We start from the raw sequence: 115,343 nt of genomic DNA on the forward strand, positions 1-115,343 counted from the left end.
TAGGACTAGGACTAGCTATTTCAAAAAGGATAGTTGAAATTCATCATGGAGAAATTTTTGCAGAATATGAGAATGGATTGTTAATCATCACAGTTAAATACGCTTTAAAAAAATAAAAGGCTTTTGGAATTAAATATTCCAAAAGTCTTTTTCTTAAGAATTCTTAAGGAATTTCATGATAACTACTTAAGGTTTTAAGTTTAAATTTTAAATATATTACTTAAGACCAAAGGAGTTTTGTTGTGAAAAATCTATTATTTATATTCCAATATATTTTTAACCCTAGATCAGTAGGAGCTATTCTTCCAAGTTCAAAATATCTAAGTAAAAAAATGATAAATGATATAAACTTTGAGAAAGCAAAATACATCGTTGAGTATGGACCAGGTACAGGTATATTTACAGAGAATATTATAAAAAATAAGAAGACGACAACTAAAGTTGTTTTAATCGAAAATAATAAAAATTTTTATACACTGCTGCAAGAAAAGTATAAAAATGTAGATAATACAATAATTGTGTATGATTCTGCAGAGAATGTTGAATCGATTTTGATGGATAATCAAATTCCTTATGTAGACTATATAGTTTCGGGTTTACCATTTACAAGTTTGCCTATAAATGTATCCAATAAAATATTACAAAACACTTTAAAAGTTTTGAAAGAAGATGGACTTTTTGTTACTTTCCAATACACAAAATTAAAAATACCATTCTTTAAAAAATATTTTCCTGATATTTCAATTAAAAAAGAATATAGAAATTTACCTCCAGCGTATATTTTAAATTGCTATAAATTTTGCTTAAAAAAAGAATGAAGAAAATAGTATACATTTATTTACTTAAGGGAAAATAAAATCAATATAGTTACTAGGAGGTAAAATGCAAACATTTATAAAAGTAATTTTAGCAGTATTGATTTTGGTTCTATTTATTTTATGTTTATTCAAACTGATTTCTTTTTCTAAATTATTTTCAATAGAGATTATCTTAGTCGCTATATTAGATTTTCTAAATAATTATGAAGCTTGTAGTTATAGATGTATAAATAATAAATGATTAATACTAATTGTTTTTATTACTTTTTAACATATAAAATGGTTTGGATTTTCGAATCCATTCCATTTTTATTTTAAGAAAACTTAAGGATTTCTAAGAGCAGTATATTAAAATTCTTTAAGAAAACCGAAGGGGCAAGAGAATGTAATGAGAAAAAAGATAAAATTAATGATTATCTGAGGATTGAACATGGGGAATTAAAAAATCAACTGAGAAAAAACAACTACAAATTTTTAGCATTAGCGTTAATATGTTCTATAGCACCTGCAGATGTAGTTTGCTTCTTATCTGCGGCATCAGGCATAAAATATTTATATTTTTACAATAATAATTAGTTTTTTTGGATCTACAACAAGTTTATTACTTGTAGTAGTATCAATTTATTTCATAATGATACTTGCAAAAAAATAGGATTGTCAATTAAGAAACAAATTTAAATTTAATAATATATTTGTTTTAGAAATTTGTAATCTAGATTATCGTAATAATCGTTAAAATGTACAAAATTAACATTTCATTAACCTAAATAAGCAAGAGACATAGACTTGCTTTTTTTATAATGATAGCATTTGCGATAGAAACAAATTTAATACAAAGGTGAAGGGAAGGGTAGGAATGTTTAAGTCAAAATTAATAAATTTAGTAGATTATAAAGATATGGAGATTACCGAAGATATGTGTGGTACTCCTTTAAATGAAGAAGAATTACAAGGAGTGCTTGAAAAAATTGCTAAAAGGAACGTTATTACAATTGACGTAGAAGTAGTAGAAAATGGGGATTTAATAGTTATAGACATAGATAGTCATGGGGAGAGACTTCAAAGAGATTTACCTATAACTATAGGGTTAGGCTTATTTAATATAGATATTGAAAGCAAGATTATTGGTATGAAAAAAAATGAAAAAAAGTCTATAGATTATAATGGTGCTGAGGTATCTGTAGAAGTTAAATCTATTAAGAGAAGAATTCCTGCAGAACTTACAGATGAAATTATTGTTTCTTTAAATATAGAGGGGGTAAATAGTGTAAACAGTTACAAAAAATATTTGATTGAAAAAGATCTATATGAAAAAAAGTTGAGAATACTATGTCAAAAGGGAATTGATTTCGTTTTGGATAATAGTGAGTTTTATATTTCTGAAGATGACATTTTAGTATGTTATGAAGAAAATATGAAAGCATATATTCATCAGGCTGCATCCGAACAAATGACTTTAGATGAGTTTACTAAAACTCTTTCTGGACTTACTATAGAAGAGTTTAAACAAAAGAAAAAAAGTGAAGCACCTATGTCAATTAAATATATGTTAGTGGGTAAGGAATATGCCAAAAAAGACGTTAATCTACTATACGATGAAGAAAAGTATGAAACTTATATACAAGAAATGACTGATTCAAGTCAAATGACTATAGAAGAGGCAAAAAGAAACTTCTCCTTTGAGTTGTTTCAATTAATGATGTATAAAGGAGCAGCTATTACTGAAATTTTCAAATATTTCGAATTAAAACAAACAGTATAAACAAGGAGGAAATAAAATGCCTATTTCAAATTATAATCCAGAAACATATGAAGAAATTATTAAGGAAGGTTTAACAATAGTTGATTTTTACGGTGAACGATGTGGTCCATGTGAGTATCTATCTGATGTATTAGATGAACTCATTTTCGAATTACCATTTCTAAATATTATTAAAATAAATACTACAAAAGAAATTGAAATTGCAAAAAGACATAATATTCGTGGAGTACCGTTAATTCATTTTTATAAAGATGGAGAAATGGTAAAAGAGCATTTAGGAAGCATAGATTTAGAAAATCTAAAAAAAATAGTTGGTGAGCTAATTTACTAACAATAATAATAATAGTTTATAGAAAAATACTCACTTTGTGGGTATTTTTGTTTTTTATAAGGGGAAAAGGTTTGTTTAAATGTGATAATTCTTAAATTTTTAATAATTACCACGAGTATGGTGTAACTAAAAATAAAATATTATAAAATATTAAAAAACACATATCTATTGTTTTCATTAAGTAAGAATGGGGGGGTATAATGAAACAGGTGCTAAAGGTTCTTTTAGTAGATGATAAAGAAATATGTTTAAAAGAGATTGCCTTAGCTTTAAACAATTTTAAATATATTGAAATTGTTGGAGAAATTAGTCAAGGGAAAGAGGTGCTGAATTTTTTACAGGATAATGCTGTAGATTTAATATTCCTTGATATTGAATTAGAAGATACCAATGGATTTGAACTTGCTAGAGTTATCCAATCTAATTATCCAGATATAATGATAGTATTTCTAACGGGACATGTAGAACTAGCACTTGATGGGTATATTTATCAGCCTTTAGACTTCCTTACTAAACCTATAAACCTTTTTCGATTGGAGCGCTCTTTATCTAAAGCAAGGAATTTAAAATCCAAAGACAAAGAAAATGCAAATAAAAATGCTCAAATTGGTGTTCATATAGATGGTGGATTAGAGATAATCAAAGTTAAGGATATATCTTATATTGAAAAAATTGGGCGAAAAATTTATATTATCCGCAAAAATGGAGAAAAATTCACTTCTAGTGACTCTCTTCAGAAGCTTGAAAACATATTCTGTGATTACAACTTTTTTCGATCACATCAATCTTTTTTAGTGCCTATAGATAGTATAAAAAGTATTCATTTAGATCAATTCAAAAGAACCTATAAACTCCAGTTAGAAGATGTTAATGAACAACTACCCTTAAGTAGGGATAAATACATTGAATTAAAGAAGATTCTTTTACAAAAAGGATTGAAATTCTATTAATAATTCATTTATAGTAACTGGAGAATGGGCTACTACGCATATAAACAATCCGAATATTCAGTATTTTTTTAATTTACTAATTAATTATGGTGCCATTTTTATATCACTTTTTTTGGGGTTTATCCTGATTAGACAAAATGTTTTTAATAGAATATTAGAGCTTAATATGATTGCATTATTATATAGCATTCTTTGCTCATTTCAAGGAATCATTATAGTTAACGGTGTTAGTTATTCTATAAGTATTCTCATTTTTTTAATACTAATGCTAATTGCTAGGAAGAAATATAAATATACTTATTCTTCTATTATAGCAGCATTATTATTGTCCGCAATTTTTTTGTTAAAACAAATATTAATTATGAAGATTATTTTATATATAATTCCTAGTAAATTCTACTTGCAATCAATTCTATTTATGTTACTCATTTGTTTTTTAATACTAATGTGTGTTTATAAATCAAAGATAACTATTTTGCCACCACAATCAGAAAGTTTTACTGGAATAGAAAAAAACTCTAATATGAAATATAATTTCATTTTTGTGTATTTTGTTTTGACATTAATAATATTTTGGCTTGTTTTTTTCATTGAAAATATAAATTTATTTCTTTATTTACATCAGATTTTAATTTTTTCATTCACTTTCTTAGTATTTTTCCTCTTAATATATTTAATTAAAAAAGTAATTTATTCAAATATGGAAAAAGTAGAACTACTAAAGTATAAGAGGAACCAATCTGAATTGCTAAGTTTTATGAGTATTATAAGAACTCAACGTCATGATTTTAATTTTCATTTACAGGCGATATCTGGAATGCTTGATAATAAACGATATATAGAATGTAGTGACTATGTAAAGACAATGGTTAAGGAGAGTAATTTAATGAATGAGGTACTACCCTTATATCATCCTGCAATTAGCGCACTACTGATTACTTTTAAAGAAGTAGCTGAACAAAAAGGGATAAACCTAGATATTCTTATTTATAATAATTTAGAAAATATTCCTTGTACTGTGTATGATGTTAATAAAATTATTGGAAACTTAGTGCAGAATGCTATAGATGAGGTAGAAAAGAACATTGAACTAGAACAAAATATTGCTCCATGGATTCAGATAATGATTTTTTCACGTAACGGAAATAATGTAATAAAAGTATCTAATAAAATAAGTAGTAATTTTAATAATTTTAGAAATATTTTTAGTCATGAATATTCTACTAAAGAAGAACATGAAGGAATCGGGCTTACCTCAGTTCAATTAATTCTCTCTAAATGTAATGGAACAATTTATACTGAATTTGAGGAGGAGACTATTCATTTTATTGCAAAAATCCCTTTTAGTATTGAACAATTTTAAGATTAATTTTATAAAAACACTGCTTAACCATGAAGGAAAGAACTTTGTCTTTCCTTTTTTTTGCATTTGTATGCTTTTCTATGATCCAAATATTTAGTTACAACTTAAAGTTTCGGCGTGAATAATATGAGGGTAAGAAAATTATTTATTCAAAGTATTATTTGCTGAAGTTGAATGAGTAATGCTTGTAAAGTATCCTACTTAAAAATGTACAAATGGGACATTAAAACTACCTAAACAAGCAATACATATTGTAGAAAATAAAATAAAATACTAAATTGTTAATTAAGTTTTGAAATTTTATGAATTTTCTATCGGGGGGAGATATAGAATTTTTAACTAGGGTACTTCGCGAAAAATAAATAAAGTAGTTTTTACTAAAACATGGGAGTTGGTATTGTGATACAACAAGGTACGCTTGAAAGAGTCCTTAATGCAGCAATAAGTACTGGTGGAGATTTTGCTGAAATATTTGTGGAAGATAAAACGATAAGTAATATGAATATGGTTGGAGGAGTACTTGAAAAAGCCGTCTCAGGAAGAGATTTTGGAATAGGAATTCGCATTCTAAATAGGAATTTTTGTATTTATGCCTATACAAATGATTTTAGTGAAGAGAACCTGATAAGGGTAGCTAAAGCTGCTGCACAAGGAATTTTTGGGCAAAAACAAGATATAGTAATTGATTTACGTAAGAGTTTAATAGAAAATCCTCATGATATGAAAATTATACCTAATAGTATTGGGAAAAGCGAAAAAGTTGAATGGCTAAGAAGGGCCCATTATGCGGCAAAAGAAAATGATTCGGTTATTGAACAGACACATATGTCTTATAACGAATCTATTCAAAATGTTTTAATTGCTAACACAGAAGGCATTTTAGTAGAAGATATAAGAAGTTTGAATAGATTAGCATTGATGGCTGTTGCTGCTGAAGGAACTGATAAAGAAACGGGTATCATAAGTCCAGGTTACTTTGGCGGGTTGGAGCATATTAAAAACTTAGATATAGAATCTCATGCAAGAGAAGCTGCAAGAAGTGCCAAAACCATTCTTAATGCTAGTTTTGCTCCTTCTGGAAAGTTTCCAGTTATTATAGATAATGCATTTGGCGGAGTTATTTTCCACGAAGCATGTGGGCATGGGTTAGAAGCAACGTGTGTTGCAGATAATGCATCTGTTTTCTCAGGAAAATTAGGAGAATACGTAGCATCACCTCTTGTTAGTGCGTTTGATGATGGAACGATTCTTAATTCATGGGGTTCAATAAACATTGATGACGAGGGAATGAAAAGTCAGAGAAACATGTTAATTAAAGATGGTGTCCTAAAAGGATATCTTATCGACAAACTAGGTAGCCGTAAAATGGGGATGGCTCCGACAGGTTCTGGCAGAAGGGAATCATATAAATTTAGTCCTACTTCTCGCATGACTAATACATTTATTGCAGCTGGAAATTCTACTCCAGAAGAGATTATTTCGAATACTGAATATGCAATTTATGCAAAATATATGGATGGGGGATCGGTAAACACAGCGACAGGTGAATATAACTTTAATATAAGTGAAGGTTACATTGTTAGAGACGGTAAAATTGCAGAGGCAATAAAGGGGGCTACTCTTATTGGAGATGGGATGTCCACTTTAAAAAATATTGATATGGTAGGAAATAATTTAGAATTAGGTATTGGTATGTGCGGATCGAAAAGCGGTGTAATCCCAGTAACAGTAGGTCAACCTATGATTAGGGTTTCAGAATTAACAGTTGGTGGAAGATAGGAGAAAAATTATATGAATTTAAAGGATTTTCAACAAAAATTATTCGAAAGCGGTAAGAAGTTTGGATTTAGTGATATGGAAGTATTTTATACATTAAATAAATCAACTTCCATAAGTGTTCAAAATAAAACTATTAAAGATTACGATATTGCAGAAACTTCTGGTCTTTCATTTAGAGGGAAATTCAAAGAGAAAATAGGATATTCCTTTGTAGAAAAGATTAGTGAAGAATCTATTGACTTTGTACTTAATGATGCTATAGAAAATGCAAAAATAATTGAATTAAATGATGAGGAAGTACTTTTTGATGGCTCAGGTAATTATGAACAAATAAAAAAATATTCGGAGGTATTGGAAAATACTCCAGTTAGCAAATTAATCGATGCTGCTTTTGAAATGGAAGATATTGTATTGAAAGAAGATTCAAGAATAAAACAGGTGTTAGAATGTAATCTTTCTAAAACAGAATATGAAGTTTCTATAATTAACACAAAAGGTCTTAATTGTTATTCAAAAGGTTGTATAGTGAATGCAGCTGCTTATGTAATGGCTAATGAAGGAGAACAAAATACAACTGGGTATTCAAGTGACTATACAATGAAAGACTTTTCGGATATTAATTTACATAATATTGCGAAAAAATCAGCTTCAGAAGCTATCTCTAAACTAGGTGCAAAAACCCTGAAGTCCGGGAAATATCCTGTTATATTCCGACATGATATGGCAGGGGTCTTATTCAGTGCATTTATTACTAATCTTTCAGGGGAAAACATAGAAAAAGGACTTTCAAAATTAAAAGGAAAAATTGGTGAAAAAATAGCAGGGAATAACATTAATGTCTTCGAAGATCCTTTAATGGACGGAGTACCTGGCGCTACTACTTTTGATGCTGAAGGAAGTCCAGCTAGAAAAATTAAATTGATTGAAAATGGAAAATTACTAACCTTTATGCATAACAGAAGAACTGCAAAAAAAGCTGGGGAGCAATCAACAGGTAATGCTTTTAAAAATAATTACCGTTCAGCTATAACAGTTGGTCCACATAATGTGTATTTAAAACCTGGAGAAAAAAACCTTGATGACTTAATAGAGAAAACAGAGAAAGGAGTCTTAATTATAGAACTCCAAGGAACTCATTCTGGAATAAATAGTATATCAGGAGACTTTTCGCTATATGCAACGGGCTTTTTAATTGAAGACGGAAAACTAGCTTACCCTGTAAACCAGATAACAGTATCAGGTAATGTTTTTGAACTGTGGAATGATATAGATGATATTGGAAATGATCTAATGTTTAAAAGCAATATCTCAGCACCGTCAACGAAGGTTAGGATGTTATCTATATCTGGAGATTGAAAAACAGGTCATCTTGTAAACTAATGTAGGGGGCAATCTTAATGGTAGATTTAAAAACTGCTCAAAAATCAAAATCCATTGAAAACGTTAAGAATAATGAGAAAAAAATGATATGGAAACCTTTTATAAAATTAATTGGTGCAGTTAGGTTGCCGTATTTATGGATTATTCTGTCTATTTTCGTAAGTATTTGTATGGCTCAAATAATTCTTCTATTCCCTCATTTTACCCAAAAAATTTTATCAGGTGACATTAGTAATAAGACAATCTTAATTGCTTCAATTATTCTTTTGGGTCAGAGCTTATTTGTGAGTTTAGTAGAATTTGTAGGCAGTGTTACCAGTTCAAAAATATCCTTAAGATTTCGAAAGTTTATTTGGAAACGACTTTTGGATCTCCCAATACCCTTTTATGATAAAAATACGCCAAGAGAGATGATAAGTCGTACTACAGATGACACCACACATTTAAGTAGCTTTTTTGCAAAAGATATTCCTACTGCTATTTCGGCTATCTATAGTTTGGTAGGTTCCTTCATTATTCTCTTTAGTTATAATTGGCGTTTGGCAGTTATTGAAGCAATTATAATACCGTTGGTTGTCTTAGCGGGAATTATTAATGGCCGATTTAATTATAAATGGACAAATAAAGTCCAAATAAACCTTGCAAAATTAACTGGATTATTATCAGAACTTCTTTGGAATATCCCACTTATGAAGACCTTCGTTAAGGAGAATAGGGAAGAAAAAAGAGGAGAAGAGTATATTGATAAGCTCGTTAAAACAAAATTTATAAGTACTTTTATAAATTTTGTTTTCCAGTTAATTACTGATTTAACTAATGTTATTCATACAATTATTGTTATTGTAATAGGTATTTATTTAATATCACAAAATATTATAACTTTACCAATATGGATAGCTTTCTATATGTATGCGACGTGGCTTGTGGGTAGCGTCAGTGGCCTAATGAATGTATGGACTAATTTGAAAACTAGTCAGGGAGCAGCAAGACGTATAACAGAAATTTATCTGGAATTAGGCGAAGAAAATCACAATTTATTACCACTGCCTTTAGACGATGCAGATTTAAAGTTTGAAAATGTATCATTTAAATATTCAGAAAACACAGTATTGAAAGATGTTAAGTTTATTATCCCACATGGGAAAGTTACTGCAATTGTTGGTCCAAGTGGTGTTGGCAAATCTACAATTTTTAACTTGATAGAGCGATTCTATAAGCCAAGTTCTGGTCAAATAAAATTTGGAGATACTCCAATAGAAAAATATAATCTTCATGATTGGAGAAAGGCTTTTGTTTATGTCTCACAAACACCGCAAATATTTTCTGGAACTATCCGAGATAACATAATATATGGAATTGACAGAGATGTCAGTGAGGATGAAATTATAAACTCTGCTACTAAAGCTTACGCAATGGGGTTTATAAATACTTTTGAAAATGGATTAGATACAGAAGTTGGAGAAGGAGGTTCAAAGCTATCTGGTGGACAGAAACAGAGAATTGCTATAGCTCGTGCTTTTCTAAGAAATCCAAAATATTTATTACTAGATGAGGCAACATCTAGCCTAGATGCTGAAGCTGAGTCCATGGTAGATAAAGCGATAAAGGAACTTTCAGCTGAAAGAACAACCATAATTATCACACATAGATTATCAACTATAGCAGAAGCTGATCAAATAATTTTCCTTAATCAAAAGATTATTAGTGGAATCGGTAATCATAATAGCTTGCTAGAAAATAATAAGTTTTATAGGGAACTAGTAGAAATCCAACAAAAAACGGGAATATGCTAAAGATTAGAGGAGGGGGATTAACATGCAGGATGTAAATGATAAGCAAACATGGGGCCCGTTTTTCAACTTACTAACAAAATCAAAATTACCATGGAAATGGTATGTATTACACTTAATTGGTGGAATTTTCTTAGCAACATTAAATGTTAAGTTACCTCAATTAACTGGTGAAATAATGCAAGGTAATATTTTCGACGCAAACCTAGTTACCCAATATATCACTGTGTTTGTGCTTTATACTATATCAAATATAGCATTAAGCATTTTTGGTTCATGGATAAATTTAAATGTAGACCGAAATATTCAAAAACTTGTATTGAAAAAGTTTGTTAGACTACCTATTCCGTTTTTTAATAAACTAAACCCATCCTCATTAACAAGTCGTATAACTAGTGATGCTACGACAGTAAGTCTTTCGATTCAATTGTTGTTTTCACTAATCAATGTAACTTATACCTTAGCATTAACTCTTATAATTGTTAATAGTATAAACAATAAAATGCTTATTGCAATGGCATTTCTTATACCATGGGTAATAATTGTATCCGTTTTGCCTGGTAGAGTAATGTTTAATGCTACAAATTATTTACAGACAACATATTCTATGTTTACTAATTTTGTTTCTGAACGACTTTTAAATTTAAGGTTGATAAAATCATCTGGCTCTGAAGAAATAGAAGCAAATAAAGGATATGAAGTGGGAGAGAAACAGTATAAATCAGAAGTATATTTAGCTAAAGTAAATTTTGTAGTTCAACCATTTATTTATTCTACTCAAGCAATTTGCCAAATAATTGTTATTGTTTATGGTGGAGTTCTCGTTGGAAAAGGTGAGCTTGAAATGGGGCAACTTATTACCTTATTTATGTACTCTCAGATGATTCCGGCTATGGCTAATCAGTATATTATATGTTTTCAACAGATCAAAAAAGCCCAAGGTGCTACTAAGAAAATAAGCGAAATTGTGAAGATAGAAAGTGAAAAGTTTGAGAGAAAGATCTCTTTTGCTTTACCTGATGATGATATTAACTTTAAAAATGTCTCATTTTCATATGATGGGAAAAAAGTGCTTAATAATTTAAATTTTATCATACCTAAAAGAAAAATAACAGCGATTGTGGGCCCAAGTGGTTCAGGTAAAACTACTATTTTAAATATCTTGGAACAATTTTATGATTTGAATTCAGGGAAAATAACATTTGGAAAAGTTCCGATTCAGGATATACATCTTGATGAATGGAGAAATGCTTTTGGTTATGTCCAACAAAATAGCCCTCTACTTTCAGGAACAATACGGGACAATATAGTCTATGGTCTAAATCGAGAAGTTAAAGACGAAGAAGTTATTCGTGCTGCAAAATTAGCTAATATATATGATGTTATCAAGGAATTACCGGATGGGTTAAACACATTTATTGAGGATGTTGAAAATAAATTATCTGGAGGAGAGAAACAAAGAATAGCAATTGCTAGAACTATTATTAAAAATCCAGACTATCTCCTGCTCGATGAAGCCACTTGTAATCTTGATGCAAAAAACGAGTATGAGGTACAAAGTGCCATAAATAATTTAATGAAAGAAAAAACAACTATTGTTGTAGCGCATAACATTAAAACTATAACAAATGCTGACAATATTATCGTAATAGATAATGGCGAGATAAAGGGAACTGGTAAGCATGAAACACTTTATAATGAAAATCCTTTATATCGTAAATACTTTGATTTGCAGTTTAATTGATAATTAAATTAAAAGAAAAAATAGGTTTCCTAAATGAGAGGAGTTAAAAATTTGAGTTGGGAAAATAATGATACTGTTTTTATCCATACACTGCCTAATAAAAAAATTGGGCCAATTTCTAACAAAATTATACCTGCTGTAGGATATTCGTTTCCAGATTTAGAAAGTGCTGTAGCAACAGTTTCAGGAAAAAAAGAAGGTAATTATTATGGGCGATATGGAAACCCAACTACACAGGAATTACAAAAAAAAATTGCATTATTAGAGAATGGAGAAGCTGCACTCGGTGTTAGTAGTGGAATGGCAGCAATTTCAAGTGCGCTACTAAATTATCTAGTGAATGGTGATCATGTCTTATGCACAAAAGATGTGTATGGGGGGAGCTATAAATTTCTAACTAATATTGCTCCCCGATATGGAATATCTACTGATTTTGTTGATTGTACAGATTTACTTGCAGTTAAAGAAGCAATAAAATACAATACAAAAGTTTTGTATATTGAAACACCCTCTAATCCATGTCTTACAATACTAGATATTAAGATGTTATCTGAGTTAGCACATTCTCAAGGTTTAAAGGTTATTATTGACAATACCTTTATGACACCTTATTTACAGCGTCCATTAGATCTAGGTGCAGATTTAGTCGTACACAGTGCGACTAAATATTTAAATGGTCATGGAGATGTTATTGCTGGATTTATAGTTGGAGATTCTAAAACTATAAATAATATAAAAAATAAAATAGTTGGAGATTTAGGACAAGTCCTAAATTCATGGGATTCTTTTCTTATTGACAGAGGTTTGAAATCTTTAGGCGTGAGAATGAGGCAACATTGTGAAAGTGCATTGAAGGTCGCTAAATTTTTGGAGCAACAATCATCAATTGAAAAAGTCTATTATCCAGGACTAGTTTCTCACCCTCAACACTTTCTAGCAAAACAACAAATGAGAAATATGGGAGGAATAGTGTCATTTGAGGTAAAAGGTGGATACGATGGAGCAAAAAAGTTTATTGATTCTCTTGATCTAGCCATGATTTCATTTAGTTTAGGAGATCCTGAAACACTTGTTCAGCATCCTGCTACAATGACACATTCATCAATTCCATTTGAAGATAAAGAGAAATGCAATATTTCAGATGGATTAATAAGACTGTCTGTCGGCTTAGAAGAATGTGAAGATATCATTAGAGATTTAGAACAAGCACTTTCAAAAATTCAAGTATAATAAAATTTAAACATAAAAACTGAATATTCTTAATTTTTGAAATTTGATAAAAAGTTTGGAGGTTAGTTTCATGTATAAAGTTATTATTTTGGGATCTGGACCAGCTGGTCTAACAGCTGCAATTTACCTGGCAAGGGCAAATTTAAATCCTATAATTTTTGAAGGAAAACAATCAGGGGGACAACTAACTATGACTACTGATGTAGAGAATTTTCCTGGATTTGTTAATGGGATATCAGGACCAGTTTTAATCGAAAATATGCGTAAACAAGCAGAAAGATTTGGTGCAAAATTCAAACGAGGTTGGGTATCAAGTGTGGATTTATCTGAAAGGCCATTTAAGTTGGTAATTAATGAGAAGGAAACTATTGAAACTGAATCGTTAATTATCTCAACTGGTGCTTCTGCAAAGTTATTAAACATTCCAGGTGAATTTGAAAATATAGGAAGAGGTATTAGTACTTGTGCGACTTGTGATGGGTCCTTCTATACTAATAAGAAAGTAATTGTAGTTGGTGGTGGGGATTCTGCTATGGAAGAAGCATTGTTTCTAACTAAATATGCTTCTGAAGTAATTATTGTTCATAGAAGAAATGAATTAAGAGCTTCTAAAATTATGCAACAAAGAGCAAAAGAAAATAATAAAATTAAGTGGAGTTTGAATAAGAAACCTATTGAAATGGTAATAGATAATGGAAATGTTATAGGTCTTAAAGTTATGGATTTAGAAACAAAAAAGGAAAGCATAATTGAAAGCGATGGAATTTTTATATCTATAGGACACACTCCGAATACAACATTTTTAAATAACCAACTTACTACAGATGGAAATGGATATATATTAGTAAAACCTGGGTCATCAAAAACGAATGTTGACGGGGTCTTTGCATGTGGAGATGTTCAAGATTCTAAATACAGACAGGCTATAACAGCAGCAGGGACTGGATGTATGGCAGCTTTAGATGTTGAACAATTTATCGATGATATTAATTATAAAAAAGTAACCCTTTCAATAAACAATAATATACTATAATTTCTGATTACAAAAGGACATGGAAAATGAATGTATATAGAAATAATAAAGATATGGAACAGTTGATGAAAGCGTTTTGTTTATTGCGAAATAAAAAAAATTGTGAGAACTTTTTTCATGTTTTATGTACAAAACAAGAAATAAAGCTTTTTAGCGAAGATCATTAATTGCTAAATTAATCTTAGAAGATCAATCATATGGGAAAATTCAGAGGGAAACTGGTGCTTCATCTGGGACTATTTCAAAAATAAAAATAATACTCAATAGGGATAATGGATTAAAAAGGGTTTTAAAAGGAAATTATGAATCCGAATAAACCACAAAATTTTGAATCAATTAAGAGGCATGCTTGTAGTTAAAGTATGTCTCTTTTATAATCTCGATTTCCAAGGTAATTGTTAATTAATGTTTAGTATATTTCATTATTTGTATTTAAATAATAAAGTAAATAAAATTTTCTATACGATTTAATAAGTTTTGCTTTATAGTTCCTTCACTTATCAAGGAACTAAAAATAAGAAGGGAGTGTTTTTGTGAAAGAGCCATTTTTCATTTTTCAATATTTAACTAATCCTAGATCAGTTGGAGCAATTTTTCCAAGTTCAAAATACTTAAGTGAGAAAATGATTGAAGCAATTAATTTTGAAAATGCAGAATATATTGTAGAATATGGTCCTGGAACTGGAGTTTTTACAGAGAAAATTCTTAAAAGAAGAAAAGCAGATACGAAAATTATATTAGTTGAAAATAATAATGGGTTTTACTTTTTTTTAAAAAGAAGATTTTGTAATGAGCCTAATTTAATTATTATAAATAGTTCTGCTGAAAACATTGAACAAATTTTATATTATTATCAAATCCCAAATGTTGACTATATAATCAGTGGTTTACCCTTTACAAGTTTGCCGACATTGATTTCAAATAAAATACTATTAAAGTCAGTTAAAGTTTTAAAAGAAAATGGACTTTTTGTAACTTTTCAATATACAAAATTAAAAATGGATCTTATAAAACAGTGTTTTCCTGAAATAAAAATAAAAAGGGAATTTAGAAATATTCCTCCAGCATACATTTTCAATTGTAAAAAAATAACGGATTAAAAAGACTTTTGGGTTTAAAATATCCCAGAAGTTTTTTTTTAAGAATTCTTAAGGAATTTTATAATAACAACTTAAGGATTTCCGTTTAAATTTTAGTTTATATTAAATCATTATTCAATTGTGAAAGGTATCTCTAATTTATCTATGTTTATTTAGATAGGAATGGAATTAGTCACATTTTTTAAAAAACTTAAATGAAAGGTGAGTCCAAAAAAGTTGTGTAATCAGATAATGAAACCAAAGGTTTTAATAATTGGGGAAAATTTAGAAAGTAGAAAAAATATTTTTGAATTCTTAGAAAATGAGGAGGTAGATGCCCAAATTGTTCGAGGTTTTGATGAAGCTTTACAATTTATAACTATTAATAGTGTTGATTTAATTTTAATAGATACTATAATTCTCCTAGAAGATGAAATAAATGCTTGTTTGAAAATTAAAGAAGTGAAGAACATACCAATTATTTTGATTTCTGAGAGTACGAAGAATTTGGATTATTTAGTAGATTTTATTTCTAAAGCTGATGATTATTTATTAAAACCATTTAATCAAATAGAACTAATCGATAGAGTTAAAATTCAAATAATAAAAAATGAAATAAAGTTAAAAAAAATAAAAATTTAATTGAAATAGGAGATTTAGAAATATTTATAGATACCCAACAGGTCTTTATACACAGCAAAGAGGTTATATTAACACCTAAGGAATTTGAAATTTTAAAATTACTTGCTTCTAACAAGGGGAATGTACTTAGTATATGTAAAATATATGAGGAAGTTTGGAAAGAAAAATTCCTCAAATCTGACAATACGGTCATGGTCCATATAAAAAAAATAAGAGACAAAATAGAACAAAATTCGAAACATTCAATTTACATTAAAACAATAAGAGGAGTTGGGTATAAAATCTAAATATAATATTTAAAGTAGTTCAAGAAGGATTATTTGATCCTGTTGTCACAAAAGTACTTAAAAGCCACAAAGGTAAAAACGTTTGCATTTTTAAAAGTTAGGTACCATCTGAGGTCACCCATAATGGCATTACAAATAAAAACTATAGTATTAAATACGATTTATACCTACTCATTCTAATTTTGACTTTAGTATTAGTTAATGTTCAACTATGAATACAAATTACAGTTCAAGGAAGAGTGATTATATGATATTTTCCCATACCTAATTATAAAATGAAGTTCTAGATATATTTGTAATTTCACAATTTGATTTACAGTCACATCCCCATTTTAGATAACTCACATGATCAATGTATAATACTTTGATCATGTGAGTTACCCTGAGTTAAATTTGTACCATAAATAAAATCATTTTCTTGAAAACCCTAAAGTACATTCTATTGATACATAATTGAACTAATAAACAAAATAATTAAGTGATGAGATTTTTTTATAAAAATTGTGAGAAGTAAAGAATTGCTTACTCAGGAACAGTGACAGACAATTATCAATTATCTCTTCATAAATTTGGGCAGCGAATGGATGTCTTGGTTGAAGACTTTCATATATAATTTGCACATTGTTTCACAACTTAAAGTATGGTCTGTGGGTTGTTTTTGATTAAACTTTATTCTAAAGCTACAAAAGATGTACTAAATGGAAGAAATAAAAACAGAACTCATTGCAGAGCGCATTGGCATCAATAAGCGTAGCGTATATAAAAATAATTAACTTGTTGCCCCATACAAAACACCTAAACCAATTAGTGCAAGAAAAGGGAATAGATTAACCTAAATAATCATCCTCCATAATTATTTAGTATGCTTTGTACATAATAAAAAAGGAGATTAATATGTGAAATGCTATGCTTTTTCTTTAAACATTAGCGCTCTAGAATTGTCATTAAACGTCACCTATAGCTTTTCTGTGTATTGGAGACTTGTATATCTTAACTTATGTTAAATCACACATTTATTAAAATACGCTTCGGCACACATGACAATATTGGCTCAGGACCTATACATCTACCGCCAGATGAAATGCATACAAGTGCTTCGTGGCTATCGTTTACAGCACCAGATAAATGGACAGAGGAAGAGCTAACAGATGCTATGACTGGAGTAGCTTACGCGATGAATGCCTTCATTCCTTTGTTTATTCAGTGTGATAGTAGTGATGTAGCCGTAGTACCGCAGGTGAAGGCCACACATAATGAGCGGCCAACATTTTTTGTCTATGATAAGTATCCTGGTGGCATCGGCTTAAGTGAAAAGGTATATGAACTATGGGAAGAGCTAATCATGAAAACATATGAGCATGTTACAAATTGTGCTTGTGAATCGGGCTGTCCTTCCTGTATTGGGGCACAAGAATCATTGCTTCAAACAAAAGGAAAGGTAGCTAAATTACTGCAACAATTAATGGCATAGTAAACTGAGGGTGAGGAACGCCAATTTGTTCTTTCACCCTCTTGTTTGTATTCATGGTAAATCGATTTTCAACGAAGAATATTTTGAATGAGGTTAACAATCATGATACTCTTGCAAGAGAGAGGTCTTATACTATAAGCAGAAAATGAGTGAAATTCATGTCTTACGAAAATAAAATATTACAAATGAAAAAAATGCTTGGAAAAAAAACAATGACTGCTAAACAAAAAGTTGAAACACCAGCATTCCAAAAACCTGCTCGCCCTAACTATACAGAGCAATGGAAACAGGCGGGACTAACGGTTGTTGAAAATGATTTTGGCATCGTATTTAAGCGTCAAGTAAGCTATCCGTTTAGTTATCAGCATGGACATTATCAACTACAATCATTCTTTGAAGCCCTGAAAAAATGGCAAGGCGCTGAGTTTGACCATCCTTATGCACTCGATATGGAAGAGTCTGTATTGTTTTTTGATACGGAAACGACAGGCTTAAAGGGTGTCGGGACCCATATTTTTTTGCTTGGATTTTTAGAGGTAGCTGAGGAATCCTTCATCCTAACACAATATATTATGGCTGATCCTGCACATGAGGCAGCTTTCTTGTTTGAATCAAAACTTTGGCAAAAGTCAGCTACTGTAATTACCTATAATGGGAAAAGCTTTGATTGGCCACAGCTTGAAACACGATGGACCCTACATCAAAAGACGTTACCTAAATTACGATCTCAGCGACAGATCGATTTGTTGCATAGTTCCAAGCGTTTATGGAAAAATGATATGGAACGCTTAAAATTAAAATCTGTCGAGGAAGAAAAGCTTGGTTTTTCTCGTATAGGGGATATTCCAGGTCATCTCGCGCCTATTATTTATTTAGATGCCGTGAAAAGTGGCATACCAGATGCTCTTATGAAGGTTTTGCATCATAATGAGTGGGATTTACTGACACTCATCACACTTTATAGTCATTCTACGCATTTATTGTTTGAACAGGACCAGGAAGAATCGGCAAAAACTTTTACGAATATTGGGAAATGGTATGGTGATTTAAAAGAAAGCACTCAAAGCGTGAAAGTTTTAGAAAAGGTGACAGCGAAATTTGATGCACTAGAAGCGGGCCATGCTCAATACTATTTAGCACTACAGCACAAAAAGAGTAAACGTTATAGTGAGGCCATTGACTCATTTGTGGCGTCTCTCCATTTTGTTGAAGCAAGAACAAAGTTACATGCCCTTGAGCAGCTGGCCATACTTTATGAGCACCAAATGAAAGATTATGAGCAGGCCCTTTATTATACGCAAGAAGGCATACGTCTCATTCAAAATCATGAGCAATGGAGAGTAGAACAAAAACAAAAATGGGAAATTTCTTGGGAAAAGAGATTGCACAGACTAGGAAATAAGAAATAATTTCCTGGGAAAGCGCGTGAAACGACAAGTTTAGCCTTACAATTAGTGTTTACAGACGATATAATGTGATGAAGTATGCTATAATGTATTCGTGTATGTAGTGTGAGGAAGGGCGATGTGAATGGACATTAAATTAACGTCAAAAATGATCCTTGAAAAGGAATTTAAAAAGAACTTTAAAGGCTACAATGTAGAAGAAGTAGATTCTTTTCTTGATGAAATTATTCAAGACTATGAAACGTTTGAAAAAATGGTGGCCCAACTACGTGAAGAAAATAGACAATTAAAAGAAGAAATTGAAAGTACACCTAAGAGACAGCCGGTTGCTTCAGCGGCAGCTGGTACAACGAATTTTGATATTTTAAAACGTCTTTCTAATTTAGAGAAACATGTATTTGGTAGCAAGTTATACGAATAATTTTAGTCAATTATATTGTATTTAACATAAAACTCTAGTATAATCTTTCGTATCATCATGAAATTCTGGTAATCGCTGCGGCGCTAGACGTCGTAGAGGAAAGTCCATGCTCACACGGTTCTGAGATGGTCGTAGTGTTCGTGCTTACTGAAAAAATAAGGTAAGGCAGCTGATAAGGCTGACGGCGGAAGGAAAACCTAAGTCCTTTGGATATGGTTGACACTTCCTGAAAGTGCCACAGTGACGAAGCTTGCTTGGAAACTTGCAAGGTGGAACGAGGTAAACCCCACGAGTGAGAAACCCAAATTATGGTAGGGGCACTCTCTAGAAGGAATTAAACGGATAGAGGGACAGAGTTTGCTCTGTAGATAGATGATTACCACCTGATCGTACGAGGCGCAAGCTGTTTGAGTACTCAGGAACAAAACATGGCTTATGGAATTTTTTGATGCTTATCTACGAAATAACAAGCGCTCTCCAATTCGGTGGAGAGCTTTTATTTTGAGTTCATGAGGAAAAAGTAACCTTGTTAATCAAGTCTTGGTATGCGCTATACGTTTGAGAAGTATCGCTACCGCTTCTAAGTCACAACATCTGAAAACGGTTATCGCATTAATGTGATGTATTGATCTTGATTGTTTTGTACTGTAAGCAAAATGCCTGGTACAAAAGGCGACCATCATTCGAACTGGAGAGATGATTGTACCCTGTTCATCAAGAGAATGCCTCTGGCGATTGTCACAGATTTACGTGAGACGCTTTTTGAGCAAGTTCAAAAAATCTGGACGCATTGTTTATCTGCGCGAAAGCGAAGCGTCAGCGACAATTACGCCGAGCGTAATAGATTACATAACGATTGGCCTGACGTAAATGCCCTTCTGAGGGGGAGTATAGAGAGATAGGATGGAGCGGAAACATGAACGGAGTAAACAATTGGGAAAGTACGGATAAACTGAAATTAATAGCTAAATATCCGACTACCTTAATACTTAAAATCTTCGAAAATGTATCTGAAGGTATCATGATTACTGATGAATACAAAAAAATAGTAATGGTTAATCCTGCCTTTGAATTTGTGACAGGCTATACATGTGATGATGTGGTTGGCAAAACGCCAGCCGTTTTACAATCTGGTGTACATGAATTGCCGTTCTATTTAGAGATGTGGGAGCAGATACGACAAGAAGGCATTTGGCAAGGTGAGATATGGAATCGTCGTAAAACTGGAGACGTATATCCTGAATGGTTAACAATTGTTTGTGTAACCAACGATGAGGGTGAGGTTACAAATTACTGTGGTATTTTCACAGATTTGTCTGAAAGAAAAATAGTAGAAAATGAATTAGAAAAGCGTTTGCTCACGGATTCATTAACAGATGTATCCAATCGTTTTGCCTATATTGAAAGAATGGATAATCTCTTAGAATCGACTTCTGCTATTTCTCATTCAGTGCAGCATGCGATCTATTTCTTAGATTTGGATCGATTTAAGCAAATTAATGATACATTAGGCCATGCTGTTGGAGATTCAATTTTAATAGAAGTAGCAAATCGTCTAAAAAAATTACTGAAAAATAAAGACATTATTGCAAGATATGGCGGAGATGAATTCGTCATTACATTAACCAATGTGAAAAATGTCAAAGAAGCTGCAAAATTCGCTGAACAAATTATTAGTAGTATCGAACAACCGATGATGATTAATGATCAGGAAGTTTTTATTTCTACAAGTATTGGTATTAGCGTTTTTCCAGTTGATAGTAAAAACACAGAAGAACTAATCAATTGTGCAGATAGAGCAATGACGTATTCAAAAAAGAATGAATTGAACGGCTATTCCTTTTATTTTGATGAACTGCAAACAGATGCACAACGAGTACTATTGCTAGATTCTGAGTTAAGAAGAGCAATAGAAAACCGTGAATTTGAGCTGTATTTTCAGCCAAAGGTTTCTATGGAAAATGAGCAAATTCAAGGTTTAGAAGCACTAGTCCGCTGGAATAGCGAGAGGCTAGGCTTTGTGTCGCCTGCGGAGTTTATCACTTATGCGGAGGATACAGGTCTAATCATTCCATTAAGTGAGCTCATTATCGAAAAAGCATGTGAGGCAGTGATCCAAATGCAACAACATGGTTGGAAAACACCTGTCGCCATTAATATTTCGAGCATTCACTTTAAACAGCAGAATTTTTTGGAGTCAATCCAAACCATATTAGAGCGCTATAATATGCCAGCCAACAATTTTGAAATAGAAGTGACGGAGCGAACGGTGATGAACAGTGCCAACGAAACTGTCAGTAAATTGGTTCGTTTGAAACAATTAGGCTTTAAAATCTCAATCGATGATTTTGGGACAGGCTATTCGTCCTTAAGTTATTTAGTTCGCTTCCCATTAGATTGTTTAAAAATTGATCGAAGCTTTATTCAGCATATTGGATCACTCGATGAAAAACAGGCAGTTGTAGATGCGATTATTCAAATGTCCCATCGCCTAAAAATGAAAGTTGTTGCTGAAGGTGTAGAACAAGCACAACAAGTGGATATACTACGTAAAATGAACTGTGATATTATCCAAGGCTATTATTACAGCAAACCACTCCCGTTAAACGAACTAATGGAGTTTATGGAGTATTGGGAAATTGAGCATCAAGGAAGGAAATAATCTATGGCAAACTATCAATTAGTAGCTACGTCAGCAATGGGCTTAGAAGCTATTGTGGCACAAGAAGTAAAAGCACTTGGCTATGAAACAACCGTTGACAATGGCAAAGTATATTTTGAAGGCGATGAAACGGCTATTGCACGTACCAATTTATGGCTACGTGTAGCGGATCGTGTAAAGATTGTCGTTGGACAATTCCCTGCAAAATCATTTGAACAATTATTTGAAAGTGTGAAGGCACTCCCTTGGGAAAAATACCTACCAGTGGATGCTGCTTTTCCAGTTTCAGGAAAGTCCGTAAAATCGAAATTATTTAGTGTACCAGATTGCCAAGCCATTACTAAAAAAGCAATCGTTGAGCGAATGAAACAGCATTACAAGCGACTTGGCTTTTTAGATGAATCTGGAGCAACTTACAAAATAGAGGTTTCAATTTTAAAAGATGTGGCGACACTAACGATTGATACATCTGGTGCTGGCTTACATAAACGTGGCTATCGTCAGGTACAAGGTGAGGCACCCTTAAAAGAAACATTAGCAGCTGCACTTGTACAAATTTCAAAATGGAATCCAAATCGTCCATTTGTTGACCCATTCTGTGGCTCTGGTACCATTGCATTGGAAGCGGCGATGTTTGGACAAAACATAGCACCAGGCTATAACCGTGAATTCATTTCTGAGGAATGGCCATGGATGAAAGCTGCAATCTGGGATAAGGTTCGTGATGAGGCGGAAAGTTTAGCGAACTATGATCAGCCGTTAGAAATTATCGGTTCCGATATCGATCACCGCATGATCAGCATTGCGCAAGAAAACGCAGTGGAAGCAGGCTTTGGAGAGTTAATTACGTTTAAGCAAATGCAAGCACGTGATTTTACAACACAGTTAATGGATGGTGTCATGATTGGGAATCCACCATACGGAGAACGTATTGGTGATGTTGAAGTCGTGGAACAGGTGATCCGCGACGTCGGAAAGGTTATGAAAAACTATCCAACTTGGTCTGTATATATGCTATCCTCCATGAAAAATTTTGAAGAATTATATGGACGCCAAGCGACGAAAAAACGTAAATTATTTAATGGTTTTATTGAAACAAATTATTATCAGTTCTGGGGTCAAAAGTCTAAAAGAGATTAACGAATAGTAACGGAAGATAAGATTTTTTCTTATCTTCCGTTTCGTCGCGTATAATAGCACCAGATCGTTAGAGGGGGAACATCAATTGCGTAAATCTTTACCATTTGCATTATCAAAGGACCGTTCATTTTTTGAATCATTAGGTGACTGGATGGGCGATGTCCTTTATGATGAATTACCTGAAAAGGGCTTTGAATGCCGTGATGAGCAAATTTTTATGGCCTATCAAATAGAACAAGCACTAAAAGAAAAAAATGTTCTCTTCGCAGAGGCAGGAGTAGGAACTGGCAAAACGATCGCTTATTTGCTTCCAGCTATCTCTTATGCGCGTTACACAGGGAAACCAGCACTGATTGCTTGTGCAGATGAAACATTAATCGACCAACTTGTAAAAGAGGGGGGCGATATTTATAAACTTCAAAAAACATTAGGACTTGATATTGATGTTCGTCTAGCAAAATCGAGAGATCAATATTTGTGCTTAAAACGCTTTGAGGAAGCGGAGAAAGTGGAGTCGGATGAATGGATTGACGATATTGCCTTTTCTATCCCTGATGGTGTTTATGCTCAAGGTTCGATGATTGCTGTTCATCCATATGGGGAACGCAGTGATTATCCGACTGTCAGTGATGAGGATTGGCAAAAGGTTAATTACAATTCGATTATGCAATGCTCGGTTTGTGATCTGCGTAATCGCTGTGGGCAAACATTGCATCGTTCTCATTACCGAAAATCAACGGATCTTGTTATTTGTTCGCAAGATTTTTTAATGGAGCATTTGGCTACAAAGGAATCTCGTGAGCGTGAAGGTCAGCTTGCTTTACTGCCAGAAGTATCAATGATGGTGTTGGATGAAGGGCATTTACTGGAGTATGCTGCACAAAAAGCGATGACGTATAAAGTGCAGGCGACGACCATTGTGCAATTATTGGAGCGCTTGATGGTAGATGGCGTACGTGAACGTACACTGTATGCGATGGAGAAATTACAGGATGATCATGAGCTATTTTTTGATCAACTTCGTGATGATATCGTTGCTTCCAATGAAGATCGTAAACGTATAAACAAATCAAAAACACTGCTGGCTTATGGGAAGCAGTTAATAAATGATGTAGAAACATTGATGGAAGAATTCGTCTTTGAATCAGAAATGTACATGATCCCTGAATATGAGTTAAATATGGCAGAAGAATATTTAGAACAATATGAGGCTTCTTTACGTATTTTTATCGCACAAGGAGATGCAGTGGATTGGTTAGAGGAGACAGATGGTGAAGAAACACTCGTGATTATGCCTCGTTTAATCACAGAAGTTTTAGCAGAAAAGTTATTCTCTAAAAAGCTTCCAATCGTCTTTTCTTCAGCCACGCTATCGGTCAATAAAGACTTTTCTTACATTGCCTATAGTTTAGGAATTCGAGATTACCAATCATTTTCTGTGCCATCCCCATTCGATTATGAAGAGGTCATGAAAATCTATTTACATGAGCTTACGCAACGTGACAAAACAGCGCGTGTTCAGCAATTGCTACGTGATGGCGAACAAACATTGATTTTATTTAAGTCGAAGCAAGCCATGCTAAACTTCAAGGCAGAATTACCGCTAATGGAACGTATGTATGTAGCATTCGAAGGAGATCGAGAGCTATCAGCCATTGTTCGAGATTTCCAGCAAGGAACAGTTAAAACATTATGCTCATATCATTTATGGGAAGGGCTAGATTTACCTGAGGAAGCATTAACACGTGTGATTATTTATGATTTACCGTTTCCTCCACAGGACCCATTATTTGATGCAAAACGTACATTTGCCGAAAACCCATTTGAGGAAGTGGAATTACCTTTCATGCAATTACGCTTGCAGCAAGGGATGGGACGCTTAATTCGTACATCAAATGACCATGGTGACATTCACATTTTGTTAAATGAAGATGAGCAAAAACAGCGTGCAGCCTTTGAAAATATATTAGCGGTTGTACCAGAAATAAAGTAGAAAAAAGCGAGTTTGCTCAAAATGCAAGCTCGCTTTTTATTATTTTGAAATAACATTATGGATGTAGTTAAATTATTGGTTTTTAAAAAACTGTTGAATATTTCTCTTTTAAGCTATATAGTTCTTTGTAATGCAACGAAATCTTGTGGAAGAATATATTTTTTGTATTGAAAATAATTTCACAAAAGGTTTATAATAATGACAAGAATTTTTAAGAATAGTCAAATTGCTTGCTGACTATTCCATGATAGGGGGCTTAAACCTGTCGAACATTCAATCATTGTGTAGAAAATATACAAATCTATCGGCAACGGATATTGACAAGTTAATAGAAATAGAGGCTACGCTAACGTATTATGCTGAGTTGACTGATTGTTATATGTTCATAGATTGCCTGTTGGAGAATTTACCGCATGCGATTGTTGTGGCAGAGGCATTCCCGAAGAAAGAGATTGGTTTATACGAAAAATCAGTTATCGGAAAATTCGTATTTGAAAGTTTTGAACCAGCTGTATTTGCTGCGTTTAAACATAAAGAAAAATCATCCATTACCAGAGCGATTACGCAGGAAGGCATTACGGTAGAGCAAAATGTGCTTCCGATTTTTAATGAGCAACAGCAAGTAATTGCCGTGTTAATTCAGGAAAAAATGGTGAAGATGCAAACGACACCGAAGGATGATTTTCAAAATATGCCTTTTGCTTTAATTGAACATATTGTTGAACCTAATTCTCAACCGATTCCAGTTGTTTCAGATTTACTCGTAGAGTCGATTATTCTCACAAATCACGAAAATAAAGTAATTTACAGTAATCCTGCTGGCTATCATTTTATTTCGGAGCTATCTGGATTAGAAAACTTTGACAATGTAGCATTGGATAAAATCTTACCTTTTTTACAGGAAGTCTATGATAAAGGCGACGATGTCTTTTTCCTAGAAATTACGATTGATCGTAAATCCTTTATTGTAAAGAAAATTCCAATTCGCAGTTATAACGAGAAGGTCACACTACTCATTATTCATGATCTAACAGAGCTTAAGCTGAAAGAAAATGAGCTAATGATGAAAACATTTGCGATACGAGAAATTCACCACCGCGTGAAAAATAATCTTCAGACAGTGACAAGCCTATTACGTTTGCAAATGCGAAATGATCTGTCTGCATCGAATGCAAGTGCTTTTCAAGAGGCATTAAATCGAATCTATAGTATTTCATCGGTTTATGAGCTGATTTTAGAAAATGAAGATAACGCTGAAGAAAGAGTAGACGTTATCGCATTAGCTAAAAAAATTGGTCATAAAATGATTGGTACGTCTAATACAGCAACTATTCAACTAGCCTTTCATCATGAAAATTTGCAGCTATTCTGCCATTCGAAAAAGGCAGTCTCTTTAGCACTCATTATTTGTGAGCTACTGCAAAATGCATTAAAGTATGCGTTTATTGGACGTGATGAAGGAATCATCGATATTCAATTCATTCAGGAAGATTCTACAATTTCGCTTCATATTTCTGACAACGGCGTTGGAATGCAAGAGGTGAAGGCATCTTTTGGTATGGAGATTATCACAAGGCTTGTAGAATATGATTTAGCTGGCTCATTTTCCATTATCCCTAGTAATGAAGGTACACATACTCAAATTCAGTTCCCTGTAAGTGAGGAGGTATTTATCGTAAATGACTAGGAAAGTTATGATTGTCGAAGATGAATCACTGATTGCGATTGATTTGAAGTTTATGTTAGAAGATAACGGCTACGAAGTTGTAGCTCAAGCGAACAATGGTGAAACTGCCATTGAATTAGCCTTTTTACATAAGCCACAGTTAATCTTAATGGACATTAAAATGCCTAAACTGGACGGTTTAAAGGCAAGTAAAATTATTGAACAACAGCTTGGTATACCCGTTCTTTTCATCTCGGCCTATAGTGAAAAAGAATTGTTGCTATACATGAAGCAGGATAATATATTAGGATATGTAATGAAACCGTTTTCTGAAAAAAATGTGTTGCCTGTGCTAGAGGTTGCTTTTCATCAAATTGATAAATTCAACCGTCTCAATGGGGAGATCTTACATAAGCAAACACAATTAGATAAGCGGAAAGTCATTGAACGAGCAAAGGGCTTGCTTATGCAGGCTGAAAATATAAGCGAGGACGAGGCTTACCGTAAGATCCGCAATGAAAGTATGCAAACACAACAGGAAATGGTGCACATTGCACAGCAAATTATTAACAACTTACAAGTCAATAGTTGAAGCAAAGGCGCTTTAAAGAGATTTCTTCTTTAAAGTGCCTTTTTTTATATAAATTTATAAATAAAAAAGGGGTGATGAGTAAGATGGCAATGATAGGAACGGTTATCGTTTATATTATTATGATTTGTGCTATTTTAGGGGCAATCGGAGCTATCCGAGATGCTGAGTATGGAATTGGGAAAGAATTTATGAATGGGATCCATACGGTTGGTCATATTTTTGTCCCAGCAGCAGGGATCATGGCAGCTATACCTTACTTAACATGGTTTATTAGTCATTTTATTAGTCCGATTTTTGAGTTAATTGGTGCAGATCCTGCGATTGCAGCGACGACAATTTTAGCTTCGGACATGGGTGGTTACCAATTAGCCAATGCGTTAAAGGAGTCTTATGAGGGATGGGTAATGGCTCTTGTTGTTGGTTTTATGTCAGGTGCTACCATTGTATTCTCGATTCCAATGGGCCTTGCGATGTTGGATAAGCGTGATCATAAATATATGGCGCTAGGTATTATGGCTGGCGTATTAACAATTCCGATTGGTGCATTTATTTCTTCAATCATGATTGTGCTATTCAACACAGAAGTACGTGAAGTCATTAGTACAACAGAGGCTCCTACATATGTATTTGCCATTTCTGTTTTACAAATATTAATTAACTTACTACCGTTATTCATTTTCGTTATCTTAATCGCACTAGGCTTAAAGCTTATTCCAAACGGCATGATTACTGGCTTCATGGTATTCGGTCGTGTCATGGATGCGGGAATTAAATTGGTGTTAGTGTTCTCTATTGTGGAGATTTTTACAGGTATTTTTACAAAGATTTTTGGCGCGTGGGGCTTCGATCCAATCATGGCTGATGAAATCGACCAGTTCCGAGCATTAGAAACAGCCGGTTATATCGGGATTATGCTAGCGGGTGCCTTCCCAATGGTGTATTTAATTCGAAAGTATGCTTCCAAGCCACTTGAAGCGGCTGGGAAAAAATTAGGCTTATCCTCTGTAGGAAGTGCGGGGATTCTAGCAACGATTGCGAATATTTTAGCGATGTTTACACTGATTCGCCATATGCCACCAAAAGATAAAGTGATTAACATTGCATTTGGTGTATGTTCTGCCTTCTTATTAGGTGATCACTTATCATTCACGGCTAACTTCCAGCCAACCATTATTTTACCTGTTATCGCAGGGAAGTTTTTAGCGGGTGTGATTGCGATTATTTTAGCCTATAAGCTTTCAGTACCAACTGCATTAAGGCTAGAAATTGAGGATCGCAAGGCAGGCATTATTAAAGAAGGCGAATATTTAACAGATCAAAAATCATAACGAAGAAAAAGTGAGGTGATGACGTGTGAGTGAAGAGAAAAAACGATTTATTCAGGAGTTTGTGCCGGGTAAACAGCTAACATTGAGTCACCTTATTGCCAATCCTGATCCAGAAATGTTTAAAAAGCTGGGTATCCAAGATGCGGGTGCCCTTGGCATTATGACTTGTACGCCAAGTGAAACGGTAATTATCGCAGGAGATTTAGCGACAAAGGCAGCCAATGTCAAACTAGGATTTTTAGATCGTTTTACAGGTAGTCTCGTTATTGTAGGTAGTGTGTCAGAGGTAGAAATGGCGATGTTAGAAATCAATCGTTTTTTATCCGAGGTATTAGGCTATACACCTTCAAAAATAACGAAATCATAGGATGTGTCATATGAAAAATCGAGTAATGATAATAGGCGGTGTGCAAGCAGGAAAGTCAACATTGATGAATACATTGTTGGGCAAAAAAAGCAGTGCCAACAAAACACAAGCACTCGTTTATGATGACTGGATTGTTGATACACCAGGTGAATATGTTGAAAATCCAATGTATTACAGAAATATTATGGCAACATCGCTGGAAGTAACCCATGTGATTTACTTGCAGGATGCCACATCAGCAAGGAGTGTATTCCCTCCGCAATTCAGCTTAGGGATTCCCAAAATACAAATAGGTGTGATTACCAAGATTGATGCCCCTGATGCCGATGTTGAAAGGGCTATCGCCTTATTAAAAAATGTTATGACGCAGGGCCCTATCGTGAAAACCTCTTCATGGCAGAAGCTTGGCATTGAATTGATTGAACCATTGATTCAACTCAAGACACATGAAGAAATTCGTCAATTTGTCAAGGATCACGATAGTCCGTATCTCATGTATTGCTCACAGTAGCGAGAGGGAGGTGTAGGGTGAAAACTGAAAAAATATTTAGTGCAGGCATTGATATTGGGACAAGTACCACAAAAATGGTCGTCAGTAGTTTTCTGTTAAAGAATGTGGCTGGCATAACCCATGTGCCAAGGATTGAAATTATTGAGAAAACGGTGTTGCATCAAAGTCCAATTATCAAAACACCTTTTATTAATAAAGACATCATCGATATGAAAAAGATTGAGGAATTTATTTCCCAACAGTATCAATTGGCACAAATTGCTCCATCTGATATTGCAACAGGGGCCATTATCATTACAGGTGAATCAGCCACGAAGGAAAATGCAAGTGAAGTTGTCCATACCATTGCAGATGGCGCAGGTCATTTTTTAGTTGCTACCGCAGGTCCTGATTTAGAGGGCATCATTGCTGCCAAAGGAGCAGGTACTTTACAGCAATCAAAGAATTCATCCAAAGTCATCGCCAATATCGATATTGGTGGAGGGACAGCGAATATTGCTGTTATGCAATTTGGAGAGGTCATTGGTACATGTACCTTACATGTTGGTGGTAGATTGATTGAATTTAAGGATGGCAAGATTCAATCAATTTCTCCGCCACTCATGCGATTGATGGAACGATGGGCTAATCCGTTAGCGGTCGGTGATGCGGCCGAAGATAATCGAGTAACACATTGTATTGAAGAAATGGTGCAAATACTTGCGATGATTCTTCATGGACAATGCACAGATGAAAAGCATCCATTATTACTTGGGCATTTACCAAACTGGCATAAACCTGTGGATGCCATCGTTTTTACAGGTGGTGTGGCCTCTTGTATTTATGAAAATGAATGTACACAGCGCCAATATGATGATATTGGTGAAAGATTAGCGAAGATGCTATTACAGCAAGAACAGCTACAATCATTTTTATGGTTACGACCTGAGGAAACAGCACGGGCAACAGTGACTGGTGCTGGTACACAAACCACTGAAATTAGTGGGGCAACCATTCAGGTGGATGCTCACGTGTTACCACTAAAAAATGTACCAGTCTTTAATTGCCATATAGATACGTCAACAGACTTTAACACGACAGTGAAGACAGCCGTAGAGAGAGCAGATGATTTATTTTCTATACAGGACAATCGTTCACCATTTGCACTCTATTTTAGTGAATTGCCGTATTTAAGCTTTCAGGATGTACATGCATTGTGTCAGGCCATTCTGCAACATTTGGCGACAAGATGCTCTAAGGACATACCAATTATCATAGTCATTCAATCAGATTACGCAAAAATTATTGGACAAACCATACAAGCCATTAATGCGACAGTGCCAATTATTTGCATCGATCAAATTAAAGTGGAAACAGGTGATTACATCGACATTGGAGAGGTTCTGCCATCTGGCGTTGTTCCTGTTGTGGTGAAGACCCTTGCCTTCCATTCAAAGTAAGGAGGATGAATGTGAACTTATCGGTGATATTTGGTGGAGAAAAATATAATTTTAAATCATTAAAAGATGTTATGGCCAAGGCCAATGAAGAAAAATCAGGCGATCAGCTAGCGGGTATTGCCGCTGAGACGGTTCAACAACGAATCGCAGCGAAGGCTGTATTAAGTGAGCTTTTAGTAAAAGATATCCGAGAAAATCCATTAGTGCCGCAGGAAAATGATGAGGTTTCACGCATTATTGAGGGCGATATTAATGAGCAAATCTATGGAGAAATCAAAAACTGGAGCATCGAGCAGCTGCGTGAATACATTTTATCGAATGACACGGGTGATCGTGAATTAAAGCGTTTAAGTAAAGGAATGAATTCTGAGATTATTGCTGCTGTTACAAAGCTAATGTCCAATTTAGATCTTGTTCATGCAGCCAATAAAGTCGAAATACTATCAACGTGTAATATTACGATTGGCCAAAAAGGGACATTGTCTTCTCGCCTTCAGCCAAACCATCCAACAGACAATATTGATGGCATCATCGCCTCTCTAAAAGAAGGATTGTCTTATGGTATTGGGGATGCTGTTATCGGCATTAATCCTGTAGATGATTCAGTTGAAAGTGTTAAAAAAGTACTTACGGCTACAAAAGAATTCATCAATGATTGGTCCATTCCTACGCAAAACTGTGTATTAGCTCATATTACAACACAGATGAAGGCGATTAAACAGGGCGCCCCAGCGGATATGATTTTCCAAAGTATCGCAGGGACAGAAATTGCTAACCGTTCGTTCGGTATTTCTGCTGATTTAATAAGAGAAGCAGAGGAGCTAATTAAAAAACAAGGAACAGGTACTGGTCCAAATTTATTCTACTTTGAAACAGGCCAAGGCTCAGAGCTATCGGCAGAGGCACATATGGGCATTGACCAAGTAACATTGGAATCTCGCAATTATGGATTTGCAAGACATTTTAATCCTTATATTGTGAACACAGTAGTGGGCTTTATCGGCCCAGAATATTTATACAACAATAAACAAGTCATTCGAGCAGGTCTCGAAGATCATTTCATGGGCAAAATGCATGGCATTCCTATGGGGGTAGATATTTGCTATACCAACCATATTAAGGCAGACCAAAATGATGTGGAAGATTTAAGTGTATTGCTAACAGCAGCTGGCGTTAACTTTATTATTGCTGCGCCAATGGGCGATGATGTGATGCTCAATTATCAATCGATGAGCTTCCATGATGTAGCTACATTACTCCAAACATTTGGTAAAAAACCAGCACCAGAGTATTTAGCATGGTTAGAGAAAATGGGCATTTATGAAAATGGTCGACTGTCAGCAAGAGCTGGCGATTTATCCATTTTTGAAAGGTAGGTGAGTCAAGTGAATGATCAATTAGTTTCTATGATTACACAGCTTGTCATAGAGAAGATGGAGAAAAATACAGGTAGCCAAGCACCTGAAGTGACAACTACTCCAACAGAACAACCACTTATTAAGTTTTATGATACAGTAGAAAATCGTTCTTCAGGAACAACGGAAGCTACAGCAACATCACAGGAGCCATTAATTCAGCTATATCAGCATGGAGCTCCACAGCAAGTACCAACGCTTGCTTCTGTCACTTTCGACCAGCCATTAAACGAAGCTGTGCCGATCAAGCCCTTTCAGTTTGAGGCAGAAGCATTAACGGAAAGTGTGCAGGCTGCTAAAAAACATACACCTGCTCGCATTGGTGTAGGGAGAGCTGGGACAAGACCGAAAACGAAAACATGGTTAAAATTCCGACTCGATCATGCTGCTGCGGTAGATGCTGTGTATGGCGAAGTGTCAGAAGATCTTTTACAAAAGCTTGATGTCTTTCAGGTAACAACGAAAGTCACAGATAAAGAGGAATACATTACAAGACCTGACTTAGGGCGTCGTTTATCAGAGGAATCAAAGACATTGATTCAGCAAAAATGTAAACCACAGCCCAAAGTACAGATTATTATCTCGAATGGCTTAAGTGCGAGTGCGATTGAGGAAAATGTACAAGATGTCTACCTAGCCCTTCAGCAAAGTCTTGGCAATTTAAATATTGACATCGGTACAACATTCTATATTGATAAAGGCCGTGTTGCTTTAATGGATGAGATTGGTGAGCTGCTACAGGCAGAGGTTATTGTTTACCTAATTGGTGAGCGTCCAGGGCTCGTATCGGCAGAATCGATGAGTGCATATTTATGCTTCAAGCCAAGAATTGGCACAGTGGAAGCGGAACGTATGGTGATTTCAAATATCCATAAGGGTGGTATCCCACCATTAGAAGCGGGAGCTTATCTTGGAACAGTCGTAGAAAAAATCCTGCATTATCAGGCAAGTGGCGTAGAGCTTGTCGCAAAAGAAGGTTAGGGGGCTGAGATATGTATCCTCAAAAAATTATGGCTCAAATCTTGGCGATGCAAACCATTCCAAGAGTCAACAGTGAACTAGCAGAGCAGTTAGATTTAAAGCCACATCATCATAGTATTGGGCTTGTCACACTGACAATCGACGATGTTGGGTATGTTGCCTTAGATGAGGCGACGAAAAAGGCAGATGTCGATGTTGTCTATGCAAAAAGCTTTTATGCGGGAGCGGTACATGCGTCTGGTCCATTGTCAGGTGAAGTGATTGGCATCATCGCTGGAAGCTCACCTGATGAAATTCGTAGTGGTCTTGATGCTATTCAACAAAAAATCGAATTTGATACGTATTTTGAAGCCATTAATAATAATGAAAATCATGCCTTGTTTGCCCATACCGTGGCAAGCTGTGGGACATATCTTGCTGAGCTTGCAGATGTAAAGGTTGGCACACCACTTGCTTATTTAATCGCACCGCCACTTGAGGCAGTGGTTGGATTAGATGCAGCATTAAAGGCGGCAGATGTTGAGTTAAAGGTTTTCTTTGGTCCTCCATCTGAAACCAATTTTGGTGGTGGCTTATTAACGGGCAGTCAATCGTCATGCGAGGCTGCAGCACATGCATTCAGAGAAGCTATTGAAAATATAGCTAGAAACCCAGTGATCTAGAAAGGAGGCGGCTTTATGGCCACATTAGACAAAGACTTATTAGCGATTCAGGAAATGAGAGATGCCGTTAAACATGCTAATACAGCACAGGCTGCCTACATGCAATTTTCTCAGCAACAAGTAGACACCATTGTAAAGGCTGTTGCAGATGCTGCCTTTAAGGAAGCAGATCGTTTAGCAAAAATGGCTGTGCAAGAAACAGGGATGGGTATTCCCAACCATAAAAAGATGAAAAATGAAGTGGCTTCACGAGATGTCTATGAAGATATTAAAGACTTAAAAACAGTTGGTATTGTGGGCTATGATCGGATGAAAAAAGTAGCCGAAATTGCAAGTCCTTTTGGTGTCATTGCTGGTATTGTACCAACAACAAATCCAACCTCTACAGCCATCTTTAAAACGCTTATTTCTTTAAAAACGAGAAATGGTTTAGTGCTTAGTCCACACCCATATGCAGTGAAATGTACAAAAGAGGCTTTAGATATTTGTCGAGTAGCTGCTGAAAAAGCAGGTGCGCCAGAAGGATTACTACAATGTTTAACAATGTCCTCCATGGAAGCAACACAGCAGCTAATGAAGCACCCAGACATTCATTTAATTTTAGCTACGGGTGGTGGTGCATTGGTCAAGGCGGCCTATAGCTCTGGCAAACCTGCCTATGGGGTAGGGCCAGGAAATGTACCAGCTTACATTGAAAAATCGGCTACTATTCAAAAGTCTGTCCGTCAATTGGTGCAAAGTAAATCGTTCGATAATGGCACAATCTGTGCAACGGAGCAAGCCATTATTGTCGATAAGGCGATTGCAGTGCAAGTGCAAACAGAATTAAAGAAAAACGGTGCCTATCTATTAAATGCTGAAGAAAAAGCTAAAATGGAAAAATTGATTTCGCCAGTTCCAGGGAAAGTAAATCCCCAGATTGTCGGTAAATCAGCTACTTGCCTAGCCGATTCTGTTGGTATTACGGTTCCAGACGATACAAAAGTTCTTGTGGGCTTCGAAACAATGATTGGTAAAAATATTCCGTTTTCTCTTGAAAAACTATCACCAATCTTTGCACTTTATGTTGTTGAAAACAGTACAGAAGCCAAGCAGGTGATGATTGACCTGCTAAATATTGGAGGACGCGGACATACATGCTCCATTCACACTGAAAATGCAGCATTGGCAGAGCAATTTTCCGTTGAATTACCAGTATCACGCATTGTGGTCAATACATTATCATCTATCGGTGCAGTAGGTGGCACAACGGGCTTAGCGCCATCCTTTACATTAGGCTGTGGTACATTTGGCGGCAATATTACGTCAGATAACATTACAGCAAGACATTTATTAAATATCAAACGTATGGCGTATGGCATTAAAGATGTCGAAGTGCCAAAACCAGAATTTGAAGTACAGTCCGTTGTCGAGTCGGTAGTCTCACAAGAGCCTGCTCTAGACACAACGATGGTTCAACAAATTGTCGATCAAGTATTAAAACAAATCACATTACAAAATAAATAATTTGGAGGAATGACAAATGAGTACAGCATTAGGAATGGTAGAAACAAAAGGTTTAGTAGGAGCAATTGAAGCAGCAGACGCAATGGTAAAGGCAGCAAGCGTTAATTTAGTAGGAAAAGTACATGTTGGTGGCGGTATCGTGACAGTTCTTGTACGCGGTGATGTAGGCGCAGTAAAAGCAGCAACAGATGCAGGGGCAGCAGCAGCACAACGTGTAGGAGAGCTATTATCAGTTCATGTAATTCCACGTCCACACCACGAATTAGAAATGATTTTACCAAAAGCAGAAGCATAATTTCATGTTCTGATGAGAGCTGGATCTAACTTTAGAACAGCTCTCAACTTGTCCTTATAAAATCAATCAACAAAATAAAGAGGTGGCTAACGTGACAACAGCAACAAAAACTTTTCCAGTGGCCATTTCGGCTCGTCATATCCATCTAAGTGAAGCAGATTTACAAGCACTTTTTGGTCCAAATGCAACCCTAACTAAGGATTTCGACTTATCACAGCCAGGGCAATTTGCTGCAAAAGAGCGTGTCTCTATCGAGGGACCAAAAGGCATTATTCATAATGTCCGTGTCCTTGGACCTGTAAGACCAGCAACCCAAGTAGAGGTAAGCCGTACAGATGCCATGAAGCTAGGGGTGACACCTCCTTTACGGCAATCAGGTGATATTGACAATTCTGCAGGCATTAAAATTCTTTCTCAAGACAAGGAATTAGAGATCCAGCAGGGGGTCATCATTGCACAGGCACATATTCATATGACAGAAGAAGATGCCAAAGCATTGGAAGTACACAATAATGAATTAGTTTCAGTGGAAGTTGTAAGTGATCGTCCTGTCACTTTCCGAGGTGTCGTTGTACGTGTTTCCAATGATTTTAGTCTGGAAATGCACATTGACACGGATGAAGCAAATGCTGGCTTTATCGAACAGCAGGCACAGGGTAAATTAATGAAAGTATCATCGTAAGGAGGAGGCAAGATGCAAGAAAATTTAGTGCAAAAAATTGTGGAAGAAGTTCTGCAACAAGTCTTAAAAAATCAATCTTCCCCTCCACATGACGGTAAAATTCCGATTGGTGTATCTGCCCGCCATGTCCATCTTGCACAAGCAGAAGTGGAACAGCTTTTTGGTGAAAATTATCAGCTTACACCGAAGTCTGAGCTTTCACAACCAGGGCAATTTGCTGCGGAGGAAACTGTAGTGATTGCAGGTCCAAAAGGGTCGATAGAGCGCGTACGTATTCTTGGCCCCGCTCGTTCCTTATCCCAAGTGGAAGTAAGCTGGACAGATGCGATGAAATTAGGGCTGAAGCCACCACTAAGAATATCTGGTGATATTCAAGGTTCAAGCCCTGTTACATTGATTGGTCCAAAGGGGAGTGTCGTGTTAAATGAAGGACTCATTATTGCACAGGCACATATTCATATGTCCCCAGCGGATAGTGCGAGATTCCAAGTAGTAGATGGACAATCAGTTCAAATCAAGGTGGAAGGTATTCGCCCGATTATTTTATCAAATGTGGTTATCCGTGTTTCAGAGCGCTATCGCTTAGAAATGCATATTGATACAGATGAAGCAAATGCAGGGTTAATTCAACAAGGAACACTTGCAGAAATTTTGTATCATCAAGTAAGCGAACCAGCTATCGCTTTGAAAGAGCAGTCGCCAGTCGTACAGAAAGTAGAACAGCCATCCGTCTATCATTATGACAAAAAGCTACTTTCACAAATAGAAGTGCTCGATATCGATGCACAAGAAATTGTCGTTCCAAAGAAAACCATTGTGACAGCATTGGCTTATGATAAGCTGCGAGAGTTAAATAAAACATTAACAATCCGCTCGGAGTAGTAAGACAAGCTGTGTCGCATAAAGAGGGTGAAGTTCATGCAAATGGGAAGAGTGATAGGCAGTGTATGGGCAACTCGCAAGGAGGAAGGGTTGAATGGTTTAAAGCTACTAATCATTCAACCAATTGATTCCAATCAACAGCCGATTCGCACAGAAATGGTTGCAGCTGATCGCATAGGAGCGGGTATTGGTGATGATGTACTTATTACAAGTGGTGGATCATCACGCTATATTATGAAAGAAAATCCGTTACCGATTGATGCAGTTGTCATTGGTATTATTGATTCTACGGAAGTAATGAGAGGTGAGGACAATGAGTAGCGCAATTGGAATGATCGAAACAAAAGGATTAGTTGGTTCTTATGAAGCTGCTGATGCGATGATTAAAGCGTCAGACGTCACAATCGTCAAACAAGAATTTGTTGATGGTGGCATCGTGACGATTGTCGTGAAGGGTGACGTAGGTTCTGTACAAGCAGCAGTAGAAGCTGGAAAAGCAGCCGCTATGCGTGTTGGTGAATTATTAGGCGCTCACGTCATTCCGAGACCTGATGAAGATGTCTTTAAAATGATTAAAGGACCAGAGGCACCAAAGAAAAAGCCTGTCTCTGCACCAGCAGCAACGCGGGCGAAAAAAACAACAGAAGCAACATCCGCAACAGATAACCGAGGTGAGGCATAGTGGCATTTCGTAAAAATAAAATCGCTGTAATTGGAGCAGGCCACACTGGTTCCACATTGAGTTTATTTTTAGCGCAGAAAGAATTAGGCGATGTGGTCCTTGTTGATATTCCAGAAGCCGAGAACCCGACAAAAGGGAAAGCTTTGGATTTGTTACAGACAGGCCCAATCGAAAAATTCAATGTGACCATTCAAGGCACGAGTCAATATGAAGATATCGCTGGAGCAGATATTGTTGTCATTACAGCAGGCATTCCACGTAAACCAGGGATGAGTCGTGATGACTTAGTGACAACAAATGCCAAAATCATTCAACAGGTTTCAAGACAAATCAAGCACTATGCTCCAAATAGTATTGTTGTTGTGTTGAGTAATCCTGTTGATGCCATGACGTATGTGTGTCATAAGGAAACAGGCTTTGCCAAAAATCGTATCATTGGTCAATCGGGTGTGTTAGATACTGCTCGCTTCAATACGTTTGTTGCGCAGGAGCTTCACATTGCACCAGAGGATGTATCAGGCTTCGTGCTAGGTGGACATGGCGATGAGATGGTGCCATTAATCCGTTATTCCTATGCAGGCGGCATTCCATTAGAGAAGCTAATTCCTCAGGATCGACTGCAGCAAATCGTCGAGCGTACACGTAAAGGCGGCGGAGAAATTGTCGGCTTACTAGGCAATGGTAGTGCCTACTATGCACCAGCTGCAGCGTGTGCCCAGATGGTTGAAATCATTATCAAAGATCAACGAAAAATTATCCCTTCTATTGCTCTTTTAGAAGGAGAATATGGGTATCACGATCTCTTTTTAGGGGTACCAACGATTTTAGGTGGCAATGGCATCGAATCTGTCATCGAATTGCATCTAACAAATGAAGAACAAACAGCCCTTCAGCATTCTGCAGAGGCTGTGAAACAGGTAATTGCTATTTGCCAAAACATTGAATAGGGTAAACAGACTCTATTTTTCAATGGATCGAAAGGATCCCCAACTTTCTTTCCATAAGACTTCATGATAGCTCAAAAAAATGTTTGATTGGAAACCGAACATGACTTGAAAGCTAGCGTAAATCCCCCATTTTTAGAGAAAGCTCTCAACTGTAGCAGGCGCAAAAGCTTGCTACAGTTTTTTTATTGCACCTTCACAACTTATATCATAAAAACAATTACCGATTCTACTATAATCAAAGTAGGAGGGATGTGGATGAACAGTATCGTACAGGAGATGATTGATTGGATTGAAAGTCACCTATTAGAGGGATTTTCATTAGAGCATTTAGGGAAGAATATGGGCTATTCTCCTTATTATTGTTCTTTTAAATTCCATCAGACGACCGGGATGACAATTAAAAAATATAGATCACTACGCAAAATCTATCTTGCATCTATTGCATTAAAGGACCCCCAAGAGAAAATAATCGACATCGCCTTCCGCTATGGCTTTTCATCACAGGAATCCTTTTCTAGAGCCTTTAAAAGGTACTTCGGTATAAGTCCGAATGATTACAGAAAGTCTCCTCAACCTTTACAAACCTTTGTAAAGTTGAAATTACAAGATGATGGAGGATGGTTTACAATGGATATTTCTCAGAAATTAAAAATTGAAGCGTTACAAGAGAAGATCAATGCGCAATACGATCGAGAGATCTTGAATGTATTAAATGGTCAAATGATGTATGAGGAGTTTGCCAAACAGCAATTAATGGGCAATAGTGATTACGTACCTTTCAATGAAGCGATGTGTGCGAATCCAACGACTAGTCCGATTTTCAGTGAAGAATTTAATAAACTTCGTGCTACAGGGCATCAGGTGGCATTACAAGAATATGAGCAAGTGACATTAAATCCGTTGAAGCCATTACTGACAAATGACTATCAATGTATCGTTTTATGGTTTGGTGATGATATGTTTTGTCAGATGAACTTACTGACAGTGCTGGCTTTCCTGGAGCAACAAAGGTATCAAGGCAAAATCTATTATTATATGGTCAAGGAAATGACCTATGATGTGGAGGAAACAGAGATAGAACTTGGACCTTATGGGGAGGTCTATCAAGAGGTGTTGATGCACCATCTTCTGCCCAAGACAACGCTTATACCTGTCATGTATCAGGGCATTCAATTATATTTCAACTATTTAAAGGAAGAGAATGAGATCACTACATATATAAAAAAACACCTCAATCTATCTCAAAATGACCTGTTAAAGCAATTGTTTTCCCTATTTCCACACTATGGATTAGGGGATATTCAATATATCAAAATAATAGAGAAGTTAAAGAGGGAATATTCCGAATAATTTACCTGGAAAGTCCACAATATACAAAATTTTCGAAAATATGATAAACTGATAACGTGAAAAGGAGGATGAATGCATGACTGTTCAACAATTTACAGACTATGTGAAGAAGATGCAACATTATGAGGAAGCACTCAATGTGATTTATTGGGATATGCGGACGGGTGCACCAAAAAAGGGGTTAGCGCAACGTTCTGAGGTAATTGGTACATTATCAGCCTCCTTATTTGATATGCAGACGAGTGAAGAACTAGGAGAGCTTTTAGCAGCATTAGAGGCACAAAAAGCTGATCTTGACTATGTAACACTGCGTTTAGTAGAAGAAGTAAGAAAGAATTACGATCAAAATAAAAAAATCCCGGCGAATGAATACAAACAATTCGTCATTCTTCAATCAAAGGCGGAAACGGCTTGGGAAGAAGCAAAGGCCAGCAATAATTTTGCCTTATTCCTACCTTATTTAGAGGAAATCATTCAATGGCAGAAAAAATTCATTCAATACTGGGGTATTAAAAATGGATCTCCATACAATACATTACTAGATTTATATGAGCCAGATATGACGACAGATGTCTTAGATCAAGTATTTGGTGATTTACGTGAATCCATTGTGACGCTTGTTCAAAAAATTGCTCATTCATCGAATAAACCAGACACTAGCATGTTATTTAAGCATTTCCCGCGTGAGGCACAGCGTGAATTATCGTTAGAATTGCTTGCTCAGCTTGGCTATGACTTCGATGCTGGGCGTTTGGATGAAAGTGTCCACCCATTCATGATTGGTTTAAACTATGGTGACGCTCGTATTACAACAAAATATGATGAAAATGATTTCCGTTCGGCTATTTTTGGCACGATTCATGAGTGTGGTCATGCGATGTATGAACAAAACATTGATGAAAAACTTGCAGGTCTGCCATTAGCTACGGGTACATCGATGGGGATTCATGAATCCCAATCATTATTTTATGAAAACTTTGTCGGCAGAAATGAAAAGTTCTGGGAGCATAACTATGAGCGCCTTCAACATTTCTCACCAGCACAATTTGGTGATGTTGCATTAGCCGATTTTTTACGTGCCATTAATATGGTCGAACCATCTTTCATTCGCATTGAAGCGGATGAATTAACGTATCCACTACATATCATGATTCGCTATGAAATTGAACGTGACCTGTTCAATGGTGATTTACAGGCGAAGGATCTGCCACAAGTGTGGAATGATAAATATGAGGAATATTTAGGTATTCGCCCTGAGACAGATGCACAAGGCGTGCTACAAGATATGCATTGGTCAGGTGGTATGTTTGGCTACTTCCCTTCTTATGCATTAGGAATGATTTATGCAGCGCAATGGAAGCATGCGATGGATAAGGATATCCCTCATTTTGACGAGTTACTGGAAAAAGGGGAGCTGCTACCAATTCGCGAATGGTTAACAGACAAGGTCCATCAATATGGGGCATTGAAAAAACCGTTCGAATTGTTAAAAGAAGCGACAGGGGAAGGCTTAAACGCTAAGTACCTAGCAAACTATTTACAAGAAAAATATACGAAACTATATCAATTATAATGTGAAAAAAGAGATTTCTCGGAAATGAGAAATCTCTTTTTTTATGCTTACCACAATTGATAGCCTTTGGAGCCGGCTGGTGAGTTTGAAATAATATCGATAATTGGTACTGTGTAAGCGAATAAAATTAAGGCTACTAAAATAACAAGCCAGATTTTAAAGTTTTCTAAAATAGCTGGTGTTGGACCGCTAAGCTCATGTACATCACCTACAGGGAATTCTTCTTCACCTTTAGGTGCGAACCAAGCTAATTTCACCACGATATACATGATCACTAGGATGGCGATAAAGAGAATTGTTCCACCCACAGCTTGTGCGATTTGATAAGGAATCCAATCATAAGCCTGCTGAGCGCCACCATATTCTGAGTAATCTGAGCGACGAGGAGCGCCGAACAGACCAGCAATATGCATCGCAGAAGACATAATCGTCATACCAGTAGCCCATAAGATACCAGCGAAATTACTAAGATTATTTAAAGACTTCGAAAGTGTACGACCTGTTAAATGTGGAATTAACCAGAATGCCGCACCGAAGTAAGTTAAAACAACAGCTGTTGCAATCGTTAAATGGAAATGTCCTGTAACCCAAATGGTATTATGAATTAATTGGTTCATTTGATAAGAGGCATTGACAATACCGCCTGCACCACCAGGAATAAATGACACCATACCGATAAATGGTACGAAGAAACGAGCATCCTTCCATGGCAATTTTTTAAACCAACCGAATAACCCTTTACCACCTAATTCACGACCACGTAACTCGAACATCGCAAACATCGAGAAGGCTGTCATCAGAGATGGCACGATTACAGCGAATGTTAATACAACTTGAATGAACTTCCATGTACCATCAATACCAGGCTCTGTTAACTGATGGTGAATCCCAACAGGAATAGAGAAGAGTAAGAACAGCATAAACGAAAGTCTTGCTAAAGAATCGGAGAAAATTTTCCCGCCAATTACTTTTGGAATAATTACATACCAAACCATATAGGCAGGTAATAACCAGAAGTATACGAGCGCATGACCAAAATACCAGAAAAGGGTACGCGATAATGCCACATCGACACGCTCAATTAAACCTAATGACCATGGTAACAATTGAATTAAAACAGAAGCTGCAACACCAAGCGTTGCCACGAACCACATTAAATTATTAACAACTACCATAAATGATAGTAATGGGCTGCGTTGTCCGCTCGCTTTATTTTCTTTGCGCCACTGGACATAACGTAAAATTTGACCTACGCCACCAACCCAAGAACCAACTACGACTAATGTAAGACCTAAATAGAAAATCCAATGTGCCTTTAATGGTGCATAGAATGTATAAAGAACAGTTGCTTTATTCAATAAAACCATCGTTGCGGCAGCAGCTGTACCGATAGTCATTAACCAGAAACCAATCCAGCCAAGTCTTCGTTGAGTATCAGTGAATGTACCTGATGTTCGACTTACACTTGCAATTTGGAAGCCATAAATAAAGAATGTAGTTAATATAAGACCGAGTAAGACACCATGAACTGTTAATACTTGATAATAACCAATCCCTGCTGGTAATGTAAATTGACCAGAACGTACAAAAACTTGTAATAAACCTGCAAGACCACCTAATAGCAATGCGATAAATGCCACGTAAATATGTGCCATTGCTAGCTTTGCATCTCGACGATCCACTTTTGTCATTGAATTAGTGTGACTCATTTGAATCCACCACCTTTAGCATAGAGTGCATCATCGTATGTCCTGTACCACAATACTCATTACATACGATTAAAAACTCGCCAACCTTATTGACTTCTGTCACATATTCCGAAATATAGCCAGGCTCAAGCATCATATTGATATTCGTACCTGCAACCTCAAAACCATGCATAACATCTTCGCTTGTCGCGATAAATTTTACCTTTGCACCAAGTGGAACCTCAATTTGTGGAGGATTATAATTGAATGCAGAAGCAACTACCACCACTTCGTAATCCCAATCCTTCCCTTCTACCTTATGGACACCTGGATTATCAAAAGGTGCTGTCTCTTTCACTTTCTCGTAATCTAGTGTTTTTTTACCATTGTTTGGATGGGAGCCTTGATGAAATGCCCCGATACCGAGAATGATCAGGAATGCAACTAAAGTGGCAACTCCAAACACAAGCCAGTATTTCTCATACTTATGTATGTGCATATGTTTCTGTCCCTTCTTCGTAGATTAAAACCGTCCAATGAACAAATCGAAGCAGTACACCCAAAGTAAAATGATGATAATACCTACTCCAAAAACTGCATAGAGTGAACCTTTTAAATTTTCATCTGACTTCTTTTTGTTTGCCATTTTTGCTCCTCCTACGCTTTTTATTGTTGTGTTTCTTATTGTCATCATATAAAAATCCACTACATTTTGATGTGAAAAAAATCACACTTCTAGGGGAAATGTGTGAAGAAAGTGTGAAAAATTGTGAAGAGAAAAAAACAAGCTATCTCAAAAGTCATTGAGATAGCTTGTTGACGTACTATATTTTGCTTAATTTTAATAAAAACAAAAGATTGGTAGGAAAGTGCATTCCTTTTTTGTCATTCTTTTTATGCGAATGACAAGTTTTTTACATGTGTGCTGTCTGCTTGAGCATACAATGTCTTATTTGGGGCCTTTATCAAATCTTGTTTTCTACTCTTCTTCCTCTATTGTTAATAGAACTGTTAGTGCACCAATGCTTGGGACCGAAACTGGGAGAGCAAATGCTTTTTCAAAACCGTATAATTTTGTAGTGCCCACCATCACCGTTGGCGGAGTGATATCAATTTCTAAGCTTTCTTGCCCAACAGCTGTACATAAATTTCCTGCAATCATATTACCGAATTCTCCTGTAAAGGATTCTAGCATTTCTCCCTCTAACGGCATACCGAACATTGTACTGCCAATCCCACTAAACACATCAGGAGAGGAATCAATGATGACGCGTCCCTTTAAATCTCCGATTAAGCCAATTAATACGCCCATTTGTTGCTGTTGAAAGGGTTCAGAAATAATACTAGGCGACTTTACTTCTATATCCATAGGAAGAATGGTTTTTAAAGCGTGGATTGTCCCGTTTAAAATAGTTTGAAAGTACTTCGAATTACTCATCATTACCGCATCCTTTTTCCGACTTTTCTACATCTTACCATGTAAAAAGGGTAAGATGAAAGTATGTCTTGACGAATTAACGTGAAATTTATAATATATTAATGAGAATGATTTTCAAATTCAATGCAAACATCTAAAAACTTAACGAAAAATAACTAAGAAGGAGCGGTTAGCAATGACATTCGTATTGATTGGAGCAGCTGTAGTGATCTATATTGGAGTTGGGAAATACGTCATGAAACAGGCGACTGCACATTTGAAATAAGAGATAATACTTGATAAACATTTTTAGGCATGGTCCGAATATTCGGGCCATGTTTTTTTGTATTTCTAGGAATGAAGATCGTGAATAAATGAGTTAAACGTTTTTTTGGAATAATTTAATTAAAATTAATTTTTATTTTTTTCTGAAAACTATTGAAATAACCCGGTTTTTTCTGTTAAGATTTTAAAAAATGGAATCGCGTTTCATATTTTGGAACGGAGGGGGAAATGAGTTTGAATATTTTAGAAGTAAGCGATTTGAAAATAGGTATTCAACAAAATAAAAAAGATATTGCTATTGTGAATGGAGTATCATTTCAACTTGAAAAAGGCAAAACTTTGGGGATTGTAGGGGAATCAGGTTGTGGAAAAAGCATGACATCACTTTCACTTATGGGATTGTTACCTACTGGGGTTAACTGGCAAGGTGGAGAAGTTTACATAGATCAAAAGCAAATTAATAAAAAGTCGAAGAAGGAATGGCGAAAGATTCGTGGGAAAAAAATTTCTATGATATTTCAGGAACCAATGAGTTCGCTCAATCCAGTGTATAAAGTCGGTTCGCAAATTATGGAAATGATTCATAGTCATGAAAAAATTTCAAGGAAAGAAGCTCATGAACGTGCCGTTGACATGCTTCGTCTCGTAGGTATTCCTCGTCCCGATAAAGTAGTGAATGAATATCCTCATCAATTATCAGGAGGAATGCGACAAAGGGTTATGATTGCCATGGCATTGGCTTGTGGACCAGAAATATTAATTGCAGACGAGCCTACTACAGCATTAGATGTGACAATTCAGGCTCAGATTTTAGATTTAATGAAAGACATACAAGAAAAACTAGATATGTCCATCATTTTAATTACCCATGATCTTGGTGTAGTAGCGGAAATATGTGAGAGAGTAATCGTGATGTATGCTGGTGAAATTGTTGAAGAGGCTACAGTGCTAGATTTGTTTAATCAGCCGCTTCATCCATATACCAAAGGGTTATTAAATTCATTGCCTGACATTGAATCAGAACAAGAGTACCTTCCATCAATTGAAGGGGTGGTGCCATCACCATCCGATATGCCTTCAGGTTGTAGATTTTTCGATCGATGCGAATTTGCAACAGATCAATGTAAAAAGAAGCCTGATCTATTTACAACGTCTAATGGTACCAAGGTAAGATGTTGGCTGTATGAAGAGAACGAAGTGGGAGGGGGAATTGTCAATGGGCAGTCCATTGTTAGAAGTTAAACACTTAAAGAAATATTTTTCAGTTAAAGGATCTCGTTCAGGGCATTTAAAAGCAGTAGATGATGTTTCATTTTTTGTAAATGAGGGTGAGGTTTTAGGAATTGTCGGAGAGTCAGGGTGCGGAAAGTCGACTATGGGTAAAACATTAATCCAACTTCTTACACCTACTGAAGGCGAAATTTTACTGAATGGAGAAAATATTGCCACTCTTAGCCCAAAAGAGGTACGTCAAAAACGTCGTGATATGCAAATCATCTTTCAAGATCCTTTTTCTTCCCTTAATCCTCGTATGAAGGTGTTTAAAATAATCGAAGAACCTTTGGTGAATTTTGGAATAGGTACAAAGGAAGAGAGAAAGCAACGTGTTTATGAAGTAGCCAAACAGGTTGGACTTACACAAAAGCAGTTAGAACGTTTTCCACATGAATTTTCAGGGGGTCAAAGACAACGAATTGGAATTGCTAGAGCATTAGTGTCCAATCCAAAATTGATTGTTGCAGATGAACCAGTATCTGCTCTTGATGTTTCGATTCAATCTCAAGTATTAAATATTATGAAAGATTTAAAAAAGGAAATGAACCTGACCTACATTTTCATATCTCATGATTTAAGTGTAGTGCATCACTTTTGTGACCGCATAGGGGTAATGTACTTAGGTAAGTTAGTGGAAATGGCAGATAAACACGAATTATTTAATAATCCTAAACATCCATATACAAAAGCTTTACTATCAGCATTACCAAAATCTCATCCTTCAAAAGTAAAGGAGCGTATTGTGCTAAGTGGAGATGTTCCCAACCCTGCTAATCCACCATCGGGCTGCACATTCCATACACGATGCCCAAACTGCATGGAAATATGTAAGGTGACACCTCCAAAATTAAAAAAAATTGGCGATAAGCATGAAGTTTCCTGTTTACTTTATGAAGAGCAAATGGAGCGATTAACATGAGCAAAACATTGGAAAAAGGTATTAATATTTTAACGTTATTTACTGAAGAGAAACCTTCTTGGCGGTTAGACGAGCTAGCAATCGAAACAGATATTCCTAAACCGACTTTACATAGGTTTTTAAAAACATTTACAGATTTAGGCGTATTAAAACGTCCTTATATTCAAAGTGGTGGACAGTTAGTATTGAGTGATCATTATCTACTTGGGAATAAACTCATTGAATTAGGTGCAATTGCAGCAAATTCAATTGAAATTCGCTCTTTGGCTATACCGTATATGAAGATGTTGCAACAGAAGTTTGACTTGGCTGTTCAACTAAGCGTACTGGATGAAACAGATGGTCTTTATATTGAAAAAATTGAAAGTTTAAAACCGGTTTTACTTTATACACGGGTGGGAAGAAGAGCACCACTTTATGCAGGCGCTTGTTCAAGGGTACTTTTATCCTTTCAATCAGAGGAGAAAATTAATGAGGTACTTCAAAAACCTCGTAAAAAATATGCTAGTGGAACACCTGTTACTGATGAAGAGATATTTGAACTCATTGAATTTGGGAAAAAAAATGGCTATGCCTACAGCGTATCAGAATTGGAAGAAGGCACTGTATCAATAGCAGTACCGATTTTCAATAGCGAACGCAAAGTAGAATACTCGATTAGTATAGCGGGCATAGAGACGCTAATACCAAAAGAAAAAATAAATGCATTTTTAGAAGGTCTGTGGGAAACGGCAGCTTCAATATCTGCTGAACTAGGTTATTCGATGCCATATCCATATGGCGTATAGATAGCACAAATACAAAAGGGGATGAACAATGTATGAAGAAACAAAAATGGATTGCGCTATTACTTGTTTGTATAATGATTGTTTTAACAGCATGTAGTGGTGGCACATCATCAAAAAACGAAAGTAAAAATGGTAGCAAATCATCTGGTGAAAACCCAGCAGCAACACGTGGAAATGAATTAGTTATTCGTGTGGCTGGAGATCCACAAAACTGGGACCCAATTGATACGTTTTTACTTGCTTGGAGTACAGTAGCAACATCGGTATTTGAAGGATTAGTAAGTCGTTCTCTAGATTTAGAAATTCAACCAGGGTTAGCGGAATCTTGGGAATATATAGATGATAAAACGATTGTGTTTAAACTACGACAAGGTGTTACCTTCCATAATGGCGAACCGTTTAATGCGGAAGCAGTTAAATTTACATTTGATCGTTTACTAGGAGAAGAAGGTCAAAAAGGTCCGCAATATTCAAACTATACGTCAATTGATAATGTTGAAGTAACAGGTGACTATGAAGTTACTATGCACTTAAATGCCATTGACCCAGTTTTACTGACTAAGCTTTCAGGATATGGTGCTGTCATCGTACCACCTAAATATATCCAAGAACAGGGTGCAGAGAATTTTGACATGAAGCCTGTTGGTACTGGTCCATTTAAAATGACTGATTATCAACGTGATAAACAAGTAGTTATTGAGCGATACGATGATTATTGGAATAAAGACGCTATTAAACTAGATAAAGTAACATTTAAAGTGATTCCAGAAACAGCGACGGCACTGGCAGAATTACAAACAGGAAATATTGATATTATGACACGTTTAGAAGTTTCGCAAGCGGCAACAGCAGAAGGAACTGATTTCATTGAATTAAAGGATGTGTCCACTCCTACAGCGTATTCAATTCGCTTTGATACAGCACAAAAGCCAGTTGATGATGTACGTGTTCGTCAAGCTATTAACTATGCCATTGATAAGGAAACAATAGTGAAGGAAATTTTAGGTGGCTATGGTAACCTCATTAGTTCTTTCCAAAGTAATCTATCTTTTGGCTATAACAAAGATTTAGAGCCATATCCATATGATCCAGAAAAAGCAAAAAAATTACTTGCGGAAGCTAAGGTTCCCGAAGGTACTACACTTGAATTCTTTATTCCAGGTACCGATGGGACATTTAAAGAAATTGCCCAAGCAGTAGCGTTTTATTTAGAAGAAGTGGGATTAAAAGTTTCAATTAATAGTGTGGAAAATACTACATTCCAATCAGAGTTAATACCACAAGGAAAAGCTGGCCAAATGTATAAAAATGGCTGGGGTGGTTGGACTTTAGATTTTGATAATACAGCTTATTTAATGTATCACGAAGGGGAATTCTGGAATCCATCCTATAAAAATGAAAAAGTAGAACAATTATTAGCGGCAGAGCGAGCAACGATTAATAATGAGGAGCGTCAAAAAATCTTTAAAGAGCTGACAGAAGTGTTATACGAAGATGCTGCAGAAGTTAATTTATATTCTGAGGTTGAAATATACGCAGTGAATAAACGAATAAAAGATTTCCAACCACCTCATGATGGCCGTTTTAGATTTGAAGGTGTCACTGTCGAGTAAGTAAAAAATTATGAGATAGTATGCTTGTCATACTATCTCTTTCATTTCAAATTAGGAGGATGGAGTTATGCTTTCCTATATACTACGACGATTATCGCATACCGTGTTGGTGATAATTGCTGTCTCATTAATTATATTTTTCGCCATTCGTTTAACGGGTGATCCTGTAAGCATCATGTTCGGTGCAGGGGAACCATCACAACAAGCGGTAGAGGAACTGACAGCAAAGTTAGGTTTAGATAGACCTGTTTGGGAGCAATATATCATATTCATGAAAGATTTAGTAACGCTTGATTTTGGCACATCGTATCGTTCGAATAGTCCAGTTTTGGAAATGTTGTTAGAACGAGCATGGCCAACACTCGCACTTGCTTTAGGGGGGATGACTGTAGCATTGTTAATCGCTATTCCTATCGGTATCCTTTCGGCAGTTTATAAAGGCAAGTCTATTGATATTTTTGGGCGTATTTTTTCTTTATTAGGTATCTCTTTTCCTAATTTTTGGTTAGCGTTTATGCTAATCTTGATCTTTGCTGTTCAGTTAAAATGGTTACCCGTATCGGGCTTTGAGGGGTTTAGCTCATTGATCCTTCCATCCATTGCATTGGGTCTGATTTTATCTGGTATTTTAGTTCGATTAATTCGTACCTCTATGCTTGAGGTACTTAAGATGCAATATGTGACAACTGCTCGAGCAAAAGGAATTCGAGAATGGCTTGTCATTATTCGACACGCCTTTCGAAATGCCTTATTGCCAACTGTGACGTTTGTTGGGTTACAGTTTGGTGGACTCCTAGGAGGGGCTGTTATTGTAGAGCAAGTATTTTCTTGGCCAGGAATCGGAAGATTAATTGTTGATTCTATTAATCAACGAGATTATCCGGTTGTACAGGGTGGAGTAATTCTCTTAGCTCTTATCATGATTGTCGTAAATCTAATTGTGGATTTATGTTATTCATTAATTAACCCAAAAATACGCACTGGAAGAGGTGACAATTAATGACACAGATAATGGAAGCAGAAACAGTCGAAATAAAAAAGGTTAGCAGAATAATAAGTGTTTTAAAGTTTATTAAAAATAATCCAACTGGGATCATCGGTCTATTATTAGTTGTCACGACTATTCTTTGTGCGATATTTGCCCCATATATTGCGCCATATGATCCAGGAGCAGCTAGCTTAGGACATCGTTTAGATTTGCCCAAATGGTTAGACGATACTGGTAAGTCTCAATATTTACTTGGGGGAGACCAAGTTGGACGAGATTTGCTCAGTAGGATTATATACGGTGCTCGTATTTCACTATTGGTTGGTATTTGTGGTGTGCTCATTTCGTTAGTCCTTGGAACGTTTCTAGGCATTGTGTCAGGGTATTTTGGAAAATGGATGGACGATTTAATTATGAGGTTAGCTGAAGTTCAATTGGGTCTGCCATTTATTTTACTAGCAATTGTCATTATGAGTGTATTTGGAACAGGGATTGAAAAAATCATCATTATTCTTGGGCTTACATATTGGGTTAGTTTTGCAAGACTAATTCGAGGGGAGATTTTAGCTCTAAAGGAACAAGAATATATCCAGGCTGCAAAGGCAATCGGAGGAACACATTTTAAAATTATCCTTAAGCACATATTACCAAATGTTGCTTCTTCGATTTTAGTGTTAGCAACAATGTGTATCGCAGAGTTTATCTTATTAGAGGCTTCACTAACATTTTTAGGGTTAGGTGTTGAACCGACAATACCATCGTGGGGCGGCATGTTGGCAGATAGTCGGAATTATATGACGTCAGCTTGGTGGATTTCTGTATTTCCAGGTATTGCAATTATGTTAACTGTACTAGGCTTTAATTTACTAGGAGATTGGTTACGAGATCGCTTAGATCCAAATATGAAAGTTTAGGTGATACTGTGAACTCTAAAATATTTTCAATTTTATTTCATAAGAATGAAACGATAAAAAAGCCCTCTTTATTTATAAACTTACCTACAAATCTTGCTCCCATAGGATTAATTGATTTTTGTGCGAGGTTAGGCTTAGAGTCAAATGAAATAGATTTTGATTTATTTCAAGCGTCAAAACAGCAGTACTCAATGGAATTTTTACAACATAGTAGTACATTTATTTCACAGAATGGGTCCAACTTTACAGTCTATTATGAGACTGAGTCTTCGCTGTCAACGTTGTTAAGTACGATAGCAAGTGAAGGAATGGCCGAAACGTATACAGACATTCCATCATCTTATTATGAAAGTTTAAGTCACCTTTGGTCAGCCTATGGAACTGGTGAGAAGGACGAGGCACATCCACAACAGCATTTAAGTGTGAAAATTAATTTACAACAAGAAATAAAGTCCAATGCCATTATAAAAGAAGTTTGCTATCTTGCATTACGTTTAGGATTGTATGCTACCTCTGTTTCTTTACCAGTTATCACAAAAGATCATCGACATTTTTCAATTGACATCAAGCAAGGAACTGCAAATTTAATGGAGCTAAGTTCTAGAAACGTTATTCAAGTTTGTGGTACAAAAGATAGCTTACCGACTGTTCTACATTCAATAGCAAAAGAAAAGCATGTGTCTGAAGGTGGCTTATTTGGTGTTTGGGAGCTAAATGAAAAACAAGTGAATGTAGCGGATTTATTGTATGAAACAACATGGGAAGATGAATCGGAAGCGTCATATATTATAAATGCTTTGCAAGATGAACCAAATAAAATGCTTGATGCTGAAATCTATCTTACAGCTTCTAAAAAAAATCGAGATGAATATTGTTTAGAATTGTATAAGAAATTTTCAAATTTAAAGACAATTACAGTTCGCTCTGCATTTAAAACAGGGTTATACTGGATATTAGAGGAAGTACTTCCATCTGTTTCAGGCCATTTTGAACAAGTAAAAATAGTATGTAAAGATGGGATTAGTGAAAACGGTTTAGAACAACATAATCGCTGGATTATGGAGCTTTATCCAGTGGATGAATTGATTGAAAGGCAATATGGTGTACCGAAAGAACATGTACAATTTGAGCTTTCAAGCACACAGCAGCACATTTATAGTGTCTATGTTGATGATGTATTAATTGCTGAACTAAATCCGTTAATTAGTGAATTGGATTATGTTGACGGTCAGAAAAAAGTCTATCCAACTACAGCTGGGTATAGATTATTTGAAAGTGGGAAACTGGTTCAAGAAAATGCAATATTGTCAGATCGTGAGCGTTTCTATAAAACGTATATCAATGAGTTTCTTCCTCAGATAGTGGGAAAATTAAATATTGATGTAACGAATCGCGATCAAGGACAATTGTTTCCTTTATTTGATCGAATCGAAATTGACTTTACTTCATCTGGAATTGAAGAAGAATTAAATGTTAAGCAAGAGGCAAACTCATCCTTCGAAGCGTTATACGAAGATCTATATTTTAACACGCTAGATTATTTTAATGAGCTCGGTCGCCGATTAGTTAATCAACCTTATAAAGCTCCTGGTGGCATTATTCCCTCTATTCATATAGAGGAAAATATTTATAAGCCTATTAAAAGTGTAATACGGGCATACCAATGGCATGAAAAACCCAATCTAGTTCCAGTTACAAAAAGAATTTTATTTAATCCAGAAGGGCAATTTGAAACGGTAGAAATGTATTTAGGTGATTATCTCAAAGTAATGAAAGTGAATGATTATTTAAAATACAAAATTAAAAATGTTTATCAATTATCAACCCGGTATCAAAATTATTCTGAGGTCAAACTGAATTATGGGGATATATCTTACAAAGGGAATGTCATTCCATTTTTTGAAGTGACTGAGCCTATTACTAGTGACTTTTATTCAGGACTTAAAAAATCGAATGAAAAGCATACGATTGTCTTTGAAGCTGGCCATCATCCAAATGAAGTATCTAGTACACCTGCTATATTAGAGCTAATGGAAGATATTATTTGTCACCATCCTGAAATCTTGAAAAAGATTAATATAATCATTATTCCGTTATCAAATCCAGATGGTTATGAAATAATGGAGAGCTTGACAAAAGAACATCCAAAATGGAAACATCATGCTGCAAGATTTAATGCAGTAGGTTTAGAGTTTGCCCATGTCAAATTTCAAGAAAGCGTATTTGGCGAGGCAAATGTTTTACCACTCATCTTAAAAAAATGGGCACCTGATATAGTAATTGATGATCATGGAATTCCTGCTCGTGAATGGGTTCAACCATTCGCAGGATATGCATGTCCACCTATTTTCCCTGTTTCTTACACGCTTCCGAGTGCCAAGATTTATGGAATTGGTCGTTACGCGGATTATGATACGAGGGAAGTCCAGGCTAAAAATCTAGAACTAGTAGCTGAAAAAGTGAATATGTTTTTTGAGGGCTCAACATTTGCCCAAGAAAATGCTTATTGGCGTGAACGCTACTATAAATATGGCACAAAATGGGATCCGCAAAAGTACCCAATTGAGGAAATGGGGAATATTAATTTTTATCGGAGTATGGAAGTTACGCCAACTTACTCATCTGTTAGTATATTACGCTACCCGCAGTGGGTGGCTCTAGATATCATTTCTGAAGTGTCCGATGAAATTGTTTATGATGAAGAATTAATTTCTTGTATTGAAGCACATAAATTATTTAATCAAGCTATTATTGAAGCTACAATTTCTACTAAAGTAAATAAAATTAATCAATCTGGACGCTATATTAAAAAACGTCCGATAGAAATCAGGTGACAAATATGACAAAAATTTTATTAACAGGGTTCGAACCATTTCTTGATTATAAAATAAATCCAACGATGCAAATTGTGGAAGCATTAAAGGGAAAGAAGATAGATGGCTATGATATTGTCGGACGAATTCTATCTGTAGATTTTCAGCAATCAGCGGAGCAATTAAAACAACATATAGAAGAAGTGAAACCACAAATCATCATTTCATTAGGGTTAGCAGGAGGTCGTTTTAAAGTAACACCGGAGCGCATTGCCATTAATGTAAAAGATGGAGAGCCTGATAATAATGGCTACACACCAGTTGATGAGCGTATCCATGAGGAGGGGGCAGATGCTTATCTAACAAACTTACCGATTCGCAGTATGGTGAATCGTTTGCAGGCAGAAGGATATCCAGCCGAAATCTCCAATACAGCGGGTACATACTTATGTAATAACATTATGTATGAGGGGCTTGCTTATGCACAGCTACATGAAGGGGTTCGTGCTGGCTTTATTCATATTCCAGCATCATTTGAGCTAGCAATCCAACATGGCAAAATTCCCGGCTGGAATATCGGAGATTTAATAGCTGCGGTAACGCTTTGTATTGAGGAGACGGTACGTGCAACCAATCATTGATTTTCCTCATTCGATGTGGATTAGTCAAAATACTATTCGTTTTGCATTCAAGGAGGAAATCTCCCACTCAAATTTTTACGCGGTCCAAACGTTTAATCGATTTCTGAAACAGCAGCTACGGCATAACCTAGTCGAAAGTGTTGCAAGCTACCATACAGTAACAGCTTATATTAAACAAAAAATAGATGTTGAACGTTTAGGCATGCAGTGGCTTGAGATGCAAGCCTCCACAACAATTGATAAAGGAACGAATCGTCTTTTAAAAATACCTGTCTGCTATGATGAGGAATTTGCCTTAGATCGCAAGCGTGTAATGGATTACACAGGGCTATCTTTTGAGGACATTAAAACACTGCATGTGTCCAAAAGCTATTATGTTTATTTAATCGGCTTTTTACCAGGTTTCCCTTACTTAGGTGAGCTTGATCCTAAGTTGTTTGTGCCACGCTTACAGAAACCAAGGGCATCTGTATCAGCGAGTTCAGTTGGGATTGGGGGTGGACAAACGGGAATCTATCCTGTTGATTCACCTGGAGGCTGGAATATTATAGGGAAAACACCGTTTGATTTATTTGATGTTCATGGTAAAGAGCCATTTTTATTTGAACTTGGTGATGAAGTTCAGTTTTATGAAATAACCAAACAGCAATTTTGGGAAATGAAAAGCAAAGGAGTGTAGCGTTTGAAGCCACTTCTGCTCGTAACAAAACAAGGGGTTTTTGGAAGCTTACAAGATAAAGGAAGGTTCGGCTATCGGGCATTTGGTATTCCGTTATCTGGACCAATGGATCACCGATCGTTTAATGCAGCTCAAAGAATCTTACATCACCATCATGATGAAACGTCTTTTGAAATGTTTGTAGGTGGTTTTGAATTTGAGGCACTGGCTGATTGTGTTTATGTATTAACAGGAGGACATGGTACATGCTTGGTTAATCAAGTACCAATCGAAATGTGGAAAACATTCCATTTAACGAGGGGAGATAGATTATCTATCAAGAGTGTCCATCAAGGCTCTATTGTTTACTTAACTCCATTAGGAGGTTTTCGTACAAACGATGAGCTTGGTAGCCAATCCTACCTTCCGCTTGGGAATTTGGGAACATGCATTACAAAAGGAAGTATTTTATATGGGCAAGTATCACCATCTCTAAAAAATAATAGAGGGCTATATGCACCCTATCGTCCGCGTTTTGACAGTTCCATAACGGCTCGACTGTTTAAAGGACCTCATTTTCATTTATTTACAGAAAAAAGTCAGCAACAATTTTTACAAAATCCTTTTCAATTTATCGGCGGCAATCGTATGGGCTACTACATCAAAGGACCTGCCTTACAACTTCAGGAAATGAAGGATATTCTGTCAGAAGCTACACAGTTCGGAACAATCCAAGTGCCGCAAAGTGGTGATCCCATTATCCTAATGGCTGATGCTCAAACAGTAGGAGGCTATCCTATTATTGCAACAGTTCATGAAGAAGATTTACATAAAGTAGCGCAAATGCGTATGTTTAACACAATTCACTTTGTACTGGAGGAAACATGATGTCAATTGATATCAATTGTGATCTAGGTGAAAGCCACGATGCTTTTATCACGGGTAAGGATGAAGAACTATTAGACTATGTAACGTCCATCAACATTGCATGCGGCTATCATGCGGGACATCATTCAATCATGCATCAAATTGTACGTAGCGCCATTCGTAAAAACGTTCACATTGGTGCGCATCCAGGCTATCCAGATCGAGAGGGGTTTGGTCGCCGTAACATGGAATGTAGCCCAGGTGAAATTTACGATATGATGGTTTATCAAATTGGTGCCTTACAAGCATTTGTGCAGATTGAAAATGGTACGCTTCATCATGTTAAACCACATGGCGCACTTTATAATCAATGCGCGAACGACCGTGAAAAAGCGTTGGCTGTAGTCCATGCAGTGTATGATTTTAATCCACAGCTTATTTTATATGCCTTATCTGGTAGCCTCATCGTAGAGATTGCTAGAGACAAAGGGCTTCAAGTATATGAGGAGGTTTTTTCGGATCGACGCTATAACAATGACGGCACTTTAGTGAACAGACAGGAACCAAATGCCTTAATACAATCGGAAGAAGAAATGCTAGTGCATGTAAAAGGTATTTTGACTGCTAATGAAGTGTTGTCGGTCGAGTCCAAAAAAATTAAAGTTGCAGTCCAAACCTTATGTATTCACGGAGATGGCCCACATGCGATAGATTACGCAAAAAAAATTGCAGGTCTCAGAAAGCAATTACAATAAAATGGATGCCCTAAACAAGGCATCCATTTTATTTAGATTATTGTCACTAGCTCCACAGCTTCGAGCACAATTGGCGTACCAGCAGAAAGTGTACCTGTGACAGTATTAAACGTTATTTCAGTTGTAGAAACTGTATAGGCACCACCCTCCTGTAGAACACCATTGATATATAAGTTATAGTAACCATTTGCGACTTCTGGGAATACTGTTGCTGCTGTACCGCTATCATTTAAAAACGTTGTTGCAGCGACTGTTGTGCCATCTGCAATGGCAAGGGGTGCAGCTAAGACGTTAAAAAATCTTGTAGAAGTACCTGTTACATTGACGTGAATATTAATAATGGAAAGTGCCACCCGATTCACCTCCTTTCATTTCCTTTATTTTGTTGTAAAGCCTAGCGATTCAATAATGATGGGTGTTCCTCTATACAATGTGGCATTATAGGGTACGATTGTCAGGGAGGCTGGGGTTACCGTATAAATACCGCCTTCCTGCATCACTGCATTAATATAAAGGTTAACGTAACCATTGGGTGAAAAAATTGTAAACTCAGTAACAGCATTTGCTTCATCATTCCAAAAGAGATCGGCTGGAAGAGTTGCCCCATTCGATAGATCAAGATCAGCTGTAACGATATAAAAATATCGGTGGATTGTTGGTATAATCATACCTTCAGGGACTACTTCAGGAGGATTAATGGGTATTCCGTTTGTTGCTTTTATACGGGGCCAGATAAATCGCTCCTCACAGTTACATGAACAATATTTTTCAATGATTTGATGAGACTTAGGATTTATCATATGGCATCACACTCCCTTCATAAAAAATAACTTTGCCCCGAATATGCTTACTATAAAATATGAGGAAAAAATAAAAAGAACTAGTTGACCATCTATCATTTAGCATAGATTTTTTGTATAAACATGTTTTTCTAAGGATGGAAACGTTGGCATATATGCTTTAAATTAGTGTTATACTTTGCTAGTTGAATAAGGTAGAATACTAATTATGAATAATTAATGAAAAAGGGGTTACTGGTTTCATGAAAGATTTTGAACAACAATTGGAGGGGCTATTAAAGCAAGCCTCTTTGCAATACATAATTTATCAGCATAATGGTGATACAGAGCGCATGGATAAAACATCATTTTTTGCTCGAAAAATTCAGCAAAAAGAGTATGTGATTGGCTTTGCAGGCCATTTCTCTGCAGGGAAGTCCAGTATGATTAATGCGCTGTCTGGTGAAAATCTACTGGCATCTAGTCCTATTCCAACAAGTGCGAACATCGTAAAAGTTCATAAATCAGAGGAAGACTATGCGATTGTTTATATGCACAATGAAAAGCCTGTAAAATTTGAGGCTGGCTATGATTTTAAAACAGTAAAAGAGCTAAGTAAAAATGGGGATTTGGTGTCACAAATTGAGATTGGACACAGTGCCTCTACACTACCACTAGGTGTCACTGTAATGGATACGCCAGGGGTAGATTCCACAGATGATGCACACCGCATGTCAACGGAATCAGCATTACATATTGCCGATATCGTATTTTATACAATGGACTACAACCATGTGCAGTCGGAATTAAATTTCCAATTCACAAAGCAATTAATGAAATATAATCCAAATATTTATTTAATTGTCAACATGATTGATAAGCATAAAGATAATGAATTGAGCTTCGAAGAATTTAAAGCAACTGTTCATCAATCCTTTGCAGCATGGGGTGTTGTACCGAAAGGTGTTTTCTTTACTTCATTAAGAGAGCCTGAGCATCCACATAATGATTTTGAGGCAGTAAAGAAAATTGTGATGGACAGTATGAATGATTGGCAGGAGCAGCTTGTACAAACAGCTACGAATACATTGCGTTTATTGCAAAGCGAGCATGACAATTATTTAATGGAAGAAAGACAGGATCGTTTGGCAATTGATGAAGAAATTTTAAGTGCGGATGACTGGGCACACCATCAAGATATTTTAGAGCAATACAATAAATTAAATCGTCAGGTTGAATTATTCTCAGTAGAAGCTTGGAACGAAACGTTTGAGGAGCAACGTAAGGAGCTACTCGCGAATGCTGCAATTATGCCAGCTGATTTACGCGATCGCTTACGCCTTTATTTAGAAAGCATGCAGGAAGGTTTTAAAGTTGGGGGGCTCTTTACTGCAAAGAAAAAAACAGAGGAAGAGCGAAACCGACGTAAAGAAGATGCGTATCATGCCTATCAAAATGTGATCCATGCACAAATCACGGGGCATTTAAAAGGTCTTATGAAAAAGGCATTGAAGGACGTTGGGGCATTAAATGAGGAACGTGCCGCAGCCATTGATGCCTATGTATTTGACTTACCTTTTTCATTGATTGAGCAGCAAGTTCAAACAGGCGCTATTTTAACAGGTGATGCGGTGTTAAACTTCGCTAACCGTATCGCAGAAGCAACAAAGCGCTACTTCATTCAGGAGACAGATAGCTGGAAAAATGCGCAAGCGACAACTCTTGAAGCTGTTGCAACAGAAACTGCCGCACCATCAAAATTAAAAATGGCGGGTATGCAGGACAAAGTAGATGCCATTAATGCGGTCCTTGAAATTGAAGGCTATCAGCAATATAGTGCAAGTACTATGCATCAAGCGAGCAATGAAATTCGTACAGTTGCCAATCAACAGCTTACAAATTGGGAACAATCATTTAAACAAGATTTAGCAGAAATTCGCTTGTTTGATGAGTCCATGCTGAAGCCAAAAGAGCAAGTCATTGAACAAGAAGAAACTCAGCAAGCTATTAGTGCAACGACTCTACCAATCGATGGTGTGATTAACCGTGCACTGCATACTGCCAATGCAGTCAAAGAGGTTCAAGGCTTTGCCGAAGTTGCCCAATACCTTGAAAATAAAGTAGAACGTTTACAGAAAAAGGATTTTACGATTGCTTTGTTTGGCGCATTTAGTGCGGGGAAATCATCCTTCTCAAATGCTTTAATGGGAGCGAAGGTATTACCTGTATCACCAAACCCAACAACTGCAGCCATCAATAAAATTCGTCCCGTTACACCTGAGCACCCTCATGAAACAGCGGATGTACAGCTTAAAACTGCCGAGCAAATGCTAGAGGACATTCAAGGCTCCTATGCGGCAATTGGCTTGTCTGTGTCTTCATTAGAGGAAGCCTATAATCGTGCTGATGAAGGGCTAGCAGTTCAGTTAACGGACGAACGATTAAATATTCATAAATCATTTATTCGTGCCTATAAGGAAGGCTATCCAACCTTTAAATCGGAGTTTGGTTCTATCCTTCGCGTAGACCGTGAAGAGTTTGAAAAATTTGTAGCACAAGAAAATAAATCTTGCTTTGTTGACAATATCGACTTCTATTATGATAGTCCATTAACACGTATGGGCGTGACACTTGTTGACACACCAGGAGCAGATTCGATTAATGCTCGTCATACAGGTGTAGCATTTGAATATATTCGTAATGCAGATGCCATCCTATTTATTACGTACTATAACCATGCTTTTGCCAAAGCGGACCGCGAGTTTTTAATTCAGCTTGGTCGTGTAAAGGATGCTTTTGAGCTAGATAAAATGTTCTTTATTGTCAATGCGATTGATTTGGCAACAACGGATGAAGAACAGGAAGATGTAAAAGGGTATGTACGCTCAGAGTTACAACGCTTTGGCATCCGTTTCCCACGACTATATGGGGTATCCAGTCTGTTAGCGTTGCAAGAAAAGGTAGAAGGTGCCGATTTAACATCAGGTATGCCACCGTTTGAAAATGACTTCCATACATTCTTAAATGATGAATTGAGTGCATTAGCAGTTCAAGCTCTTGCAGAGGAAGTTGATAAAACAGAGCAACGTTTGGCAGATTTAATCGCACAAACAGAGGAAAACTTAAAACGTAAAGATGAGCGACTAGAGGAATTAACAACACTTGAACAACATATTCAATCGAAGTTCAGTGTACTGAATACGAGCATGTTAGAGAGTGAAACAAAACAAGAGCTTGATGAGCTATTGTATTATGTTCTCCAACGTGTTTATTATCGTTATCCTGAGTTCTTTAAGGAAGGCTACAATCCTTCTACATTTGCTGCAATGCCAGCACAACAAGCGTTGGAGCATGCATTGAAAGAAGTGATGCAAAGCTTACGTTTTGATTTTACACAAGAAATGCGTGTAACAAACTTCCGTTTATCGCAGTTCATTAGCAAGAAAATGCAGCATCGCTTTAAAGATGAAGTACGCGAATTGAAAGAGTTAAATCGAAGCTTCTCATTCCTAGCCTTTGAATCTTCTGAGCCAAATTTACTTGATTTTGAAGGTCCATTTGGTGAGATTTCGAAATATGCGAGCGTAAAATCTCATTTCCGCAATCAAAAAGCTTTCTTTGAAAAGAATGAAAAAGTGAAGCTGAGCGAGGCATTAGAAACATTGACAAAACCAGATGCACAAGATTATTTAGATGCACAGAAAGTTTCCCTTATGACATGGGCGATTACGTTTATTGCAGAGGAAGCCGAAAAATTACGTTTGTATATTTATCATCAAGCGCTTGAGCAAATTGACACAGAAAGATTAGCATTACAAGAAGAGAGCCGTTTAGCTTCTTGGAAAGCGATTTACGCACAATTACAATACGCATGAGGTGATTCCTATGGGAGAAGTATTCAAATCAGTGGATGAAATTCAATTTGAAGGCGTCCGTTTCATCGATGCTCGTTTCGATCTTCAGGACAAAGAGGCAGGCAAAAAAGCATTCGAGGAAGGCCATGCAACTGGTGCTGTTTATATTGATTTAGAACAACAGTTATCAGATATGGACAGCAAAGACGGTCGTCACCCGATGCCAAGCAAAGAAAAATTGACTTCTGTTTTTCAAGAATTAGGATTACGCTATGAAGATCAAATTGTTGTCTACGACCAAGGAGCAGCCCCATTTGCTCCACGCGCCTGGTGGATGCTGACATATGCTGGTTTCCCAAATGTAGTGATTGTTAACGGAGGTGCACCCGCACTAGAGGCGAAAATGCCGTTTACCAAGGATATTATTAAATATCCACCAACCATCATTGAGTTTGCTTGGAAGGATGAGCTTTATGCACCACGCCAAGCTGTAAAAGCCATTGTAGATGGAGAAGTGAAAGCCACTTTACTCGATGCACGTGCTGCTGAAAGGTACCGAGGAGAAGTAGAGCCATTGGATAAAGTAGCAGGCCATATTCCAACTGCGAAAAACTTTGACTGGGAGCAATTGAAGTCAGATGGTCAACTAAAGGCAAACGATGCATTACGTCAAAAAGTGGCACCTACTGAACCAGTTGTAGTTTACTGTGGAAGCGGCGTAACCGCCTCTCCACTTTATGCTGTGTTAGCAGATGAAGGCTATGAAAACATTCAATTATATGTAGGCAGCTTCAGCGATTGGATTACAGCATATGACGTGGAAAAAGGCACAAACGAATAAAAAGAAACGCTCACTTCGGTGGGCGTTTTTTTATATGTAGTGTGGTGGATAGCCCGTTTAAAGTAGAGGATAGGATGCATTGTAGTGGATAGGGTGTGAAAAGTGGAGGATAAAAAGCTTAGAGTGACGGATAGAAATGAAAAAGTGAAGGATAGCCCGTTTAAAGTAGCGGATAGGATGCATTGTAGTGGATAGAGCGTGAAAAGTAGAGGATAAAACGCTTAGAGTGACGGATAAAAATGAAAAAGTGGAGGATAGCCCACTCAAAGTGAAGGATAGATTCAAAGAAGCGGATAACCCGCTCAAAGAATAGGACAGAATCCATCAAAGTGGAGACAGAGCATACTCAAATCGAGGGTAGTGATACATAGTATTAGGAAATTTTTGATTAGTAAAGCTAAATGGCGTAGTTTTAGCGTCTAATAGGTAAAGGGAGGTGAGCGGGTGCAGGAAATGCTTGTTGAACGAGCTAAAAAGGGTGATGCGGAGGCGTTCGCACAGTTGTTTTCACAGTATGAAATGGATCTATATAAAATGGCTTTTATCTATGTGGGCAATGAGGCAGATGCACTCGATGTCGTACAGGAAGTCGCTTACCGTAGCTTTAAATACATACATTCTCTTCAAAATTCATCCTATTTGAAAACATGGTTAGTAAGGATTGTCATAAACTGTGCAACAAATTTGCTAAAAAAGCGTGAACCGCTTGTCGATTATGAACCGGAGTCAGAACTAGGGGAAGAGCCGCATGAGGAGCTTCCTGAGAGGTGGGCGCTGGAAGATGTGATGACACGGCTGACAAAGGCGGAAAAGGATGTTATTTTGCTGAGATTCTATCAGGATTATACATTGCCTCAAGTGGCTCAGGTATTGCAGCTGAAATTAGGGACGACGAAAACCATTTTGTATCGTGCATTAAAAAAATTAAAGCAGGCACTGGAACAGGAGGGGCAAGGGTGAACGATCTAAAAAAGCAGATGGATCAAATAGACATTCCAAAATCGTTGCATCAGCGTAGTCTACAAGGTATTGAACAAGCAAAAAAAGAGCAGCACAAGTCTAAGAGCTGGGTGCCCAAAATTTTGACTGCTGCTGTAACACTTGCAGCAGGTGGATTTGTGGCATTAATGGTGGGTGAACACCACCTAGATAATGAGCGGGCAAGTGCGCTAATGTCACAAGTAGAAAATTTATCCCCTCCTATGTACTGGATATTTGCTATTTTATGCATATTTATCACACTATACATCTCTAGGAAAAAGCTTCAGGTTGGCGCTGATCAGAAAAAGACGATTGGTGTTGCTGTCGTTTTGATTCTAATGATCGGTAATAGTACGCTTTTTTTACAACATCAATTAATAAAACCAATCGTGGTACCTACTGTAATCGAGGGTACGAATAACTTACAGAATGCTTTAGAGATACGGTATATTACGAATAAAGATGACCGTCGATATGTGGAATACTTGCAGGCAGAAGATGTGCAATTACCAATTGTATACTACCAAACGGAGCAAGAAAACCTAGTGAATGGCTTTTATTATCCATTGGATACGTCTCAAGATTTACGCTATCAAAATATTCGTTTAGCTTTTTTTCAACTTGATTTAAACACTCTGGAAAAAGTGATGGCAAGCAAAAATGTTTATCTTGTATTAAGTGACGGGATGAAATTGCCTGCTCCAATTCGTTTTACGAGGGAACCATCCATTTATGAAAATCAGGTCATGAATAATAGTTTTAGTCAGTCACAACATGATGCTGAGCAAATCATTTCATTTACCCTTCAACAGGATGCTGTTTTTGATGCATTTTACGTTCCACCTACATTAGAGGATAAAATACTATTGAAAGAATGGAGATTAAATGATCAGCGCTACACGGCAAGTGATTTTCCTTTTTCAGTGACGAAAGGTCAACGCTTGGAGATGACAATTCAATTTAAGGAAGCACCTTTAGACATCAATACGTCCATCGGTTTCAGTGGCCCAGATGGTTATTTAACTATGAGATTATATTCGCAAACGAATTTTACGACGAATTTGGTGAAAAAGGTGCGTGAAAACGATGAGTGAATCTAAACAGCAGATAAAACTTCTACAATGGCTTGCAGTGGCGCTCTTCTTTCAATTTATCTATTTAAATATTTTTAAATACGCTAATCTTCTACAAGATATTCTTGTTTATGGGGCCTATTTAAAAAGTCTCTCATTTTATAAAGAAAAGACACCAATCAAAACATATATGGCTTGCGCTATGATTCTTACCTTAATGAGTACTTTCATTTTTTCACATCTTTTCTTCTATTGGAGTACGGTTTTAATTCAAGGACTTGATTTGCTAATTATAATGGAATTTGGAAAAATTTTATTGAGCATTGAACAAAAACATCATGCACAGGGCCCAACTACAAGAGTGATGAAAAAATATATAGCGATTGCCTTTGCAGTCATTATTAGTTGGACGCTGTTAATGAATGTTACAGGTGATTGGCAGATGGGATTATTTTTCCTAGGCGCATTGCTTTTATTGGCCGTAAATATACGTTTGTTTTTTCATGTGTTAGCACTTCGTAAACATGTAAAGAGCAAATCCTTTGTTGTTACCTACTTGCAAAAATGACTCACCATTCATTTTATGCTACACTTTTTGTACAAGGGGCAAAGGGGGAGAAGGATGTTTAAACGAGAGAAAAGTATAGAGATTCTGCAGCATCGGGGTGTACAATGTGCGCACGGGAAAGTTGCGGTTCAGGGGATTGGCATGAGTGTGTACAGCTTTTTTGTGGATGGGTTACTGATTGATACAGGCTCCTACTCACTGTCGCAGGAATTTCAATCCTTTTTTAACGATATACGGATAGAGCAATTGGCATTAACGCATTGTCATGAGGATCATGCAGGAAATGCAGCGTGGATTCAACGTCAAAAGAATGTACCGATTTATATTCATCGTGATTCAGTCAATCTCTGTGCTGAGGATGGGGACTATCCACTTTATCGTCAGGCATTGTGGGGGGAACGACCAGCGTTTGTTGCCCAACCATTTGGTGATACATTACAAACGAATTCAGCCATATGGGATGTTATTGAAACACCTGGACATACTGCAGATCATCTTTCTTTTTATAATCGAGAAACAGGCGCTATGTTTACAGGAGATTTGTTTATCCAGCCAAAGACGAAGGTTGTGCTTGATGAAGAAAATATTGTCCATACCTTGGCGTCTTTGAGGAAAATAGTCCACTATGATTTCGATGTCGTCTATTGCTGTCATGCAGGCTTTATAGAGGATGGTCGAACGAAAATACAAGAAAAAATTGCTTATTTGGAAGATATGGAGGGAAAAGTGAAGCAATTGTTTATGCAAGGTTATTCTGTTGAAGAAATCACCAAAACAATTTTTCCTCGTGATTATCCGATTACAAAAGTTTCAGGAGAACAATGGTCTTCCAAGCATATTATCACGGCTTTTCTTAATCATTTTACCAAAGAGTCCTTTATATAAGGGCTCTTTTTTGGTTTGTTAAGAGTTTCACAAATACTTTTATCTGCATAACAAAAAACTTTGTGAAAAAATGTGGATAAATTGTGACGAAGTCAGTCAGGACAATGGATGCGCTTACATAAGTTTGTGAAAAAATTCTCATTTACATAAGAAAAATACTATGTGAAAAGTTGAACAGGCAAAATGGCTCTATTTGTACATTTTACAATGTGTCAAGAATTGTATTAATTATCTCAAAATAATTGATTGTGAAATGTTTAATTTGACAGAAAAATGTATTAAAAGTCAATAAAAATCGAATTTTTGAAGGTAAAAATAAATTGACAGAAAATTCGTTGACTATATTTTCACAAAGTATTATGATTCTGAAATACAATAAAAAAAGGGAAAAGGATGGGATAAAATGGACGTAATGAAAAAGGCATTAGAAATGCATGCACACTATAGCGGAAAACTTGAGGTGAGCTCAAAGGTACCGGTACAAGATTCCTATGATCTTAGTTTGGCGTATTCACCGGGGGTAGCAGCGCCATGTGTGGAAATTGAGAAAAATCCTTCGCTTGTGTATGACTATACAATGAAGGGCAATATGGTAGCTGTTGTGTCGGATGGGACAGCGGTTTTAGGGTTAGGAGATATCGGACCGAAAGCGGCATTACCTGTAATGGAAGGGAAGGCGATTTTACTAAAGCGTTTTGCCAATGTTGATGCTTTTCCAATATGCTTAGATACGAAAAATACGGATGAAATCGTCAGCATTGTGAAGGCGCTTGCCCCGACATTTGGTGCGGTAAACTTAGAGGATATTTCAGCACCAAGATGCTTTGAAATTGAAGATCGCCTACGTCAAGAATGTGATATTCCAGTTTTTCATGACGATCAACATGGAACAGCGATTGTTGTAGGCGCAGCGATGATTAATGCCAATCGTATTGTGCAAAAGGATGTAGCAACAATGAAGGTTGTAATTAACGGTGCTGGTGCTGCAGGTATTGCAATTTTACGCATTCTTGTGCAAATGGGCTATAAAAATATTTATATGTGCGATACAAAAGGTATCATTTATGAGGGACGTACAGAGGGGATGAATCCGATTAAAGAAGCGGTTGCTCATTTGACAAATCCAGAGAAGCTTCATGGTACGCTGGAGGATGCACTAACAGGTGCGGATGTCTTTATTGGTGTTTCTGTTGCCAACCTATTAACAGAGGCACATATTGCATCCATGAATGAAAATCCAGTTGTTTTTGCCTTAGCCAATCCAAATCCTGAAATTACGTATGAAAATGCCAAAGCATGGGGTGTACGTGTTATGGGAACGGGCCGTTCAGATTATCCAAATCAGATTAATAATGTTCTCGCATTCCCTGGTATTTTCCGTGGAGCGTTAGATGTGCGTGCAACAGATATCAATGAATCGATGAAGCTAGCCGCTGTTGAAGCGATTGCCTCTCTGGTGAGTGACAAGGAGCTAAAGGAAGAATATATTGTGCCTAAATCTTTGGATGAGCGCGTTGTGGCAATCGTCTCACGCGCAGTAAGTGGGGCAGCTGTAGAATCTGGCGTATCCGAGCTATTCCAGCAAAGTACAGCACTATCTGTCTAAAAAATAATACCTCCTTGAAAGTAAAGCGGATCGAGAAAAGTTATAGGCTTTTCTCGATTTGTCTTTTTTTTATGGCGAATTTGTTCGAAAGTTGTTGTTGTTTGTATTTTTATGTAATAAGATTAATAGGAATTATGTAATGTTTGATATTTTAAATTTGGAATAATTAATCCTTATTTTTGTCTTTTTATTGCAAAGCTCAGGCCTAAAGTTTATATAAAAAGAGGTGTTGGGCACATGAAATCATTATTTCAATTTCGATCCATTAAGGCGAAACTGATTGCTTTCTCTTTGCTACTTTTGTTGATTCCCCTTATAATACTTGGGTTTTCAAGCTATCAACAAAGTAAAGCAAATTTAGAGACAGTAGGAAAAGAAAATTTACGAAACAGTGTTGAAATGACCATTGCCATGATTGAACAATTCAATCAACAGGTAGAGGCAGGTAATCTATCCTTAGAGGAAGCGCAAGAAAAAGTAAAGATTGCGATTTTAGGTGAGAAGGATAGCGAAGGGAAGCGACCAATTAATAAGGATATTAAGCTTGGTGATAATGGCTATATATTTGTCGTTGACCAAAAAGGAAACTCCATTGCACACCCTAACATCGAAGGCTCTAATGTCTGGGATGAACAAGATGACAGCGGGTTTAAGTATATGCAGGAAATCATTGCTGTTGGGAATGACGGCGGTGGTTTTGTAAGCTATAAATGGGCATTACCCAATTCAAACCAACTAGAAGAAAAGGGTGTGTATACCGAAACGGATCCTTATTGGGGTTGGGTCATTGGCGCAAGTACCTATTTAATTGATTTCAATAAACCAGCAGAAAGTATTTTAAAATTAACAATCCTTGTGATTGCTATTGCCGTTATTGTGGGGATATTTGTGATTTGGCAATATGCAAGTAGTATGGCGAAACCGATTAACCGTGTGGCTCATGCTATGGAGCTTTTTGCACAAGGGGATTTATCTCAAGAAAGCATATCCATCCGATCAAAGGATGAAATAGGCAAGTTAGCAACTGCAATGAATCAAATGCAATTGAAATTAAAGGATATGATTCATAATATTGCACAAGCTTCTGATCTGATTAATACTTCTAGTAAAGAACTGACACAATCTGCCAATGAAGTAAACAAGGGAGCGGAGCAAGTGGCGATTACGATGCATGAATTAGCATCAGGTGCAGAAGGACAAGCCCATCATTCGAATGAATTAACGTCTCTAATGGAACGCTTTACTGTTGATTTGCAAGAGACGAATCAACATGGTGCGCATATTCATCAATCTTCTTTGGAAGTATTAACGTTAACAAAAGAAGGCGATCAATTAATGACATCCTCCAATTCTCAAATGGTGAAGATTGATAGCATGGTGCAAAATGCAGTACAGAAAGTGAAAAATTTAGACGCCCAAGCACAGGAAATTTCAAAATTGGTTGTTGTCATTAAAGATATAGCAGATCAAACTAACCTGCTAGCTTTGAATGCTGCAATTGAAGCGGCTAGAGCTGGTGAGCAGGGTAAAGGATTTGCAGTGGTAGCAGATGAAGTACGCAAGCTGGCAGAACAAGTGGCATTTTCAGTTAACGACATTACATCGATTGTGACGAACATTCAGCAAGATTTTGCTGTCGTAACAACTTCTTTAGAGGATGGTTATCAAGAGGTCAAAGAAGGAACAAATCAAATAAAAGCTACTAGCGAAACGTTTAATACGATTAGTCATTCCGTCAATGATGTAGTGGAAAGTGTTAAATTAATTTCAATAAATTTATCAAAGGTAACAGAGGATGGCAATAAAATGAACAATTCTATTCAAGAAATTGCTGCTGTAGCGGAGGAATCTGCTGCTGGTGTCGAGCAGACAACGGCTACTACGGAAGAGACAAGTAGCTCTATGGAGGATATGGCAGGACAATCTGCGCAATTATCCGAATTAGCTTTACAATTGAAAGGGTTAATAGCCCAATTTAAACTGTAGAAAAAATCTCCCGCTCTTTGATATACTACACCCTCAATGATCAGATAGATAATTGAGGGTGTAGTTCATTTCAGAGGGGAGATTTTTTAGACCATGCCAACGCCAATAATACCGATGAGTATGACAAAGAAAAGAACAAATAAGACGATGAATATAATAATGGCTGGAATAAAGATGGTGAAGAAAGCCATCCAGTTCGAAATCTGGTGTGCTTCAGCAACTACACCAACGGAAATAACAAAAGACCAGATTGTAATAACGATGTTTACTAAAATAGTTAGCCAAAAAATCCACGGCAACGTACCCATGAAATTCGGATCCAATAATGAATCTGGTGCAGTCATTAACCAAATAATATAAAGAGGAACCAGTACAATATATGGAACGGCTGTTAAGGTTAATCCTTTAAATAAGTCCGAGTATGTTCCAGTACCTTTAAATAATTTCCCGAATAGCCATGAGATGAGTGCAGAAATAGCTGTTCCAATCATACCTGCGATAGGAGCAAAAACGACACATAATAAGACTAAAAGCCATGGAGAAAAATCAGGAAATAATTCCGAATCAATTAACCCAGACATAAGGGAGCCAATATAACCAATAGACAAAACCAAAATAGCAAAGCCAATAGATTTTTCATCAATCATATAACGAGTCGTTTGCTTTGGATGCAGCCAAACCGATAAAAATGGATTTAGTTTTGACCTCTCTTCTTTCGATGTCTCATTCAAGTTTTCCATCAAACTACCTCCAAAATAATAGAATAATTGCTTGTTACATATAGTTAATATACGAGTGAAGGAAGGAAAAGTTTCGTGGAAAATAAAAATAAGCTCGCACATAAAAAAAGAGTCGTAATTGTCGACTCTTTTTAAGAATGATTCTATTATTCAGCTAACATAATTTTTTCAAGTTCTAACGGTTCGATATATTGCTCACCTTTGTAAGCACGCATATTACCCCCTGAAATTTCATCGATTAATAAAATTTCATTCGTTTTCGCATCACGGCCAAATTCTAATTTAATGTCATAAAGCGTTAAGCCCTTTTTAGCCAGCTCTGCCGCTACGAATTTGGAAATTTCAATTGTACGTTGTTTTAAAATGGCATATTCTTCATGAGTTAACAGGTTTAACATCGCTAAAGCATCTTCAGAAATTGGAGGATCTAAACGATCATCATCTTTAATTGTTACTTCTACAAAGGAGTCTAAGTCTTGTCCTTCCTTTACATAGGCACCATAGCGGCGTAGGAATGAACCAACTGCCTTGAAGCGGCAAATAACCTCTAAACCTTTCCCGAAAACTGTTGCCGGTTTTACTGTCATCGTTGCATCTTCAAAGTTAGCATCTACAAAGTGTGTAGGAACACCTTGTTCGTTTAATTTTGCGTAAAAATAAGAAGTTAAGCGTAAACCAGCTAAGCCAGCACCATCGATCGTTAAACCAACAGTATTTGCACCTGGGTCAAACACGCCGTTTTCTCCCGTAACATCGTCTTTAAATTTTAATAAATAATGGCCGTCTTCTAATTTGAACACATTTTTTGTTTTACCTGTATACAATAATTCCACAAAAAAACCTCCAATATTTCATAGTACTCTAAAATTATAACACGAATGTTTTAAATATTTAATAATAAAAATGTTCGTTTTAAGCGTTTATTTATATGTTTTATAACGAAATTGTAAATAAAAATAAAGGTGATAACGAATGTTCGTTACCACCTTGATTGAAATTAAGAATATTCCGAATTCAAATCCTGGGAAACAATGAAAATAGAATGTTATTAATAGACACCTTCAGTAAGCATTCCATCTGCTACTTTGATAAAGCCAGCGATGTTTGCACCAACTACTAGGTTTCCTGGGAAACCATATTTTTCTGCTGCTGCTTTGCTGTCTGTATAAATATTTTTCATAATTTGATGAAGTTTCGCATCTACTTCTTCAAATGACCAAAATACGCGGCTAGAATCTTGTGCCATTTCAAGAGCAGATACCGCAACTCCACCAGCATTTGCTGCTTTCGCTGGACCAAATAAAACGCCTGCATCTAGGAATTCATTAATTGCTTCAAGGTCTGATGGCATATTCGCACCTTCACCGATTGCTTTCACACCATTCGAAATTAATGTACGAGCTGACTCACCGTTAATTTCATTTTGCGTAGCACATGGTAGGGCAATGTCACAAGGAATTGTCCAAATACCTGTACAACCTTCTGTAAAAGTAGCATTTGGTCGGTAATTAACGTAAGTTGAGATACGGTCACCTTTTACTTCTTTAATTTCTTTGATGGCATCTAAATCTAAGCCCTCTGGGTCATAGATATAGCCTGAAGAGTCTGAGCAAGCAACCACTTTTGCACCATACTGTTGCGCTTTTTCAATGGCATACGTCGATACATTACCAGAACCAGAAACGACCACTGTTTTTCCTTCGAATGAATCGTTTACGTCTTTTAGCATTTCATTAACAAAGTAAACAGTACCGTAACCAGTTGCTTCCTTACGTGCTAAAGAGCCGCCATAGCCAGGAGTCTTACCAGTTAATACGCCTGATTCATTTGCTTTTGTTAAACGTTTATATTGACCCCATAAATAACCCACTTCACGAGCACCTACACCAATATCACCAGCAGGAACATCGACATCAGGACCAATATGACGGTATAATTCAGTCATGAATGCTTGGCAGAAACGCATAATTTCTGAGTCTGATTTACCTTTCGGATCGAAGTTTGAACCACCTTTACCACCACCGATTGGTTGCCCTGTTAAAGCATTTTTAAAGATTTGCTCAAAGCCTAGGAACTTAATGATGGATTCATTTACGGAAGGGTGGAAGCGAAGACCGCCTTTGTAAGGGCCCATGACATTGCTGTATTGCACACGATAGCCACGATTCACTTGTACTTGATTGTTATCATCTTGCCAAGCTACACGGAAAGAAATAATGCGATCGGGCTCCACAATACGAGATAAAATATTGGCCTTAATATATTCAGGATGCTGAGCGAATACAGGTACTAATGAGATAAAAATTTCTTCAGCTGCTTGTAAAAATTCCGCTTGATGACTGTTCTGTTGTTTAAGTTGCTCAAATACGCCATCTACGTATTCTTTTGCTAATTGTTCATTGCTAACAGTTGTGATTGTCATAAATAAAACCCCCATTTAGTTGATAGGTGTATCGTATATCTATTTTTCAAACTATTCAATAAAATACTTTAAGAGTTTGTGAAAAATTGAGCAAGAGAGGTTGTGAGAATGTTATATTGAAATAATTTGGGGTTGAGTTATTCATCTAATTACGAGAAAGGAATGATGCCTTATTGTGAAGGTTCTAATAGACGCTGATGCCTGTCCAGTCGTGGATTTAGCGCTATCTATATCATCTGAGTTTGAGATAGAAACTATCTTGTTTTGCGATACATCCCACCGTGTTGAACGTGATAATGTAATAACAATTATTGTACCCAAAGGTCCAGATTCGGTTGATTTTACGCTAGTGAACGCGCTTTCAAAACACGATATTGTCATTACACAGGATTACGGATTAGCTGCCATGGTTTTAGCACGAGGAGGGTATCCGATTGATCAAAATGGACGAGAGATGTCTGATGAGAACATCGAACGTTTGCTCGATATGCGTCATGTTGGTCAAAAAATTAGAAGGGCAGGAGGACGAACAAAGGGACCTAAAAAAAGAACACAAGAAAACAATATTTCGTTTGAAATGAAATTTCGACAAATTTGTGAACGAGCAATTTTAGCCCATAAAATGGAGGAATCTACAGGTGAAAAATGAACAGAAACACGAACTATTTGAACAATATCCGCAGTTGAAAGATCTAGCAAATAAGGATACTGTATTGTGGGAAAATACAAATTGGGTAAAAAATCCAGAAACAACGCTCTTTACTATGCCCGAAATGGAGGATGCAGAAGCAACATTGCAACGTTTTTCTTCTTATTTAAAAGTAGCATTTCCTGAGCTTTTAGAAAGTGATGGTTTGATTGAGTCCACCATCAAGGAGATTCCTACAATGAAAGGTGCTATTGAACAAGCATATGGTGTGGTAATACCTGGCCAATTGCTTTTAAAATGCGATCATGCTCTACCCATCTCTGGTTCCATCAAGGCACGAGGGGGGATTTACGAGGTATTAAAGCACGCAGAAAGGCTAGCTTTGGCAAGTGGAAGGTTCAAAGAAGAGGATGATTATGCGCTTTTAGCAACAGAGGAGTGGCAGCTGTTCTTCCAGCAATATACGATTGCTGTAGGCTCTACAGGAAATCTAGGTTTAAGTATCGGCATTATGGGCAAGAAGCTCGGCTTTAATGTCGTCGTACATATGTCGAGTGATGCCAAGGAGTGGAAAAAAGCCTTATTGCGAGAAAAAGGAGCCACAGTGATTGAATACGAAGCCGATTACAGTGTAGCCGTTGAACAGGGGCGACAAGAAGCTGAGCAAGATTCAAAATGTCATTTTATTGATGATGAAAATTCAAAGGACTTATTTGCTGGCTATGCTGTAGCCGCAAAGCGCTTAAAAGGACAGCTAGAAAGGACGAATATTAAAGTGGATGAAGCACATCCATTGTTCGTGTATTTACCATGTGGTGTAGGTGGCGGACCAGGTGGTGTTGCCTATGGATTAAAAGAAATTTACGGTGAACATGTGCATATTTTCTTTGCAGAACCTGTCGCCTCTCCTTGTATGACCCTTGGGCTGATGACAGGCTTACATGATGCAATCAGTGTAGAGGATATTGGCCTTGATAATAAAACAGAAGCGGATGGGCTAGCGGTCGGTCGCGCCTCCAAATTTGTAGGGAAAGTGATGGAGACGTATATAAGTGGTTGCTATACGGTGACAGATGAAGAATTATTTACATCCCTAGGGTTAGCCATGGAAAGTGAAGAATTATTTTTAGAACCATCTGCACACGCAGGGATGTTTGGAGCCATGCGCTTACTGCAGCAAGGTCAATCCTATCTAGAAAAGCACGCATTAGTAAACCATCTACCGCAAGCCACACATCTCGTATGGGCAACCGGTGGCGGTATGGTCCCTCCAACAATGCGAGCTGCTTATTTAGCGAAGGCCAAGGGAATTAATTAAAAATGGTAGGATGCTTTGTTTGGATGGCGGCGTGACCTGAGTTATTTTTATTCTGCTTTAGCAGGGGGGGAAAGTGCTCGCGAAGTAGGTTGACCTGTTCAAGTAGGAGTCTCAAGCGCTCACAAAGTGAGGTGACCCGCTCAAGTAGGTGACAGAAGCGCTCAAAAAGTGGTGTGACCCGCTCAAGTAGGTGACAGAAGCGCTCACAAAATGAGGTGACCCGCTCAAATAGGTGACAGAAGCGCTCAAAAAGTGGTGTGACCCGCTCAAACAGGTGACAAAAGTGCTCGAAAAGTGGGTCAGCCCGCTCAAGTAGGTGACAAAAGCGCTCGCGAAGTGAGTCAACTCGCTCAAGCAGGAATCCGAAACGCTCGCGAAGTGTGTAGACCCACTCAAGAAGGGTACCAAGTGTTAGTCAAGAGTGAGAATTCACTTAAGTAGTATGTCGAAGCGCTCGTAAATTGTGTAAACCTGCTCAGACAGGATATAAAAGCGCTCAAAAAGTGAGACGCCCCGCTCAGACAGGAGACAAAAGCGCTCAAAAAGTGAGCCACTCCGCTCAAGTAGGTGTCGAAAGCGCTCAAACAGGGGACAAAAGCGCTCAAAAAATGAGCTACCCCGCTCAAGCAGGTGTCAAAAGCGCTCAAAAAATGAGCCACTCCGCTCAGATAGCGTCTACAAACGCTCACCGCAACTTCAAGATAGCTAAAATCCATTTTAAAAACAGGCGGAGAAAATTCTCCGCCTGTTTTTGCTGTTTTAACGTTGTAGTGCTTTGCGGTGTGCTGCTAAGTATACTTCTTGTGCGGCAAGGACGCCTGCTCCTGGCTCGAAATCATAGGAGAAGTCTTGTAGGGCAGCCTCCAATAGGGAAACGGCTTGTAAAATGTCACTTGGGAAGCAATAGCCCATATGGCCGAATCGGAAAATTTTACCCTGTAGATGACCAAGTCCGCCTGCAAAATCTAAATGATAGTGTTGCTTGAGGTGTGTCAAAAATTCACCAAGATTTATTCCCTGAGGTGTTTTAATTGCTGTAATAGTTGGAGAAGCGTATTGATCCTCAGTTAATAGCTCAATGTGTAATGCTTTCATTGCATTGCGCACCATGTTTTTCATGAGTTCATGGCGGGCAACTGTCTGAGTAAAGCCACCTTCTTGTTCAATAAGCTTGCATACTTCGTGCAATCCATAAATCAGTGTAATTGCTGGGGTATTAGGCGTCATGCCCTTTTCCGCCCAGCTACGATAGCTTTGTAGATTTAAATAATAAGCAGGTGTTTGATTTTCTTCAATAACTTTCCAAGCTCTTTCGCTAACGCTAACGAGGGAGAGTCCAGGTGGAAGCATCATCGCTTTTTGAGAGCCTGTCAAGAGAATATCAATGCCCCAAGCATCCATTTCAGCAGGAGCGCCACCAATACAGCTTACGCCATCTACGATAACGAGGGCATCTGTTTCCTCTTGGATGACCTGTGCTAGTTCAGCGACTGGGTTTAAAATACCTGTAGATGTTTCATTGTACGTAACAAAAACGGCTTTAATATTTTGTAATGGCTGTAAAAAAGCTCGTAGTTCTTCGGCTGTGCAAGCTTGTCCCCATTCTTTTTCCAGCTTATGTACATGGAAGCCATATTGCTCACAGATGGAGACGAAATAGTCACCAAAGGCTCCAACTGTGATGACGACAACCTCTTCACCAGCAGAAACGGTATTAACTGCCGCAGCCTCAAGCGCAGCTGTCCCACCAGATGGTAAAAGCAAGATATCCTGTGTGGTACCAAAAACAGGCTTTACTAATTCAATGGTTTCTCGGTATAATTCTACAAATTCCTGACTACGATGACTAAAAATATCCCGATTCATCGCAAGCTGAACCTTTTTTGGAATCGGCGTTGGCCCTGGATGTCTTAAAATATTTTCATACATATTCATCAATCCCCTTTGTTAGAAATTCAAAATTTTCTAACTATAATAATAGCATATTTATTGTGCTAGCTAACTACTTTTTTGAAAAATGATGGAAGAGATTGTCATTGTGGTACAATTTTTTAAAAAGGAGGTTGTGGGAATGGAAACATCCATGCATTATCCATTTATCTATTTCTTATACGACACAAACCAAGTGCTGGTATATAAAATTCAAGCGCTAGAATATATCACAATCACAGATGTGATGAGGAAGGGGGAATGGCAGGGGTTTGAGCTTCAGCCATCTGAATTATTTACGGCGTTTTATCATGAGCAAAGTACGCCTCAGCAGGGATGGTCTTTTTTTGTGGCACAGGAACAGCTCCATCATTTGGTAGAGATTATTAATGATTATATACAACAGGTCATGACCACGACTTCAGCACAAATGGTACATATCGTTTGCTCGGAATCTGCAGCAGGCTCTTTACGAGTGGCACTTGCTCCACCAAAATATGTTATCGGGTTTCCTGAGGATTTGTCGATCGGGCCATTATGGAAATTAGATGAAAAAAGGGGACAGGCATTCCGTGATAAGTGGCTAAGGGAAAATATTAATGATGGAATGGACGATTTTGTAAATCTAAACAAATTGATGAACACAATCAGAGAGATACAGGATATTCCAAGCAACCTGCCGATTTACATTTGGTATGGGCATAATGCAGAAGAGCAGTGTGGACTACGATTTCTCCTCTATCTATTACGTGATAAAACAAATGAGATTGTTCTCATCGATACGGGCGAACAAGATGCTATAAATCGTCATTGGGATATAGAACTGTATGCAAAAAAGAAGCTGTCTGCGAAGGAGCGTCTGATTTTTCAACAGCAGTGGGAAAGTTTAGCACAGACAAAGGATGTTTGCCGTCTATGGCTACATCAGCAAATTCAAGCAGTGCCAGAGAATGATTATGATAAATTGATTGTGTCAACGCTCAGACAACTTCATGAGGAGCAAGGGGATACCGACTTTATTCACACTGGAACATTCATTTCAGCGCTATTAACAAGAATGGATGCTCCTCCAAATATCTTCTTTTTAGAATATAGAATTCGCTATTTAGTATATAGCGGGGTCTTTGAGTTAAAAGGAATTCCTAAATCAATGCACCATTACTCTGTGAAAATACGTCAAAAAACCTCTTTAGCCTGAGGGCGTAAAGAGGTTTTAAAATAGGGAATTAAGCTACGAAAGGTCTGTTCATACGCATTAAGCCGTAGATAGCAAAGAACAATCCACCTGTTATAACCATTAAGATTGTGTATAGTACAGCCTTACCTGTTTCGCCACACCAGCGGTAGAATAGGCGATACGTGAAATAGAGTGTAAAGCCTGCTGCTCCTAAAGAAGCGAGAATACCGATAAATGGGATAAACGAAACGATGATCAAGCCCGCATAAATAAGCGTATTTTTTAAAGCTGTTGCACGTACTGTTTCTCGAGTATCCCCACCAGCTGTCAACAGGAAGAGACTGTATACATTAATAATGGGAATCCAAGCGATATAAGCTACATCTCCAAAACCATTTGTTTTAGATGTCATAAAATAAATAAGTGCACTAATAATGTAGGCAATTAAACCAATAGCAAGAGCGGCTAGTATAAAGATAAAAAATAAACCACCCATGGCTGCATCTAAATCTGAGTAATAATAAGAATCATTATAGTCATAATTCATCAGAAAAACCTCCCTTCATATGAAAATACCTCCTAATCATACCAATCCTCAAGTGTTTAAGCTACAACGATTTATATGTAATATTTAGTAGAAATCACACAAATGTACTAGAATAAAGTCGGTTGTGTAAGTCTTTAATGATGATTTTTTGCTTAGCTTATGATAAAAATGCAAAAAATATCCTTGAGACCATTATTATGCTAGTTTTCGAGAATCATTTTGCGTTTTATTCATTTCGATAGTTGCTACTTGCAAACCATTACTATCCTATGATGATAGATGCGCAAGACATGCCACAAAAAATAAAAATAGCCATCTTAACTACTTCGTAAGATGACTATTTTCACGTGTATTAAATGAATTTAGCAATATGCGCTAGTTCAATACGGGAAGAATTGTAAGCAGGTGCTGCAGCTTTACCAATCGCAATTAAAATAACTGGGACGATATGATCAGCTAATTCAAAGCGTTGAGCGAAAGCTTCTTTATTAAATCCACCCATTGGCACTGTATCGTAGCCCATGTCTTTTGCTAGCAGCATGATTTGCATGGAAATTAGACCAGCGTCAAATGTAACGATATTTTTTAATACTTCTTGTGGAAGTTGAGAATATAGATTGACCGAGTTATTAATCATTAAATCTTTTGTTGCCTCATTAATATAGCCAAGATCGAAGTTCTTTGTAAAGACAGCTTCCGCATTTTCGTACATTTTTGTATCGCCTAGGACAGCAATAATCGCTGAGGAAGTTTCTACTTGTTCTTGGTTATTGGCAATAGCACGTAGCTCTTTTTTGACCGTCTCATCTTGAATCACTAAAAAGCGCCAAGGCTGTAGGTTACTAGATGATGGAGCAGATGTTGCTTCTACAAGTAATTCTTCTAATTGTTGTTGCGGAATTTTATAGTTTTCATCGTATTTACGAACGGATTTACGCTCATGCATAATTTTATTTAAAGAACTTTTTGTCACTGTCATTATTTTGTCTCCTTCATGATATGATGCGATTTTTACTATACGATAAATAAATTCATTTTCCAAGTAAATTGCTCGAATTAAAGAGTCTTGAATATAGGATTTAAAAGTTACAAAAAAAACATATTTTTGTAGGTGTAATCCATTTATACTAGAGAATAAATAGAGCAATAATAATAGATAGGGAGTGAAGGTGAATGAAAAAGCTATTAGGAAATTTAAATATTATGGCAAAAATCGGAATGCTTATTCCTGTCATCACTGTTTTTTTAGGTGGTATGTCCTTCCTTAACTATTTGAACGTATCCAACGAACTTGAAAGCTCTATTGAAAATGAAATGTCTATACTAGCGGATGACGTTGCAGGCTCCGTTGAGAGCAAACTGCATGCGCACATTCAGCTTATAAATAGTGCAAAGACAACAATAGAATCGGCTGACAGTATGATGACCAGAGAACAATTTATTCGCTACGTACAACAGCTATTGCCTTTCAATAAGGAAACGTATGGTATGGGATTATGGCTAGAGGAAGATGCGGCAAAGGGTGAAATTTTTGGACCGTATGCCTATAAGGAAGAAGAAAAAATTGTCTCTACGGATGCTTATGAAGATCCTGCCTATCATTTTCATGAGCAAGATTGGTATCGTAACAGTATCCAATCTAATAAGGTAGTTCATACAGCACCTTATTTCGATGAAGCTTTAGGAGAAATGTTTATTTCATTTGGTACACAAATTGTGAAGGATTCTACTCCCATTGGCGTCATTACAGGAGACTATGTATTAGATTCAATTCAAACCATCGTTTCTGATGTGAAAATTCGAGAGAGCGGTTATGCATTTTTAATTGATGAAAATGGGAAAATTTTAACGCATCCTGATGTCAAAAAAGTAAATAATGAAACGATTCAGCAGTATTTGAACATACCTGTTGAACAGTTATCTGAGCAACAAAAGCTGATACATACAGGGAGTGAAGGTAAAGATTTTACCTTGCAATTTAAGCAACTACAGGATATGCCATGGAAGTTGATATTACTTGTTCCAACCAATGAGCTTTACGGCGAAATAGAGGCCATGCTCCAGCAGCAAATCGTGATCAGTGTCGTTCTGATTGTACTTATTGCGATTAGTATTTATTTCCTTGCTCGTTATATCCGTGGAGAAGTGAAAACGATGAATACGCATTTAGGCTATCTTGCTACAGGTGATTTAACGCAACAAATGGCCGTTCATACAAAGGATGAATTTGGTGAAATGGCGCTGTATTATAATGACTCTGTGGAAGCATTAGGTTCGATGATGCAGCGCATTGTCGCTGAAACGGAGACAGTTGCTTCTACCGCGGAGGAATTAACAGCAAGTGTACAGGAGGTCAATAAAACTGTCACAGAAGTAGCTATTTCTATGCAAGAGGTGGCAGAAAATACGAGTTCCCAACAACAGGTGAGCGGGGAGTTAGAAGGTGTAACAACACAATTAGGTGGGGATATGAAGACCGCCATGGATGATTTACATGAAGCGGTCCAACAATCGCAAACAACTTCTGAACTGGCTACAGGAGGCTCACAAAAAATACAAGCTTTCGTGGATGATATTGTCCATCTTCATGCACAGGTAGACAGCAGTGCCAATCTAGTGAATGGCTTGAAGGAGCATTCGACTCAAATAGAGCAAATGAGTCAGCTCATTTCGGCTATTACCGACCAAACCAATTTACTATCACTTAATGCTGCCATTGAGGCGGCACGAGCAGGCGAAGCAGGGAAAGGATTTGCCGTTGTAGCAGGAGAGGTCAAAGCACTTGCTGAACAAACTAGCCGTGCTTCGTTAGATATTGCAAAGGTCGTGCAGACGATTCAGGAACAAATGAATGAAGCGGTAGTGATGATGGAGCAAAGTCGAAAAATTGCCCATCAAGGTATTGGTTCTGTCCAGCAAGCAGGCATGACCTTCGATACGATTGCCAGCGCAATTGAAGGACTCCAAAACACGATGCAAAAGACAAGTAAAACGACATCGAATGCCTTTGAAAATCTGCATGAAGTGACCGTAAAAGTGCAAGCAATTAGCAAACAGGCACTTGCAACGAATGATCATACATTAAATGTATCGGCCATCACGGAGGAGCAGGCATCTACCATGAATGAAATGTCCATAGCCTCTGAGCAGTTAGCACAACTTGCTCAAAATCTGCAAGAAGAAGCAACTAAGTTCACTATTTAATGCTAAGGTGTACATCTATATGGAGGTGTACACCTTTTTAGGATTTAAAAGAAAAGGCTTCCCACTGCACATTTTTCTTAGGTGCAGCCGATTTGAAATGCTTGATCATTTTTTTGGGTCCACAAATAAAAATACTTGTTTGTGCAGGGATGGATAATGCATCAACAGAGAGCCTGCCCTGCTGCGTTGTATCGATCAACGTGACTGTAAAATGGTCGTTTGCTTGCGCATAATCCTGTAAAAAATCTTTGTAAATGGCATTGTCTTGCCCGTGAAAAGAATAATATAAGTCAATTTTCTTATCAGGCTTCGTGTGTAAATAGGCAAGAAATGGTGTGATGCCCATACCACCAGCAATCCATAGCTGCTGCTCATGCCCTTTGTCGAAATCAAAATGACCATATGGACCATCTACAGCCACCTCTGTATGGATTTGAATAAGGTTGTAGATCTGTTTGGTATAATCTCCAACAGCTTTCATCGTAATATTGATTTGTTGCCCATGACCCCCAGAAATAGAGAAGGGATGCGGTGCTTTTTCGATGCCTTCTTGAAAGATTTTCAGAAAGAGAAATTGTCCTGGCCGAAAATCAAGCCTTTTCGCCAGCGTCAGCTCAACTTCCATTACATTGGGATTCAACTTTTGAATGGATGAAATATGACCTTTATAGGGAAAGAACATATCCTGATACATTGTCAGCATATAAAGGGCAGACATACATCCAATTGTAGTTGTGAGTGCTGTAAAAATACCTAAAGCTGAGGGCTGTAATAAATCATAGTGGCTAGAAAAATAAGCATGATAAATACCGAATGCATAGGGCACAAGTAATAAGCGATGGAGCCAACGCCAATGCTCATACTTCAGGAATTTTGCAATAAAGGCAAGAACAATTAGGATGATAAAGCCATATTGGGCAAGCTCACCAAGTTCTTTAGCGAATTCATTGAGTGACGTTCGATGTGTTAGCTCCTCATCAGGAACCATTTTTTGTAATTGCCCGTGGATAAGAATCAATCCAAGTGAAAGGATAGCTAGTAATTTATGATAAAAATAGACTCGCTCAAGACCATAGAACCAACGCTCCAAAATTTTACTTCTTGTAGCTAAGAAGAATACAAGGAATAAACTAGTCATGGCTAAGCCTCCAATGACATGACTTAGTGTGTTCAACGGATGGATGGGTGCCATAGGTTTGGCAAAATACCAAAGCAAAGCACTACCGCACATAATGAATAAAATAAAAAGTATTCCTTTATAAGCGCTCATATCTAACCTCCACCTCTATGTTTATCCATATTTTCTCTAGCTATACAAATATAGAATAAAAAGTTTCGAGCGTACGTTCGGAATGTATGTTCCCTTTCGTGTCGAATTATGTTACATTAAGAAAGAAAATATAAGAGAGAGAAGGAGTGGAAGTAATTTATGCAAGGGAATACCCATATCGTTGGGGGCATTACAGCAAGTCTTGCCTTTGCACAGTTTTCAAATGATAACCCACTTGTCCTAGTAGGTGCAGGGGTTATCGGTGCATTACTTCCAGATATTTGTCATAGAGGTAGTAAAATAGGTCGTACATTTCCCCTCATCGCAAAGCTAGTGAATACGATATTTGGACATCGTTCCTTTACACATAGTTTGTTGTTTTTAATAAGCATGATGGTGTTATTACATATGTTGATTCCTTATCGAGCGATATCTATTGGAATTATTATCGGAATGGCTAGCCATATCGTACTTGATATGTGTACAAAAAAAGGGGTCAAATTGTTTTTCCCCGCATCTGTCTCTATTCGTTTTCCGCTTACAACGAAAACAGGTAGCAAGGTGGAAGGGGTTGTACTGATGTTGTTATCAATGCTATCCATCTATTTGAGCTATGAATTGATTGTAAGATTTATTGAGGCAATCTAAATAAGACAAGCCCCAGTATGCGTTTACTGGGGCTTTTGATGTTAGTCGGCCTGTACCTCTTCAACAGTCTGCTCAACCTCGGCACGAGTCATTTTTTCTCGTCCTTCCTGCATTGCCTTTAGTGTTTTGTGGGCTAAGGCAAGTGGTAGGCGGCAGAACAGCAGAATAGTACGTTTATTGATATCCTTCATATACAGATCTGCTTTAGCTAAATTTTCTTCTGCATAAGCAAATAAATCCTCGCGTGTCCACCCGTCAGGTACGAAACTTACACCACGTTCATCTAAATCCTCATGCTGATTTCGTAAGATGTTGACAGCCTGTAATCCGCGACCGTAGCCAATTGCTAGCTCGCGATCGGTTTGAACGCCTGCACCCCATGCCCAAAGCTCAGACAGCATCGTCCCAACAAGCCCAGCCACGTAGTATGTATAATCATCTAAATCCTCACGTGTGTGGACCTGCCAATTGGCTTTTGACCATTTTGCCATACCAAAAGCCATTTCACTTGTGGAAGCCTGCACAATTTTTCTGGATTCCTCAGGGCAAAATGTCAGCCAATCTGCTAAACGAAGAGATACTTCAGGTAATTGGTCTGCATAAGGCGCGAGTAATGCTTGATAGGCTTCTTCATTAAAAGTGTCCTTTAATAATTCGCTCGTTGCTGACAGCAAATCAAATTTCACATCATTAGAAAGCTCTTCATGGTCTTCAATTTCATCAATGGCACGCATAGCTAAATACGCAGCAGCCACAGACACCTTTAAATCATTTTTTAAAAAAGTAATCGGTATATAAAACGTGCGGCTTGTATCTTTCAAAACCTGCATCGCTTCTTTGTAAAGTCTTTTTTGCTCGTTCACTTGTATTCCTCCGTTCAAATGGTTCCACATCTATAGTATATCGTATCGTAAAAATAGGGAAAGATAAAACAGATTGTTCATATTTAGAGAGATATTCTTTGAAAACGTTTCCTGAGAATGATATAGTTTAATAGTAAACTATTTAAACCTATACTTTTATTGTGGACAAAAGTATAGGTTAAACCACATTTCAGAAGAGAGGAAGTTTAGAAAATGGGACGTTTAGATAATAAAATTGCGATGATTACTGGTGGCGCATCTGGTATGGGTGCAGCAATGGCGAAATTGTTTGCGCAAGAGGGAGCTACGGTAATTGCGGCTGATATTAATGAAGAGAACCTAGCAAAAATCTCCGAGCTAGACAATGTAGAGGGCATGAAATTAGATGTTTCCTCAGACGAAAACTGGGCAGAAGTGACGAAAGCCATTGTCGAGAAATATGGTCGCATTGATATTTTAATTAACAATGCTGGTATTTCATCCGAAAAAGGACCAGATCAAATTACACAAGCGGACTGGTCAATCATGCATAATATCAATGCTTTTGGTCCATTCCTAGGCATTAAACATGCGTCTAACTATATGAAAGAAGCTGGGAAAGGCTCTATTGTTAATACATCCTCTTACACAGCGATTATTGGCGCAGGCTTTAATGCTTATACAGCCTCTAAAGGGTCTTTACGTGCGATTGCTCGAGCAGCGGCATCAGAGCTTGGTGCTTTCAATGTTCGTGTTAATACAGTATTCCCTGGTGTCATTGAAACACCCATGACAGCTAAATTATCTGAAGCAAAAGAAGCAATGGATATGTTAGTAAGAGCAACACCAATGGGTCGCCTTGGCCAACCAGAGGAAGTAGCAAATGCTATTTTATTTTTAGCATCAGATGAAGCTTCTTATATTACAGGTGCTGAGCTTGTCATTGACGGTGGCTATTCAGCACGCTAATTAATCGCTATAGGAAAGTGAAAATGCCTGTTCAAACAGTGCATTTTCACTTTTTTTGTTTTTTTAGTAGAATAATGATAAAGCTTTAGAAATGCATTAAAATTCAGCTATCGATTAGAAAAAATTTGATATTTTTCGTGATTTTTTCATGAAAGTTTACGAAGTTATTGCACAATCATTTCAACAGCGTTAAAGTTTAGAAAGGGCGAAAATGTCATTACACAATTTGGGGGATTGTACTGAGCGTTTAGCTTTTGTACGAACAAATTAATTGGTCAGGATTTTGGCACACAAAACTCCTTGCAAAATCCTTAGTACCAAAGAGGGCATGTACTTTATTAGTTGCCTTAATCATCGCGTAAACGGCAATCATTGTATGAGGAAGTTACGTAATAAAAACAAAGGAGAATTGTATGCCAAAGGCTATAGGTATTGATGCAGGCGGCACATTGACAAAGGTTGCTTATTTAGATCAACACAATGAGCTTATTTTAACAACCTTTCCGTCTAATGATTTGCAATCTGTAAAAAAATGGATTATTGACCATCCAGATATTGAGGATATTGGTGTTACGGGGGGACGTACAGAGCAATTACTTGATGTCATTAAAACAATGAAATCGATTCATTATATAGTGGAATTTGAAGCAACATTAAAGGGTGTCCGATTTTTATTAAATAAAGAAGGCTACTTTTTTGAGCGTAGTATGATCACCAATATTGGGACAGGCACTTCCATTCATTATATGGAAGGCAATACCCATATTCGCGTTGGCGGAACAGGCGTTGGTGGTGGTACATTAATTGGATTGTCAGCGCTTACAACAGGTATTACCGATTACAATGAGCTACGAGAAATGGCTGACAATGGCCATCGTGAGAGTATTGATTTATTGGTTAAGGACATTTATCAGGGCATGGATACACCGATTGATGGTCATTTAACTGCGAGTAATTTTGGGAAAGTAGGCATTACAAAGTCCATCAAACATCCGGCCGAGGATATTATTGCGACGGTTCAGGGACTAGTAGGCGAAGTCATCACAACACTTAGCATTCAATATGCGGAAGAAAAAAAGGCTCAGCATATTGTCTATATTGGATCAACTCTCAGCAATAATGCTCATCTTGCCCGTGTGATTGCAAATTATACACGCACGAAGAAGCATACACCTGTCTTTATAAACGATCATGGCTTTTCAGGCGCTGTCGGAGCATTGTTCAACATTACAGAATATACAATTGTCTAGAGACAGATAAGAATGAACATGACTAATGCAGATTAGTCATGTTCATTTTTTTTACAAATAGCGAAGAAAATTACCTACATAGTAACGCCTCTACTTGAACAAATTATGTGCAGGAGGTGAAGTTACGTGGGCAAACGTAATAATCGGAACAACAGTAAAACCATGAATATGCGAACACATAATCCTTTTGGTACTTACAAAAGCAAAGATCTTGATCGAAGTAATAGCAATAATAACAACCCGAATGACAACTTGAACGAAGAGTTCGCAGCAGAATTTGATGCGAAAGCTAAAAATAAAAATAATAAAACAAATCATGATAAAAACCAGCAGTCTAATAAAACGAAATAGCGGAGGTACAAATCATGGCGAAAAAGAGGAAAACAAGCTTTAAAAAGAAAAAGAAGGAAGATACACATAAAAAGAATGATCGTGAGGAGTACTCAGCAGAGTTTAACCAAGTCATTCATAATAATCCTCAACTGCCAAAGCAATAAAGACAAGCTGCTCCAAAACTTTTTGGAGCTCTTATTTTTTACCGTATGTGCTTCTTTATACAGTCAAAAAGGGAGTGATTCAAGTGAGAAAATTTTATTTACTTGGACTTCTTTTTGTTTGTCTTGCTGTGTTTATACAAACACCAATGGTCGCAAATGCACAACAAGAAACACCCGCTTATGCAAAATGGGGACAGATGGCTATCAAAGAGGTAAAGGCAAAATATCCTACGGCCAAGATTGTGGATTATTTGCATGAAGGCAAGGAAGTACATGGAACATCAACCATTGAGAAGTTTAAGCTTTGGCTTAAGCAGCCTGATAAGGAATTTGGTGTTTATGTCAGAATCAGCTATCAAACCACAACGCAAGAAGTAGAAAAAATTGAATTTCAAGAAAGTACTTCATAAGACAAGGATGCCTACAATAGGGCATCCTTGTCATGTTGTTGAAAAAAGAGGTCGTCAACGGCAGAAAAAGCAACTTGGCAAGGCGAGGGGGTTGATTTCCGTTCCGCCAGCGTCCTTTCCAGAGGGCGTCCGATGAGCCGCTTCACTCACTGCGTTCGCTCCAGGGTCTCCTCTGTGACGCTAAATCCCCTAGGAGTGACGCTGGCTCCACTCCAATCAACCATTCTGCAAAAGTGGCTTTACTTTTTTTCATAGTAGCGATCAAACAGCCCATTATCTGTATTCGTTAGAGGAGATAAGCTTTTATTTTCAATGTGGAGAAGTGATGCGTGAGAACTTTATTTGAAAACCTTTGCTAAAAAGGTAACACTTTTGTGGATTGGAGTGGAAGGCTACTTGACTCCCGTGGGATAGCGAGACTGTCGAAACCCTGCACGGAGCGGTAGCGGAGGAAGCGATTCGACGCTCGCCCACAGGAAAGCAAGTAGCCTGCAACGAAAATCCATTTCTACCTTTCAATTGACTGTTTTGTTTTTCAACACTAAAACAAGGATGCCTAAAATAGGGCATCCTTGTACTTTAACCTTCTAGCTTTTCAATAAATGCACGCATCAAGCCTGGTAAATCAGGCCATGCATGCCCACTTACTAAATTGCCATCTGTATGAAGATTGGCATCAATATAAGTTGCGCCCGCCACCTGCACCTCTGGCTTGCAGGCAATATAGGCTGTTAGCTCACGTCCTTTTAGCACTTCAGGAATAGTCGCGAAAATTTGTGCTGCGTGACAAACGGCTGCAATCGGTTTATTGGTTTCGAAAAAATGGGACACGAGTGGTGGAACATGCTCATTTAAACGAATGTATTCTGGCGCACGACCACCAGGAATAATCAATCCATCGAAATGGGTTGGATCAACATCAGCAAAAGAAGCATGTGCCTCTAAACCATAGGCAGGTCGCTCGATGTATGTATCGACGCCATCTACAAAATCGTGTAATACGGTCTGTAATTTCTTAGCTGATGGTGCTGCAATAGTGACATCATAGCCTGCCTCAAGACAACGATAATAAGGATAAAAAATCTCTAAAGCTTCTACTGCATCTCCTGCAAGTATTAAAACCTTTTTCCCCATGATTCCATCTCCTTTACATTGTGAATCTACTAAGTTTTATTCGACACATGCAAAAAATTTCCTGCTGATGATCGAGCCATCTTTCCAAATTACTTCCTTTACAAAGAAAAAAATGAAGCGTATAGTATTTATTTAGCTAGGTAAATAAATTTTTCAGGAGGTAGACAGCGATGAATCCAATTTTCCATGCTTTATTCCAAAAAAATCGCTATTTAACTAATTGCTTAAATGAAGTGCTGAAGCAGCATCATTTATATAGTTCTCAATGGACCATTTTATATTGCTTACATAAAAATGGGCCGATGACATTAACGCAAATTTGGAAGTATTTAAATGTAGAAGCGCCAAGTATCACAAGAGCGATTACAAGGCTTGAGTCATTGGGCTGGGTACAACGATTAGATGGTGAGGATAAACGAGAAAAGATTGTGACTTTATCTGCACAAGCAGAGGAGCGCCTACCAGCCATTACAGCAACTATTCTAGCATTTGAAGAAGAAATGGTAGGGTCATTAACTGCTGAAGAACAGCAGCAATTTCTGAAGCTATTGGAAAAAATGAAAGGTTGATGGACATGCAGCAAGAAGAGAATACACAGATATGGACGAAGCGTTTCATTAGTCTATTTTTAACGAATATCTCAGTCTTTTTTGTATTTTATGGACTTGTAACGACTTTGCCTCTTTATGCAATAGGGGAGCTACATCAGACAGATAAGGAGGCAGGACTTCTATTGTCTGGCTTTTTATTGTCAGCTATCATTGTGCGCCCGTTTTCAGGAAAACTGTTGGATGTGTTTGGTAAGAAAAAACTATTAGTCCTCTCCATAGTGGGCTATTTTATTTGTACCGTCTTATATTTATTTATTCATCCATTTGGACTTTTACTTGGTCTTCGTTTTATTCAAGGGATTTTCTTTAGCATTATCACAACAGCCGCGGGTTCTTTAGCCGCAGATATTGTTCCTGCTAAACGAAAAGGGGCAGGGCTAGGCTATTTTACGATGTCTACGAATCTAGCAGTTGTCATCGGGCCATTTATCGGCTTATTATTAATTCAATATAGTACCTTTAACGTATTGTTCATTGTTATGAGTATTTGCGTTTTAGCAGGAGGAATTTTAGCGTTAACGGTCAATACCGATGATTTACCGAAACCTGCCCATGAAGGAAAACTAACCTTTAAATTTGATGATTTATTTGAGCGAAAAGCATTACCTGTTGCTGCGATTGCTAGTTTAGTAGCCTTTTCATATGCCAGTGTTTTATCCTTTTTATCGGTCTATGCACAGCAAAAGGATTTAATGGCAGTGGCCAGTCTTTTTTATGCAGTGTTTGCAGCATCCATGTTAATTACGCGTCCGTATACAGGTAAACTTTATGATACGAAGGGACCGCAATTTGTTATTATTCCTGGTATTATCTCCTTCGCCATCGGACTCGTTATGCTCGCTTTTGTAGAAGGACCCGTGTTATTTTTGAGTGCTGCTATTTTTGTAGGCTTTGGCTATGGTGCTGTGACGACAAGCTTGCAAGCATTAGCCGTTCAATCCACAGCCATCCAGCGAAGTGGCTACGCAACAGCAACCTATTTTACGATGTTTGACCTTGGGATCGCACTAGGTTCCTATATTTTGGGAATGGTGGCCGTACAGGCAGGTTATGCTTCAGTCTACTTGTCAGGTGCAGGTTTACTAGGGGTTGTCTTTATTATTTATCTAGTACGCCTTGCAAAGATGAAACCGAAAAAAGTAGTGAATATATAGTAAAACAGTTGGGTCTGTCCCAACTGTTTTTATTATTAGAAGCGATCATAGGCTATGAAAATTCAGTCATGCAGCGCGGTCGTTATTGACCAAAACATGGTATAATAAGAGCGTAACTAGATAGAGGTTTCATGGGCGGTTGGCACAATTTTAACCTATCTCATTCAGCTTATTGAAGAGAAAGGAGTTGATGCCATTGACTATTTTTGAAGCAATGATGGTTGCGATAAGTCTTTCAACACTTATTGTTTCGGTACTTGCATTGTCATTTACTTTTACACAAAAAAAGTAAACCGCCCCTGCCTCGCCAGCATGTGAGATGGTTTACTTTCATCACTTTGCAAATCGCCTTTGAAGCGATTCGTCTTGTTACTAGGACCATTGGTGTTCCAGCACCAATGGTCTTATTTACTTATATACATCTTCACTAAGAATTATAACATGGATAAGTGGTTTTTTTCAAATAATGTAAAATTAATTGTTATGGACTACAAATGATTTTTGGGGAATCAGTTGGTAGGGTGAAATCATAAAAAAGGATGTGATAATAAATGGAACCAAAATGGCTTGAGTGGGCAAAACAACTACAATCAATTGCACAGGCAGGACTAACTTATTCGAAGGATATTTATGACTTAGAAAGGTTTGAATCATTAAGAGAAATAAGCGTGGACATCATAGCACACCATACGGAGATGGATAAGACGGTTATATGTGATTTATTTGCTAATGAGACGGGTTATGCGACACCCAAAATAGATATTAGGGCGGTTGTTTTTAGGGACAATAAAATATTAATGGTGAGAGAAAAGATGGATGGGGATTGGTCATTACCAGGTGGCTGGGGTGACATCGGACTTACGCCTAGTGAAGTAGCCATCAAAGAAACGAAAGAAGAATCGGGATTTGATGTAAAAGCAATCAAACTCATAAGTGTACTTGATAAGAAATGCCACCCTCATCCACCATCTCTCTACTATGTCTATAAAATGTTTATTCAATGTGAAATCATTGGGGGACAGGCAGAAGAGGGCATGGAAACTAATGCCGTTGCATTCTTTGCTGAAAATGAATTGCCCTCTCTATCAATAGCTAGAAATACAGCGTCATAAATAAAACTAGCTTTTCGTCATTTAAGGTACCCACAAGAACCTGCCTATTTTGATTAATACCTCAAGCTACATAATACCGAATTGTATATTAGATGATTAAAGGAGAGCCGCTCAAGCCTGCTCTCTATTTTTTATTGTATTCCTCGAATTTGTATTTGACATAAAGTGTGCTTAAAGGAAAACACTAAGAAAATCTTAAGAATTAGTGTCTGAGTTTGTTAAGATTTAATTAGTATTATATCCTTATACGAATCCTATAGGGGTGATTGACATGAACCTAAAGTGGTGGAGGAGTGAATGTAGTTGAACATTTTGATTTGTGATGATGATAAAGAAATTGTTAGAGCGATTAGCATTTATTTAGAAAATGAGGGCTATCAAGTATTCAAAGCTTACAATGGTATAGAGGCAATCGATCTTATTCGGGATCACGTTATTCACCTTATTATTATGGATATTATGATGCCAAAAATGGATGGGATTACGGCGACGATGAAGATTCGGCAAGATAATATGATTCCGTTAATTATGCTTTCTGCTAAGTCGGAGGATTATGACAAAATACTCGGATTAAATATCGGAGCAGATGATTATATGGCCAAGCCGTTTAATCCATTAGAACTTGTGGCTAGAGTGAAATCGCAGCTAAGAAGGTATACGACGTTTGGGAGTCTCGAGATGAGTAGTGCTGTATTTCAAACGGGCGGGCTTGTGATTGATGATGAACAAAAAGTCATTACTGTTGATAAACAAGAGGTTCATTTGACACCAGTGCAATATAAAATCTTAAAGCTTCTGACAGCCAATGCTGGTAGGGTGTTCACGATTGAAGAGATTTATGAAAAGGTATGGAATGTCAGGGCTATTAATCCTGAAAATACGGTTTCGGTTCATATTCGAAAGATTCGAGAAAAAATTGAAATTAATCCAAAAGAGCCGAAGTATTTAAAAGTTGTATGGGGAGTTGGGTATAAGGTTGAGAAAGTTGAGAAGTATTAGTCATGCACTCATTACGAAAGTGGTTGTCTTCCTAATTGCCATCGCTTGTTTAACTGGTATCGCGAGGGTAATGATCAACATGGAATTTAATGAGATTCATCTTAGTAGTATAAATCAAGATCATTATTTTGAAAGCCGAGCATTCGCTGATGAAAGTTACAGCATTATTGCTCCTTTAGCGCAATTAATCGGAAAATACAAAAGTGAAGAATATATTTTAAGTGATAAGACACTAATAGAAGAGGATAATAGAAGAATCGAAGAAGAGTTATATTATGATTTCCGTAATTCTTATAGATATAATTCGAATTTGAGTGAAGAGGAAAATAAGCATAACTATCAAGAAATATATGCAAATGACATTGCTAGAATAAAAGATAAAAGTATGAATGAACAGGTAAGAAATTTTTATCGATTACGCAGTACGCTAGAAGCCTATGAAGGAATTGTGTTTTATGCGAGTGACGGTGAGCATGAGTTCTCCAATAGTGATCTCAATAAGAAAGAGCAATTTGAATCCTTTGATGCCTATATGTTATTTGAAAATTATCAACAAAAGCTTCATCCGAATGAAGTGAAAGAAAGTCGATACTTGGATTACTTTACACATGAAGTTGACATGTTGAACCCACAGACAGATGTTATGTATGTAGCGTTTAAAGATTCTTACCTACAACAAAAAATGTCGGAATGGGAAAAAGATAAAGCGACTGCCCAAAGCTTTCTGAATGAATTTATGGTATTTCTAGCAGGGTTTATTTTATCTTTTGTGTATTTAATCATAGTTATTGGAAGAACGTCATTTAAAGATAAAGAAATTCATTTCCATGTCATTGACAAACTTTATAATGATCTCAATATTGTGCTAATCGGATGTTTAACAGCGATGTGGATCGCCATGATTGTGGAAGTATTCCATGATATGTACATGTTCTTCAGCGTGCCTATTTTTATCATTGCCTTCCTATTGATTTTATCGCTCGTAAAGCATATTAAAAATAGATCGTTATTGCAGCATACACTCCTCTATCAAATTTTCAAAAAGCTATTTATTTTGGTGAAACATGTTTTTGACAGTGGTAGTACAGGCGTGAAAATTGTGCTGCTAGTCATTGGCTATCCATTAGTTGTGGCGGCAACATTTTTCGTGTTTCCCATTACGATGGGGATAGCTGCCTGGTTGGCGCTGAGAAAGGTGAAGTCGTTTAACCGCATTAAAGAGGGTGTAGAGCAAATTAAAAATGGGGATCTTCATCATCGAATTGAAGTGGATGGAAAAGGGGAGTTTAGTCAACTTGCAGAAAATATAAATCGGATTACAGATGGGTTGAAAAAGGCAGTGGATAGTGAAATCAAGAGTGAGCGTTTAAAAACAGAGCTTATTACGAATGTTTCGCATGATATCAGAACGCCTTTAACATCAATTATTACGTATGTCGATTTATTAAAATTAGAAAATGACCCTGCAATGATTGCTGAATATGTGGACGTGTTAGATCAAAAATCGAAAAGACTTCAGCACTTAACCGATGATTTATTTGAAGCGGCTAAAGCATCAAGTGGTAGTATACCTGTCCAGTTAGAACGGATTGATATCGTATCATTACTAACGCAAGGGATCGGAGAAATGGATGAAAAAATTGAAGCCTCGTCCTTAGATTTTAAATTAGCTCATCCAACAGAAAAAGTGTATGTGAAGGCTGATGGTAAACTCCTGTGGCGCGCTATCGAAAATCTATTCTCGAATATTTTTAAATACGCACTGCCTACATCAAGGGTATATATTGGTGTGGAAGATATAGGGAATGAAATACTTGTGACATTTAAAAATATTTCAGCATACGAATTAAATATTTCAGTTGATGAGTTAATGGAACGCTTTAAACGCGGAGATGAATCAAGATCAAGCCAAGGTAGCGGATTAGGGTTGTCGATTGCTGAAAGCCTTATTCACATCCAGCACGGCAAGTTCTTAGTGCAAGTAGATGGCGATTTATTTAAGGTCATGATTTATCTACCCAAATTCCCAAATGAATAATGTAATAAAGGAATAGGATACATGCGTGTCCTATTCCTTTTCTTTTGTTGAAAAAAGATCATGTCACTAGAAAAAAGGCCTTTTAACAAGGTGAGGGGTTGATTTCCGTTCCGCCAGCGTCCTTTCCAGGGGGCGCCCGATGAGCCGCTTCACTCACTGCGTTCGCTCCAGGGTCTCCTCAGTGACGCTAAATCCCCTAGGAGTGACGCTGGCTCCACTCCAATCAACCATGCTGCAAAGTGTCTTTACTTTTTTTCATAGTAGCATAGTGATTAAATCGCCCATTATCTGTATTCTTAGAGGGGATAAGCTCTTATTGGAGAAGTAATGCGTGACAACACCTCTTCATAAAGAGTAGTGAACACCTTCACTTTATCTGAAAACCTTTGCTAAAAGTTAAATATTTATGGGTTGGAGTGGAAGGCTACTTGACTCCCGTGGGATAGCGAGACAGGCGAACCACTAAACGGAGCGGTAGCGGAGGAAGCGGTTCGGCGCTCGCCCACAGGAAAGGAAGTAGCCTGCAACGGAAATTCATTTTCACTTTTCATAAAAATTCTATTGATTGTTTTGTTTTTCAACACTAGAAAAGACCTGTATAAAAAAGAGAGTGACATGAGCCAGCTCTCCTTCAAATTAGTTAAGATTCTTTTGTAAAAACGCTCGTGTACGGTCGTTTTGAGGGTTTGTAAAGAAGTTGTCTGGATGGTCGGATTCGATAATTTGACCACCATCCATAAAGACTACCTTATTTGCTACCTCACGTGCGAAGCCCATTTCGTGTGTCACGACAATCATTGTCATCTGATCCTCTGCTAGGCTTTTCATGACCTTTAATACTTCGCCTGTTAGCTCAGGATCTAAGGCAGAGGTAGGCTCATCAAATAATAAAATTTGAGGATTCATCATCAGGGCACGAGCGATTGCTACACGCTGTTTTTGGCCACCAGAAAGATTGGCAGGATAAGCCTTGGCCTTGTCGGCAAGACCAATTTTTTGTAATAAATCTTGACAGCGTCTCGTAATGGCCTCTGCTGATTCGGTTTTTAATAAGCTTGGTGCCATTTCGAGGTTTTGCTGAACGGTTAAGTGGGGGAACAGGTTAAAGTGTTGAAAGACCATTCCCATTTTAGCTGTGATTGCTTTGATGTCCTGTGGCCTTGTATAATGTCCATCTTGCACTAAATAATCGCCATCTATTAAAATACTGCCACCCTCAATTTCTTCCAAATGAATTAAGCTCCGAAGCATTGTACTTTTCCCAGATCCAGAGGGACCGATAACTGCAATGACATCATTCTTCTCTACCGAAAATGTAATTTGTTTCAGAACCTCCACCTGATCGAAAGATTTCTTCAAATTTGTTACTTCCATTAATGCCATATGTGTCACCTCTATTCGAATTTAAAGCGTTTTTCTAGCAATTTAAAGAATATGGTCAATACAAGGGTCATGACTAAGTAAATTGCACCAGCAATAAAGAACGGTGTAATTGTGAAGTCACGATTGACAGCTGTTTGCGCAAAATGTAGTAATTCGGGAACAGCAACTGCATAAAGTAGGGCTGTATCCTTAATCAGTGTAACGGATTCATTTGATAAAGCGGGTAAGGCGACACGAAACATTTGTGGCAAAATAACACGTGTTGTCGTTTGCCATTTGGATAAGCCGAGTACCTGGGCTGCCTCATATTGTCCTTTATCGATGGCAAGAAGACCACCACGGAATATTTCTGCAAAGTAGGCAGCATAATTTAAAATAAAGCCAAGACAAGCGGCCACAAAACGATCGAGTACTAAATATTCACCGATTACTGGTAGCATAGGTAAACCGAAGCAAATTAATAATAATTGTAGTAATAGTGGTGTGCCACGCATGATATAAATATACGTATGTGCAAGCCAAGCGAGTGGTTTTATGCGACTTTTTACGGCGAGTGTTAGTAAAAAGCCGAATGGAATCGATACTAGAATGGCGATGAAAAACAGTAAAACTGTCATTTTTGCCCCTTCTAGCATCGGTAATATCATAGTTTGCCAGTAATCCGCCATAACGATGTCCCTCCAAAAAGAGTAAGAGTTCCACTAAGGAAACTCTTACAGTTGATGTATCCTGTCATTACTTTAATACTTTATCTTCACCGAACCATTTTGTAGAAATTTCAGACGCTGTACCATCTTCATTCATTTTGTCTAACGCGGCTTGTAGTTTTTCTAATAATGCTTCATTGCCTGGTTTCACACCAATACCGTACTGTTCAGGTGCAAGTGATTCCTCTAATAATTTGAATGTATCCGGCTCTTGTGTCATGTAATATTCTGCCACCACTGCATCAATGACCACCGCATCAACACGGCCTGTTTTTAAGTCTGATAATGCTAATACATTATCCGTGAATTCTGTAATTTTTTTCACTTCTTTGTGAATCGGGTTCCCGTTTAATGCATCTGCCGCAGAAGAAAGAGATTGAATACCTACTTCTTGTCCAGCTAAATCACTTAGTTTTGTAATCTTTGAATCTGCCTTTGTTAGCACAACTTGAGAGTTTTCAAGATAAGGCTTTGTAAATAAAACTTTTTCCTTACGTTCATCTGTAATCGTATAACCGTTCCAAATTAAATCAATACGTCCGCTCAGTAATTCTGCCTCTTTTGTTTTCCAATCGATTGGCTGGAATTCTGCTTCAACGCCCATATGCTCGGCTGCTGCACGAGCTAAATCAATATCGAATCCAACGATGTCATTTTTATCATCGCGGAAGCCCATTGGTGCAAATTTATCGTCGATCCCAATAATAACTTTTTCTTGATCTGCTGCTTTTTCGTCTTTTTCTGCTGTCTTTTCTTTTGATGAACCACACGCTGCTAAAACGATGACAGCTGTCAGCATCATAAATAAAGTCAATACACGTTTCATTTTTGTTTCCCCCTATAATCTATCACTTTCGCTTGCTAAACTACTAATGTGTTAAAGGTTAACATCGTACTCTAACAATGTCAATATCGTTTTGGATTAATCAGAAAATGAGCGGTGTTTTCTAGCATTTTTTTGAATAGCATAAAATAATGAAATTGGGGGATAGTAAGTAACTGAAGAATAAGAAAAGAAAAAGGGACTGCACTTAAAGAACAGTCCAGTGAAATGATGTTAGCTATTTTTGCTGTGGATTGCTTTGCGTGCCAAAGCATCAGCCGCTTTGTTTTGTGCGTCAGGCACCCATTTGATAAAAAATAAATCAAAGCTAGTAGCAAGTGCTAAAGCTTTTTCTAAATAAGGTTTAAATTCCTCGTTTTTGACATATTCTTTTTCCATAGAAGCGACAACGATTTTGGAATCCGAACGTACTGAGACAAGAGGGGAGCCTAACTTTTGTGCTTCTTCAAGGCCACGAACTAATGCCGTGAATTCAGCAATATGGTTGTTTGTTTCGCCAATATACTCACTGATTTGGATATGGTGGCCTTCACCTTTAATAAATAACCCAATCCCACTTGGCCCAGGATTTCCTGCACTGGCAGCATCTATATAAACTTCTAACATATCATCCCTACTTTGCGTTTTGACTTCCCTATAATTGTACAACAAGGCTATGGCGCAAAGCATCCTTGTGGGGCAATTCGTGTTTGAAAAAAATCCGTAGGGAGCAAACAAAATAGTTGCTTGTTGAAATTGAACGCTTCATAATAGTAGGAAGTGAATTTTGGACGTGAAAGGAGCGAGAGTTCAACATGGAGAAAGTGACGGTTATGAAGGATATTGACGAACTGCATGATACGTATTGTGCGGATTGCTTGGTGATTAAGCAATTACGTAAAGACCGTGGTAAACCAGGGGCTCATCGTTTCTGTATTGAAGCCTGTTCAGTTGGAGAAAAGCTACAGTTCTTAGGGGAAGAGCTTTTAAAAGTTTATAGTAAATGAACACATGAAGAAAAGCTACATCTATTAGCAAAAATGCTAATAAATGTAGCTTCTTTAATTGTCACAATTATTTCGTATCAGCATAGCTGCTTAGGTCTTGATAATACTTTGTAAGAGAGGAAGCTGAAATATCGAATGTCGCAGCGATTTCTTTCACCGTCATAGATAGAGACTCGAATAGCTCCTTTTCCTGACCATAACGAATCGCACCAGCTGCAATGGCCGCTTCTTTGCGCGCAGTCGGTTGACCTTCAATTAAATAGTCCTCTAATAGCTCAAGCATCGGTGCTGTTTCACGCTCATTTTGCTCTAGGAAGTCTTTTACTTGTGTCAGGACATTGCTCTCAAAGTTTGAGAATTCCTCACCTTTATAGCCATTTGATACTAATAACTCCCAGAATGCTAGGTGCTCTTCTTTTAAGAATGAGCCAACCTTCTTCTCGGATGCCTCAAAGTTCTTCTTGAAATCTTCGAAGACTTTTGCATGATCCTCTGGGAAGAAAATCAGTGTGGACACAGCTAAATAATGAGCCGATTTCTTCGTACCGTCTGGTAAGATAAAGGCAAATACATGCATACCTTCAGGAATCGGTTTGTTATTTTCACGACGAATATAAAGCTCTTCATTTGTAAGTAAATGATTAGCCTTGAAATATTTTTCCTCAACAACAGACACCGTACCAATAAATAAAGTCGGCTGAGACCAATCTTCAAGTACTTTGACTGTAGAAGGTCTTACCGCCTTTTTCTTCGTTTTCTTTAGATAATTTTTCCAGATAGATGGCTCTTGATGGAAGAAAAAGTCGTCTAAAGCGATGGCTTCAATTAGCTCACGCTGTAGAACGCTCTCTAATTTAGGCTGCCATGTGCCCACATGCTCGATATAGGCACGAACATCTTTGCGTTCAGGATATTCTAAGTAAAATGTTTGTAGCACACGCTCTAATTCTTCGATTTGTACTGCTTCCACTGTTACTTGCTGTTTGCCTTCACAACATTTTTTATATTTTTTGCCGCTACCGCATGGGCATGGATCATTACGTTTTACCATAATTAGAACACTTCCTTTAATCATTGTTAATCGTATATTGCTAAATAATTTGCGTACTCTTAATAATAACGGTACTTTTGTATGAAGAAAAATAATTGTCTATTTTGAAATATCTAAAAAATATAGAGGGACGCCCTGATTCTAGTATATGTACGTATTTTTCTACTTAGAACTAAAAAAAAGAAAACGGTCTCCACCTTCAATAGGCAGGACCGTTTCTAGTTAAATTATTGCTGAACGGCTTCGATTTCCACTGTCAGACGTTCAAGCTCATCAATTAAATGGCCAATGTAGGCAATTGTATCACGAAGCGGTTGGTCAGTCGTGATATCAACACCTGCCATTTGTGCTAGCTCCACTGGTGATTTTATGCCGCCAGCCTGTAGCACTGCTAGCCAATCTTCAACAGCTGGAGCGCCCTCTTTTAAAATACGTTGAGACACTTGTGTTGAGATGGTTAACCCTGCACTATATGTGTATGGGTAAAGGCCCATATAATAGTGTGGCTGACGCATCCATGTAAGTTCAGCACCTTCAGAGATCGCCACTGTATCACCCCAGAAATCTTCCAGCACAGAGCGTTTTAATTGATTGAGGATGGTTGCGTTAACTGCCTCTCCAGCATCAATTAATTCATATACTTTACGTTGATAGGCAGCTTCTAGTAAATGTGTAACAAAGTTATGATAATATGTTTTCGCTACAATATTAGAAATCACCCAACGTTTAAAGCGTAGATCATCATTATGTGTTAGTAAATAATTCGCTAACAGCATTTCATTCATTGTTGATGGCGCTTCAATAAAGTACAAAGATGGTCGACTATTCAGATAAGATTGATGTTCATACGTATTTGCAAAATGCCCAGCATGACCAAGCTCGTGAATAAGTGTAAAGACTTCATTCATTTGTTCATTCCATGACATTAAAATATACGGATGGCTACCATACGGACTTGAACAAAATGCCCCTGTAGATTTTCCTTTGTTTGGCGCATAGTCAATCCAGCGTTCATTGAAGGCTCTATCCATTAATTGATTATAGTCTTCACCCATAACGGCTAATGCCTTTTCAATATATTCTTTTGCCTCAGCCATCGATAGTCTAGGATCATAATCAGAGTCCAGCGCAATTTTTAAATCTGCAAATGTCATTTGGTCGATACCGTTGGCTTTTTGAATTAACGTTGCATAGCGACGCATATGCGGGGCAAGCTCTTTTGTAATTAAATCAATTTGACGATTATAGAGAGAACGATCGACATCTTGATCAAATAGTAAATAATCAATAACAGAGTTAAAGCCTCTTAGGTCAGCCATTGTTTTTTCTTGTTGAATATGTGTGTTATATACTTGTGCTGTTGTATGCTGGTAATCACGTAGCTTGCTTGAAAATGCTTCAAAGGCAGCACGACGTACATCTGCATTTGCTTCAAACTCCCAGTCATTTTCGTACAGGACGAAGCTAAGGGGATGCTTTTCGCCATTGGCTTCAAACTCGCCAAAATCCATGTCCACTAATTTCGTCGTATTGTACGTTTTATAGGGCGCGTCAAATGTAGGGCTGAATGCTGCTAGCGCTTTTTCCACTTCAGGGTGTAGCTGGTGTGGTTTTCGTTTTAATAATTCCTCTAGATATCGTTTGTAAAGAGGGCTTGATGTTGCTGCTTCTTGTAAAACAGCTTCATCCAATGCCAGTAACTCACTACGTACGAAGGATAGAGCACTGCTAACTTTTCCGATAGCTGTACCAAATTTAGCGGCACGCATTTGTGCTACATCATTTGTGCGATCTGTTTCGAGATTTAAGCTTGCATATGTGCCAATCGGAACAAATCTTTTTTGTAGCTCTTCAAAGGCTGTTAACACGTCGATTACTTTTTGTGCATCAGTAATTGTTCCTTTGTATTGTTGCTCGAAGCTAAGCGCATCTTCCACTAATTGTGCCAAGGTAGGTTCAAAATCAGCCTCATTGCTTAATAAATCTGTTAAATCCCAAGTTTCTTCTACTGCAACATCTTTTCGTAATGGTAAAACTTTCATTCTATGGACACCCCTTTACATGTAAGTGATTTCATTATAACGAAACTATTTCGGAAAGTGAAATAATTTCATAGAATAGTTGCAATATTCTTACTGAAGGTCGTTTCGCATGAAGTATGTTTGAAATATTGTCGGTCGGGAACAATGTGTGTATAGCCAACATCTTTTATTACTCATACTAATGGCTAGAACAAGACATATTGGAGGAGAAATGGATTATGACACAAAACTTAAACAAACAATTAAATAAGCTAGTGGCCACATGGTCTGTGCTTTACACAAAGCTACACAATTATCATTGGTATGTCACAGGGCCAGCCTTCTTTACACTGCATGCAAAATTTGAAGAGCTGTATAATGAAACAACGCTGAATTTAGATGAAATAGCAGAGCGTATTTTATCAAAGGATGGCAAGCCAGTGGCGACATTAAAAGAGCATCTAGAGCTATCCTATGTAGAAGAAGCAACAGGTGATGAAACGACAGAGGACATGGTTGCAACGACAATTTCCGATTTCCAAAAGCTGATGAAAGCTTTGAATTCTACAATGGAGCTAGCCGCAGAAGAAGGGGACGACCGTACAGAGGATTTACTCAATGCGATGTATCAGTCTCTTGAAAAGCATACATGGATGTTAAAAGCCTTTCTTGACAAGTAAAAATGAAACGTTCAGCATGCTGGAGAAGAAAGCCTCTCTAGCATGTTTTTTTCTGCCCTGAACGCTTTATGTCAAATCAGCAACATAGTTTAAGGCATCATAACAATTATTACAGTTTCATAAAACGGGTTTGCTTGTTTGCCATGAGGGTAATTACCTAGTAAGCCATACAACTTAGGAGGAATTGAACATGATGAATGAACAAAATCCAAAAATTGAGGTGGCCCATACAAGGGATGAAATGCTTCACATTTTAGAGCATATGCGAATGGAAGGTTATCACCAAGACGATATCCATATTATTGCGAGAGATCCCCAACAGTTTGAGGATGTAAAATGGGATGCCGATGTGCAAACACATGAGGCTGGAAATTGGGTAGACCAATTCAAATCTTGGTTTACAGGCGACTCAGCTGTTACAGAGGGCTTAAAACGATTTAATCTGTCAGAGGGACAAATCGCTTACTATGCACATCTTGTAGAACAAGGAAGTATTGTCCTATATGCAGAACACGAGGATGATGTTGATACGCTTCAAACCTATCCAGAGACAGCGGAAGAGCAAGAGGAGCGTTTAAGAAATCAACAGCGTATGGCAGAGGCAGAGCAATATAGAAGATTTTTATAAAGAGAAAAACAGAGTGATCCCAGTGATCACTCTGTTTTATTGTATGACTTTTTCTTGTGCGTCTTTCTTTATAAAGCGTAGGGCATGGAAGTGCTCTAATTGAGCCACTAAATTCCCAATAAGAATGAAGCTACCACCAATCGCTAATTTCATAGTTAAGCCTTCTCCGATAAACATCATGGCAAACATAGCGGCAAAAATAGGTTCTAAGGAGAATATAAGGCCTGTATGTGTAGCAGAAGTATACTGTTGTGCAACAGTTTGACCAACAAAACAAAACGCACTACAGATGATGCCAAGCCCTAAAATAGCAATCCAAGATGTTGTGGAATTTGGCAATGTCGGTGTTTCGAATAGAAATGTTAAGCCAAGCGCATAAATACCAGCAAAGCCAAGCTGATAAATTCCGTATGAAATGGATTCTACATTTCGTGTGAATGAGCTGTTTAAAAGTAAATAAATTGAATAACATACCGCAGCAATGGCTACTAATAAATCACCTGTATGGAAAGTGAATGAGCCATGTGCTGTTAAGACAGTAATACCAATCATCGTACAAATGATCGCAAAGCTAACTGCTCGAGAAGGTAATTTTTTTTCAATAAAGCTGCTGAAAATCGGCACTAACACGACTGTTAGGCTCAAGATGAAGCCAGCATTTGAAGCAGAAGTAGACTGTAAACCAAATAAACTTAACGCGAACACAATGAATAATAAAAAGCCTTGAATAGCCGCATATTTTAATGTTTTACCATTTACTTTGATCATCCGTTTGTAAAAAATAAGTCCTGCTACGAAAAATGCGATGATACAACGCAATGCCACCACATTATAAACTGCCAATGTTTCTAGCCCCATGACCATAAAGGTATAAGAGAGCCCCCAAAACATTGTGACAATAACCATCAATACATTTGCTTTTCCTTGGATACTCATTATGTTCACCTACCATCTGTGTACTAAAACAGTTTTTATACTAAAAATTACTATATATCTTGTATTGTGATTAGTAAAACGAATGTTTATAATGAATAGGATTAAAAAAATTCATGTATATAGAGGGATTGCGGATGAGCTTAGTTAAATACGAGATTTTAACAAAGGTGGCAGAGGTGGCAAGCTTTACAAAAGCAGCTGATGCACTAGGGTTAACACAGTCTGCTGTGAGTCATGCCGTGTCAAGTTTAGAAAAAGAATTTGGTTTTGCTCTCATTCATCGAAGTCGTGTAGGTGTAACATTAACGAGTGAGGGACAAACGATGCTAAGGGCAATGCGTCAGGTTTTGGATGCGCAGGAATTATTACAACAGGAAGCAGCTCATATTCTTGGCGTGACACGTGGTAAGGTTCGAATTGGTGTAATTTCAAGTATTTCTTCGAATTGGATGCCAGAAATTGTTCGAATTATGGATAATCAATTTCCAGGAATACAGGTGGAGTTACGAGAGGGAGATTACTATGAAATTGAACAATGGCTTTTAAGTGGTGAAGTGGAAGTAGGGTTCTTGAATGGTCAAAAGTCAGAGCAATATCAATTTACTGAGTTACAACAAGACCCATTATTATGTATTGTTTCCGATAATAGTCCCTTATTTGATAAGACAGAAATTGATATCGTAGACCTAGAGGATATGCCATTTATTATGACTTCCTATAAAGGGACAAATGATGTCAAGGTGCTATTAGAGCAATATCATATAAAGCCGAATATTCGCTTTGAGCTTTCTGAGGAGGTAGGGATTCTTTCTATGATTTCACATCATTTAGGGATTAGTATTTTACCCCAATTGGTTATTCAAAATTTACCACCAACATTGAAAGCGATTCCATTAAAGCAAGGTGGCTACCGCACCATTGGGATTGCTATGAAACACCATGCTTCACCCGTTACAAAGAAATTTGCAGAGATTTTAAGCGCTTGGTTAAATGAACAAAACAGCTCCCTACGATAGTCGCTATTGAAGCATATCCTTACATTACGTTAAAATAGTATTTGTATATATTTCAGAAAATAGGTGAGTGTATGGGGACATTACAAGGCAAAACCGTACTCATTACAAGTGGGGGAACACTTGAAAAATGGGATCGTGTACGAGGGCATACGAATTTATCAAAAGGCACAATGGGCTGTTATTTAGCAGAGGCGGCGCTGGCTGCTGGCGCTAACGTAGTATATATGCATGGTTACTTTGCACAGCTCCCAGAAAACCACAACAAAATGACATTGATAAAATTTGAAGGCATAGAGGATTTAGGACAAAAGGTGTGTCATGCTGTCCAACAACAAGTCGATATCGTCATTATGGCTGCTGCTGGCTCTGATTGGGTCATTGACAAGGTGTATGATCAATCAGGTAATTTAATGGAGGAGGCGGGGAAAATGCCTTCCGACGAACCACCTATTATTCATTTTAAAAAGGCGCCAAAAGTGTTAGGACAAATCAAGGGCTGGCAACCAAAGGTAACATTAGTAGGCTTTAAGCTCGAAGCGACGGATGATGAGGAGTTCTTGCTAGCTCGCGCAAGACTGCGTATGGAAACAGCCAATGCTCAATTTATGGTAGCAAATAGCTCCCAGTCTTTATACGGAGGGGACGAGCCTCATTGGATCGTGCCTGCTGAAGGCCAACCAATCAAGGTGATGGGGAAGCAACAGACCGCACAAGCTTTAATGGCCTGTTTACAAGAACAATAAAATCAAGAACTGTGCAGAGGCTATATTTCTGTGCAGTTTTTTTCTTTGCTTCTGTGGTTAGATATATTGACATAGCATACAATACGGTAGGATTATGTGTGAATAGCCTATAAAATTCTTACATTTCATAGTATTCAACTAGGTTTTCTAATATTTTGTATTGACATTCCTATAGCAGAATTATAGAATTATTTTCAAGAAACGCAGTACTCTTATCAAGAGAGGTGGAGGGACTTGGCCCAATGAAGCCTCGGCAACCGAAAAACAGGTGCCAAATCCAACAGATGGTGTCTGAGAGATAGGAGGGGCTATCAATCAGTTTGATGCGTTGGCCTCTTTATGATCAATAAGGATAAAAAAGAAGGGGTGTATCGTATGGCTCAGTCGGTAAAAGTAGATGATAAGAAATTAGAGGCAATTGCGAAGGCGATTCAAAATCTTGAATTTGGTGAAGTGCATATTACGATTCAAGATGGTGTGATTGTGCAAATTAATAGGCTTGAAAAGCAGAGATTTCCGCAGAAAAAATAACAATGATTTCAGTAGAACTTATGTCAAACGGCCACCTATAAGCATGAAGGATTTCCTTTGCTTACAAGTGGCCCTTTTTTGTGTAAAAGCTAGCTATAAAAGCTTTTTGGTATAGAACCGATATGACGGCGATGATAAAGTAAAGGCTCTTTTTGAGCATTTGTAATGTCTACCACCTGCCCAATAAAAATGGTATGGTCGCCAGCATCAATTTGCTGAAACGTTTTACATTGTAAATTAGCTGCTGTATCATGTAAAATCGGTAGTTCAAAAGAGGAAGTTGACCACTGTGCTTGTGCAAAGCGATCAGGGATTTTACTTGCAAATAGTGTACATAAATGTTCTTGATCACTCGCTAAAATATTGACCGCAAAATTTGGCGCAGCCGTAAAATAAGGATGGAGCTGAGATTTTTTATCGAGTGACCACAAAATAAGGAGCGGGTCGATTGAAACAGATGCAAAGGAATTGACGGTTAAGCCAATAGGTTTTGTGTCATGACATGTCGTGACAACTGTTACGCCTGTAGGATAATTACCTAATGCTAATTTAAAAGCAGCTACTAAATCTGTCATTCAAATCACCTCTTTATGAAATTAGTGAACGGAGTTTGTAGGTAAACGAAACTTTTTTTCATATCCTACTAGTAACTCCTTTTCTTGAGTAAATTTTAAACCAATCAAACATACAGGTAAAGGTAATGGGGAAAGAAAGGGGAATGGCCATGACTTTATATTTTGATCATCTGGTTCATCAAGTGGAATCACCAGAAAATATAAAGGTTTTCTTCAATAAACGAAATGTCCATACAGTGAATGGTGGGCAGCACACGATGTGGGGGACTTATAATACGTTAAGCTACTTTGGCTTAAGCTATATTGAACAAATTGCTATCTATGATCGTGATTTATTTGAGCAAGCGGCACAATACCCATATTCCCTACATTATACGTTTAAACGTGATCAAGAGCGCCAGGGATTTTCTCGAATTGCCCTGCGCACAAAAAATATTGAGGAAGAGGGTCGGCGCTTGCGAGCATTGGGCTATGAAGTATATGGGCCAGATGCATGTAGCCGAACAAGACCAGATGGCACTGTTGTAGAATGGAAGCTACTGCATTTTGGCGAGCCAGATCTTCCAATCGATTTTCCATTTTTGATTGAATGGGCGGAGGAAGATGAAGAGCGTTTGGCTCAACTAAAGGCAAGTGGTGCCATTGATGTAAAACAGGCTATAACGATGGAATCCATCCAATTCTATGTCAAGGACATGCAGGCAACCGTCCAGCTGTGGCAAGAGGCGTTGCAGCTACCAGAGCCTGTGCAATATGAGCAGTATATGTCACTACAGCTACCGAATATGCGTTTAGATTTCTATAAGGAAGAGAGCGCAGTAGCCATGACACTCGGTCATGTCAAAGAAGGACCATTTGGCGTGACATTAAAAGATCCAAAACGTACAAAGGAAACGTTAGTTTGCCCAGGCGCTTTTTATTGGATAAATCGATAATGAGAAAAATCCACTTCATCAGAGAAGTGGATTTTTACATGTTGCTGAACTAGAAGAAAAAGACTTTTTCATAAGGCGAGAGGTTGATTTCCGTTCCGCTAGCGTCCTTTCCAGGGGGCGTCCGAGGAGCCGCTTCACTCACTTACGTTCGCTCCAGGGTCTCCTCTGTGACGCTAAATCCCCTAGGAGTGACGCTGGCTCCACTCCAATCAACTTGCTACAAAAGTTGACTTTATTAATCTTTTATCATTTCCATAGTGTAAAGTAATTAGTCACGACAACCACTAATAAGTGAAAACCCTTCATTTGTATTTGTAAATACCTTTACTAAAACGATAACCCTTTTGTGGATTAGAGTGGAAGGCTTTTTGATTAGTAAAACCGGCGAAACCCTACACGGAGAGTCAGCGTCAAGCAAGTAGCCTGCAACGGAATTCTATCTTCACCTTTCTATTTGATAGAAAAATCCACTTCAACAGAGAAGTGGATTTTCGTTGCCTATTATTATTCTATCGTCATTTTTTTCGGTGATTCTGTACCTGTATACCAATCCAATTCAATTTCAAATGAATACTTGTCGCCCTTTTTTGTATAGGAGTATTCGATTTTGAGCTGCTCACTAGGGCTAACAACAGTTGGCTCTGTGCCTTGAACAAAAGTGAATTCACCATTTTCTTTAAGCTTTTTTGCGATTGTTTCCAGTGTTGCGGCAAATTCTGCTACACTTTGTCGTTCTTTATGCTTCAAAATAACTTCTGTCATTGGTTTATTTTGTTTTTGCATCAAAATCCCTCCTTACGTATTGTTACTTCTATTATAACATGGAAGGGTCACTAAGCTTTTTTAACAACACAAAAAGCGGATGAAGGAAACGATCCTTTTCCTAATCCGCTGCTAATCTGGAACTACACGGATAGCCCCATTCTGCTTATCGTTTTACAACATTTGATGCTTGGGGTCCACGATTGCCTTCCACAACATCAAATGAAACCTTTTGACCTTCTTCAAGTGTACGGAAGCCTTCCTCCTGGATGCCCGTAAAATGAACAAATACATCTTCGCCATCATCACATTCAATAAAGCCATAACCCTTTTCATTATTGAACCACTTTACGATCCCCTGTTGCATAAGCATTCGCCTCCAATGCGCTTGAATGTAAAATAAAGTTAACTAAGTCGTGCTATATTGAGAAAATGTGAAAAAATTGCATTTTCTCTTAGAACATACAGGAATTGAACAAAGTTGTCAATCGATTGTCGAAATGCTCGTATATCTGGCTTTCTTTTTTTTCACAATTAAGACTATAATGGAAATGAACAACATAGAAAGTAGGATGCCAAATGACAACGAAAAATCAACCATTATCAGATTTAGAAATCGCTAGTCAAGCAGTGATCAAACCTATTACGGAAATTGCCAATGCTGCGGGTATTCCAGACGATGCCCTTGAGCAGTATGGACGCTACAAAGCAAAGATCGATCCATTAAAAATTACAGCTCAGGGCGAGGATGCAAAGGTTGTATTAGTCTCAGCCATTAGTCCAACCCCAGCAGGTGAAGGGAAGTCGACGGTAACGGTAGGACTGGCAGATGCCCTTCATCAATTAGATAAGAAAGTGATGGTTGCTTTACGTGAACCATCATTGGGTCCCGTAATGGGCGTAAAAGGTGGAGCAACTGGCGGTGGCTACGCACAGGTAGTACCGATGGAGGATATTAATTTACATTTCACTGGTGACCTTCATGCGATTACAACAGCTAATAATGCTTTATCTGCATTCATTGATAATCATATCCATCAAGGGAATGCATTAAACATTGATCCACGACGCATTATTTGGAAGCGTGTAATGGACTTAAATGATCGTGCCCTTCGTAAGGTAGTGGTGGGATTAGGTGGTCCTGTTCAAGGCATGCCGCGCGAGGACGGCTTTGATATTACGGTTGCCTCTGAAATTATGGCGGTATTCTGTTTAGCAACAAGCATTGAGGATTTACGCGAGCGCATTGCAAGTATCGTGATTGGCTATACTTTTGAGCGTGAGCCTGTCTTTGTGCGTGATTTACAGGTAGAGGGTGCCTTAACACTATTATTAAAAGATGCCTTTAAGCCAAACTTAGTCCAAACATTAGAGGGAACACCTGCCATTATCCATGGTGGTCCATTTGCGAATATTGCTCATGGCTGTAATTCCATTATGGCGACACAAACAGCTCGTAAGCTAGCTGATATTGTGGTGACAGAAGCGGGCTTCGGCTCTGATTTAGGTGCTGAAAAATTCATGAACATTAAAGCCCGTAAAGCTGGCTTTAAACCAAGTGCGGTAGTTATCGTAGCGACAATTCGTGCATTAAAAATGCATGGTGGTGTACCGAAAACAGCGCTTGTAGGTGAAAATGTGGAAGCACTTCTACAAGGAATTGAAAACTTAGCTAAACATGTTGATACAGTTCGTACATTTGGCGTTGAACCAATTATTGCCTTAAATCGTTTTATCACGGACACAGAAGCTGAGCTAGAAGCTGTTCTGAACTGGTGTCAGGAAAATCATGTTCGTATTGCTCGTACAAATGTCTGGGAAGAGGGCGGTAAAGGTGGTCTAGCCCTAGCTGAGCAAGTACTAGCTGTGCTAGAGGAAGAAAACAACTTCTCACCTTTATACGACGTAACAGAATCGATTGAAGAAAAGGTACGTACGATTGTGCAAAAGGTATATGGCGGGAAAGATGTACAATTTACAGACCAAGCTAAAAAACAAATTGCCCAAATCGAAAAATTCGGCTGGGACTCTCTTCCGGTTTGTATGGCGAAAACACAGTACTCTTTATCAGATCAACCAAGTTTACTTGGTCGTCCAGAAGGCTTTACCATCACAATTCGTGAAGTTATTCCAAAGCTTGGTGCAGGCTTCTTAGTGTGCCTAACTGGCGATATTATGACAATGCCAGGACTTCCAAAAGCACCTGCTGCCCTACGTATGAATGTCGATAATGAAGGACATGCGGTAGGATTGTTCTAAATGCATGTTGAAAGCTGCCCAAGTTAAATGGGCAGCTTTTTTTATCGATAATGGAGAAACTGGGTTCCTAGATGTTCGCTGCATTGTCTGGAAGTGACCTAACTCATCGTCTATCCACAATGCAAACATGGTATAAATGTGAAATTTTAGTTGATTCCTTCACCCGCTACATGAGTAAAAATTCATAAAAATTAATTTTTTTTTAAAAGATTTTAAGATTCTAGTGAAAACTAGGATCTTTTTTATATTGTAGAAAAAACACGAGAACTTTCCTTATATAAATGTGTTTGGTATTTTTTATTAATAGTTCTCTGATTTTGGAAAGAAAGAGCGGATTTTTACAACGAAGGACAATTGTCAAATGAATTTTTATTTAAAAAATACATTGAATTTTCTTTTTCTTTTAAATATAATTTATTTAATTCTAATTCGGAACACTGTACCGATAATAGGAACACGGAGGGATGAAGTCTTGAAAATCGCAACAGATATTGGCGGTACTTTTACCGACCTAGTTTTCACAGATGAAAAAGGAAATCTTCATTTTGATAAGGGCCATACGACACCTGGTCATTTTGAGGATGGCATATTAAATGTATTAGGACGACATGTAACAGAAGATTCTTTAATTGAATCATTTATTCATGGATCGACGGTTATCATCAATACATTAACGGAAAGAAAAGGGGGCGTAGTCGGGTTAATTACAACAAAAGGCTTCCGTGACATCATAGAAATTGCTCGTGGAAATCGACCAGACTTATATAACTTTAAATATAAAAAGCCAGAACCATTTGTAGAGCGTTATTTACGACAAGAAATTGATGAGCGAATCGATTTTAAAGGAAATATTATGAAAGCGCTTAATACCGAGGAAGTTGGCGATATCGTTCATAAATTTAAGGAATTGGGTGTTGAGGCGATAGCCATTTCCTTAATACATGGCTATAAAAATCCAATTCATGAACAACAGTTAAAAGAAGCTATTTTAAAAATTTGGCCTGAAGTGTATATCACACTTTCAAGTGAAACGATTAAAGAATACCGAGAGTATGAAAGAACAAACACAACGGTCCTTAATTCTTATGTAAAGCCCATTGCACATGCCTACTTAAAAAGCTTAAAAGAGAAATTAAGCACAATTGGCATTACAGACCATTTAAAAATTATGCAATCGAATGGCGGAACAACAAGCTTTGATAAAGCGATGGAGCTGCCAATTAACCTTGTAGAATCTGGTCCAGTAGCAGGTATGTTTGGGGCAGCAAAATTAGGCCAACTTCTCAATGAATCCAATATTATCGCCTTTGATGTGGGTGGGACGACAGCAAAATGCTCGCTTATTACAGATGGCAAAGTCAATGTCACAACAGATTACTATATTGAAAAAAATGAAAAATTTGCAGGTTATCCGATTAAAACACCTGTAGTGGATATTGTTGAAATCGGCAATGGAGGTGGCTCCATCGCACGTGTAGATCAGTTTGGCTCATTAAAGGTTGGACCAGATTCTGCGGGGGCAAATCCAGGACCTGTAGCATATGGCTTAGGGAATACACAGCCAACAATTACAGATGCCAATGTTTATTTAGGAAGATTATCCTTAGAAAACTTTGATAACCCAGTATCTATTGACAAAGTGGAGGAGGCTCTTGTTGAAGCAATTGCGAAACCATTTCATGTGTCAGCAGAAGAAGCAGCACAAGGTATTTTAGATATTGCAAACTCCAATATGTTAAACGCACTGAAGCTGATCTCTATTCGTAAAGGCTATGACCCTGAAGATTTTACTATGGTGGCATTTGGTGGTGGTGGCCCACTACATGCGATTAACCTAGCAGAAGAACTAGGCATGAAAAAAGTCATTATTCCTTATGGTTCATCCGTCTTCTCAGCATTAGGAATGATGATGACTGAATACCGACAAGATTATATTCAAACAAGTTTAATGGGGTTCGATCATCATCATCTAGCGGCGATTCAAGAAAATATTGATCAAGTGATTGCCAATGCCTATGCAGATGCACCATTATCAAAGGATCATTATTATTTTGAAATTAATTATGATTTACGCTATAAAGGTCAAGAGCATGCCGTTAAATTAAATGCATCAACTATTACGCTTGATGAAGAGGGGCTACTAGAATTAGCTGAAGCCTTCCACATCAAACATAAACAAGAGTTTTCTTTTGATTTACCAGCTACACCAATTGAGCTAGTCAACTTACATCTTACAATCTACGGTAAAGATGAAGCGGTTCAATTTAAAGAGCTAGACTTCTCATCTATCGATGGTTCCACATGTGTCAAGGCACAACGCAATTTATATGTGAAGGGAACAGGTTGGGTAGAGGTCAATGTCTATGACCAACAAAAATTAGTACCTGGTTATGTCATTACGGGTCCTGCTATTGTGGAAAATCCAACATCTACGGTCGTAATCAATGACAAACAATCGATTGAAATTGATAAATACGGCAACTTGATTGTAGAGATGGAGGGGAAATAAAACATGAAAAAAGATGTTTTTGCAGTAGAAATTATTCAAGATTCATTGCTAGCCATAGGAGATGAGATGTTTGTGGCCCTAGCACGCTCTTCTATGAGCCCAGTTATCTATGAAGTATTAGACTACGCTTGTGGTTTAACTGATGCCAAGGGGAATTTAATTAGTCAAGGGAACGGTGTAACGAGCTTTATTGGGATGTTAAGTCCAATGGTACAGCGTGTTATTGAAAAATTTGATAATGGGGAAAAACTACATGAAGGTGATGTCATTATTATCAATGACCCCTATGTTGGAGGTGGATCGCATTTATCGGATGTGGGCTTAGTTCTACCTATTTTCTATAACGGTGAAATTATTGCGTACTCTGCCAATAAAGCACACTGGACAGAGGTAGGGGGAATGGACCCTGGTTCGTTTACAAGTAATTCTAATGAAATCTATCAGGAAGGTTTACAGCTACCAGGTGTCAAACTTTATCATCAAGGTGAGCTGAACGATGCAGTCTATGAAATCATTTCTACGAATGTTCGTTTACCAGAGCTTTCAATCGGTGATATGTTTGCACAAGTAGCCGCCTTAAAAACAGGTGAAAAACGAATCGCAGAGCTTTGTCAGAAGTTTGGTGCGGAATCGGTGAAATTGTCCATTCAAAAATTATTGGACAAGGGTGAGAAAATTGTAGAGCATGAGCTTCAACATCTACCTAAAGGTGAATTTTATGCGGAGGACTTTATTGAAGGGGACCCATTAAAAGGTGGACCTTATCCAATTAAAGTGAAAGTCACAATCAGTGATGAGGAATTTATTTGTGACTTCAGAGGCTCACATCCGGCGGTCAATGTACCAATGAACTGTTCGCAATTTGGTTTAATGGCAAGTGTGCGCGTTATGTTCCTAGCATTACTTGGCGATATTGACGTAATTAACGAGGGTGTCTTTAAACGCTTAACGATTATCACAGATGACAATTCCATTGTTTCCGCTAAACGTCCACATCCTGTATCGATGAACTTTGAGGCACGTATTGGGGCAGCTGATCTAATTTGGAAAGCTCTTGCACCGCATTTACCAGAACGATTATCAGCAGGGCATTTACAGTCTGTTTGTACGTTTATTCTCACAGGGAAAAATCCTGAAAATGATGAATCATTCCTAATTGTTGAGCCATCTGTCGGTGGCTGGGGCGCAGCGAATGATGAGGATGGTCAAAGTGGGCAATACTGTATGGGAGATGGTGAAACATATAATCTTCCAGTTGAAATTGCCGAAACAAAATACGGTATTCAAATTGATGAATATAGCTTGAATTGTGACGGTGCTGGTGCTGGTCAATTTAGAGGTGGCTTAGGTGTGCGTCGCGTTTATACAGTCAATCATAACGGTCAAAAGGTTTCTGTAAACTTAGGTAGACATCAATTTGCGCCATTCGGTTTAAATGGTGGTGGAGAAGGCTCTCACAACTATTTAATCATTCATAAAAAGGATGGAACGAAAATTGGACCAG

The 115,343-nt window shown here is 37.4% G+C and carries 106 protein-coding genes, 1 other RNA gene, 2 pseudogenes and 1 riboswitch (2 of these 110 only partly in view); of the genes and pseudogenes, 84 read left to right on the forward strand and 25 right to left on the reverse strand.

The window, feature by feature from the left end:
- From JTI58_RS17065 to JTI58_RS17265, 39 genes and pseudogenes are all read left to right on the forward strand, one after another.
- Nucleotides 1–116, forward strand: the 3' end of a protein-coding gene (locus tag JTI58_RS17065; RefSeq protein ID WP_205442483.1) for a HAMP domain-containing sensor histidine kinase. It extends 958 nt beyond the left edge of the window; the window shows 116 of its 1,074 coding nt (coding positions 959–1,074); its start codon lies beyond the left edge, outside the window; its stop codon occupies nucleotides 114–116.
- A 126-nt stretch (nucleotides 117–242) separates the two neighbouring features.
- A complete protein-coding gene (locus JTI58_RS17070; protein ID WP_205442485.1) occupies nucleotides 243–818 on the forward strand; it encodes a class I SAM-dependent methyltransferase in 576 nt (191 codons plus the stop codon).
- 856 nt (nucleotides 819–1,674) lie between these two features.
- Nucleotides 1,675–2,580, forward strand: a complete 906-nt coding sequence (locus JTI58_RS17075; RefSeq protein ID WP_205442486.1) for a trigger factor — start codon at nucleotides 1,675–1,677, stop codon at nucleotides 2,578–2,580.
- Nucleotides 2,581–2,596: 16 nt separating this feature from the next.
- Entirely contained in the window at nucleotides 2,597–2,911 is a 315-nt protein-coding gene (locus JTI58_RS17080; RefSeq protein ID WP_205442487.1) for a thioredoxin family protein, read from the forward strand.
- Between the two features lie 200 nt (nucleotides 2,912–3,111).
- On the forward strand, nucleotides 3,112–3,861 hold the full coding sequence (locus JTI58_RS17085; protein ID WP_205442488.1) for a LytR/AlgR family response regulator transcription factor: 750 nt from the start codon (nucleotides 3,112–3,114) through the stop codon (nucleotides 3,859–3,861).
- Between the two features lie 166 nt (nucleotides 3,862–4,027).
- Nucleotides 4,028–5,224 (forward strand): sensor histidine kinase, encoded by a 1,197-nt coding sequence (locus tag JTI58_RS17090; RefSeq protein WP_205442489.1) that lies wholly within the window; start codon nucleotides 4,028–4,030, stop codon nucleotides 5,222–5,224.
- A gap of 399 nt (nucleotides 5,225–5,623) precedes the next feature.
- Nucleotides 5,624–7,003: a TldD/PmbA family protein gene (locus JTI58_RS17095; protein ID WP_243456094.1), complete on the forward strand. Its 1,380-nt coding sequence runs from the start codon at nucleotides 5,624–5,626 to the stop codon at nucleotides 7,001–7,003.
- Between the two features lie 12 nt (nucleotides 7,004–7,015).
- Complete coding sequence (locus tag JTI58_RS17100) at nucleotides 7,016–8,359, forward strand: TldD/PmbA family protein (RefSeq protein WP_205442492.1); 1,344 nt, start codon at nucleotides 7,016–7,018, stop codon at nucleotides 8,357–8,359.
- A gap of 41 nt (nucleotides 8,360–8,400) precedes the next feature.
- Nucleotides 8,401–10,176 (forward strand): ABC transporter ATP-binding protein, encoded by a 1,776-nt coding sequence (locus JTI58_RS17105; RefSeq protein WP_205442493.1) that lies wholly within the window; start codon nucleotides 8,401–8,403, stop codon nucleotides 10,174–10,176.
- Nucleotides 10,177–10,198: 22 nt separating this feature from the next.
- Entirely contained in the window at nucleotides 10,199–11,917 is a 1,719-nt protein-coding gene (locus JTI58_RS17110; protein ID WP_205442495.1) for an ABC transporter ATP-binding protein, read from the forward strand.
- 33 nt (nucleotides 11,918–11,950) lie between these two features.
- A complete protein-coding gene (locus tag JTI58_RS17115) occupies nucleotides 11,951–13,147 on the forward strand; it encodes a trans-sulfuration enzyme family protein (RefSeq protein ID WP_205442496.1) in 1,197 nt (398 codons plus the stop codon).
- 70 nt (nucleotides 13,148–13,217) lie between these two features.
- Complete coding sequence (trxB, locus tag JTI58_RS17120) at nucleotides 13,218–14,180, forward strand: thioredoxin-disulfide reductase (RefSeq protein ID WP_205442498.1); 963 nt, start codon at nucleotides 13,218–13,220, stop codon at nucleotides 14,178–14,180.
- A 533-nt stretch (nucleotides 14,181–14,713) separates the two neighbouring features.
- Complete coding sequence (locus JTI58_RS17135) at nucleotides 14,714–15,280, forward strand: class I SAM-dependent methyltransferase (protein ID WP_205442500.1); 567 nt, start codon at nucleotides 14,714–14,716, stop codon at nucleotides 15,278–15,280.
- A 231-nt stretch (nucleotides 15,281–15,511) separates the two neighbouring features.
- A pseudogene (locus tag JTI58_RS17140) lies at nucleotides 15,512–16,188 on the forward strand (winged helix-turn-helix domain-containing protein).
- A gap of 1,012 nt (nucleotides 16,189–17,200) precedes the next feature.
- Nucleotides 17,201–17,659, forward strand: a pseudogene (locus tag JTI58_RS17145) (Zn-binding domain-containing protein); the annotation flags it as partial.
- Between the two features lie 158 nt (nucleotides 17,660–17,817).
- The gene (locus tag JTI58_RS17150) at nucleotides 17,818–19,068 is read left to right on the forward strand and encodes a ribonuclease H-like domain-containing protein (protein ID WP_205442501.1); all 1,251 of its coding nucleotides are present in this window, start codon (nucleotides 17,818–17,820) and stop codon (nucleotides 19,066–19,068) included.
- Between the two features lie 121 nt (nucleotides 19,069–19,189).
- Nucleotides 19,190–19,486, forward strand: a complete 297-nt coding sequence (gene gpsB / locus JTI58_RS17155) for a cell division regulator GpsB (protein ID WP_205442503.1) — start codon at nucleotides 19,190–19,192, stop codon at nucleotides 19,484–19,486.
- Between the two features lie 60 nt (nucleotides 19,487–19,546).
- An RNA gene (gene rnpB / locus JTI58_RS17160) (RNase P RNA component class B) lies at nucleotides 19,547–19,927 on the forward strand.
- A gap of 475 nt (nucleotides 19,928–20,402) precedes the next feature.
- Nucleotides 20,403–22,148 (forward strand): GGDEF domain-containing phosphodiesterase, encoded by a 1,746-nt coding sequence (locus tag JTI58_RS17165; RefSeq protein ID WP_205442504.1) that lies wholly within the window; start codon nucleotides 20,403–20,405, stop codon nucleotides 22,146–22,148.
- A gap of 3 nt (nucleotides 22,149–22,151) precedes the next feature.
- Nucleotides 22,152–23,288 carry a THUMP domain-containing class I SAM-dependent RNA methyltransferase gene (locus JTI58_RS17170; protein ID WP_205442505.1) on the forward strand — a complete coding sequence of 379 codons (1,137 nt, stop codon included), beginning with the start codon at nucleotides 22,152–22,154 and terminating at the stop codon, nucleotides 23,286–23,288.
- An 85-nt stretch (nucleotides 23,289–23,373) separates the two neighbouring features.
- Entirely contained in the window at nucleotides 23,374–25,281 is a 1,908-nt protein-coding gene (locus tag JTI58_RS17175) for an ATP-dependent DNA helicase (protein ID WP_205442506.1), read from the forward strand.
- Between the two features lie 244 nt (nucleotides 25,282–25,525).
- Complete coding sequence (locus JTI58_RS17180) at nucleotides 25,526–26,968, forward strand: sensor histidine kinase (RefSeq protein ID WP_205447374.1); 1,443 nt, start codon at nucleotides 25,526–25,528, stop codon at nucleotides 26,966–26,968.
- Nucleotides 26,961–27,539 carry an ANTAR domain-containing response regulator gene (locus JTI58_RS17185; protein WP_004269312.1) on the forward strand — a complete coding sequence of 193 codons (579 nt, stop codon included), beginning with the start codon at nucleotides 26,961–26,963 and terminating at the stop codon, nucleotides 27,537–27,539. Before JTI58_RS17180 ends, JTI58_RS17185 begins: the two co-directional genes overlap by 8 nt.
- Nucleotides 27,540–27,622: 83 nt before the next feature.
- A complete protein-coding gene (gene eutH / locus JTI58_RS17190) occupies nucleotides 27,623–28,867 on the forward strand; it encodes an ethanolamine utilization protein EutH (protein WP_205442508.1) in 1,245 nt (414 codons plus the stop codon).
- 25 nt (nucleotides 28,868–28,892) lie between these two features.
- Nucleotides 28,893–29,234 (forward strand): ethanolamine utilization microcompartment protein EutS, encoded by a 342-nt coding sequence (gene eutS, locus JTI58_RS17195; protein WP_205442509.1) that lies wholly within the window; start codon nucleotides 28,893–28,895, stop codon nucleotides 29,232–29,234.
- Nucleotides 29,235–29,244: 10 nt separating this feature from the next.
- On the forward strand, nucleotides 29,245–29,745 hold the full coding sequence (locus JTI58_RS17200; RefSeq protein WP_205442511.1) for a EutP/PduV family microcompartment system protein: 501 nt from the start codon (nucleotides 29,245–29,247) through the stop codon (nucleotides 29,743–29,745).
- 17 nt (nucleotides 29,746–29,762) lie between these two features.
- Nucleotides 29,763–31,184 (forward strand): ethanolamine ammonia-lyase reactivating factor EutA, encoded by a 1,422-nt coding sequence (locus tag JTI58_RS17205; RefSeq protein ID WP_205442517.1) that lies wholly within the window; start codon nucleotides 29,763–29,765, stop codon nucleotides 31,182–31,184.
- A 5-nt stretch (nucleotides 31,185–31,189) separates the two neighbouring features.
- A complete protein-coding gene (locus tag JTI58_RS17210) occupies nucleotides 31,190–32,560 on the forward strand; it encodes an ethanolamine ammonia-lyase subunit EutB (protein WP_008176446.1) in 1,371 nt (456 codons plus the stop codon).
- Between the two features lie 9 nt (nucleotides 32,561–32,569).
- Complete coding sequence (gene eutC / locus JTI58_RS17215; protein WP_205442519.1) at nucleotides 32,570–33,580, forward strand: ethanolamine ammonia-lyase subunit EutC; 1,011 nt, start codon at nucleotides 32,570–32,572, stop codon at nucleotides 33,578–33,580.
- An 11-nt stretch (nucleotides 33,581–33,591) separates the two neighbouring features.
- The gene (gene eutL, locus JTI58_RS17220; protein WP_205442520.1) at nucleotides 33,592–34,242 is read left to right on the forward strand and encodes an ethanolamine utilization microcompartment protein EutL; all 651 of its coding nucleotides are present in this window, start codon (nucleotides 33,592–33,594) and stop codon (nucleotides 34,240–34,242) included.
- 15 nt (nucleotides 34,243–34,257) lie between these two features.
- Nucleotides 34,258–35,748 carry an aldehyde dehydrogenase family protein gene (locus tag JTI58_RS17225; RefSeq protein WP_205442521.1) on the forward strand — a complete coding sequence of 497 codons (1,491 nt, stop codon included), beginning with the start codon at nucleotides 34,258–34,260 and terminating at the stop codon, nucleotides 35,746–35,748.
- Nucleotides 35,749–35,764: 16 nt separating this feature from the next.
- On the forward strand, nucleotides 35,765–36,043 hold the full coding sequence (locus JTI58_RS17230; RefSeq protein ID WP_004269321.1) for a BMC domain-containing protein: 279 nt from the start codon (nucleotides 35,765–35,767) through the stop codon (nucleotides 36,041–36,043).
- Nucleotides 36,044–36,134: 91 nt separating this feature from the next.
- Nucleotides 36,135–36,725, forward strand: coding sequence for a phosphate propanoyltransferase (locus JTI58_RS17235; protein ID WP_205442522.1), 591 nt, complete (start codon nucleotides 36,135–36,137; stop codon nucleotides 36,723–36,725).
- 12 nt (nucleotides 36,726–36,737) lie between these two features.
- Nucleotides 36,738–37,607, forward strand: a complete 870-nt coding sequence (locus JTI58_RS17240; RefSeq protein ID WP_205442523.1) for a phosphate propanoyltransferase — start codon at nucleotides 36,738–36,740, stop codon at nucleotides 37,605–37,607.
- A gap of 36 nt (nucleotides 37,608–37,643) precedes the next feature.
- Complete coding sequence (locus JTI58_RS17245; protein ID WP_036118365.1) at nucleotides 37,644–37,928, forward strand: EutN/CcmL family microcompartment protein; 285 nt, start codon at nucleotides 37,644–37,646, stop codon at nucleotides 37,926–37,928.
- Nucleotides 37,921–38,289 carry a BMC domain-containing protein gene (locus tag JTI58_RS17250; RefSeq protein ID WP_205442524.1) on the forward strand — a complete coding sequence of 123 codons (369 nt, stop codon included), beginning with the start codon at nucleotides 37,921–37,923 and terminating at the stop codon, nucleotides 38,287–38,289. Before JTI58_RS17245 ends, JTI58_RS17250 begins: the two co-directional genes overlap by 8 nt.
- A complete protein-coding gene (gene mdh, locus JTI58_RS17255) occupies nucleotides 38,289–39,236 on the forward strand; it encodes a malate dehydrogenase (protein ID WP_205442526.1) in 948 nt (315 codons plus the stop codon). The genes JTI58_RS17250 and mdh overlap by 1 nt, the downstream gene beginning before the upstream one ends.
- A gap of 255 nt (nucleotides 39,237–39,491) precedes the next feature.
- A complete protein-coding gene (locus JTI58_RS17260; protein ID WP_205442527.1) occupies nucleotides 39,492–40,586 on the forward strand; it encodes a helix-turn-helix domain-containing protein in 1,095 nt (364 codons plus the stop codon).
- A gap of 76 nt (nucleotides 40,587–40,662) precedes the next feature.
- Nucleotides 40,663–42,159, forward strand: a complete 1,497-nt coding sequence (locus JTI58_RS17265) for a carboxypeptidase M32 (protein WP_205442528.1) — start codon at nucleotides 40,663–40,665, stop codon at nucleotides 42,157–42,159.
- Nucleotides 42,160–42,206: 47 nt separating this feature from the next.
- Here the strand turns inward: JTI58_RS17265 and JTI58_RS17270 are convergent, their stop codons facing one another.
- The 4 genes from JTI58_RS17270 to JTI58_RS17280 form a co-directional block, all read right to left on the reverse strand.
- Nucleotides 42,207–43,868, reverse strand: a complete 1,662-nt coding sequence (locus tag JTI58_RS17270) for a b(o/a)3-type cytochrome-c oxidase subunit 1 (RefSeq protein WP_205442529.1) — start codon at nucleotides 43,866–43,868, stop codon at nucleotides 42,207–42,209.
- The gene (locus tag JTI58_RS17275; protein WP_036118325.1) at nucleotides 43,855–44,346 is read right to left on the reverse strand and encodes a cupredoxin domain-containing protein; all 492 of its coding nucleotides are present in this window, start codon (nucleotides 44,344–44,346) and stop codon (nucleotides 43,855–43,857) included. The genes JTI58_RS17270 and JTI58_RS17275 overlap by 14 nt, the downstream gene beginning before the upstream one ends.
- Nucleotides 44,347–44,370: 24 nt before the next feature.
- On the reverse strand, nucleotides 44,371–44,493 hold the full coding sequence (locus tag JTI58_RS25085; RefSeq protein ID WP_009370491.1) for a hypothetical protein: 123 nt from the start codon (nucleotides 44,491–44,493) through the stop codon (nucleotides 44,371–44,373).
- Nucleotides 44,494–44,826: 333 nt separating this feature from the next.
- On the reverse strand, nucleotides 44,827–45,285 hold the full coding sequence (locus JTI58_RS17280) for a chemotaxis protein CheX (RefSeq protein WP_205442530.1): 459 nt from the start codon (nucleotides 45,283–45,285) through the stop codon (nucleotides 44,827–44,829).
- 492 nt (nucleotides 45,286–45,777) lie between these two features.
- Between JTI58_RS17280 and JTI58_RS17285 the strand changes: the two genes are divergently transcribed.
- From JTI58_RS17285 to JTI58_RS17335, 11 genes are all read left to right on the forward strand, one after another.
- Nucleotides 45,778–46,791, forward strand: a complete 1,014-nt coding sequence (locus JTI58_RS17285) for an ABC transporter ATP-binding protein (protein ID WP_205442532.1) — start codon at nucleotides 45,778–45,780, stop codon at nucleotides 46,789–46,791.
- A complete protein-coding gene (locus JTI58_RS17290; protein WP_205442533.1) occupies nucleotides 46,766–47,743 on the forward strand; it encodes an ABC transporter ATP-binding protein in 978 nt (325 codons plus the stop codon). Before JTI58_RS17285 ends, JTI58_RS17290 begins: the two co-directional genes overlap by 26 nt.
- Nucleotides 47,740–48,531, forward strand: a complete 792-nt coding sequence (locus JTI58_RS17295; protein ID WP_205442534.1) for an IclR family transcriptional regulator — start codon at nucleotides 47,740–47,742, stop codon at nucleotides 48,529–48,531. Before JTI58_RS17290 ends, JTI58_RS17295 begins: the two co-directional genes overlap by 4 nt.
- Before the next feature lie 32 nt (nucleotides 48,532–48,563).
- Complete coding sequence (locus JTI58_RS17300) at nucleotides 48,564–50,144, forward strand: ABC transporter substrate-binding protein (RefSeq protein ID WP_205442535.1); 1,581 nt, start codon at nucleotides 48,564–48,566, stop codon at nucleotides 50,142–50,144.
- 67 nt (nucleotides 50,145–50,211) lie between these two features.
- Complete coding sequence (gene nikB / locus JTI58_RS17305; RefSeq protein WP_004269337.1) at nucleotides 50,212–51,144, forward strand: nickel ABC transporter permease; 933 nt, start codon at nucleotides 50,212–50,214, stop codon at nucleotides 51,142–51,144.
- Nucleotides 51,144–52,046 (forward strand): ABC transporter permease, encoded by a 903-nt coding sequence (locus tag JTI58_RS17310; RefSeq protein WP_205442536.1) that lies wholly within the window; start codon nucleotides 51,144–51,146, stop codon nucleotides 52,044–52,046. Before nikB ends, JTI58_RS17310 begins: the two co-directional genes overlap by 1 nt.
- A gap of 191 nt (nucleotides 52,047–52,237) precedes the next feature.
- Nucleotides 52,238–54,880 carry a M14 family metallopeptidase gene (locus JTI58_RS17315; RefSeq protein ID WP_243456096.1) on the forward strand — a complete coding sequence of 881 codons (2,643 nt, stop codon included), beginning with the start codon at nucleotides 52,238–52,240 and terminating at the stop codon, nucleotides 54,878–54,880.
- Nucleotides 54,881–54,885: 5 nt separating this feature from the next.
- Entirely contained in the window at nucleotides 54,886–55,500 is a 615-nt protein-coding gene (locus JTI58_RS17320; protein ID WP_205442539.1) for a pyroglutamyl-peptidase I, read from the forward strand.
- On the forward strand, nucleotides 55,484–56,179 hold the full coding sequence (pxpB, locus tag JTI58_RS17325) for a 5-oxoprolinase subunit PxpB (RefSeq protein ID WP_205442541.1): 696 nt from the start codon (nucleotides 55,484–55,486) through the stop codon (nucleotides 56,177–56,179). The genes JTI58_RS17320 and pxpB overlap by 17 nt, the downstream gene beginning before the upstream one ends.
- Before the next feature lie 3 nt (nucleotides 56,180–56,182).
- The gene (locus tag JTI58_RS17330) at nucleotides 56,183–57,046 is read left to right on the forward strand and encodes a 5-oxoprolinase subunit C family protein (protein ID WP_205442542.1); all 864 of its coding nucleotides are present in this window, start codon (nucleotides 56,183–56,185) and stop codon (nucleotides 57,044–57,046) included.
- Nucleotides 57,046–57,780, forward strand: coding sequence for a 5-oxoprolinase subunit PxpA (locus JTI58_RS17335; RefSeq protein ID WP_412759234.1), 735 nt, complete (start codon nucleotides 57,046–57,048; stop codon nucleotides 57,778–57,780). The genes JTI58_RS17330 and JTI58_RS17335 overlap by 1 nt, the downstream gene beginning before the upstream one ends.
- Nucleotides 57,781–57,812: 32 nt before the next feature.
- On the opposite strand, the gene JTI58_RS17340 is transcribed toward JTI58_RS17335, so the two are convergent.
- The gene (locus JTI58_RS17340) at nucleotides 57,813–58,133 is read right to left on the reverse strand and encodes a DUF4183 domain-containing protein (RefSeq protein ID WP_205442544.1); all 321 of its coding nucleotides are present in this window, start codon (nucleotides 58,131–58,133) and stop codon (nucleotides 57,813–57,815) included.
- A gap of 24 nt (nucleotides 58,134–58,157) precedes the next feature.
- Nucleotides 58,158–58,580: a DUF4183 domain-containing protein gene (locus JTI58_RS17345; RefSeq protein ID WP_004269345.1), complete on the reverse strand. Its 423-nt coding sequence runs from the start codon at nucleotides 58,578–58,580 to the stop codon at nucleotides 58,158–58,160.
- 242 nt (nucleotides 58,581–58,822) lie between these two features.
- Between JTI58_RS17345 and JTI58_RS17350 the strand changes: the two genes are divergently transcribed.
- The 8 genes from JTI58_RS17350 to JTI58_RS17385 all read left to right on the forward strand — a co-directional run bounded on the left by JTI58_RS17350 (nucleotide 58,823) and on the right by JTI58_RS17385 (nucleotide 70,353).
- Complete coding sequence (locus tag JTI58_RS17350; RefSeq protein ID WP_205442546.1) at nucleotides 58,823–62,434, forward strand: dynamin family protein; 3,612 nt, start codon at nucleotides 58,823–58,825, stop codon at nucleotides 62,432–62,434.
- Nucleotides 62,435–62,444: 10 nt separating this feature from the next.
- Nucleotides 62,445–63,254: a sulfurtransferase gene (locus JTI58_RS17355; RefSeq protein WP_205442547.1), complete on the forward strand. Its 810-nt coding sequence runs from the start codon at nucleotides 62,445–62,447 to the stop codon at nucleotides 63,252–63,254.
- Between the two features lie 453 nt (nucleotides 63,255–63,707).
- Complete coding sequence (locus JTI58_RS17360) at nucleotides 63,708–64,214, forward strand: sigma-70 family RNA polymerase sigma factor (RefSeq protein WP_205447376.1); 507 nt, start codon at nucleotides 63,708–63,710, stop codon at nucleotides 64,212–64,214.
- A complete protein-coding gene (locus JTI58_RS24910; protein ID WP_243456098.1) occupies nucleotides 64,211–65,329 on the forward strand; it encodes a hypothetical protein in 1,119 nt (372 codons plus the stop codon). The genes JTI58_RS17360 and JTI58_RS24910 overlap by 4 nt, the downstream gene beginning before the upstream one ends.
- Nucleotides 65,322–65,876: a hypothetical protein gene (locus JTI58_RS17370; protein WP_205442548.1), complete on the forward strand. Its 555-nt coding sequence runs from the start codon at nucleotides 65,322–65,324 to the stop codon at nucleotides 65,874–65,876. The genes JTI58_RS24910 and JTI58_RS17370 overlap by 8 nt, the downstream gene beginning before the upstream one ends.
- A 54-nt stretch (nucleotides 65,877–65,930) precedes the next feature.
- Nucleotides 65,931–66,761: an MBL fold metallo-hydrolase gene (locus JTI58_RS17375; RefSeq protein ID WP_205442550.1), complete on the forward strand. Its 831-nt coding sequence runs from the start codon at nucleotides 65,931–65,933 to the stop codon at nucleotides 66,759–66,761.
- A gap of 403 nt (nucleotides 66,762–67,164) precedes the next feature.
- Nucleotides 67,165–68,367: an NAD(P)-dependent malic enzyme gene (locus tag JTI58_RS17380; RefSeq protein ID WP_205442551.1), complete on the forward strand. Its 1,203-nt coding sequence runs from the start codon at nucleotides 67,165–67,167 to the stop codon at nucleotides 68,365–68,367.
- A gap of 237 nt (nucleotides 68,368–68,604) precedes the next feature.
- A complete protein-coding gene (locus tag JTI58_RS17385; RefSeq protein ID WP_205442552.1) occupies nucleotides 68,605–70,353 on the forward strand; it encodes a methyl-accepting chemotaxis protein in 1,749 nt (582 codons plus the stop codon).
- 86 nt (nucleotides 70,354–70,439) lie between these two features.
- On the opposite strand, the gene JTI58_RS17390 is transcribed toward JTI58_RS17385, so the two are convergent.
- The 3 genes from JTI58_RS17390 to gdhA form a co-directional block, all read right to left on the reverse strand.
- Nucleotides 70,440–71,093 (reverse strand): Yip1 family protein, encoded by a 654-nt coding sequence (locus JTI58_RS17390; protein ID WP_205442553.1) that lies wholly within the window; start codon nucleotides 71,091–71,093, stop codon nucleotides 70,440–70,442.
- Between the two features lie 146 nt (nucleotides 71,094–71,239).
- Nucleotides 71,240–71,926, reverse strand: coding sequence for a phosphoribosylaminoimidazolesuccinocarboxamide synthase (locus tag JTI58_RS17395; protein WP_205442554.1), 687 nt, complete (start codon nucleotides 71,924–71,926; stop codon nucleotides 71,240–71,242).
- A gap of 215 nt (nucleotides 71,927–72,141) precedes the next feature.
- Complete coding sequence (gene gdhA / locus JTI58_RS17400) at nucleotides 72,142–73,515, reverse strand: NADP-specific glutamate dehydrogenase (protein ID WP_205442555.1); 1,374 nt, start codon at nucleotides 73,513–73,515, stop codon at nucleotides 72,142–72,144.
- 175 nt (nucleotides 73,516–73,690) lie between these two features.
- On the opposite strand from gdhA, the gene JTI58_RS17405 reads away from it, so the two are divergent.
- Together JTI58_RS17405 and JTI58_RS17410 are read left to right on the forward strand one after the other, a co-directional pair.
- Nucleotides 73,691–74,164 carry a YaiI/YqxD family protein gene (locus JTI58_RS17405; protein ID WP_089935008.1) on the forward strand — a complete coding sequence of 158 codons (474 nt, stop codon included), beginning with the start codon at nucleotides 73,691–73,693 and terminating at the stop codon, nucleotides 74,162–74,164.
- Entirely contained in the window at nucleotides 74,154–75,482 is a 1,329-nt protein-coding gene (locus tag JTI58_RS17410; RefSeq protein WP_205442556.1) for a D-serine ammonia-lyase, read from the forward strand. The genes JTI58_RS17405 and JTI58_RS17410 overlap by 11 nt, the downstream gene beginning before the upstream one ends.
- A 759-nt stretch (nucleotides 75,483–76,241) precedes the next feature.
- On the opposite strand, the gene JTI58_RS17415 is transcribed toward JTI58_RS17410, so the two are convergent.
- Nucleotides 76,242–77,411: a pyridoxal-phosphate-dependent aminotransferase family protein gene (locus JTI58_RS17415; RefSeq protein WP_205442557.1), complete on the reverse strand. Its 1,170-nt coding sequence runs from the start codon at nucleotides 77,409–77,411 to the stop codon at nucleotides 76,242–76,244.
- Between the two features lie 142 nt (nucleotides 77,412–77,553).
- Here JTI58_RS17415 and JTI58_RS17420 point away from each other — a divergent pair, with 142 nt between their 5' ends.
- On the forward strand, nucleotides 77,554–78,609 hold the full coding sequence (locus JTI58_RS17420; protein ID WP_205442558.1) for a DUF1835 domain-containing protein: 1,056 nt from the start codon (nucleotides 77,554–77,556) through the stop codon (nucleotides 78,607–78,609).
- Between the two features lie 28 nt (nucleotides 78,610–78,637).
- On the opposite strand, the gene JTI58_RS17425 is transcribed toward JTI58_RS17420, so the two are convergent.
- Together JTI58_RS17425 and JTI58_RS17430 are read right to left on the reverse strand one after the other, a co-directional pair.
- Nucleotides 78,638–79,135, reverse strand: a complete 498-nt coding sequence (locus JTI58_RS17425) for a hypothetical protein (RefSeq protein ID WP_205442560.1) — start codon at nucleotides 79,133–79,135, stop codon at nucleotides 78,638–78,640.
- Between the two features lie 352 nt (nucleotides 79,136–79,487).
- Nucleotides 79,488–80,114 (reverse strand): nitroreductase family protein, encoded by a 627-nt coding sequence (locus JTI58_RS17430; RefSeq protein WP_205442561.1) that lies wholly within the window; start codon nucleotides 80,112–80,114, stop codon nucleotides 79,488–79,490.
- A gap of 194 nt (nucleotides 80,115–80,308) precedes the next feature.
- Here JTI58_RS17430 and JTI58_RS17435 point away from each other — a divergent pair, with 194 nt between their 5' ends.
- Nucleotides 80,309–82,339, forward strand: a complete 2,031-nt coding sequence (locus tag JTI58_RS17435; protein ID WP_205442562.1) for a methyl-accepting chemotaxis protein — start codon at nucleotides 80,309–80,311, stop codon at nucleotides 82,337–82,339.
- Nucleotides 82,340–82,376: 37 nt separating this feature from the next.
- Here JTI58_RS17435 and JTI58_RS17440 read toward each other — a convergent pair whose 3' ends face one another.
- Nucleotides 82,377–83,609: a ferredoxin reductase family protein gene (locus tag JTI58_RS17440; RefSeq protein ID WP_205442564.1), complete on the reverse strand. Its 1,233-nt coding sequence runs from the start codon at nucleotides 83,607–83,609 to the stop codon at nucleotides 82,377–82,379.
- A 159-nt stretch (nucleotides 83,610–83,768) separates the two neighbouring features.
- Here JTI58_RS17440 and JTI58_RS17445 point away from each other — a divergent pair, with 159 nt between their 5' ends.
- Nucleotides 83,769–84,257, forward strand: a complete 489-nt coding sequence (locus JTI58_RS17445; protein ID WP_205442566.1) for a metal-dependent hydrolase — start codon at nucleotides 83,769–83,771, stop codon at nucleotides 84,255–84,257.
- 41 nt (nucleotides 84,258–84,298) lie between these two features.
- On the opposite strand, the gene JTI58_RS17450 is transcribed toward JTI58_RS17445, so the two are convergent.
- Entirely contained in the window at nucleotides 84,299–85,120 is an 822-nt protein-coding gene (locus JTI58_RS17450) for a squalene/phytoene synthase family protein (RefSeq protein ID WP_243456100.1), read from the reverse strand.
- 213 nt (nucleotides 85,121–85,333) lie between these two features.
- On the opposite strand from JTI58_RS17450, the gene JTI58_RS17455 reads away from it, so the two are divergent.
- From JTI58_RS17455 to JTI58_RS17470, 5 genes are all read left to right on the forward strand, one after another.
- On the forward strand, nucleotides 85,334–86,068 hold the full coding sequence (locus tag JTI58_RS17455; protein ID WP_205442568.1) for an SDR family NAD(P)-dependent oxidoreductase: 735 nt from the start codon (nucleotides 85,334–85,336) through the stop codon (nucleotides 86,066–86,068).
- Nucleotides 86,069–86,481: 413 nt separating this feature from the next.
- Nucleotides 86,482–87,318 (forward strand): type II pantothenate kinase, encoded by an 837-nt coding sequence (coaW, locus tag JTI58_RS17460; RefSeq protein WP_205442570.1) that lies wholly within the window; start codon nucleotides 86,482–86,484, stop codon nucleotides 87,316–87,318.
- 126 nt (nucleotides 87,319–87,444) lie between these two features.
- On the forward strand, nucleotides 87,445–87,669 hold the full coding sequence (locus JTI58_RS17465; RefSeq protein WP_004269369.1) for a hypothetical protein: 225 nt from the start codon (nucleotides 87,445–87,447) through the stop codon (nucleotides 87,667–87,669).
- 14 nt (nucleotides 87,670–87,683) lie between these two features.
- Nucleotides 87,684–87,815, forward strand: coding sequence for a hypothetical protein (locus JTI58_RS25090; RefSeq protein ID WP_279381279.1), 132 nt, complete (start codon nucleotides 87,684–87,686; stop codon nucleotides 87,813–87,815).
- An 83-nt stretch (nucleotides 87,816–87,898) separates the two neighbouring features.
- Entirely contained in the window at nucleotides 87,899–88,225 is a 327-nt protein-coding gene (locus JTI58_RS17470; RefSeq protein WP_205442571.1) for a DUF3889 domain-containing protein, read from the forward strand.
- Nucleotides 88,226–88,804: 579 nt separating this feature from the next.
- Here the strand turns inward: JTI58_RS17470 and JTI58_RS17475 are convergent.
- Nucleotides 88,805–89,359, reverse strand: a complete 555-nt coding sequence (locus tag JTI58_RS17475) for a DJ-1/PfpI family protein (RefSeq protein ID WP_205442572.1) — start codon at nucleotides 89,357–89,359, stop codon at nucleotides 88,805–88,807.
- Nucleotides 89,360–89,529: 170 nt separating this feature from the next.
- Between JTI58_RS17475 and JTI58_RS17480 the strand changes: the two genes are divergently transcribed.
- The 6 genes from JTI58_RS17480 (at nucleotide 89,530) to JTI58_RS17500 (ending at nucleotide 95,273) form a co-directional block, all read left to right on the forward strand.
- Nucleotides 89,530–89,928: a MarR family winged helix-turn-helix transcriptional regulator gene (locus JTI58_RS17480; protein ID WP_205442574.1), complete on the forward strand. Its 399-nt coding sequence runs from the start codon at nucleotides 89,530–89,532 to the stop codon at nucleotides 89,926–89,928.
- Nucleotides 89,929–89,933: 5 nt separating this feature from the next.
- Nucleotides 89,934–91,124 carry an MFS transporter gene (locus tag JTI58_RS17485; protein WP_431844388.1) on the forward strand — a complete coding sequence of 397 codons (1,191 nt, stop codon included), beginning with the start codon at nucleotides 89,934–89,936 and terminating at the stop codon, nucleotides 91,122–91,124.
- Between the two features lie 196 nt (nucleotides 91,125–91,320).
- The gene (locus JTI58_RS25145) at nucleotides 91,321–91,416 is read left to right on the forward strand and encodes a putative holin-like toxin (protein WP_347709092.1); all 96 of its coding nucleotides are present in this window, start codon (nucleotides 91,321–91,323) and stop codon (nucleotides 91,414–91,416) included.
- A 259-nt stretch (nucleotides 91,417–91,675) separates the two neighbouring features.
- Nucleotides 91,676–92,236 (forward strand): NUDIX hydrolase, encoded by a 561-nt coding sequence (locus JTI58_RS17490; protein WP_205442576.1) that lies wholly within the window; start codon nucleotides 91,676–91,678, stop codon nucleotides 92,234–92,236.
- A gap of 303 nt (nucleotides 92,237–92,539) precedes the next feature.
- The gene (locus JTI58_RS17495; RefSeq protein WP_141903000.1) at nucleotides 92,540–93,235 is read left to right on the forward strand and encodes a response regulator transcription factor; all 696 of its coding nucleotides are present in this window, start codon (nucleotides 92,540–92,542) and stop codon (nucleotides 93,233–93,235) included.
- Entirely contained in the window at nucleotides 93,213–95,273 is a 2,061-nt protein-coding gene (locus tag JTI58_RS17500) for a HAMP domain-containing sensor histidine kinase (RefSeq protein ID WP_205442578.1), read from the forward strand. The genes JTI58_RS17495 and JTI58_RS17500 overlap by 23 nt, the downstream gene beginning before the upstream one ends.
- Before the next feature lie 636 nt (nucleotides 95,274–95,909).
- Here JTI58_RS17500 and JTI58_RS17505 read toward each other — a convergent pair.
- The 4 genes from JTI58_RS17505 to JTI58_RS17520 form a co-directional block, all read right to left on the reverse strand.
- A complete protein-coding gene (locus JTI58_RS17505; RefSeq protein ID WP_205442579.1) occupies nucleotides 95,910–96,656 on the reverse strand; it encodes an amino acid ABC transporter ATP-binding protein in 747 nt (248 codons plus the stop codon).
- 11 nt (nucleotides 96,657–96,667) lie between these two features.
- Nucleotides 96,668–97,324 carry an amino acid ABC transporter permease gene (locus JTI58_RS17510; RefSeq protein ID WP_205442580.1) on the reverse strand — a complete coding sequence of 219 codons (657 nt, stop codon included), beginning with the start codon at nucleotides 97,322–97,324 and terminating at the stop codon, nucleotides 96,668–96,670.
- 67 nt (nucleotides 97,325–97,391) lie between these two features.
- Nucleotides 97,392–98,189 carry an amino acid ABC transporter substrate-binding protein gene (locus JTI58_RS17515; RefSeq protein ID WP_205442581.1) on the reverse strand — a complete coding sequence of 266 codons (798 nt, stop codon included), beginning with the start codon at nucleotides 98,187–98,189 and terminating at the stop codon, nucleotides 97,392–97,394.
- A gap of 231 nt (nucleotides 98,190–98,420) precedes the next feature.
- On the reverse strand, nucleotides 98,421–98,813 hold the full coding sequence (locus tag JTI58_RS17520) for a ribonuclease HI family protein (RefSeq protein ID WP_205442583.1): 393 nt from the start codon (nucleotides 98,811–98,813) through the stop codon (nucleotides 98,421–98,423).
- Nucleotides 98,814–99,001: 188 nt separating this feature from the next.
- Here JTI58_RS17520 and JTI58_RS17525 point away from each other — a divergent pair, with 188 nt between their 5' ends.
- Nucleotides 99,002–99,193 (forward strand): zinc-finger domain-containing protein, encoded by a 192-nt coding sequence (locus JTI58_RS17525; protein ID WP_205442584.1) that lies wholly within the window; start codon nucleotides 99,002–99,004, stop codon nucleotides 99,191–99,193.
- Nucleotides 99,194–99,260: 67 nt separating this feature from the next.
- On the opposite strand, the gene JTI58_RS17530 is transcribed toward JTI58_RS17525, so the two are convergent.
- Both JTI58_RS17530 and pepF read right to left on the reverse strand, forming a co-directional pair.
- Nucleotides 99,261–100,244, reverse strand: coding sequence for an SEC-C domain-containing protein (locus tag JTI58_RS17530; RefSeq protein ID WP_205442585.1), 984 nt, complete (start codon nucleotides 100,242–100,244; stop codon nucleotides 99,261–99,263).
- A gap of 227 nt (nucleotides 100,245–100,471) precedes the next feature.
- Complete coding sequence (gene pepF / locus JTI58_RS17535; protein ID WP_205442586.1) at nucleotides 100,472–102,286, reverse strand: oligoendopeptidase F; 1,815 nt, start codon at nucleotides 102,284–102,286, stop codon at nucleotides 100,472–100,474.
- Between the two features lie 218 nt (nucleotides 102,287–102,504).
- Here pepF and JTI58_RS17540 point away from each other — a divergent pair, with 218 nt between their 5' ends.
- Nucleotides 102,505–102,945: a Dps family protein gene (locus JTI58_RS17540; protein ID WP_205442587.1), complete on the forward strand. Its 441-nt coding sequence runs from the start codon at nucleotides 102,505–102,507 to the stop codon at nucleotides 102,943–102,945.
- Between the two features lie 190 nt (nucleotides 102,946–103,135).
- On the forward strand, nucleotides 103,136–103,573 hold the full coding sequence (locus JTI58_RS17545) for a general stress protein (RefSeq protein WP_205442588.1): 438 nt from the start codon (nucleotides 103,136–103,138) through the stop codon (nucleotides 103,571–103,573).
- Nucleotides 103,574–103,609: 36 nt separating this feature from the next.
- Here the strand turns inward: JTI58_RS17545 and JTI58_RS17550 are convergent, their stop codons facing one another.
- Complete coding sequence (locus JTI58_RS17550; protein ID WP_205442590.1) at nucleotides 103,610–104,509, reverse strand: DMT family transporter; 900 nt, start codon at nucleotides 104,507–104,509, stop codon at nucleotides 103,610–103,612.
- 134 nt (nucleotides 104,510–104,643) lie between these two features.
- On the opposite strand from JTI58_RS17550, the gene JTI58_RS17555 reads away from it, so the two are divergent.
- From JTI58_RS17555 to JTI58_RS17565, 3 genes are all read left to right on the forward strand, one after another.
- On the forward strand, nucleotides 104,644–105,525 hold the full coding sequence (locus JTI58_RS17555; protein WP_205442591.1) for a LysR family transcriptional regulator: 882 nt from the start codon (nucleotides 104,644–104,646) through the stop codon (nucleotides 105,523–105,525).
- A gap of 71 nt (nucleotides 105,526–105,596) precedes the next feature.
- Nucleotides 105,597–106,268 (forward strand): phosphopantothenoylcysteine decarboxylase domain-containing protein, encoded by a 672-nt coding sequence (locus JTI58_RS17560; protein WP_205442592.1) that lies wholly within the window; start codon nucleotides 105,597–105,599, stop codon nucleotides 106,266–106,268.
- A gap of 209 nt (nucleotides 106,269–106,477) precedes the next feature.
- Nucleotides 106,478–106,573, forward strand: a riboswitch (SAM riboswitch).
- 70 nt (nucleotides 106,574–106,643) lie between these two features.
- The gene (locus JTI58_RS17565) at nucleotides 106,644–106,799 is read left to right on the forward strand and encodes a YezD family protein (protein ID WP_004269393.1); all 156 of its coding nucleotides are present in this window, start codon (nucleotides 106,644–106,646) and stop codon (nucleotides 106,797–106,799) included.
- A gap of 89 nt (nucleotides 106,800–106,888) precedes the next feature.
- Here JTI58_RS17565 and JTI58_RS17570 read toward each other — a convergent pair whose 3' ends face one another.
- Complete coding sequence (locus tag JTI58_RS17570; RefSeq protein ID WP_205442593.1) at nucleotides 106,889–107,374, reverse strand: flavin reductase family protein; 486 nt, start codon at nucleotides 107,372–107,374, stop codon at nucleotides 106,889–106,891.
- Between the two features lie 149 nt (nucleotides 107,375–107,523).
- Between JTI58_RS17570 and JTI58_RS17575 the strand changes: the two genes are divergently transcribed.
- A complete protein-coding gene (locus tag JTI58_RS17575; RefSeq protein WP_205442594.1) occupies nucleotides 107,524–108,309 on the forward strand; it encodes a VOC family protein in 786 nt (261 codons plus the stop codon).
- 504 nt (nucleotides 108,310–108,813) lie between these two features.
- Here JTI58_RS17575 and JTI58_RS17580 read toward each other — a convergent pair.
- Together JTI58_RS17580 and JTI58_RS17585 are read right to left on the reverse strand one after the other, a co-directional pair.
- A complete protein-coding gene (locus tag JTI58_RS17580; RefSeq protein WP_205442595.1) occupies nucleotides 108,814–109,092 on the reverse strand; it encodes an amphi-Trp domain-containing protein in 279 nt (92 codons plus the stop codon).
- A gap of 145 nt (nucleotides 109,093–109,237) precedes the next feature.
- Entirely contained in the window at nucleotides 109,238–109,438 is a 201-nt protein-coding gene (locus JTI58_RS17585; protein WP_205442596.1) for a cold-shock protein, read from the reverse strand.
- Between the two features lie 212 nt (nucleotides 109,439–109,650).
- Between JTI58_RS17585 and JTI58_RS17590 the strand changes: the two genes are divergently transcribed.
- The 3 genes from JTI58_RS17590 to JTI58_RS17600 all read left to right on the forward strand — a co-directional run.
- A complete protein-coding gene (locus JTI58_RS17590; protein WP_205442598.1) occupies nucleotides 109,651–111,330 on the forward strand; it encodes a formate--tetrahydrofolate ligase in 1,680 nt (559 codons plus the stop codon).
- Between the two features lie 472 nt (nucleotides 111,331–111,802).
- Nucleotides 111,803–113,839, forward strand: coding sequence for a hydantoinase/oxoprolinase family protein (locus JTI58_RS17595; protein ID WP_205442599.1), 2,037 nt, complete (start codon nucleotides 111,803–111,805; stop codon nucleotides 113,837–113,839).
- Between the two features lie 3 nt (nucleotides 113,840–113,842).
- Nucleotides 113,843–115,343: the 5' portion of a hydantoinase B/oxoprolinase family protein gene (locus JTI58_RS17600; protein ID WP_205442601.1), read on the forward strand. 179 nt of this gene lie beyond the right edge of the window; 1,501 of the gene's 1,680 nt are visible here — the first part of the coding sequence; its start codon is at nucleotides 113,843–113,845; the stop codon falls past the right edge of the window.

Origin of the sequence: Lysinibacillus fusiformis, assembly GCF_016925635.1 — a bacterium.
Classification (GTDB): domain Bacteria; phylum Bacillota; class Bacilli; order Bacillales_A; family Planococcaceae; genus Lysinibacillus; species Lysinibacillus fusiformis_F.

Bases quoted from the DNA above. Each gene is read 5' to 3' on its own strand.
- JTI58_RS17075 (WP_205442486.1), top strand. From the start codon at position 1,675: ATGTTTAAGTCAAAATTAATAAATTTAGTAGATTATAAAGATATGGAG.
- JTI58_RS17080 (WP_205442487.1), top strand. From the start codon at position 2,597: ATGCCTATTTCAAATTATAATCCAGAAACATATGAAGAAATTATTAAG.
- JTI58_RS17085 (WP_205442488.1), top strand. From the start codon at position 3,112: ATGAAACAGGTGCTAAAGGTTCTTTTAGTAGATGATAAAGAAATATGT.
- JTI58_RS17090 (WP_205442489.1), top strand. From the start codon at position 4,028: ATGATTGCATTATTATATAGCATTCTTTGCTCATTTCAAGGAATCATT.
- JTI58_RS17100 (WP_205442492.1), top strand. From the start codon at position 7,016: ATGAATTTAAAGGATTTTCAACAAAAATTATTCGAAAGCGGTAAGAAG.
- JTI58_RS17105 (WP_205442493.1), top strand. From the start codon at position 8,401: ATGGTAGATTTAAAAACTGCTCAAAAATCAAAATCCATTGAAAACGTT.
- JTI58_RS17110 (WP_205442495.1), top strand. From the start codon at position 10,199: ATGCAGGATGTAAATGATAAGCAAACATGGGGCCCGTTTTTCAACTTA.
- JTI58_RS17115 (WP_205442496.1), top strand. From the start codon at position 11,951: ATGAGAGGAGTTAAAAATTTGAGTTGGGAAAATAATGATACTGTTTTT.
- trxB (WP_205442498.1), top strand. From the start codon at position 13,218: ATGTATAAAGTTATTATTTTGGGATCTGGACCAGCTGGTCTAACAGCT.
- JTI58_RS17150 (WP_205442501.1), top strand. From the start codon at position 17,818: ATGTCTTACGAAAATAAAATATTACAAATGAAAAAAATGCTTGGAAAA.
- gpsB (WP_205442503.1), top strand. From the start codon at position 19,190: ATGGACATTAAATTAACGTCAAAAATGATCCTTGAAAAGGAATTTAAA.
- JTI58_RS17165 (WP_205442504.1), top strand. From the start codon at position 20,403: ATGAACGGAGTAAACAATTGGGAAAGTACGGATAAACTGAAATTAATA.
- JTI58_RS17170 (WP_205442505.1), top strand. From the start codon at position 22,152: ATGGCAAACTATCAATTAGTAGCTACGTCAGCAATGGGCTTAGAAGCT.
- JTI58_RS17180 (WP_205447374.1), top strand. From the start codon at position 25,526: ATGATAGGGGGCTTAAACCTGTCGAACATTCAATCATTGTGTAGAAAA.
- JTI58_RS17185 (WP_004269312.1), top strand. From the start codon at position 26,961: ATGACTAGGAAAGTTATGATTGTCGAAGATGAATCACTGATTGCGATT.
- eutH (WP_205442508.1), top strand. From the start codon at position 27,623: ATGGCAATGATAGGAACGGTTATCGTTTATATTATTATGATTTGTGCT.
- JTI58_RS17200 (WP_205442511.1), top strand. From the start codon at position 29,245: ATGAAAAATCGAGTAATGATAATAGGCGGTGTGCAAGCAGGAAAGTCA.
- JTI58_RS17210 (WP_008176446.1), top strand. From the start codon at position 31,190: ATGAATGTGAACTTATCGGTGATATTTGGTGGAGAAAAATATAATTTT.
- eutL (WP_205442520.1), top strand. From the start codon at position 33,592: ATGTATCCTCAAAAAATTATGGCTCAAATCTTGGCGATGCAAACCATT.
- JTI58_RS17225 (WP_205442521.1), top strand. From the start codon at position 34,258: ATGGCCACATTAGACAAAGACTTATTAGCGATTCAGGAAATGAGAGAT.
- JTI58_RS17230 (WP_004269321.1), top strand. From the start codon at position 35,765: ATGAGTACAGCATTAGGAATGGTAGAAACAAAAGGTTTAGTAGGAGCA.
- JTI58_RS17240 (WP_205442523.1), top strand. From the start codon at position 36,738: ATGCAAGAAAATTTAGTGCAAAAAATTGTGGAAGAAGTTCTGCAACAA.
- JTI58_RS17245 (WP_036118365.1), top strand. From the start codon at position 37,644: ATGCAAATGGGAAGAGTGATAGGCAGTGTATGGGCAACTCGCAAGGAG.
- JTI58_RS17250 (WP_205442524.1), top strand. From the start codon at position 37,921: ATGAGTAGCGCAATTGGAATGATCGAAACAAAAGGATTAGTTGGTTCT.
- JTI58_RS17260 (WP_205442527.1), top strand. From the start codon at position 39,492: ATGAACAGTATCGTACAGGAGATGATTGATTGGATTGAAAGTCACCTA.
- JTI58_RS17265 (WP_205442528.1), top strand. From the start codon at position 40,663: ATGACTGTTCAACAATTTACAGACTATGTGAAGAAGATGCAACATTAT.
- JTI58_RS17270 (WP_205442529.1), bottom strand. From the start codon at position 43,868: ATGAGTCACACTAATTCAATGACAAAAGTGGATCGTCGAGATGCAAAG.
- JTI58_RS17275 (WP_036118325.1), bottom strand. From the start codon at position 44,346: ATGCACATACATAAGTATGAGAAATACTGGCTTGTGTTTGGAGTTGCC.
- JTI58_RS25085 (WP_009370491.1), bottom strand. From the start codon at position 44,493: ATGGCAAACAAAAAGAAGTCAGATGAAAATTTAAAAGGTTCACTCTAT.
- JTI58_RS17280 (WP_205442530.1), bottom strand. From the start codon at position 45,285: ATGAGTAATTCGAAGTACTTTCAAACTATTTTAAACGGGACAATCCAC.
- JTI58_RS17285 (WP_205442532.1), top strand. From the start codon at position 45,778: ATGAGTTTGAATATTTTAGAAGTAAGCGATTTGAAAATAGGTATTCAA.
- JTI58_RS17290 (WP_205442533.1), top strand. From the start codon at position 46,766: ATGGGCAGTCCATTGTTAGAAGTTAAACACTTAAAGAAATATTTTTCA.
- JTI58_RS17295 (WP_205442534.1), top strand. From the start codon at position 47,740: ATGAGCAAAACATTGGAAAAAGGTATTAATATTTTAACGTTATTTACT.
- JTI58_RS17300 (WP_205442535.1), top strand. From the start codon at position 48,564: ATGAAGAAACAAAAATGGATTGCGCTATTACTTGTTTGTATAATGATT.
- nikB (WP_004269337.1), top strand. From the start codon at position 50,212: ATGCTTTCCTATATACTACGACGATTATCGCATACCGTGTTGGTGATA.
- JTI58_RS17310 (WP_205442536.1), top strand. From the start codon at position 51,144: ATGACACAGATAATGGAAGCAGAAACAGTCGAAATAAAAAAGGTTAGC.
- JTI58_RS17315 (WP_243456096.1), top strand. From the start codon at position 52,238: ATGGAATTTTTACAACATAGTAGTACATTTATTTCACAGAATGGGTCC.
- JTI58_RS17320 (WP_205442539.1), top strand. From the start codon at position 54,886: ATGACAAAAATTTTATTAACAGGGTTCGAACCATTTCTTGATTATAAA.
- JTI58_RS17335 (WP_412759234.1), top strand. From the start codon at position 57,046: ATGTCAATTGATATCAATTGTGATCTAGGTGAAAGCCACGATGCTTTT.
- JTI58_RS17345 (WP_004269345.1), bottom strand. From the start codon at position 58,580: ATGATAAATCCTAAGTCTCATCAAATCATTGAAAAATATTGTTCATGT.
- JTI58_RS17350 (WP_205442546.1), top strand. From the start codon at position 58,823: ATGAAAGATTTTGAACAACAATTGGAGGGGCTATTAAAGCAAGCCTCT.
- JTI58_RS17355 (WP_205442547.1), top strand. From the start codon at position 62,445: ATGGGAGAAGTATTCAAATCAGTGGATGAAATTCAATTTGAAGGCGTC.
- JTI58_RS17360 (WP_205447376.1), top strand. From the start codon at position 63,708: ATGCTTGTTGAACGAGCTAAAAAGGGTGATGCGGAGGCGTTCGCACAG.
- JTI58_RS17370 (WP_205442548.1), top strand. From the start codon at position 65,322: ATGAGTGAATCTAAACAGCAGATAAAACTTCTACAATGGCTTGCAGTG.
- JTI58_RS17375 (WP_205442550.1), top strand. From the start codon at position 65,931: ATGTTTAAACGAGAGAAAAGTATAGAGATTCTGCAGCATCGGGGTGTA.
- JTI58_RS17380 (WP_205442551.1), top strand. From the start codon at position 67,165: ATGGACGTAATGAAAAAGGCATTAGAAATGCATGCACACTATAGCGGA.
- JTI58_RS17385 (WP_205442552.1), top strand. From the start codon at position 68,605: ATGAAATCATTATTTCAATTTCGATCCATTAAGGCGAAACTGATTGCT.
- JTI58_RS17390 (WP_205442553.1), bottom strand. From the start codon at position 71,093: ATGGAAAACTTGAATGAGACATCGAAAGAAGAGAGGTCAAAACTAAAT.
- gdhA (WP_205442555.1), bottom strand. From the start codon at position 73,515: ATGACAATCACAACTGTTAGCAATGAACAATTAGCAAAAGAATACGTA.
- JTI58_RS17415 (WP_205442557.1), bottom strand. From the start codon at position 77,411: ATGTATGAAAATATTTTAAGACATCCAGGGCCAACGCCGATTCCAAAA.
- JTI58_RS17420 (WP_205442558.1), top strand. From the start codon at position 77,554: ATGGAAACATCCATGCATTATCCATTTATCTATTTCTTATACGACACA.
- JTI58_RS17425 (WP_205442560.1), bottom strand. From the start codon at position 79,135: ATGAATTATGACTATAATGATTCTTATTATTACTCAGATTTAGATGCA.
- JTI58_RS17430 (WP_205442561.1), bottom strand. From the start codon at position 80,114: ATGACAGTGACAAAAAGTTCTTTAAATAAAATTATGCATGAGCGTAAA.
- JTI58_RS17435 (WP_205442562.1), top strand. From the start codon at position 80,309: ATGAAAAAGCTATTAGGAAATTTAAATATTATGGCAAAAATCGGAATG.
- JTI58_RS17440 (WP_205442564.1), bottom strand. From the start codon at position 83,609: ATGAGCGCTTATAAAGGAATACTTTTTATTTTATTCATTATGTGCGGT.
- JTI58_RS17445 (WP_205442566.1), top strand. From the start codon at position 83,769: ATGCAAGGGAATACCCATATCGTTGGGGGCATTACAGCAAGTCTTGCC.
- JTI58_RS17455 (WP_205442568.1), top strand. From the start codon at position 85,334: ATGGGACGTTTAGATAATAAAATTGCGATGATTACTGGTGGCGCATCT.
- coaW (WP_205442570.1), top strand. From the start codon at position 86,482: ATGCCAAAGGCTATAGGTATTGATGCAGGCGGCACATTGACAAAGGTT.
- JTI58_RS25090 (WP_279381279.1), top strand. From the start codon at position 87,684: ATGGCGAAAAAGAGGAAAACAAGCTTTAAAAAGAAAAAGAAGGAAGAT.
- JTI58_RS17475 (WP_205442572.1), bottom strand. From the start codon at position 89,359: ATGGGGAAAAAGGTTTTAATACTTGCAGGAGATGCAGTAGAAGCTTTA.
- JTI58_RS17480 (WP_205442574.1), top strand. From the start codon at position 89,530: ATGAATCCAATTTTCCATGCTTTATTCCAAAAAAATCGCTATTTAACT.
- JTI58_RS17485 (WP_431844388.1), top strand. From the start codon at position 89,934: ATGCAGCAAGAAGAGAATACACAGATATGGACGAAGCGTTTCATTAGT.
- JTI58_RS17490 (WP_205442576.1), top strand. From the start codon at position 91,676: ATGGAACCAAAATGGCTTGAGTGGGCAAAACAACTACAATCAATTGCA.
- JTI58_RS17505 (WP_205442579.1), bottom strand. From the start codon at position 96,656: ATGGCATTAATGGAAGTAACAAATTTGAAGAAATCTTTCGATCAGGTG.
- JTI58_RS17510 (WP_205442580.1), bottom strand. From the start codon at position 97,324: ATGGCGGATTACTGGCAAACTATGATATTACCGATGCTAGAAGGGGCA.
- JTI58_RS17515 (WP_205442581.1), bottom strand. From the start codon at position 98,189: ATGAAACGTGTATTGACTTTATTTATGATGCTGACAGCTGTCATCGTT.
- JTI58_RS17520 (WP_205442583.1), bottom strand. From the start codon at position 98,813: ATGTTAGAAGTTTATATAGATGCTGCCAGTGCAGGAAATCCTGGGCCA.
- JTI58_RS17525 (WP_205442584.1), top strand. From the start codon at position 99,002: ATGGAGAAAGTGACGGTTATGAAGGATATTGACGAACTGCATGATACG.
- JTI58_RS17530 (WP_205442585.1), bottom strand. From the start codon at position 100,244: ATGGTAAAACGTAATGATCCATGCCCATGCGGTAGCGGCAAAAAATAT.
- pepF (WP_205442586.1), bottom strand. From the start codon at position 102,286: ATGAAAGTTTTACCATTACGAAAAGATGTTGCAGTAGAAGAAACTTGG.
- JTI58_RS17540 (WP_205442587.1), top strand. From the start codon at position 102,505: ATGACACAAAACTTAAACAAACAATTAAATAAGCTAGTGGCCACATGG.
- JTI58_RS17545 (WP_205442588.1), top strand. From the start codon at position 103,136: ATGATGAATGAACAAAATCCAAAAATTGAGGTGGCCCATACAAGGGAT.
- JTI58_RS17550 (WP_205442590.1), bottom strand. From the start codon at position 104,509: ATGAGTATCCAAGGAAAAGCAAATGTATTGATGGTTATTGTCACAATG.
- JTI58_RS17555 (WP_205442591.1), top strand. From the start codon at position 104,644: ATGAGCTTAGTTAAATACGAGATTTTAACAAAGGTGGCAGAGGTGGCA.
- JTI58_RS17560 (WP_205442592.1), top strand. From the start codon at position 105,597: ATGGGGACATTACAAGGCAAAACCGTACTCATTACAAGTGGGGGAACA.
- JTI58_RS17565 (WP_004269393.1), top strand. From the start codon at position 106,644: ATGGCTCAGTCGGTAAAAGTAGATGATAAGAAATTAGAGGCAATTGCG.
- JTI58_RS17570 (WP_205442593.1), bottom strand. From the start codon at position 107,374: ATGACAGATTTAGTAGCTGCTTTTAAATTAGCATTAGGTAATTATCCT.
- JTI58_RS17575 (WP_205442594.1), top strand. From the start codon at position 107,524: ATGACTTTATATTTTGATCATCTGGTTCATCAAGTGGAATCACCAGAA.
- JTI58_RS17580 (WP_205442595.1), bottom strand. From the start codon at position 109,092: ATGCAAAAACAAAATAAACCAATGACAGAAGTTATTTTGAAGCATAAA.
- JTI58_RS17585 (WP_205442596.1), bottom strand. From the start codon at position 109,438: ATGCAACAGGGGATCGTAAAGTGGTTCAATAATGAAAAGGGTTATGGC.
- JTI58_RS17590 (WP_205442598.1), top strand. From the start codon at position 109,651: ATGACAACGAAAAATCAACCATTATCAGATTTAGAAATCGCTAGTCAA.